Genomic DNA, 115,343 nt, shown 5'->3' with positions numbered 1-115,343 from the left:
ACTACGGCCTTGTTATCCTCGGCCGAGGCCACCAAAAAAGATTCGGACACAAACATTTTACGCTTTTTGGCTATCGCGATAGCCTGGTTAATATTTTCGGCATACTGCAAAATTTCGCGGGCCACTAAGGATACCGGCGTAGCCGAACCGGATGGAATATTGGTTTTATCGGCATTGATGGTAACGCTCAGGCCTTTTTCATTCATTCCTGATACCGCGCCTACAAAGCCGCCCCAGGTTATGGTCATAAATTTATGCCCCTCCGATGGATTGAAAAAAGCTACCATTTTATCGCGGGCAAAATTATCGCCCACATAAAAATCAAAGTTGCGCCCCACGATCATGGTTCCATCGGCCGAACGGTCGTTCCAGGTACCGAACGAGGTGCAGCCCACCAGCGCCATGCTCTGTAAAGCGTGACCGATATCATGCGCGGCGTGGTAATTCAATATACGCTGATAATTGGAGCCTATAAACTGGTATTTATCCGAAGCTGATTTAGAGATGCCATAGATCTCCTCTTTATATTCTTCGCTTACATTTTTAGCCAGATCACGGTTAAACCATGCTATGAAGTATTTCAGAAATGATAGGTAAGATTTTGATGGGATGATCTTGTTGATCTGATCGGTAAAATAAACCTCCTGGTTAACCACCAGCTCCTTGCTCAGCTTACCGTTTATCACCCCGCGTTCAAAAGGCTTGCCCTCCACATACATCTCAAACAAACCACTTTTGCTTTTCCTGAACCAGTTATTATTGATGGTATAAAAACCCGGTGAAAGCTCTTTACGCTGCAATTGCAAACTGCTCAGATCAGTAGGTTTGGGGGGATAATCGATAGCTACGCAATACAGGTAAATAAAGCCGATCAGCAGCAATCCTACAAAAACAAGACCTGTGTACAGTAATCTTTTTCTAAACTTTTTCCAGCTGAATTTCCTGTTACGCATTTCTTATTTTATCTATCAATTCATCATTGCCCAGTAAGGCGCAACAGGTTACTATCCCGCTCATGGCAGCACCTAAAATGCCATGTAAATTAAGGTTTTGGCCCGTGAAGTACAAATTAGGCAATTTAGTGCGCGGCGATATAAAGGTTTTAAGCGGATGCTTATAGTCCTTGGCTATGCCGTAAAGCGAACCGTCATCATTGCCGATATAATCGCGATATGAAAGTGGTGTGGCTGTATAGTATGAATAGATCTGCTGCCGCAAACCTGGGAATTTCAGCTCCACGTCATCAAGTAAAACTTCCGCTTTACGCTTTTTAAATTGCTCATAGGTTTCGCCACGGTAAGCCTCGTCACTTACCGTATTGAACGTATCTTCCCATGGCCTTACCTCTTCGTAGCGCATATAGGCCAGGATGGTCATGCCATCAGCATATTCCGTATTTTTTGACGATGGCGTCATGAACACGGCATAACCCAGCGGCCAGTTTTGCTGTGTATAATCGGCCATGTGCCATACCTGCCCATCCTTAAAGCTGTATACATTATGGCTGAAGTATTTGAACGAATCTTTTTTAAATACAATATTAATGGTAAACGACGATACCGAATTTTCCAGGCTTTTTAAGCGGTTACGGTACACGTTTTTAATCACGGACGAATCCGTCATCTCCAATGTTTTTACCGGGTGAATATTGGAAATAAAATGATCGGCATACAGCTTTTCGCCATGCTGTAGTTCAACATAAGCTATTTTACCATCCTGCTCCACCAGTTTTTTCACGGCTTTATTACGGATGATAACGCCTCCCTTGTCGCGGATATTGCGGGCTATCAGTTTGGCAATTTGCGAGCCGCCGTCAACACATTTCCAGGAGCTTTCAATATAACTGTTGAGGATCAGCGCATGCACATACAGCGGCGTTTTATCGGCCTGCCCCGCATATAAGGAGTTATTGCCAGCCAGTACCTGCTGCAGTTTTTTATTATTGGTGATGGATGCCAGATAAGCTTCGGTATCCACCTCCAGTACATCTGCCTTTTCATAAAAATCATCCGATGAGCGCAGGTTATACAGCGGAAATTTATCGCAAACCTCCTTCAGCTTGGCACAATAAGCGCGTAAAGCAGGCTCTTCATCCGGAAAATAAACCAGCAGTTGTTTGATGAAATTTTCATATCCCTGAGCCTGCGGATACTCCACCGGGTCATTATCTATCATGATCTTATCAAAGGCATCGGGGTTTTGCTTTTGCAGTTTAAGCTTGCCGATGATATCGATATACTTAAAAATCTGGTACAGGTTCTGCCCCTCATCCAACCCGCCAAGGTAATGTACGCCCGAGTCAAAGATCACTTTATCGCGCACATAGGTTTGCAGCGAGCCGCCAAGCTGTTTGTTTTTTTCAACAACACAAACCCGGTAGCCTTCGCGGCCAAGCATATCGGCACAAACCAGGCCGCCCATGCCACTGCCAATGATCAGTACATCAAACCTATCGTCCATTTAAAGTGCTTGTCCTTCCTTTTTGATCACAAAAATAATATTTGAGGTGTACTTCGTATGGTCAATTTCGGTGACCGAAAGCTTATGCACAGCTGCTATATCCCTCAGCATTTGCCCCGAAAGAAAAGAGAGACCATTTGCCCCCGTTTTATTAAAACCGAGCAGCTTGGTGGAAAACGTTTCGGTAAGCTCAGTTCCCTTATGCCTTTCCTGCATATCCTTATTTCCATCTCTGACGATGAGCTGACCGTTAGGGTTTAGTTGGGAAATACTTTTTTCTATCAGTTGCTTTTGCTCATCGGGTTGTAAATAATGCAGCACATCGGCCATGATAATAGCATCATACTGCTGCATTTCAAAAGCAAGGGCATCGGCATAAACAAAATTGATACGCTCTGTTTTGCTGAAGCAATTATTAGCTACTTCTATTTTTTCCTCATCATAATCAACCCCGGTAAACTCACGCCCCGGCGCTGCAAAATGCAGCATGTAAGGCATAAAACCATAACCGCAGCCGAAGTCGAGCATTTTGCCTCGTTTAGGCAGCAGCTCATGAAATACCAGGTAATTTTTCTCAAGCCTTACTTTAATGCGCATGTACCATTCCAGCACCGGGCCTTTATATAGGTAGTTGTAAAACAGCTGCTCTTTAAAGTAGGTGGGCTGTTCAATTTCGGCACTTAGCTTTTGGTATTCTTCTTTAAAATACCGGCTGATATTTTTTGTACGCTCCGCATAACCGGTACCGAATGTAGTATCGTCCGCTGTAATGCGCGGCAGGTATTTTATGGTGATAGTTCCGTTTTTCAACAGGAAATCTCCTTTGGTCATGTTGTAGTTGGTACCGTGTAACATAATGGGCAGGATATCCATCTCCAGTTGCTCGGCTAAAAAGAATGCACCTTTGTGAAAGCGTTTCATTTTACCATCGGGCGAACGGCTGCCTTCGGGAAAGATCACCATGGAATAGCCTTGTTTCATTTTCTCAGCCAGTTCATCAATGTTTTGTTCCACACCTTCTGCCACAGGGAAATATCCTGCCATCCGCACCACCGCGCCAAACACCGGCGAATTCCATACCCAGTTATTGGTAAACAGGATCAGTTTAGGGTGCTGCATGATCAGCACCAAAATATCCAAAAACGACTGGTGGTTACTAATCACCACAGCAGGCTTATCAAACTTATCTTTATCTATTACCCGCTTGGTCAGGTTAGGCATGATATACATCATCGACCAGCAAAACCGCGCAAGAATAGAATGATAAATATATTTGCTTCTTTCGCCTTTAAAGGGATTAAGCTTGATCAGCAGCAAACCGATAAGGGACGACAACAGGCAGCCACTTACAAAATAAGTGAACGCAAAAACCGAGATTATAAAGCCGCTCAAAGTCCAGGGGAAACGTTGTTTTTGTACCCTGTTTTTAATGAGGATATTGAACAGGAACGGGATCAGGATCTGCGCCATCACCACCACGCAAACAATACCAATAATGGAGATCAAGGCTATCGACCTTAAAGCCGGATGTTTGGCAAAGATGAGCACGCCCAAGCCTACAACGGTTGTAATGGCCGATAGAAAGATGGATGATTTGTATGATGATAAATTCTTTTTGCCGGTTTTATATTCCTGCAGCAGGCCATCCATAATAAACAGGCTATAGTCATCGCCCAAACCAAATATCAGTGCCGAGATAATGATGTTCACGATATTGAACTGGATGCCCAGCAGGCCCATCAATCCCAGGATCCAGATCCAGGATATAAACATCGGAATAAAGGAAACCAGCGTAAGCTCAATACGCCCGTAAGTAAGCAGCAGTACCGTAAACACCAGTAATGACGACATGATGGCGATACTGGTAAAATCATTATTGATAATGCCAACAAATCGGTTGGTAAGGTATTGCTTATCAACAACGGTTACGTTGGGCGTATTTTCAAACAGGTTGTAGATCTTGTTTTTATCCTGCGGCGATATTTTTACCAGCGTGATCACCCCGGCACGACCCGGTCGCTCGGTAATATAATCATCAAGCAGGCTTTTGCGGACGCCTGCCATTTCATCCTGCCCAACCACTTTAAAATCTTTATTAATGAGATCGTGGAGGTGATCAAACGCTGCAGGTTTAAAACCCAGGGCAGTTCCTTCTTTGATAAGTACAGCCATTAATTCCTGCTTCTTAGCGGGTGTCCAATAACTGTTCCAGCGGGCTATGCGGGCTTTTTGTAAGGAGTCAGATATAATGAGCGATGATACACCCGAATATTTTTTTACGATGTTTTGCTGTTTCAGCAATTCTATCTGTGCCGATAACTTTTCGTTGGTACGGAGGGCTTCATCAAGGGTTTTGCCTTCGGCTAAAAGATAAACCGATTGCAGGGCGTATTTGTTAATGGCGTTCAGTTTAGCCTCGGATGCCTTGAGCTTATCGGTCATGAAGTTCATGCGGCTCATATCCGTTTCAAAGCTCACGCTGCGGGCGGTATAGCTAAACACAATGGTCAGCACAACAATGGCCGAAATAATGAACTTATTATACTCGGGGTTGTAGGCCGCTATTTTATCAATCCAGGATAGTTTGGCAATGTGCTCGTCCTGCTCTTTTTGGGAGGCGATGAAATGCGGCAGGAAAACCAGCGAGCAAAACGAAGCGCCTATTAAACTAAAAGCGGCAAACAGCCCAAGATCCTTCAGCATTTCTGACTCTACAAACTCCAGGCAGAAGAAACCGCCGATGGTTGTAAAGCTGCCCACAGTAAGCGGCATAGCCAGATCGCGGATCACCTGTTCAATGCTACGAGTATGACGGTAATGATTAAATACATGCAGCGAGTAATTAACCGCGATGCCCAACACTACAGAACCGGTACCTAAGGCAATAACCGAAATATTCCCCTTTACAAAATAAATCACCGCCAGCGAAAACAGCGCACCAAACAACACCGGCACCAAAATCACCACCGGAGCCCGTTTCTTTTTAAAATAAAATCCCAGGAAAACGATCAGGAAAATCACGGTGATGCCCTGCGTAAACATCGAATCGCGCCGTAACTGGAGCGCGTTCCCTACCGAAACGGCCGTTGTGCCAAAGTACCTGCAACTGATGGTTTTGAAGTTTTTACTCTGCAGACTATCGATGGTATTGTCCAGTCCTTTAAGCAGCACCGCGTTTTGGCCGGTATTATTGGGCGAGTATTTTGGTGTGATGAACAGCAGCAGGTTTTTGTGATCTTTAGTCATCACATAGCTGTCGTACAGTTCAAAGTTTTCGTCGTATTGCAGCTGCTGCAGTTTTTTGAGGCCGAGGTATGAGATACCAACCGGATCACTGCTGATCATCCCTTTTAAGGCAAGTCCGGCGGGCGAAGTAAGCGTGCGCAAATCGCGGGCAAGGGTTTCCTTTACCTTATCCGGACGGATGAGGGTATCAATATCCAGGTAATCATGCTCGTTCAGATAAATGGGCAGGCTTTTATTGATGGTACCAAACAACTCCATCACCAGGCCGTCATCAACCTTAGCATTTACCTTGCCGATGTACGCTGGGAGTTTTTGCTGAATGGTTTCGGTAAAATTATCGGCAAAATTGATCAGGCTATCCGGCTCCTGCTGTGTGGAATCTTTAAGCGATACCATCACCACCAGCTTATCAACAAACCTGGAGTTTTGAAAAATGTAATTGAGTTTTTCGATCTTTTTATCCTTCGGGAGCACTTTGGAAATATCCTCTTCAAACCTGATCCGCGAGGCAAAAAAACCAACAAGCACAAAGCTCAGCGCAAACACGGCATAAAACAGCGGCTTGCGGGCATTGAAATAATTATAGATGCCTACCAGGATTTTTTCCATGAATTACAACGCGGGAACAGGCCTCCGCTTAAACAGCTTCAATAACGCAAAAGTGAGCAATCCCGCTATAATACCTGCAAAAATTGCCAGCGAAACGCTGCCGTAAAGATATTGTTCCAAATGCTCGCCAATTGATTTAAGCGAAATTTTATCTAAAGGGATATCCACATTTCTGCTGCCCATCCAAACACTGCCGGTTTTGTAGCTCAGAAAAACGATAACGGGAATCATGGGCGGGATACTAATATGCGCGGCCGTAATCACAATGGCTTTATTGAGCCGGAGTATAATAGCAAGCGAAATGGCCACCAAAAGCTGGAAACCCCAGATGGGCACAATCCCCATAAAAACCCCGAATGCTACCGAAGCTGCTTTAAGCTGCGGTGAATGGTCGGGGTTAAAGAACAGGTTTTTGATCATTTGCCGGGCTTTTTTTTTATCAAAAAGCGTGCGGAAAAAATCGCGGGGTTTGATGTAAGCAAAGGTGATGATCACCAATATGGTATTCAGCACACTGATGCGCGAAAAATCCTGAAAAGGGCGAAAATGAGAGATCCTTGTTTCCTTTGGTGCATAATAAACGGTAACAGGAACCCAATCTATCTTAATATCCTTCCACGCAGCACGTACAATTACCTCTATTTCAAACTCGTATTTACGGGTGACGAATTTGGTGCTTTTGAGCAGATGAATGGGATATAACCGGTAGCCCGATTGCGTATCGGGACACTTAATGCTGGTTTCTACCCAAAACCAAAAATTGGAAAACTTATGCCCGAAACTGCTTTTACCCGGCACGGACGATTGCTCCATATTACGAGAACCAATGATTAGCGAACCCGGCTCCTTTTCCAGCCTTTCGATAAAAGCTGGCAGGTCGCTTGCAAAGTGCTGCCCGTCCGAGTCGATGGTGATGGCGTATTGGTAACCCAGCTCGTTAGCGTAATCAAAAGCCTTGCGCAAAGCCCAGCCCTTACCAACATTTTGAGTATAACTCACCGATTGTATTTGTGGGAATGATTGAATAATGGCCGGCGTATCGTCGGTTGAGCCATCGTTAACTACAATAACCTGGTCGGTATAAGCCAACACATCGGTAATGATAGCGGCCAGCGTGCCCTGGTTATTATACGTGGGTATAATAACGCATACCTGTAATTGTTTAAACTTTGCCTGTATAAGTTGTAAGTTATCCGTCATATATCATTCAATCGCACGTACCGGCTTCAGTCCAGGTTTTTATTAAGGGGGTTTTAGGGTTTACGTTTATCGCTTTACAAAGTTATTGTTTCAGAATAAATTAAACGTTAAATTTTTGCACCTGATATAATCAAATAAAACAGAATCTGCCGAGTCACAAGTCTGCCTCGCACTATCCTGCACACAAGACTTGCGCCAAAGGGGGGTGCACACAAGACTTGCGCCAGAGGAGGCTATAAATCATGTCATTGCGAGGAGCTGGCAAGAGTGGCGCATCGGGGCGACGTGGCAATCGCATGCTATACAGGGCGGCCATGCTTCCGTGCGATTGCCGCGCTGCGCTCGCAATGACATATTTGTTGACGATACCTATACGTGCAATACAGACCGCTCACAAACCGTTTAATACCCGTTTCTAAATCCGAACATTTACCTTATTTTCGCCCTGATTTTGTGGAAAAGAATAATCAAACCTTATTAAATAAAACTGCTGTGCCCATACTACAGGTTGGAGGAAAAACCCTTTCGCTGGATGATTTTTACCAGGTAATCTTTAAAAACAGCGCGGTTGCTCCTGATGAGCAGGCGCTGCAAAAGGTGCAAACCAATTTTAATTTTCTTGGTGGCTTTTCGTCCAATAAATTAATCTACGGTATCAATACCGGCTTCGGCCCTATGGCGCAGTACAAGGTGAGCGATGAAAATCGCCTGCAACTACAGTACAATCTCATCCGCAGCCATGCATCGGGTGGGGGTAATTTAATGCAGCCCCAGCTGGTAAAGGCATTGATGCTTGCCCGCCTAAACAGCTTTATGCAGGCCTATTCGGGTGTACATCCCGAACTGGCAAACCTCCTTGCCGAACTCATTAACAAAAATGTTAGCCCCTGCATATTTGAACATGGCGGCGTAGGCGCCAGCGGCGACCTGGTACAGTTAGCCCACCTTGCCCTCGTTTTAATTGGCGAAGGCGAAGTGATCTACAACGGTGAAGTACAGCCAACTGCTGCTGTTTTTGAGCAGCTGAATATCAAACCGCTACAAATCCATATCCGCGAGGGTTTAGCCATTATCAACGGTACTTCGGCCATGACGGGGATCGGATTGCTGAATATCATCCGCGCTAAAAAGCTGCTGGGTTGGTCGGTCATGCTTTCGGCCATGATCAACGAGGTTGTTGAAGCTTTTGACGATCATTACTCATTTGAGCTTAACAAGGTAAAACAGCATAAAGGACAAAATGCCATTGCCGCGCAGCTTCGCGAAATCCTGAAGGACAGCCAAATGATTCGGAGCCGATCTGAACATTTATATAACCCCGAAAACCTGGACCAGGAAGTATTTGAGGATAAGGTACAGGAATACTATTCACTCCGTTGTGTAACGCAGATCCTCGGACCTATTTATGATACTATTGCCCAAGTCGAACAGGTGGTTGTTGACGAGCTCAATTCCGTGAATGATAACCCGGTTATCGATCATGAAAACCATAATATCTTTCATGGCGGTAATTTTCATGGCGATTATGTTTCGCTTGAGATGGATAAACTGAAGATAGCTATTACCCGACTGTCCATGTTATCAGAAAGGCAGCTGAATTATTTGCTGAATGACAAGCTCAATCAAAAATTCCCGCCGTTTTTGAACCTTGGCGTGCTCGGTTTCAACTTTGGGATGCAGGGTATGCAGTTTACAGCCACCTCAACCGTTGCCGAAAATCAAACCCTTTCGTACCCGATGTACGTACACAGTATCCCGAACAATAATGATAACCAGGACATTGTAAGCATGGGTTGTAACGCGGCATTGTTAACCAAAAAAGTAATCGACAATAGTTTCGAGGTGCTGGCTATCCAGGCTATGACCCTCCTGCAGGCCGTCGACTATCTTGATTGCGTCAACAAGCTATCAACCCAAACCAACAAAGTTTATACCGACTTAAGGGCTATTTTCCCTAAATTTATTGAGGATAAACCCAAATACCAGGACCTGCAACAAGTGAAAGCTTATTTTGAAACGGCCGAACTTATTTCCTGAATTATTAAACCTTTTAACACCAAAAACATCATATGAAATGTGCATTAGTAACCGGCGGCTCAAGAGGAATTGGCAGGGCCATTTGCTACAAAATGGCCGCTATGGGTTATTATGTACTAATTAATTATAAAGGCAACATCGATGAAGCCAACAACACCCTCGCCCAGATCAAAACCGATGGCGGTGATGGCGAACTGTTGCAATTTGATGTAGCTGATAAAAACGATATCCAGCAAAAATTAGGCGGCTGGATAGAAACCAATACCGAAAAGTACATTGAAGTTTTAATAAACAATGCCGGCGTAAAAGACGATGGCCTGATGATGTGGATGACGGATCAACAATGGGATGGCGTGCTGAACACCAGCCTTAACGGCTTTTTTTATGTTACCCGTTTAGTGCTTAACAGCATGCTGGTTAAAAAATACGGACGCATTGTAAATGTGGTTTCGCTTTCAGGTTTGAAAGGCTTGCCGGGGCAGGTTAACTATTCAGCAGCAAAGGCTGGGGTTATTGGTGCAACCAAGGCATTGGCCCAGGAAGTTGGCAGGCGAGGGATAACCGTAAATGCCGTAGCCCCGGGTTTTATCGCTACCGATATGACCGCCGGGCTTGATGAAAAAGAACTGAAAGCACTGGTGCCGCTAAAAAGGTTTGGCACCCCTGAGGAAGTGGCCCACGCTGTAGGCTTTTTGGCATCGCCGGAAGCGGCTTACATTACGGCTGAAGTGCTTTCGATAAATGGCGGGTTGTATTCGTAAAGAAATAATGCCGCTAAGGGGTCTTGGAAAAACAAACAAAACCATGTCATTGCGAGCGAAAGCGTGGCAACCGCACGGAAGCATATCCGCCCTGTAGAATATGCGATTGCTTCGTCGTTCATCCTCACAATGACCTGTTTTTACCTCCTCCGGCATCTCTGGATTTGGAATCGAGAGGGAGGCTTAAATAAAATAACAGTAACAAACACAAGGGTAATTAACTCTTAATATAAACTTAATTATAAGCTATTAACATACAGGTATTTTAATAGCCGAAATTTGAAACATTAAAGGGTCGTTATACATACAAAAACCTAATAAGTTTTATTTTTTTGTATTTTTATTGCATTTTATTGACTATGTACTATCAGTTTTTGCTCAAATATGAATAGGGTTGTGATAACAGGGATGGGTATCTATTCGTGTATTGGGAAAAATCTCGACGAGGTTAAAGATTCTCTTTACGCCGGCAGGTCGGGCATTATATATGATGCCATCCGTAAGGATTTTGGCTACCGCTCGGGCTTAACCGGGGCTGTGGAAAAACCTAACCTTAAAGGCACACTTGACCGCCGTGCCCGCATCATGCTACCCGAGCAGGGCGAGTATGCCTATATCGCCACTTCCGAAGCTTTACAGCAAGCCGGTATCGATGCTGATTATATCGCCAAAACCGATGTTGGCATTTTATACGGTAACGATAGTACAGCCAAAGCGGTGATTGAAACTACCGATATCATCCGCGAAAAGAAAGATACCATGCTTATTGGCTCCGGTGCGGTTTTCCAAACCATGAACTCCACCGTTACCATGAATTTGGCTACCATATTCAAGCTTCGCGGGGTTAATTTTACCATCAGCGCGGCTTGCGCCAGTGGCTCGCATGCTATTGGCATGGGCTATCATCTCATTAAAAGCGGTCTGCAGGATTGTATCATTTGCGGCGGCGCGCAGGAGTTGAGCCATTATTCTATGGGCAGCTTTGATGCGCTTTCGGCCTTTTCGGTAAAAGAGGCTGATCCGGCAAAGGCATCCAAACCCTTTGATCGTGACCGCGACGGACTGGTTCCAAGCGGCGGCGCAGCTACCGTGATCCTGGAAAGTTTGGAATCGGCATTAAAAAGGGGCGCTACCATTTTAGGCGAGGTTGTAGGTTATGGTTTTTCATCAAACGGGGCACATATCTCCAACCCAACGGTTGATGGCCCTGTACGTTCACTAACCATGGCCCTGAAAGATGCGGGAATGCAGGCGTCAGAAATTGATTATATCAATGCCCATGCTACCTCCACCCCCGCCGGCGATGCCAGCGAGGCTAAAGCTATTGATGAAGTATTCGGCAGTAGTAAACCTTTGGTAAGCTCAACCAAATCCATGACCGGGCATGAGTGCTGGATGGCAGGCGCAAGCGAAATTGTGTATTCCATGCTCATGATGCAAAATTCGTTCGTGGCACCCAACATTAATTTTGAAAACCCCGATGAAGATTCGGCCAAGCTCAATATCGCTACCGAAACCGTCGAAAAAAATATAGATGTATTCCTGTCAAACTCTTTTGGGTTTGGCGGCACCAACTCGTCCCTGATTATTAAAAAATATATTTAAACCAGCCATTATGCAAATTGAAGAGATCATTGAAAGAATTAACAGCTTCCTGGCCGAAGAATTTGAGGTAGATGCAGATAAAATGGTACCCACTGCAAACCTTAAAGAAACGCTTGACCTTGATAGCCTTGATTATATAGACCTGGTAGTTGTAATTGAAAGCAATTTCGCCTTCAAAGTAAAGCCGGAGGATTTTACCGGCATCGTTACCTTCCAGGATTTTTACGATTACGTACTATCACGCGTACAACCTAAAGAGCTTGCATAATGCCCGCCTGGCAGGGAAAATCAAAAGGAAATCCCCTTGGCTACCGCATTTTTGTTAGTGTTTTAAAGGTTGGAGGTGTTAAGCCTGCCTACTTTATGCTGAGGTTTGTGGCGCTGTATTATTTCCTGTTTTCATGGCAAACATCCAAAGACACTTACTATTATTTCCATAAAAGGCATGGGTTTGGCAAAGTAAGATCCATCCTGAAGCTTTACCGCAACTATTACCTGTTTGGGCAAAGCATTATTGATAAAGTGGTGATCATGTCGGGTATTCCCAATAAGTTCACTTTTAATTTCGATGGGATTGAAAACCTGCGGCAGATAGCTGCCATGAACCAGGGAGGATTGTTGCTCAGCTCACACATTGGCAGCTGGGAAATAGCGGGCGAACTTCTTGACCACATTAACACCCGCATTAATATTGTGATGTTTGATGGCGAGGATAAGCAGATTAAACAGTACATGGACTCGGTAACAGGCGAAAGGAAGATCAACATCATTGTGATCAAAAACGATCTGTCGCACATATTTAAAATAAACGCGGCTTTTCAAAATAACGAACTGGTTTGCATGCATGCCGACAGGTTTATTGAAGGCAATAAAACCATAACAAGGGAGTTTTTAGGTGAGGATGCAAAATTCCCGGCAGGGCCTTTTGTAATGGCCGAAAAGTTTAAAGTACCGGTAACCTTTGTTTATGCCCTTAAGGAAAGTGCGCTGCATTACCACTTTTTTTCCAGCCCTGTAAAAGATTATTCGGGCATGCCTAAAGGCGAAGGGATGCAGCAACTGATAGGCGATTTTATTAGCAGCTTTGAAAACAAGGTAAAAACATACCCCGAACAGTGGTATAACTATTATAATTTTTGGCAATAAGCAATGACCTTACCAACACAGGATATTTTAACGCTGATACCGCAAAGGTGGCCTTTTATAATGGTTGATACACTAATATCATCAAACGATGAGGCCACACATACAACCCTGCTGGTACAGGCCGAAAATGTTTTGGTAAGCGATGGTGTATTAACTGAAGCCGGCCTGGTTGAAAACATTGCCCAAACAGCTGCTGCAAGGGCGGGATACATAGCCCGGCAATTGGGCAAACCCATGCAGCCGGGTTTTATCGGCGCTGTAAAAAATCTGGAGGTGTATGCTTTACCGAAAGTTGGCGATACGATAGAAACCGAAGTAAAAATTGAAAACCAGATTTTTGATGTAACCATCATCAAAGGAAAAATAACCTGCAAAGGCGTAACAATAGCCCAATGCGAAATGAAAATATTTATACAACCACAATAATATCAACCATGAAAAAAACCGCAATTAAACTGAGTTTACTGATAGCATTATCAGGCTTGTTTTTAAAACCTGCATCTGCCCAAACCAAAGCCGAAATTTTTGATAAAAAAACACCTATTACCTGGTTAGGTATGGACTTTTCGCAGATGAAATTTATCGGCTCGGAAGAGGCTTACAGAAAAGAAGTAATCAATGCCGAGTTTGTTGGCAAATACATTCCATTATGGGAAAACTTCTTTTTAAAGGAACCTAAAAAATATAACCCGGCAAGGGCAGTACACCGCGATACAGTCCATTTTGCAATGAACGTTACCGAAAAAGTGAACAGCGCCATTACCAAAAACTTTTTCGATACTGATCCGGGCCATTTTAAAACACTTACAGAAAAAGATATTGATGTCATAATAAAAAACTATGATTTTTTAGGCAACAAGGGCATCGGTATGTTGCTCATTGTTGAAGGCATGGATAAAGGACGTGCGCAGGGCGGTGCCTGGGTAACTTTTGTTGATATGGATAAGAAAACCGTTTTATATACCGTTTTCCGCACTGGCAATAGCCGTGGATTTGGTTTTAGAAATTACTGGGCGCACCCATGGCCTGTAATCCTGGACGATTTTGGTTCCGATTTCGATCTTTTCAAAAAATACTAAGCCAACAGTGTTTTGCAGCAATCGTTAACAAATACTATTGAGATAGAGGTTAAATTCAGCGATGTGGATATGCTGGGCGTGGTTTGGCATGGCAATTATATCCGCTATTTTGAGGACGGCCGCGAGGCTTTCGGCAAACAATATGGCCTGGGTTATATGGATGTATATAACGCGGGCTACGTTGTGCCCATTGTTAACGTAAACTGCGATTACAAGCGCTTTTTGCGATACGAGGACCGGGTGATCATCGAAACTGTTTATACTCCAACCGAATCGGCCAAGATCAATTTCGCTTACCGCCTGCTCAATGCCCAAACCGACGAATTGATTGTAAAAGGATCAACCGTACAGGTATTTGTGCACCGGGATAATTTTGAGCTGCAGCTCACCAACCCGGATTTTTTCCTGGATTGGAAACAAAAACACGGACTGATTTAAGCAGCTGCCCATGAAGAACGTATACCTTATTGCTGATAACATTTACTCGCCGCTTGGCGATACTACTGCCCAAAACTTTGAGCAGCTGGTAAATAATGTATCGGGCGTGCAGCAACACGATAATGAGGCAATGTCTGATGAACCTTTCTTCGCGTCACTGTTTGAAAAGGATGAGTTTGTAGATGCCGATTACACCAAGTTTGAACAGCTACTCATCGCATCCATAACAGGTGCTTTAAAGGATAGCGGCGTTAATCCATCTGATAAAAAAACGGTACTTATTATATCCACCACCAAAGGGAATATCAGCCTGTTGGAAACTGAACAACCAAGCCCTGAATTGGATGAGCGCATAGCCTTGCATACTTCTGCAAAACTCATTACCCAACACTTCGGCTTCGTAAATGAACCGATAGTTATTTCCCATGCCTGTATTTCAGGTTTGGCGGCCATGATCACCGGGATGCGGCTGATCCAATCCGGCCAGTATGATCATGCAGTTGTTGCGGGGGCCGATGTTATTTCAAAATTTATATTGTCGGGATTTCAATCTTTCCAGGCTGTTAGTCCGGGTTTATGCAGGCCTTTCGATGCGGGCCGTGATGGCATTAATTTAGGCGAAGGCGCAGCTACAGTTATTTTATCAGCAGAAGAAAAACCAACCGGAGAGGCTATTGAATTAGTTTCAGGTGCTATCAGTAATGACGCCAACCACATTTCGGGCCCCTCACGCACCGGCGAAGAACTTTACTTTGCCATTGACAAGGCCATGAAAGGCGCGGGTTTGCAAGCCGGGGATATTGATTTTATATCAGCCCATGGCACGGCTACCATTTACAATGATGATATGGAGTCGAAAGCTATAACATTGGCCGGTCTTCGGGAAGCACCTGTAAACAGTCTGAAAGGGTTTTATGGACATACATTAGGGGCCTCGGGATTAATAGAAGCTATTATATCGGCGCAATCATTAAAGCAAAATCTCGTTATCCCAACCAAAGGATTCAAACAACAAGGCGATACCAACCCGGTAAATGTTTGTAGTCAACTGATCTCAAAACCATTGAATATCTGTCTCAAAATAGCTTCGGGTTTTGGGGGATGCAACGCCGCTATAATTTTAACCAAATCATAACAATGAAAAAAGCACTGATATTATTTGTTTTCTGTTCATTGATATGGACTTGCAAACAGAAACCCAACCCCGTCATATGGACAAAAGAATATGAGCAGGGCTTTTATAATTACCTCGATTCCACTTCAAAATCAATGACGCCTGATTCGATAAAGCGGGCTAAATATGTTGCATTTTTGATTAAGCGCTATAAAGAGGAAATACCCAACGGGATAAACTCTGTATCAAAAGATAGTTTGCACAATTTAAATAACAGGTTGGGCAGGGAATACGCCATAAAAGAAAGAAACGAAGGTAATATCACGGAATTAATCTCTCATTACGAAAGATGGACTCCCATATTAGAAAAAGACTTCAAAGATAATTATGTTGCTATATTTCAAAGTATGGGGCCTGGCTTTGGCGAAAAATTATGCGATTGCATGATCGGCAGGTTGAAAAAAATATATCCCGATTCAATCCTCCTTCCAATCCCAAAAGATATTAACCGGAAATTAAACCTTGAATGTGCCGAGGTAATAAAAAAACGCAAATCAATTTAACTAAATCACGACAAGATATTTTATAAATGAACACAGAACAGGTAGATGTATTGGTAATAGGTGCCGGTCCGGCGGGAACGGTGGCTGCTTCCATTGTACACCAGGCGGGCTTTAAGGTTAAAATTGTAGAGAAACAGCTTTTCCCCCGCTTTGTGATAGGCGAAAGTCTGTTACCGCGCTGCATGGAAGCATTAACCGAAGCCGGTTTTGTAGATGCCGTTAAAGCGCAAGGCTTCCAGGAAAAAGCAGGCGCCAAGTTTGTGAAGGATGGCAAGATCTGCGACTACCAGTTTGCCGATCAGTTTACTCCCGGCTGGAACTGGACCTGGCAGGTTCCCCGTGCCGATTTTGATAAAACTTTGGCCGATACTGTTGCACAAATGGGCATACCTGTTCACTACGAAACTTCGGTTACCAACATCGTTTTCAACGGTACCGATTCGGTAACTACTGTTGAAGATAAGGATGGTAACCAAAGCCAAATTTCGGCCCGGTTTATTATTGACGGCAGCGGTTACGGCCGGGTGATCCCCAAATTGTTTAACCTCGACAGGCCCTCTACACAAGTTCCTCGTAAAGCCCTATTTGTGCATACTGTTGATAAAAAACGCTCCATGGCCGATGAGCCAAACCGCATTACCATTGTGGTGCACCAGCCCGGCGTTTGGATCTGGATCATCCCTTTTGCCAATGGTATTACCTCGCTGGGCTTTGTAGGCAACCCTGAGTTTTTTAAACAATATGAAGGGACAGACGAAGAAATTCTGCGAGAGCTCATTGCTTCACAACCCTATTTCAGCGAGCGGTTTGCCGATGTGGAATTTGCATTTGCACCAAGGGTTTTGGAGTCATGGTCGGCCACTACCAGTAAATTTTATGGCGATGGTTTTGTGCTTACCGGCAACGTAACCGAGTTTTTAGACCCTATATTTTCATCGGGCGTAACGCTGGCTACGGTATCGAGCCAAACAGCCGCGCACCTCGTGATCCGGACGCTTAATGGCGAACAGGTGGATTGGGATAAGGAATACATGCAGCACATGATGCAGGGGGTAAACACATTTCGGTCATACGTTACTGCATGGTACGAGGGCGTACTGGATACCATATTTTTTGCCGATAACCAGGACCCGCGCACCAAAAGCATGATCTGTTCGGTACTGGCCGGTTATGTTTGGGATTTGGATAACCCTTACGTAAAAAACCACGAAACCGCTTTACACAAACTGGCCCGTACCATTACTTTAAGGGACATTGTAGCAGCCGATAAAAGCTAAAAGCACGACAGAATTATATAAATTGAACAATCAGTATTACATATCATCCCATTGTACCATCAGCAGCAATGCTGTACGCTATAATGGTACGTTGCTGTTTGAGGCAGAATATACTGATATTGCCGGTTTCCTGTTATCCGCTTATCAACTCATCAGGGCAAAATATCCCAAGTTTTATAAAATGGATAACCTGGCCAAACTGGGTTGGCTTGCCGCTGAGGTATTGCTAAAAAATTTTGATGCAGCCAAATACAAACCGACCGACATCGGCGTGGTATTATCAAATGCGGGCTCCAGCCTGGATGCTGATAAACGGTATTATGATTCGGTGCAGGAAATAGCAAGCCCGGCCTTGTTTGTTTACACGCTGCCCAATATTGTTATCGGGGAGATCTGCATCCGTCATCATTTTAAAGGCGAAAACGCTTTTTTTATTTTTGAGCGTTTTAACGCAGCTTTTATAAGCCGCTATATTTCCCTTTTACTGGAGACAGGGCAATTGCAGGTTTGTATTTGCGGCTGGGTAGAACTGTTGGGTGATGAGTATAAAGCGGTTTTGTTTTTGGTTGAAAAAGAAGAAAAAGAGGGCTCTATGCCTTTTAACATAGAAAATATTACTAAAATTTACAGCCCCGCCCAAACCCTCCCCGGAAGAGAGGGCTTTTAAAATAGAAGCGTTTTAAAGTCTCCCCTACCGGGGGAGATTTAGAGGGGGCTTAACACTTACAATATGGATAAATTAATGGCCGATCTGAAAGAGCAGATCATTGAGCAGTTGAACTTACAGGATGTGAAGCCGGAGGATATAGGCGATGACCAGGCACTTTTTGGTGATGGTTTAGGACTTGATTCGATAGATGCGCTTGAACTAATCGTGCTGTTACAGCAAAAATATAAAGTAAAGCTTTCCAATGCAGAAGATGGCCCGAAGATCTTCCGTTCGGTACGTACCATTGCCGAATTTATTGAAAGCAGTAAAATCCCGAACGCTTAGCAATGAGCCGGCCCGTTTTCATAGCCGGTGTGGGGGTAATTTCGGCCATAGGTAATACTACGGCCCAAAACCTGCTATCACTTGAACGGGCCGAAACGGGCATTGCAGCCATCAAATACCTCGATACCGAACACCGGGATGAATTTCCGGTTGGCGAGGTTAAGCTGAACAATGAAGAGCTTGCCGAACTATCGGGGTTTAAACCAGGCACCAGTCGCACGGCTATGCTGAGCTTAATTGCGGCTAAAGAGGCTTTGACCGATGCCGGGATCAGCAATTTTGCAGGGTTAAGAAGCGGCTTTATCTCGGCCAACACCGTTGGTGGCATGGATAAAACCGAAGATTTTTTCAGGGAATTTTTACCAGATAATACAAAAGGCTTCCTGCAAAAGGTGATTAATCACGAATGCGGCGCTGTTACCAATTTAGTTGCTGATAAGCTGGGCATCAGGCATTATGTAAGCACCATAAGTACAGCTTGTTCTTCATCGGCCAATGCCATTATGTACGGGGCAAGGCTCATCAAAAACAATATGCTTGATGTGGTCATAGCAGGCGGCACCGATGCCCTTACCCGCTTTACGCTGAATGGCTTTAACACACTCATGATCCTGGATAAACAGCCCTGTCAGCCATTCGATGCCAATCGCCGTGGCTTAAACCTTGGTGAGGGAGCTGGTTATGTGGTACTCGTATCCGAACGGATAGCCTTATCGATCAAAAAAGAAATGTATTGTACCCTGACTGGCTTCCACAACGCAAACGATGCCTATCACCAAACAGCGTCATCATCGGAAGGTACAGGTTCATTACTGGCGATGAAAGGTGCGTTGCAAAAGGCTGGATTACAACCTTCAGATATTAATTACATTAACCTGCACGGCACGGGCACACAGAATAATGATAGCTCGGAAGGTGCTGCTATCAACACGCTGTTCGCGGGGCATTCTCCTAAAATGAGTTCAACCAAGGCTTTTACCGGTCATACGCTCGGGGCAAGTGGAGGCATTGAAGCTGTATTTTCGGCACTGGCGGTACAACGTGGCTTAACATACCCTAATCTCCGGTTTGAAACCCCTATGGAAGGGCTGCCCCTTACTCCCGAAACCCATTTTTCAAAACAGCCGGGATTAAAACAGGTACTCTCCAACTCGTTTGGGTTTGGGGGTAATTGTTCATCATTAATATTTTCAAAACTATAAGCGATGTACATCAGGGCAGCAAGCAATATATCGCCACAAAATACATTCGGTAATCAACCGTTCCTTGAGGAACTGGTTGAATATACCGGCGACAAGCTCACCTGTATCGAACCGGATTATAAAACGCTGATCGATCCAAAACTCATTCGCCGCATGAGCCGCATCATTAAAATGGGCGTTGCTTCGGGGATGGATTGCCTGCAGCAAGCCGGCATATCGGTACCCGATGCCATTATTACCGGCACTGCTTATGGTTGTTTGGAAGATACCAATACTTTCCTCAGTAAAATGGTGCAGCAAAATGAGGAAGCGCTTGCCCCTACGGCCTTTATCCAGTCAACCCATAATACCATCAGCGCGCAGATAGCACTGCTGCTGCAATGCCATCAATATAATAACACGTTTGTAAATGGCGGTGCCTCGTTCGAAAACGCGCTACTTGATGCCATGATGCTTTTACACGAGGGCGAAGCATCTAATGTACTGATAGGTGGTATTGATGAAATTACCGCCAACAGCCACACCATTTTAAAGCGGATGGGCTTGTACAGATCTGAAGCTATCTCCAACCTCAACCTCCTTAACTCCGGAGACAAAGGCACAATGGCGGGCGAAGGTGCCGCATTTTTCCTGTTAAGCACTCAGCCTTCAGGAAATGATCAGGCTAAAATTGACGGGGTATCCGGCTTTTACAAACCCCGCAATACCGCAGAGATACAACAGCAAATCAGCAATTTTCTATCTGCCCAAAACATCGGTATTGATGATCTCGATCTAATCATAACCGGCAAAAATGGCGATGTAAAAAATGACAGTATTTATCATCAGTTACAGGATTCTGTTTTGGGCGATGGCCCGGCTATCAGTTACAAGCACCTCTGCGGCGAGTATCCTACCTCATCAGCCTTCGCTTTATGGCTTGCTGCCAATTGTATTAAAAAAAGCAGCATCACCCCTGCGTTGAATGCTACTGACATTCCGGTAAAAAAAGTATTGATCTATAATCATTACCAAAATATCCACCACTCGTTAATCTTGCTATCGGCATGTTAAATTTCAGGAACACCAATATTCTTTTTGTCAGCCTGTTGGGGTTAATAGTCTGGCAGCACATTACACAAGGAGTATCATTATGGAGTTATCTGGTGCTGGTGTTTATTTATTCGCTGATACTGTTTTATGGATGCTATTATATCGGCTCCAATTTTTTTATGCCGGTGATATGCTCGTTAAAAACAAGCAAAAAAATCATTGCCATTACTTTTGATGATGGGCCGGATGCCTCCGCTACGCCACAGATCCTTGATGTTTTAAAGCAACATAACGTTCCGGCAGCATTCTTTTGCATCGGGAACAGGATTGCTGGAAATGAGGCTATTCTGAAACAGATTCACGAGCAAGGCCACATCATCGGCAACCACAGTTTTTCACACCATTTTTGGTTCGATCTTTTTTCATCTGCCAAAATGCTGGATGATCTGCTCCGGGCAAAGCAGCTCATCAGGCAGACCATTAATTTAAGTCCGCAGTTATTCAGGCCGCCTTATGGGGTGATCAATCCAAATCTCAGGAAAGCCATTATCAGAAGTGGCATGGTACCTGTAGGCTGGAGCGTACGAACAATGGATACCGTTATTAACGACGAGCAGAAATTATTAAATAAGATAACAAGCCGCTTAAACCCCGGCGCTATTTTCCTGTTTCATGATACAGGAGCTGCAACAATTTCTGCTTTGCCCCTGTTTATTGAACAAGCTAAGGCGCAGGGGTATGAAATAGTTCGGCTGGATAAAATGCTAAATTTACAGGCTTATGCGTAGATTGATTTTTAATGAAGATAAAATAACAAAAGTTGAAGCAGGGTCTGTGCGATTCCTTCCCCTGGGAGGGTGTAGGGAGGGGTTCCTTCCGCGTTTTACTCCTACCTCCTCCTTCCCCAGGGAAGGAACCGCACCGGCTTGCGCTCATTCTAATTTGGGTAAATTGATCTGTATTTTCGTTGCTTCCCTTTGTTTCACCATCACCGCCCAAGCCCAACACGCAGGCTATACCCAACTAACCGATCTCACCAAATTTAAACAGCAGTTTGCCGAAGTTGCCGAAAAAACCAATAGTATAAAAAGCGATTTCACCCAGGAAAAAAGCCTGAGCATGCTATCAGAAAAGATCACATCCAAGGGAAAATTCTGGTACCGGAAAACCAATATGCTTCGGATGGAATATACCCAGCCCTTCAGCTACCTCATGATCCTGAACAAGGATAATGTATACATCAAGGACGGCCAAAAGGAAAACAAGGTCTCCACCCGATCCAACAAAGTATTCAAGCAGATCAACAAAATTGTGGTGGACTGTATCCAGGGGACGGCACTCAACAGCGGTGATTTTAAATCGGCAGTTTATGAAAACAAGGGCACCTATTTGGTTTCGCTCTCGCCGGTTAACAAGCAACTGAGCGAATTTTTCAAAACCATTGAAATTACCGTTGATAAAAAGGATTATTCCGTAAACACCATCGAAATGCTGGAAGGCTCGGGCGATAGTACTACCCTGCGTTTCACTAATAAAGAGATCAATGCCAATATCCCGGATGCGCTTTTTGCTATTAAGTAGCTGCCTGCTGATCCTGTGCGGCTGCTCATCGGTTTATAAAAATCTGAAACCGGCCCAGGGAGATGTGCGCGGCATCAAAAAGTTTATGCCCGATTTTACCAATGTACTTTACAAAACCGAGGTAGACGTGATAGGCGGTCACCATTTAAGCGGACTGCTGCTGATCAAAACCCTGCCCGATAAAAGCGTGCGTATGGTATTCAGCAACGAGATGGGTTTTAAGTTTTTTGATTTTGAGTTTACGCCCGATGGTGGTTTTAAGGTATATTACATTATTAAACAAATGGACAAGCGCCCGGTGATCATCACCCTGCAAAAGGATTTTGAGCTGGTGATGATGCGCAAGCAAAACCCCGAAACGGCCTATATGCGCCAGGATGATAACTACCTGTACTATGTTTTTCCGCAGGAAAAAGGGGCTAATTATTACATTACCAATCAGGAGGGAACAGAGCTGATCCGCATGGAACGCTCGTCTGACCGTAAACCGGTTGTGCAGGCCATCATGAAAGATTTTCACCAGGGCATTCCTGATACCATCGGCATCAGTCATAAAAATTTCAAGTTCAATATTGGCCTCAAAAGGTTAGCAAGATAATGCTCAAGGATACTTTTTTTACTTTCACCACTCCCGAAACTGATGGCAGTTTACTCAAAACAACCATCACGCTTAACCCTACGCATGATATTTTCAAGGGACATTTTCCCGGCCGGCCGGTTGTGCCAGGCGTTTGTATGATGCAGATGATTAAAGAAATACTTGAAAATCATCTCGGCAAAAAACTGCAGCTGGTTAAGGCGGATAACATCAAGTTTTTATCGTTTATAGATCCTGATCAACACGGGCAGGTTGGGCTGGAGGTAAAGGTTAATATGGTTGATGGGCAAATCAAAACCGATGCACAGCTGCTGAATGAAGAAACGGTTTTTTTGAAGTTTAAAGGAGTATTTAAATGGGCATGAGACTCATTTCCGCTATCAACAGAAACCAAACATATTTTTCTCTGTGTTCAGAAAATGCAAAATAAAACACTGCCTGTTTAAACTATCAGGGTCATGATAATACATGGCCCCGAACTAAACTTTACCACCAGCTTGTAACACTATAAGAGTAAGAAGTATCAGGCTGATGGGTTGCATAAGCTATAGCCACATCACGTGCCGCTTTTATAACGTCAACCTGATTTTCCTGATCCTTAAATGTATATTTCCATACCTTATTATTTTCATCCTTTACACCTTTCCCTATCTGATTAATAAAGGTTTTTACCTCACCAAAACATGATGAAGCGGGGTCTATCTGTGATATGATATCGCCTGCAGCATTTGCACCGTCATAGCTTTGGTTAGCGGCCCAGGCCGCTTTTGCCTGTGCTAATTTTACCTGACAGTCTTTGTTAATTTGTTTTTTATAAAGTGCAGGAATAGCATCAACCGATTTTACATAACACTCTTTACAAACCTCGGGTACCGATGTCACAATGTAAAGCGCACGGTCATAATTGCCCTGGTTAGCCTGTGCTTGCGCTTCCTTCATAATAAAATCGCAGCGGGTTTTATAATATTGCACTATTTTTTCCTTCCCTGTTTTCAAAAAAGCCTGCAAGGACGGACTTTCGGCATTAATATTTTTTATGGCCGAAATGTATGCCTTAGTTTCATTAGTACCAACTCCTTTGATACTTACTGTTGAACTGGCAAATTTATTACCATCAATTCCATCACCAATGTAAAATGTTACATCCAGTGACAAGGCTGTCATTACAGGTGCTGTTGAAGTTATATCCTTAGTAACCACCACCGTATTTGCTGTAATGATAAATCTTTGATTATACGCGCTTCCGCCCATACCTCCTGCTGTAATTAATTGGTTCAATTTATTTAAAAGCATATTTTTGGCGCCTTCAGGTATGTTTTCAACTTGCGTTGGTACATATGCGGCCAGTATGATACGGCCAAAATCACTTTGGCTCATTGCCGCGTTTGTTTGGGCATAGCCGGTTGCAAGCCATAAAACCGCCAAACATCCTATTATAATTTTTTTCATGATCGTCTTTTAATCTGCTATTTATCTCCAAGTACTATGGTTGCCTGTCCCAAACCTTTCGTCATTAATTTATTGGTAATAGCGTAAGGGGGCGAGCTCAGAAATTTTTGAAGCTTGCGCGTAAAACCGCGTGCATCTATGGCATTGCCCGATGCATCATAAAGCGGGATACGTACCTGTTCAAAAAACATCATGTTTTCAGTAGCATCGGTAGTGCTAAAACGGCCCTTCAAAGTATTGGCCTTCATCCAATCATCTATAATTTCGTTTAATTCCTTTCCTCCGTATTCCTTTTCCAGGTCACCGCTCCATGAATCGAATTTTTTTATACGGATGGTTATTTCCCGTCCGTTGGCAAACAGGTCATCAAAATAGGTTTGCAAACTGGCAGAAAAATTATCCATTTTATCAACCACAGCCTCTTCCAAAAGCACCGCGGTTTCGGCAGTAAATGATGGGTTTCCTGTGCCCTCGGCTGTGGCTACCTGTTTATCGGTATAAGAATCAAGACCTTGTAAAACATACCGTACTGATTTTTTAGGCCCGGATGTTAAAACATCCCAGGTAAGCTGGATAATTATATCCGCTTTCGCAACTTTTTTAAGCTTATCAACAGGGCTTTCTGAAACACCGGCCCCTCCTTTCGAGGTAAGCATGGCATCCTCGGCGCTTTCTCCGGCAAGGCTTTTTATTACCGATTCCATGTTTTTTAAAGGGAAACCTCTTTTTGCCATAAGCCCGTTTATTTTAGCCACTACGGCTATCAAATCAGAACTCTCCTGAAAGGCTCTTTTATAGTCAGGCACTTTTTCCTTTGTTCCCTGGTTATCAAATGTGGTCATAAAACCATGCATATTGCACCATACATCACTCGGCACAACCATCAAGGTAGGCTTTTTAGCCTGTGAAATGCCCTGCATTGCAAAACCGAGAGACATAAAGATCAGCAGGCCTGCTATTTTAATAATCTGTAGTTTCATATATTTAAATCTTGCTAAGTTCCTATTTCAAAATGCCATCGTCGGCCATTTTCTGCTTTAATGCTGCCCTGTAAACCCTGATCACAAAGCCAGCCCTGATGTATGCATCAGCGTTTTTCCTAAAATCCTTTTCCACGCCGGCTTCATTTAATACAGCATATTTTATATACTCGCCGTTCCCCTGAAAAAATTTGCTAAAATAGCCTTCGTTATTAGCCAATGAATTAGCTAAAGGTAACAGCGGCTTATTGTCACATAAGGGCTTACCCGCATAATTGGCTCCAAATAGCACCTCTTTTATAGCGTTTCGTTTAGCTTGCTCAATGGCATCAGCCTCCTGCCCGGTATTGGCCCAGGCGCGCAAAATCTGTGATCCGTCGAGCTCAACACCAATACATTCTGTTTGATGTGTATAATAATTGGCTACAGGCTTTTGGCTGCCGCAGGCTGCCAGCAATGGCACCATCACTAACAGGCTTATTTTGTTTTTCATATGCCGATAATTAAAAGCCAGAATTAAGCGATTTGACAATTCCTGCATCTTCAAGATCCTTGCGCAGCAATTCAACATTTACGGAAACAACTACCCCTACCTTATATTCCTTACCAATTTTCAGGCGATCCTCGGCAGCGACTGCCCCATCTGTAGTGAGATTTACAAACTTCATATATTTCCCTCCGTCGCTAAAAAAATCATTAAAGAACTCCTGTTTTTCCTGCTCAATATTTACATTGGTAACCAGCGGTGGTTTACCTTCAATACCCTGTTTCCCTGCAAAACCTTTAAATATTACACCATGCACCGCGTTCTTTTTTGATTGTTCAATGGCTATCACCGGTTTTTTTGAATATGACCACACTTTAACAAGATAAGTGCCTTCCACACCAGTGCCTACCACCTCAAGTTCGTATCGCCAGTTTTCAGTATCTTCATTAGCCCGTTTTTTTGCCTGCGCATTGCCTGATAGTGAAACACCCAGCATCAATGATAATATAAGCGCAACTGTAATTTGTATTTTCATCGCCTGAATTGATTACGTTATTTTATTTGCTTGATCAGCATTCCTGCATAAAACTTATTGCCTCCTTTAAAAAGGGTCCTGTCTACAGGTGTTTTTGCTGAAATATTTGTGGCATCACCCTCAACTTCTTCCCCGGCAGCGAAGCGGTTATCCCAGATCTGGTCTTTATCAACGGTTATTGTGCCTTTTCGCTTATATTCTGTAAGCCCGGTTTTGGGGTCGACAGTTTGTTCAAGAACTTCAAATTTTTCGCCTCCCTTCAACCCTTCTTTCATGCCAATTTTCGCAGTAATGGGTTCGCCCGAATAAAGCGGCGTTTTAGGTTTAAACACGTCGTATGTTCTTTGAAGTTTGGCAAATACCTCTTCCTCATTTCTTACGGTAGCCAGTTCAATAATCTGGTCTTCGGTACGTTTAGCTAATTTAAATGTAACCAACGTACTTGATTTGGCACTACCCACATATTCAAGCTGAAAAAGATCGCTATTGTCAAATGCTGCTTTTCTTTTAATATCAATGCTGTTTTTGTCCATCCAATAATCCTTATAAAACACAGCGGCTACCGAGTCGTTCCACCTAAGCTTATACAGGTAAGAGGTTGTCCATACCGAATACCCTTCTTTTCCTTTTTCGTAGGCTACATCAAGCGCTTTATATGCGCCCCCCTGTAAAAAAGCAGGTAATTTGGACACCTTTGTTTTGCCTGCCTCCCTTACAGCTGCAGCAACAATCTCGTTAGGTATGAATTGCAATTTTGAGTATACGACAAATGTATTACCTATCAATTCCTCACCGGCATCAGCCAGCGATGCAACACCTCTTACAGTTCCTTTGGCTATATTGGCCTCCATTTCAGATGCATTGTATTGCCCGCGCTCACCAACAAGTTTCATATCAAAAGAACCATCAACCTGCCTGTTAAACCACTTGGCTACAAGCTTATTGGCTGTTTTATTGCTCTTGTTATACTTATCAATCATTAATGGCATATAAGGCCCACTGCGGTCAATATTGGTTGATGTCACATTTGAAACCAGGTCCATTTCCATGTTAGCCATAAAACCAGATTTCTTTTTTGATGCTGCCTTTTCATCTTCGGTAAGCGAATAACGTTGCTGATCAAATGGCTCAGCATCAATTATATGCTGGTTATATTTATCAGGAAAGGGCACTTCCTTATCTGCTTTAATAACTGTTTCCTTATGCGGAAAATCTTCCGATTCGATCAGAATAATATCAAGCGAACTGCGCCTGTATTTTATTTGGGGGGCATCACCTGTTTGTGCTTTCAACCCTAAGCTAAAAGTTAATAAGAGTGTTGGCAAAACAATAATTGTTGAAGAAATTTTCATGTTGGTTTAAATTGAAATAAGGATTTAAGCGCAGAAACTACCGGATCAGATAATTTTTTATTTCAAATTTCCAGCCCGGAAGGGATGTAATCAATGACGTTTTTAGATATTAAGACTATAACATCCCGCTATTTAAAAACGCAATTGTTTTAAGTAATATATTATTTTATAAACGCATAACTTAATTAAGCAAGCGGCTATAATTGATAGTTAAATTCTTGTAGCTATATCAATAATTAATTGACTATTAGAAACATGCAAAATTTCAGCACGCTTTAAAAAAGGAAAGACAAATAGTAGACAAGGCAATAGTTTCATGTTATAAGTATTAGGTATTACCAATGTATAAAATATTTTTCCTAAATCACAACAACATTTGTTAATATTAAATTATCAAATATTGATATTTCTGTTCCGCTTTAACTCAACAAAAAAGCCCCTGGTTCACTATAACCAGGGGCTCATCAATCACACTCTATCCAATATTTTAAGCCTGCGAAACAGGCTTAGCGCTTTTACCTAAACGGATAGCGGCCAGCAGGTAATAAAAGGCACCAAAGGCCGAGTAACCTGCCAGGTTTACAATGCCCATACTGGGCGAATTTGCCATTGCGATAAATGATATGCCAGCAATCATTGACTGGCCACCGCTTAATATCATTGGCCATTGGCCGCCAAATTCTTTGCGCCTTTTCAAGCCAAGCACAAGCTGGATCAAACCGGTTAATAATGCCCATGCGCCAAATACTATTAATGCAGCCGGCACGCCTTTGTTAATGGCAATAGCTACGGCAAACGTGGTAATAATGCTGATAGCGGCATTGGTATACTGCGGCGTTACTGATGTTCCATTGCCCTTGTTGGCACGGATATCAAGAAAAGTGCCCACAACATCCCATAACGGATAAATGACAAGCAGCACTGTTGCTGCAGTGAATGAGGTTTTGGCTAATAACGATACCAATATTACCCAGGTAACTGAAAATGCAACCCTTATAAAATAGAGCTTGCGTAGTTCGCGGGCTGTTTTTACCGCGGCTGATGTTTCATTGATCAATGTTTTATTTGCTGACATAGGTTTCAATTTTTTGTTTGCGTTTGTTTGATGTACCAAAGTTGGGCACAAAGCATGGCAGTAATTTTCACTTAGGTGAAAAACGGAAGGGGCATTTGTCAGCAGAGTTTCGTTTTTAGGGCTTTTGTTGCGATAACCGCTTTTTGATGCGGGTAAGCGATGGATTTTTGATACCGAGGTAGGACGAAATATGGTAAGCAGGAATGCGGTTAATGATGTTGGGATGCTGTGCTACCATTTTTAAATAACGCTCTTCGGCTGTGTTGAACTGAAACTCCTCAGCACGCGCTTGTGAGTGGTTAAAAAACAGCTCGGCAATAAGGCGGCCGAAACGCTGCCAGCCGGTTGGCGTGGTATAAAGGTACTGGAGATCATTATAGTTAATGGAAATGATCTCGGCATCTTCCATCGCCTGGATAAAATAGGCACAGGGGTACTGGTTTATAAAGCTCCGGAACGATACCAGGAACTGCCGCTCCGAAAAAAAGTAGATATTCTTTTCTTCATGCGTTTCTGGATGCACGTAGTAAATCCTGAACAATCCCTTGTTGATCAGCGCCAGATCGGTACATACAATATTTTGCATGTTAAAGAAGTCGCCTTTCACAATTTTGCGGGTTCGCCAGTAAGGCAGACTGATGTTGATATCATTGCCCGACAGGTCGGCAAATTTGCCAAGCAGTTCGTTCAATACTTCCTGTTTTGATTCCATACTGTTAACAAAGCGTAATCATCTCAAATATCGGCACAAAAAACCACACCAATTTTCACCTGGGTTAATAAGGTGAGTGTTTATTTTCTTATTTTACAATCAAACTAAATTCAGGATAAAAAACAATCATTAAAAATCAATCATCATCATGAAACGCTTAAAATATAATCCCCATGTTAATGAGTTTGATCGAGGTATCACTCTTCCTCTGTGCCATTATTCTGGCTGTATCGGGCCCGCGGAAAATCAAAAAGAAAGGCAATAAGACCGATCCTGATGCCCACACACATTCGGCATACCGGGTTACCCCAAACGGCAGACTTGAGTATGTAGAAACTGACAATTAAAATTTATCACCTCCCATCAATAACCGGGACAATACTTCTAAATAAAAAGAAACCGCCCTCAAGCAATTTTGCGGCGGTTTTTTATTTAATTTACGGCACTATAAACCCCAACCCCGCTCCCGGTTTGAAACATCTTTACAGCTTTTTATTTTTTTGTTTAATTTATACCAGCCTGTTTGCTCAGGTGAAAGTTACCGGTAAAATAACCGACAATTCCAAAAGTCCCGCGGCGTTGGTGGTTGTTAATCTTCAACAGCAAAACTCCGAACAAACCAGGGTGGTACAAACCGACTCGCTGGGCATGTTTAGTTTTACTGATGTTGACAAAGGCAATTACAGCTTAACCATTACTTACACCGGTTATCAAAAAACTGAACTTAAGCTAAACCTGCAACGAGATACCACCTTATCTATCACCCTTACCGACAATACCACGCAGCTTAATGAAGTAACTGTAACAGCCAGCAAAGCCACTGTTGAAAATAAAGGCGATAAACTAATTTACAATGTATCAACCAGTGCAACATCGGCAGGTGCGGATGCGCTTACTGTGATTGGCCGGGTGCCGGGCGTAAAAGTGGGTGATAATGACCTGGGCATTGTTGGCAAGGGCAGCATTAAAGTGATGGTGAATGAAAGATTGGTTCAACTGGCCGGCACCGACCTGCTTCGTTACCTGCGGTCGTTATCCGCAAGTCAGGTGGCCAGCATCGAGCTCATTAAAAATCCGGGCGCCAGTTATGATGCCGAAGGCAATGCAGGGCTCATCAACATCACCCTCAAACACAGTAAAAAGCAAGGTTACTCAGGCAGCGTGCAAATCAATGATAAACAATGGCTGCACAACCCGGCAGCCGTTTATGGTACCAGTAATTATTGGTGGCTTAACGCAAGCGGCGATCTCAACTATAACACAGCCAAACTATCTGCTTATGCCAGCGTAAATATCGACCATGACCACGAGCTGGAAGGTTTTGAAACCGATATCTATTATCCTAAACAAACCTGGCTGCAAACGGATACGGGCAACTATCGTTACCATAATTTAAACTTTATTGCCGGTGCCGATTACCGTCTGAGCCCTGAAGTTACCCTTGGTGTAAATTACCAGGGCGGTAAAAACACCTATGATGGCTCGGACCATGTGAATAACCCGATCATCAATAACAGCACCGGCACTGTCGATTCCACATTAAGAACCTATGCCACTTACCATCCTGTAGCCATTAGCAATGCGGTAAATCTGCACAGCACCATTAACCTGGATACTGCAGGTGCCAAACTGGTCCTCAATGCCGATTATTTTAATTACTACCGAACGGACAGGTCGGATTTTGAGAGCAACACCTACCTTGCCGATGGCTCATTGAACGCCGCGAGCCGTAACCGTTATCATGACACCAACAAGCAGGATATCAACATTTACACCTTTAAGGCAGATGCTATTGTCCCTACCAAATACGCCCGCTTTGCGTTTGGAGGCAAGCTCAGCTTTATCAATAATTACAGCAACGCATTTTACTATAAAAAGGCAGCTAACGATTCGCTGAGTTATGACCGCAACCTGAGCAATGAGTTTACCTATACTGAAAATACTCAATCGGTTTATGGCAGCATAAACCGCGAGGAAGGCAAATGGAAATACCAGGCAGGCTTGCGCGTTGAGCGTACCGAAACCAAGGGCTTTTCGCATACACTCAATCAAACCACTGTTAACAATTACACAAGGCTGTTCCCATCAGCAACCATTAGTTACCAGGCGGCAGTTGATCACAGTATTTCGCTAAATTTTGGCAGACGGGTAAACCGGCCTACTTTCTGGAACCTTAACCCTTTCAAGAGCCTGTTTACAGCCTACAGTTATGGCGAGGGTAACCCCTATCTTCAACCCGAATACAATACCAATTTTGAGCTTTCGCATACCTACAAAAACAGGCTTACTTCGGCTATATTTTTAAACGTTACCAACAATGGGTTTAACAATGTAACTATTGCCCGGCCGGATACTAACCTGGTTTATACCACGCCGCTCAACTTCATCAAAACTTACCGGGCGGGCATTTCCGAAAATTATTCGCTGCAATTGTTCAAATGGCTTGATAATAATAACCAGTTCACTTTTTACCATACCGATTCCAAATCGAACCTTCCAGAGGTAAAAAGCATCAGCGGATTTGGGGCTTATATCGCTACCAATAATAACATTTATTTTAACGCCGATAAAACTTTTTCGGGGGCGATAAACTTCTGGTACCAGTTTCCGGAGATAGACCACATCGGTCGCAGTGATGCTTATTATAAGCTCGACATGGGTATTAAAGCATCCGTATTTAAAAAGAAGTTTGATATTTCATTTGTGATGAACGATGTTTTCAGAAGCAGCGCATCGGCAGTTACCACAACGGTTAACGGGGTAAGGCAAAAGTACACCAACTTCCAGATTAACCGGTACGCCCTGCTGGGCATCAGCTACCGTTTCGGCAACAGCCAAAACAAAGCCGAAAAACAGGATACCGGCAACCAGGACGAGAAAGGCAGGATCCATTAAAAATGAAGAAAGAGGCTTTTGGAGCCTCTTTCAAACGGTCAGAAAACAAAAAACAAACACTACATTTTACCAGTGGTATCTTTGGCCATTTTACCCTTCCCCATCTTATCTTTACTCATTTTGTCTTTGGCCATTTTATCTTTGCTCATCTTATCTGAACCCATTTTGTCTTTTGACATTTTGTCTGACGCCATCTTATCTGAAGCCATTTTGTCTTTTGACATTTTATCCTTCGACATTTTATCAGCCCCCATCTTGTCTTTCGACATTTTGTCTGACGCCATCTTATCATGGCTCATTTTGTCTTTACTCATCTTGTCCTTTTTCATTTTACCGGTATCGCTAACAGCAACGGTATTGTGCAATGTAGTCGGTGTTTTAGCCTGTACATTAGCCGTAAGGCAGGTAACAGCAAGGGCGGCGATAAGGGCGCCTGAAATGATTGATCTGGTTTGATTTTTGGTTTTCATGTTTTGTCTTTTAGTTAATATTTACCCCTTAGTCGGGCCGGACTATGAATCCTTACAAGATCTTTTCATTTTATTTGTGATCAGCTCTAATTCGTGTCAATCCAAAAAAATTTGTGAAATTCGGGCACAAAAAACTGCTATATGGAGATCAGAGAGGCACAGCAACTGGTAGATAACTGGATAAAAACAACCGGGATCCGGTATTTTAACGAACTTACCAACACAGCCATTTTAATGGAAGAAGTTGGTGAAGTAGCCCGAATTATGGCGAGGCAGTACGGCGAGCAATCGTTCAAAAAATCGGATCTTGAAGTTAACCTTGCCGATGAAATGGCTGATGTTCTTTTTGTACTGATCTGCCTGGCAAACCAAACCGGGATCGACCTTACTGAAGCCCTGGAAAAAAACATGCAAAAGAAAAGCATCCGCGATGCAGAACGGCATAAAAACAATGAAAAATTGAAATAGTTAAAATTAAATTTTATAATTTTGAATTTTAACAGAATTTAATTCTAAATATTTCATATTTTAAACAATTTAATAAGGCAATTAACGTTTAATCTAAAACAATTAAACAGCCTTGTTATGAAAACCTATTTTATCCTATCGGTAAGTTTTTTGCTTGTATTAACATCCTGTGAACGTAAACAGGAAGAAAAATTAAAGATTCAAAGTATTATGCTATCCCCGCCTCCTGTAGCTGAGGAAAAGAAGGCAAATGACCTTGCCAGTCCATTGGAAGATTCCAATACTGCCAATAAACCAGCCGATCATTCATCGTCCATTACCGATACCGCCAAAAAAATCATCAAAGAAGGAGATATCCGTTTTGAAACCGGCAATCCAAAAGCAGCCAGGCAAAACATCGTTGCATCCCTCAAAAAATTAGGCGGTTACCTCGCCGAAGAAAATGAAACCAACAGCGGCGAAACCAATCAAAAAGAATACAGCCTCAAAATCAGGGTGCCCTCCAAAAACTTTGATGCTTTTTTAAACAATTTAACTTCCAGTACAGATCATATCGATTCAAAAAACATCCACATCAGGGATGTAACAACGCAATTTATCGACGTTAAGGCGCAGATCAGTAACAACAAACAACTGGAACAACGTTACCTGCAATTGGCTGCTAAGGCCACCAAAATGACCGACCTGCTGGCCATTGAAGATAAACTTGCCAGCATCCGCACCACCATCGACTCGGCACAGGGGCAACTCAACTATTTAAGCAGCCAGGTAAGCTACAGTTCATTGGATATTAGCTTTTATACCAAACAGGGCAGCCCGGTAAATGAGGGCGACGGCTTTGGCTATAAATTTAAAAACTCGCTGAGTGCCGGCTGGGAGATCATGCAAAACATGTTTTTTTCCATAGTTTCGATGTGGCCTTTAGTGATTGTGGCCTTGATCACTTATTGGTTTGTGATCCGCTGGAAAAAAAGAAGAAGGGCAAATACGACAATTGAAGTATAGAAATTATCGCGAAAGTTAATTTAATATTAAAATTATAAAAACTTCAAATGATAAAAGGTATTACCCTATGAAGATTTAATTAAAAGGGTAGCATTTTTATTAAATTAATTAATAAATGCTTGACAAGTAGAAATTTAACACCTAATTTTAAGCATCCTAATTAATTGATCATGATCCGTGTACGGTCTAAAGTTGTACTGTTGGTTGCTCCTCATGTAGTTGGCCTTGAGGTATTGCCCAATAACAAGGTTTTTAAACATATTTCAACCACCACGGCTATTTTTCCGTCCCTGCACGATATTAAACCCAACCTGATTATACTTGATTACGATTATCTTGTTAATGATATCGAAAAGATCTTACGCCGTTTAAGTACCAACGCCGCATATAAAAACATCAAGATTTGCTGCTATAAAAACAAATGGCACTCCAAAGTTGATCCCTTCCTGAAAACATTAGGTGTTGACCATATTTTTTATGCCGAAGACATGAAGGAAGAAGCTACCAGGAAAAGCGTCTTTGAGGCTATCGGCAATGTTATAATGGATGGGACGTTTTTTAGTTTATTGAAACCGGTGCATTAATCGCCCACTTCTCTCTGCATGTCATTGCGAGCGTAGCGCGGCAACCGCATGCTATACAGAGCAGCTCTGCCTCCGTGCGATTGCTTCGTGCCTCGCAATGACATGGTTTTCTTAGAAGTTCTTCTTGTTTCTCGGTTCTTGTCGTCCTGCTTCTTATTATCTTGTTTCCTGGCTCTTGAAGTCTTGCTTCTCGCTTACACCACCACATCCCCCTCAAAAACCTTCACGGCAGGACCTTCTAAAAAGATCTCTGAAAAAACTTTTCCATCATAATCAAAGCGGATATTGAGGTTGCCGCCCAGTACTTTTATAGGTGTGTCGATATGGCCGGTTTGTTGCTTATGCTGTGCCATGGCTAAGGCAACTGCTGTTACACCTGTACCACAGGCAAAGGTTTCATCCTCTACTCCGCGTTCAAAGGTGCGTACAAAGTAGCCTTCGTCCATTGGTTCAACAAAATTTACGTTGATGCCGTTTTTGCGATATGTTGCATTGTTACGGATGGCGTGGCCTTCCTGATAAACATTGCGCTGTTCAAGGCCTTCTACAAGTTTAACATAGTGCGGAGAGCCGGTGTTGAGCACATAGGCATCGGCATCGGTGCTCACTTCGTTTACATCTATCATTTGCAGGCTTACCCAATCGCCCTCTTCTGAAATTTTGGCATAATGCGGACCGTCAACAGCCAAAAATTCAGTTTCGGATTCAATAACACCTAAAAATTTGGCAAAGGCTACAATGCAGCGCCCGCCGTTGCCGCACATGCTGCTTGGCTGGCCATCGGCATTATAATATACCATCTCAAAATCGTACCCCTCCTTATTTTGCAGCAGCATGAGGCCATCGCCACCGATACCGAAGCGGCGGTCGCACAAGCCTGAAATCAGCTTAGGATTATGATGATCAACGCCGTTATCACGGTTATCAATCAAAATAAAATCATTTCCTGCGCCCTGGTACTTATAAAAATGTAACTTCACTATTATTCTTTTTAATATCAACCCCTTAACCTTAACAAAACACGTGCTAACAATTAAAATGGCCCATGTTTATGCATTTAACAAATTTTAACAAAAAACGGGATAACTAATCATTGATTATCTCGTCTATATGGTATTAAATTTGATCTGTAAACTTAATAATAAGAAAGGCAAATAATAAATGAAAAAGATAGGTTTAACACTATTAACCGCTTTTGTTGGGGGTGCGATGGCCTTAGGCGTGTACAAGGTTATCGAAAACAAGTACTCAGACAACATGAGCTTTGAGGACAAGCAAAAAGTATATTTTACAAGTAATCCCACAGCCCCGGTTTCATCAACCGGCGATCTGGATTTTACCCAGGCAGCAGCTGTAGCTACCCCGGCGGTAGTTTACATCCGCACTACCTATAGCAGTAAAGCCAGCGGTGGTGGTCAGGATCAGCTGGAGCAAATGTTTGGCGATATGTTCGGTCAGCGGGCACGTCCACAAGGTCCGCAGATGGCATCTGGTTCGGGGGTTATCATTTCGCCCGATGGCTACATTGTAACCAACAACCACGTAGTTGAAAAGGCCGATAAAATTACCGTTGCCACTAATGATCACCGTACTTTCAGTGCTAAAGTTATCGGCACCGACCCAAGTACAGACCTGGCCCTGATTAAAGTTAGCGCTACCAACCTGCCTATTGTAAAATTAGGCAACAGCGATGAAGCCAAAGTTGGTGAATGGGTTTTAGCTGTAGGTAACCCTTTTAACTTAACATCAACCGTTACCGCGGGTATCATCAGCGCCAAGGGCCGTAACATCGGCATCATTGGCAGCGAAGATAACTCAGACGAAAATCCGTTTGGCCGCACACGTAACCAGTCGGCCCCTAAGCTTAACAAAGCTATCGAGTCGTTCATCCAAACCGATGCGGCTATTAACCCCGGTAACAGCGGCGGCGCTTTGGTTAACACCCGTGGCGAGCTGATAGGCATTAATGCCGCTATTGCTTCACACACCGGCTCGTACGAAGGCTATGGCTTTGCCATCCCGGTTAACCTGGCTAAAAAAGTACTGAACGATATCAAGAAATTCGGTACTGTAAAACGTGGTTTTGTAGGTGTTACGTTCACCGAGCTTAACCCCGATGTAGCCCAAAAACTCGACGTAACAACCACCAATGGTTTATACGTTAACGACCTTGTACCGGGTGGCGGCGCCGAGCAGGCAGGTTTGCGTAAAGGCGATATCATTGTTAAGGTTGAAGGTCAGCCGGTTTACGAATCATCTGACCTGCAGGAACGTGTAGGCCGTTTACAGCCTGGCGATAAGATCAACGTTACCGTACTGCGCGATGGCAAGGATAAAGATTTCGCGGTAACGCTTAAAGGCGATGCTATAGCACCGGCAAACCGTATTGCGGCATCTAAATCGGCAGAAGAACTGTTTAACAAACTGGGCGCAAGCTTCCACGCTTTAACCCCTGCCGAAAAAGCAAAACTGCATGTTAACGGCGGTGTACTGGTAACCCAGGTACGCGAAGGCGGTTTATTTGATGCTGCCGAAATTCCTGAAGGCGTAGTGATCACCAGCATTAACAAGCTGCCGATTGCCAGTATCGATGATATTGACAAGGCAATTGTAAAACCAATACAGGGCAATATTATCATAGCCGGTATCTACCCCGATGGTTCGCACTTCAGCAGCGCGTTCCCGGCTCAATAAGCATTTTTTAAAGTGATTTTGCATATGAAACCCCGGCTGTTATGGCTGGGGTTTTGTTTTTTATGGGGATTGTATCTTGGGATTTTAAACTTGCTTTTGTAGTAATTAACTTACATCGTCCCGCTCTTGGCCGCGGGAGGGCCAGTTACTTTACCTTAGATGCAAAGTAACCAAACATCAAGACAAAAAAATGCTTCCCCCCGCAGCCATACTCCCAGGCCCGCTTTTTTGTCGGGCCAGCGCACTTTTGTTTTGGGGATTACCAATAAAAATCACGTCATTGCGAGGAGCAGCAGGGAATGTGTTAGGACGCGACGTGGCAATCGCATACTATACAGGGCGGCAATGCTTCCGTGCGATTGCTTCGTACAGCAATGACATGGGTTTGAGAACGCCTCTCTCTTCCCCTCCCCCGTCAGCAGGTAAGCTTTGGGCGAAAGCGGGCAGAACAATGGTGGCCATGTGCGGTTGCAGGGGCATAGCAAGTTTTTGCAGAAGCGGGAGCCTGTGAAGGCAGGGCAAAATAATTGCAGCCCGTGGTTCTGCCCGCTTTGCAGGGCAAGACCTGTGCGGCAAAGAAGCCTATCTGCTGACTTGACTTTTTGGTTACTTTTGTGTCAAGACAAAAGTAACAGCCCTCCCGAGGCAATTGAGCGGGCCGATGTTGGTTAAATACAACTAAATATTATTAAGCGATAGCTCAACAATACAGAGCGGCGGATCTGCTTTTCGGATTGCAAGGCGACGAGATTGCCACGTCGCCCCATTGCAATGGCCTGTGCTGCTCCTCGCAATGACATGGTTTTGATAACGCTTTTAAAACGTCAACACCACTTTACCAACAGTCCTCCCACTTTCCAGTTGCAAATGCGCATCGGCCATTTGCTCAAACGGAAACACTTTGGGTACATGCGATTTAATGATCCCTTTTTGCAGCAGACCCGCAATGGTTGTCATGTTTTCGGCGCTTGGTTTTACAAGGATGTTATGGCCGTTAATACCCAGCGCAGTAGCTTTAGGCGTAACGGCCTCGTTCATGCCCGATACGATACTTACAATAGTCCCTCCTTTTTTCACAACCTGCAGCGAGCGGTCGATGTATTCACCGCCGATGGTATCAAGTACAAAGTCGATATTGTTGGTGGCAGTTTCAAAGGCTTGTGCTTTATAGTCGATATGCTCATCGGCACCGAGGCCCAGCACAAAATCACGGTTAGCAGCAGAAGATGTTCCTACAACGTATGCCCCTAAATGTTTGGCAATCTGTACGGCATAATGACCAACACCGCCGGAGGCAGCGTGGATCAATACGTGGTCGCCGGGTTTAATTTGTGCGTACGTGTGGAAAGCCTGCCATGAAGTAAGGGCGGCAAGTGTGGCAGCAGCAGCTTCTTCATGACTGATACCCGCCGGTTTCAATGCAAGCTCATCGGCTTTGGCCTTAACATATTCGGCATAGGCTTTACCTGTTTTCGGGAAATCTATCATGGCGAAAACCTCATCACCGGGTTTAAAGCTGGTAACATCAGCGCCAACCTCGGTTATCTCTCCCGAAATATCCCAGCCCAAAATAACCGGCGACTCATCCTTAATGCGCCCCCATACACCTTTTCCCAAGCGGGTTTTAACATCTACAGGGTTTATGCTGATGGCTTTTAGCTTTACCAACACTTCATCGGCAGCTATCGTTGGTACAGGTATTTCGGCAGGCACAAGGTTCTCAACTCCTCCGGTATCTTTTAAAATTATTGCTTTCATTTCTTTTTGTGTTTTTTAACAAAGCCAAAGTTATACCACTACAAACAAAACAATTGGTACAAATCGGCTATAATTTGGTATTTTAGCCTCATGGTAAAGGAAAACCTGTACGAACCCTTCAGCATTGTTTATAAAACATTGGACGAATGCCCCAAGTTTGAACATAAACATAACTTTTTCGAATTGGTTTACATCATTTCGGGCACGGGGCAGCAGTGCATCAACAAAAACAGTTTCGCTTACAAACCCGGTCACATGTTTTTGATCACGCCCGATGATTGTCATGCTTTCAATATCGAAACTACAACCGAGTTTTTCTTTTTGCGCTTTAATGATATCTACCTCAAAAACGGCGGACTTCATCACGAAAATATTCAACGACTGGAATACATTCTGCATAACGCCAACCACCAGCCTGGCTGTATCCTCAAAAACCAACCCGACAAACGCCTGGTAGCCCCTATGGTTGAAGCCATCATCCGCGAGTACGAAAACAAAGACCTGTACAATAAGGAACTGGTACAACAACTGGTGAACACGCTCATCATTGTAGTGGCCCGTAATATTGCCCGTTACCTGCCCGAGCAGGTGAACATGGGTACCGAAGAGCGCGCCATGGATATTTTGCAATACATCCAAAACAATATCTACTATCCCGAAAAATTGAAGGCCGAAAGTATCAGCAAGAAATTCGGCATTTCTGAAGCTTATTTAGGCAAGTATTTTAAACGCCATGCCGCCGAAACCCTGCAGCAATACATTACTAACTACAAAACCAAACTGATTGAGCACCGCCTGCAATTCAGCGACAAGCGCCTCAACGAAATTGCCGCCGAATTTGGCTTTACCGACGAAAGCCATTTCAATAAATTTTTTAAAAAACAAAGGGTAAGCAGTCCGAAGGAGTTTAGGAGAATGGTGAGAGTTGGTTCATTGGTTCAATAGTTCATTGGTTTATTAGGGAATGATGTTGATGCCTTGAACACTATATCTTAGCTCAAGTTTTACGGGAGGGTAAAGAGCGCGGGGTAACTTGGGCTTACTGCGTCACAAGTCAGCCCCACACAATCCTGCACTCAAGACTTGCGCCAAAAGAGGATGGGGCTGTTTGTAATAAGATTTTTAAAGTCCCTCTCTTCCGGAGATGGATTTAGGGTGAGGCTAATTTATTATCTTAGAAACGTGATCAAAGTAACATGCGCTATTATTGTTGACGCCGACGGACTTGTTTTTGCTGCCCAGCGAAGCGCAGCGATGAGTCTGCCGTTAAAATGGGAGTTCCCCGGTGGTAAAATTGAACCCGGCGAAACCGCCGAAGCCTGCCTCATCCGTGAGATTAAGGAAGAGCTTAATGTAGAAGTTGAAATTGTAGCTGCCCTGCCTGCCAACACGCATCAATACCCGAGCGTTACTATACAATTGATACCCTTTGTTTGTCGGCTTATTTTAGGTGAGATTACGCTTAAAGAGCATCTTGATTTCAAATGGCTATCTAAAGATGAATTGTTAGCTTTGGATTGGGCGGAGGCGGATGTGCCGATTGTTAAATATTATTTAAATTTTAAATACGATTGATTTACACCAAAACCCACTGTAACTATTAGTTTTTTTAACTACACTTGTAATCCATATAAAAAAGATAGATTTAATAGTATTTAATTAGTCAAACAAAATAATGCAAAGACATAGGGGTAAAAGTTTAGAGTGTTGTAATAAAGTAAACGCGTTAAAAGCTTTATTCAATCACTTTAAAATAATTACCCATGATACCCGCTTTAATAATCTGGTTATTTAAAAAATATATCCTTCCCTACTTCCGCAACAAAACCTTCCCGGTATTAAAAATATTCGGTCCGCTGAAATGGGCGGCTGTGATGGTGGCTTTGTTATGCCTTGCTTCCGGTGCCGTGGCGCAGGAGCAAACGGTTAAATACAATGTGCTGCACAGCGGCAAGGTGGTGGGCCATATGAACCTGTACCAAAAACGCCAGGGAGATGAACTGTATCTCAAAATGATCTCGGAAGTTAAAATGCGCTTCATTTTCAGTGTCAAAGTTGATATCCAGGAAGAGAGCACTTTTAACAATGGTAAGCTTATGAACTCGCTGGTGTGCCGTAACGTTAATGGCTCCGAAAAGTGCAACCGCCAAACAAAAGCCGTTGCCTCAGGCTACCAAACCATTGCCGAGGGCAAATGCGGCAAAACAGTTGATCAAAAGCAAATTGCTGCCAACCTCATGCTGCTGTACTGCCACGAACCTAACGACCACGCACAGGTGTACTCCGATAACTTTCAGCAGTTTTTGCAGGTTAAACAGGTGAGCCCGCATGTGTACCGTATCGATCTGCCCGATGGTAATTACAATTTCTACAGCTATACCAACGGCGTGTGCAGCAAGGTTGATATTCACCATTCGCTGTACACTATCCAGATCCAGCTGGCCTGATTTATTTTTAACATTTGGGCTCTATGAATTTAACGGCTAAACAAGCTATCTTTAGCGCTAACATCTACCCCCTAAAAGTGGAATATAGCGATAGCACGGCCATTGGTTTAATTAAACAGGGAAGCCAGAAGGCTTTTGAGCGGCTTTTTAAAGATCACTTTAAAAGTCTGCATGCTTATGCTTACACTTTTTTAAAGGATGATGAAATGGCCGAAGAGGTAGTACAAAACGTATTTTGCCGCATTTGGGAAAAACGCGATCAGCTTAAAACCGACGGTAGTATCAAGGCCTACCTGTACCGCTCCGTACATAACGAAAGCCTGAATTATTTAAAGCACCAGAAAGTACGCGCCAATTTCGGCGTTTATTATGCCGATGAAATGGAGCAGAACAGCAGCAGTGAACTGGCCTCCAAAAAACTGCTCACAGCCGAACTGCAAAAGCATATTGAAAAAGCCCTGAGCGAACTGCCCGAGCAATGCCGCATCATTTTTCAGCTGAGCAGGTTTGAACAGCTTAAATACCAGCAAATTGCCGATCATATGGGTCTTTCGATCAAAACCATCGAAAACCAAATGGGCAAAGCGCTGCGGGTAATGCGCCAGAAACTGGCCGAGTTTTTACCCATAATTTTATTGTTATTAATTAATTGGTTTGTATGAGCTATACCGGTATGCCCATAGATGATGATTTGCTGGTGAAATACCTCGTTGGCGAAGCTACGCCCGCCGAGGCGGAAGCTATACAGAACTGGATTGCCGCATCGCCAGCTAACAGGCAGGAGTATGATAATTTTAAACTGATCTGGGACGAGAGCCAGCATATAGCTTCTACCAAAAATGTGGATGAGGATGCGGCCTATCTCCGTTTGCAAAAAAGACTGAATAATACGACTCCATCGATAGCCCAACCGGCACAGGTCCGCAAAATGAAAACAAGCTGGTGGGTTGGCATAGCGGCATCGCTGCTGCTGGTTTGTACAGTGGCCTGGCTAACCATAAGTCACTACTACGATAATAAGGCTATTGCTTTTGTTAAAATAGATAGCGAGACCCAAACCCGCGCGCAAACCCTGCCCGATGGCTCGGTAGTTACGCTGAACAGTCACAGTACGCTTATTTACCCCGAAAGGTTTACAGGCAAAATCCGCCCGGTAACTATGCTTGGCGAAGCTTTCTTTAAAGTTACTCCCGATAAAACAAAACCTTTTATAATTAAGGTAAACGGTGTAACGGTTAGGGTGATTGGCACGTCATTCAATATAAAGAGCCGTGATGGTAAAACGCAGGTAATTGTGGAAACGGGAATTGTTAACGTAAGCGAGAAAACCAAAAACATAAACCTTAATCCCGGCGAGAAGGTGCTGGTAACTAAAAAGGATGGCCTGCTTGCCAAGGAGAGCATCAAAGGGCGTTTATATAATTATTATGCAACCCATGAGCTGGTTTGCGATGAAACCCCGTTATATGAGCTGGTAAGCTCTCTTAACGAGGTGTACGGAGCGCACATTGTTATCGGTAATAAGGCCATTGCTAACCTGCCTATTACTACGGTGTTTAAAGATCAGTCGTTAGATCAGGTATTACTGGTGATCTCCGAAACATTTAAGATCAAGGTGGAGCGGGGGAAAAAGGGGATTGTGTTGAAGTAGGGTTATTGAAAAAACCCGTCATTGCGAGGCACGAAGCAATCACGAACTGTACAGGGCGGATTTGCACGGTTGATCTGCTAATCGGGGATTGCTTCGTGCCTCGCAATGACGGGCTGATAAATTGTCGGCTACGAGATTGCCGCGCTTCGCAATGACATAATTTAATGTACACGTTAGATATTTATGTTGTATAAACTACATCGTTACCTAAACTATACCATTTCCCTGCTGCTTCTCACAGCATTAACCGCCCGTGCCGATTCTATCCTTTCCAAAAGCATATCAGTACATGTAACCGAAATGCGTTTAGGCACGGTGCTTAAAACCATCGAACAAAAAGGGAACTTCTACTTTTCGTACAACAGCAACATTGTAAAAACCGACAGCCTGGTTACCATCAATGCCGATAACTGGACGATAAAAGAGGTGCTTGACCATATGCTCAGCTACCGCTTTGAATATCGCGAATCGAAGAATTATATTATCCTGAGATACGCGCCGCTACAACTTACCATAGTTACCGACAAGGCCGCTACCGAAGGCGATAGCTACAACATCAGCGGTACGGTTACCGACGAGCAAACCGGTCATAAGCTGCCCAATGCCAGCGTATACTCGCATGAGCAACTGCAATCGGTATTGACCGATAAGGAAGGCCATTTTGATCTCAGCCTGCGTAATGAAGGCCAGCCGATCACCCTCACCATCAGCCGGGAGTTTTACAAGGATACCACAGTTACATTTTTGGCCGATGTAACTGTAAGGAGCACCGATACTACGCTAAAGAAAAAAAAGAGCCTGCTGGGTTATATACTTAGCGACGATTATTCGGGCGTTGAAAATACTTCGCTCGGTAAGTTATTCCTCTCCACCAAACAACAGATCCAGGCTGCCAATCTTGGCGGCTTGATAGCGCAGGCCCCCTTCCAGGCCTCGGCGATACCGGGCGTGAGCACCCACGGCAATTTCAGCGGACAGGTTGTAAACGTGGTTTCCCTCAACGCCGTGGGCGGCTATAATGCCGGGGTGGATGGTTTTGAAATGGGCATTATCTTCAATTTAGATAAAGGCGACGTAGGCGCTGTGCAAATAGCCGGCATCTTTAACGTAGTAGGTGGCTCGGTAAACGGTATTCAACTTGGCGGTTTGTACAACAATGTACTGGGCAATGTGAGGGGCATTCAACTGGCGCTGCTGCATAACAGCGTAAAGCAAAACATGAATGGCTTGCAATTATCAGCTTTATATAACCATACCCGCGGATCAGTGCGGGGGATCCAGTTAGGCGCCGTAGGCAATATCGCCGGTAAAAACTCCGACGCACTGCAACTGGGCGGGATCGGGAACATCGCGCAGCAAAAATTCGGAGGTCTGCAAGTGGCTGGTTTGTTTAATTATGCCAAACATCTTACCGGGGTGCAGCTGGCATTGGTAAACATTGCTGATACCTCGTCCGGTTTCAGCATCGGGCTGCTAAACATCATTAACAGCGGTTATCATAAGCTTGCTATCTCCAGCAACGAAACACAGCATATCAACCTCGCCTTCAAAAATGGCAACAGCAACCTGTACACCATTTGGCAGGGCGGCATGCGGGTGGATGGTAACAGTAAACTATATTCTTTTGGCTTAGGCTTCGGGCGGGAGTTTGATTTGGGTAAGCATTTGGCCATTAATACTGAAATCGGTTCAAGCTACCTGTACCAGGGCACATGGTTAAAAACCAATCAGCTCAACAAGTTCAACCTGGATTTTACCTATAAAGTAAGTCGTAAGTTTTCCATTTTTGCAGGGCCATCTTTAAATTTCCTTTATTCAGATCAGCGTAATCCTATTGATGGTTATGCTTATGTGCGGGACCTGCACCATTCGTTTATTCACAATAACAGGAACTGGAGTGGTTGGGTTGGATGGAGTTTTGGGGTTAACTTGTTTTAACGCGTTTTTGGTTTTTAAAAGGCTTTAGTGGTAATTGAGTCACATCGTCGCCCTCTTGGCCGGGCGAAGGACTTTACTTTTGTCTTGACACAAAAGTAACCAAAAAGTCAAGTCAGCAGGAAGGCGTCTTTGCCGCACGGGCCTTTGCCCTGCAAAGCGGGCAGAACCACGGGCTGCAATTATTTTGCCCTGCTTCGCTCACACTTTCCCGCCCGTCTGCAAAAACTTGCTATGCCCCTTCCTTCGCGCAAGGCCACCATTGTTCTGCCCGCTTTCGCCCGAAGCTTACCTGCTGACAAAAAAAAGAAACCAGACGGTTAGAGTCAAGAAACAAGATAAAATTGAGAAGACAAAGAATGGGAGGATTTAATGAAATTAGATCATCTTATAATTCCCAAAACAAAAGCGCGTCGGCCCGACAAAAAAGCGGGCCTGGGAGTATGGCCTGTGGGGGGAAGCATTTTTTTGTCTTGATGTTTGGTTACTTTGCATCTAAGGTAAAGTAACTGGCCTCCGCGGCCAAGAGCGGACGATGATTGTTATATTCTACAAAGGCTTTTCGTAACCCAAAATCAACATTCTAACACCTCCTCCCACCAATGAACTAATTAATCTAAATCCCCATTCCCAAAAGTATCACCCTGATTAATATCCCCGGTTTCATAACCTTTTTTAAACCAGTACATCCGCTGCGCGCTGGTACCGTGAGTAAAGCTGTCCGGTTCAACATGTCCCTGGGCTTGCTTTTGCAGGCGATCGTCGCCTATGGCGTTGGCGGCGTTCAGGGCTTCTTCTATATCGCCCTTGTCGAGTACTTTTTTCATACTTTGTTCGTAGTGCGCCCATACACCGGCATAAAAATCGGCCTGAAGCTCCAACTTTACTGAGAGTTTATTGTATGCACTTTCACTAAGCCGGGACCGCGCCTGATCCATCTTTTGTGAGATGCCTAAAAGGTTTTGCACATGGTGGCCAACTTCATGTGCTATTACATAGGCCTGTGCAAAATCACCTGGAGCACCGAAACGGTTCTTCAATTCGTCGTAAAAAGAAAGATCAATATATACCTTTGAATTACCTGGGCAATAAAATGGCCCGCTTGCTGAACTGGCATTGCCACAAGCCGATTGAACATAATCCCTAAATAAACTCAACCTTGGCTTTTCATAAGTCCGCCCCATATCGTTGAAAAGCTTTGTCCAGATATCCTCCGTATCAGCCAACACTACGCGTACAAAATGCTTGCCTGCGTCTTCGGGGCCATTATTAGTAGTTTGCTCCTGCCGGGCAGGCTGATTGGTCGCCACCTGGTTAAGTACGGCAGAAGGATCAACTCCGGTAAAAAAATAAATAGCGGCCGCTATCAGGCCAAGCACACCGCCGCCTATGGCTAATCTGCCGCCACCGCCGCCGCGTTCATCATCAACGTTATCGCTTTCGCGTCTGCCAAACCATTGCATATTGTCGCCCCCCGGCCCCCTAAAGGGGGAGTTTTTATACATGATAATGAAAAAAGCCCCTGTTTGTTTTGACAGAGGCTTTACATTTTTTTATTCCCCCTTTAGGGGGTTAGGGGGCGGTTATTTCACAATCTCAAACACCGCCTGGATCTGGAAGCTTAATTTGATAGTTTTAAAATCAATATTTGAATCGCCTACATTGCTATCGGCCGAAGCTTTGAACATCATGGTATTTGCGTAAACACGTGGCTGCGGAAAACTACTGTTATCACTTTCGGTGATGTTAATGGCTCCGCCCAATTTTTCGCCAAGGGCAGCTAACAGGTAAGTCGCTTTATCACGCGCTGCAAGCAGAGCTTTAATTTTAAGGTCGCGTTTCAAATCGGCCATTTTTGAATAGTCGTAACTTTCAATATTGGTCGACTGGATGCCTTTAGGATCAATTTTCGACATGATCTGGTTAAACTTATTCAGGTCACGCACACGCAGACCGTATTGTTTGCTGGCCAAAAAGTCCGGTGCTTTTTTCTTTTGATAAGTGTTGTTCCAGGCCGATACATTGTTCACTGTAAAATCTGACGACGGGATACCGGCATCTTTAACGGCTTTTTCCAGCTGGTCTTCCAGATCATTGATGGCGATGTGCTTTTTGCCGTCCATGTATTCCTGTAGTGATATGGTCACGTTTATAATATCAGGAGTAACCTCCTGCTCGGCAATGCCGGTAACTTCAATTTTACGCCTAAGGTCAACGTTTTGGGCAAAAGCGCCAATGGTAGTTGCTAATAGTGCGGCAAGGATAAATAGCTTTTTCATGTGTATGTTATTTGATAGTATGACTAAGGTAACGTGCATTTAGTTTAATATGTAACAGCAAGGCTACAATTATTTACTAAGCTACTGGTATGCTTGTAAATAAAAAAGGGAGAGATGCAGCTAATTCCCTCCCTTGGGAGGGGCGTGCCGGGATGCGCGGTTGCAGGGAGGGGTTTCTTCGCCATGCATCAATAAAAACATTGTAAAAACCCCTTCCTACACCTTCCCCAGGGAAGGAATCGCACACACCAATTTTATATCTCTTCATTTCCCCCAAACCCTTTACCCCTTTTAACAGTTATACCAAAGCACATTAATTTATTTGATTATGAGATCGATATGGAAAGGTTCGATAGGTTTTGGGCTGGTGAGCATCCCCGTTAAATTGTTTTCGGCGGTGCAAACCAGCTCGCTTGATTTTGATATGCTGGATAGCCGCGACCATGCACGCATCCGTTATCAGCGGGTTAATGAAAATACACATAAGGAAGTACCTTATGATAAAATTGTAAAAGGCTATAAGCTTGATGAGGATTATGTGATTATGGATGAGCAGGATTTTGAAGATGCTGCTCCCGAAAAAAGCAAAGTGATAGAGATAGAGAGCTTTGTTGACATTGCAGACGTAAACCCCATGTTTTACGAAACATCGTACTATACCGAGCCCGATACCAAAAACAATAAAGCCTATGCCCTGCTTATCCAGGCGCTCACACAATCAAAAAAAGCGGGGTTGGCGCGTTTTGTATTACGCAGTACAGAATGCCTGTGCATAGTTCATCCGCTTAAAAATGTACTTGTGGTAACCCGCATCCGCTTTGCGCAGGAGATCCGCGATACGGAAGATCTTAACCTGCCCGATAAAATCGACGTAAGTAAAAAGGAGCTGGACATGGGCCTAACCCTGATAAACCAGTATGCCGAAGATTTTGACGTATCTAAATTTAAGGATGAGTATAACGATGAGCTGCTCAAAATCATCGAAGCAAAATCTAAAGGGAAACACGCCAAAGTCAAAAAGCTTAAACCGCGTAAAACCGGCAGTGACGATCTGTATGATCAACTGATGGCCAGTTTGAAAACAAAGAAAGGGGCTTGATTAAGTCGTAATTCCTTAAAAAGAGTCATGGTGTGTTCTTTTTAGAACTTATAGTTGTAACCGGTTAGACTACTGCTTCTTATCGCGATAAGAATCCCATAGCGGAACACCAACAAATTATCCTATTAATTAATTTATTTTTTAAAACGATAGACTTTGGCGCTGTGTTTGTAGTTACCATCTCACAAAAACATTAAAACATCTACCATGGCAACTACAAAAGTAAAATCACCCGAGCAAACTAATAATGTACAGGAGTCGGCCCTGAACGAATTATTTATCGACGAATTAAAAGACATTTACTGGGCCGAAAAACACCTTTCAAAAGCCTTGCCTAAAATGGCTAAAGCGGCAACATCCGACGAATTACGTTCGGCAATCGAAAACCACCTGGCCGAAACCGAGCGCCAGATCATTCGCTTAGAAGATGCATTCGCTTCTATCGGCCAAAAAGCCGTAGCTGTAAAATGCGAGGCGATGGCCGGCCTAATCAAAGAGGGCGAAGAAATTGTATCTGAAACTGAAAAAGGTAGCATCACCCGTGATGCTGGCATTATTTCGGCCGCGCAAAAAATTGAGCACTACGAAATCGCTTCGTACGGCACACTCCGTACTTTGGCCAGCGTATTGGGCTATGACCATGCCGCCGAACTGCTTGACTCAACCCTGCATGAAGAAAAAACATGCGACAGTCTGTTAACTCAAATTGCAGAAGCAGGGATCAACCAGGCTTCCAAAGCAGAAAAAGCTTAAAGTTTATTAGTTTTTAAGGGCGGTCGCGGGGAATTTTCCTTGCGGCCGTTTTTTATATAAGGACTGTACGTGTTAATAGCATATTAATTAAAATATTTCCCCAAACAACAATTGGCAAGGATTGGTTTAAATTAAATATAAACCGACCCCATGAAACAATTCAAGCTACTCTTAATCATAGCGTTATTTCTATTTTTTGATAGCCTTCAGGCCCAAACCAGTAAGCTCAGCGGCGTGTATGCCGGATGCCAATTTTCTGTTAGTCCGCTGATTGGCGGGGGCATGAACCGGAAGGATGTTGTAATATTATTCAGGACAGATGGTACTTTTAACGACCAGATGGGGCAGCCCGACTGGAGCACAAAAGTTACCGGTAAATACAACATAAACGGCAATACCGTTACCTTAAATTATGCCAAAGGCAACACATCATATACTATAAAAAATGCTACAACACTGCACGGATACGGCTTTCAGTTATTTAAGCTCCAGGGCAGCAGCATTCCGCCGGGTTATTTTGAATTTACCAGCGCCATGGGTTCGGGTGGCGGTTCATCAGGGTTAACCTATGTAGGCTCTTCAAGCCACCGCGGGTTAAATTTTGACAACAAAGGCCATTTCAGTAACTCCCGCAACTCTGCCGTATTAATAGCCGGCGAGAACGTTGGCGGGGGCAGCACCAGGAGCAATAGCGGCAATGGTACCTACAAAATAAATGATGGTGTGCTTACGCTCAACTATAGCGATGGAAAAATAGAAACACACAGCTTTTTTTGTGACCTCGCCGGCAAAACACGCATGGCAGCGGTAGATGGCCGGGTATACTTTTCAAGTGACGATAAGGATGAAGGTAAAACCACAAAAACAGAATTAAGTAACCAACCCGCCATTAAACAACAGCCTGAGGCAAATCCAACCGATGGCATGTCGCTACTTTTAAGGGCAAACAATACACAAGGAGGCAGCAAGCTGGATGTCGTTAAAACAGCAAAGGTTACTGCAACAGCCATGGATATAAAAGTTGTTGAACTTATTGACGCTGTTAACAACAAAGTGCGCATCGAACTATGGAAAAATGGCAGGCTCAGTTCTGTACAACAAACAGAAGGCAGCAACGGCTGGCTGTGGGCCAATGGCAATAAAACCTTATTACCAAAAGATAAAGTAACCGAAGCGCAGAGTGTTCTTTATACCGGTATGCTCGGCCTCCGTAAACAAGTGTTGGATAAGATGCAGGTAGTTAACACCCAAAAAATGAAGAATACCGGCATGTATACTATTGAATGCACACTTGATGGCAACAACTATATTTTTGCTGTTGATGATCAAAACCGGTTAACTGCTTACGGTTATAAAATAGCAGGTAAAATATCATTCTCATTACTATCCGATTGGCGGCCGGTGCAGGGGCTTGTCATCCCCTTTCATGAGGTATCTACATCGGGCTCACAAAAGCTAACTATCCAGTACGATAATTTCGAGATCAACCCCGATCTGGATACGAGGGCCTGGGCCATACCGGCAGGTAATTAAAATACAGCGGCATTTTAGGTAGATGATTTATTGGGCTTTAGGTACAGGTAATCGTTCTTAAAATCAAGGATCATGTTAAAGTGTTTTAGCAAGCCATTCCCAAGGTAATTTATTTCAAAGCCCATCGGGTTCCTTCCGCTCAATATAATGGCTGGCACATTTGTCCGTGTAAAACCGTTAACCCTGAAAAGTGGTGCTTCCACAATTTTCATCTCATATTTTACCCCGCGCGGATCGCTGATGGTAGATGATTTGATAACTTTTAAATTATCGGAGAAGTTTTGGCGGGCTACCCAACCACTATCCAAAATAGCAGCCTGCTCGGAGCCCGTATCCATTAAAAAATTACCGGTGTAGCTTTTACTGTCTATCTCAAAGCTCCCGCTTATGTAAGCAAAGGAATGCGTAAACCCAATTTTCGATTTCACATAGCCTTTCAATGTTCCCCGCAGTTTAGAGTGAATAACGAGCACATTTTTATCGTAGTTAATTTCCACCTGTTTACCTTCAAAAAGGTTCCAGCCAAAGCGACCATCCATATCATCGGCGGTGATATTTGTGGGCAAAATTTCCTGGTTGCGCCAAATCATGCCCCCTATTTGCAGTTTGAGCGCTTTACCAATGTTATTATAGTCAGGCTTTGCTTTACCTGCCAAAACATCAGCCTTGTTTGGCAGCAGCTTTGTTTTTTTCAGGATAGCATCCCTTGTAAAGTGAAAATCAAAAGAGCTAAGGTCAAAATGCAGATTCAGGGTATCAACGTCATTAATAATGGCTTTTACATGAATGGCATTGTGAACACTAAGCGTAAACGGAATTGTATCATTGGTAACGATATTGTTTTTTAATTTATCCTCCGGTGGTATAGCACTTGCTATTTGCGTATAGCAGGAGTCTTTACCATTAAGCAGGATAATAAAATCGTATCGTGTACCGGGTTTAACCTTTACCCTTATCGAATCGATATCAGTATAAAAAGTAACACATTTTGTCGCCCGGGTCCTGTCGGCTGTGTACACATCCGGTCGCGCTTTTGGCGAAAGCGACCATGCATTTCTATCCAGAAAACCGCCATCATTTATAGCCACTTTTTTTGATGTTGCTTTGATCACAGGCAACTTCGACTGACCTGTGGCAAATTGAACCGACAGCATAGATATGAACAGGAAGATATATTTCATCGTTTTCATGAGGTAAGGCACCTAAAGATACATAGCAAATAATCTTTTACAAAACATACCTGTAAATGAATATCATCGACCTTAAAAAACACAAAACTTAAAACTTTTCGGGCCTTGCGGCTATTATATTAATATCTATGAAATTCATTAATTAAAACAAATTATTATGAACTCACTCCTGTATATAATTGCAGTCATCCTGATCATAGGATGGGCAATCGGTGTATTTTTCATGTCAGTAGGCGGTCTGATCCACATTTTATTGGTAATAGCTATTATTGCGCTTTTGTTAGGTGTAATAAGACGCTCGACAGCAATATAACACTGCTGAAAATATAAATCTGCAATAGGCTATTTCCAAAAGGATAGCCTATTTTTTGAACCTTGATGGACTTGATTTTAGGATTACATGATAGATAATGCAGTCAGATAATCTTTTAATCAGGCAAATCAAGGTTTTTTGTATACTTGTTTTATATCATCAGGATAAATCCTTAAATCAAGCGCATCAAGGTTTTGATCATGCAGAAAAACATATACGTTTTACTATTAATCGTTTCAGCAGCCGCAATAAGCGGCTGTTCTCCCAAATTGCCTTATGCAACCACCAATAAAGTGTACCACACCCAAACCGATTCACTGGTTGAAGTGATCAGCCGTGAGCAGCCGGTCATGCTGGTTGACAGCGCGGGCGGGGCTATTCCTTCAGAGTGGGTGGGCACTGTGAATTTTAACCTTCGCAAACCAAACTACGTCATCATCCACTATACCGCGCAGGATTCGGTTAAGCAAACCCTTACTACGTTTACCCTGGTAAAACCACAGGTAAGCGCGCATTATGTGGTGGGTAAAGACGGTAAGGTGTACCATATGCTCAATGATTATCTGCGCGCCTGGCATGCAGGCATTAGCAAATGGGGCAGTATCAGCGATATGAATAGCTGTTCTATCGGTATTGAAATTGATAATAACGGGCACGAACCATTTAATGATGTACAGGTAAAAAGCCTTTTGGCTTTGCTGGCCCAGTTAAAAAAAACCTACAATATTCCGCAGGCCAATTTTATCGGGCACCAGGATATAGCGCCTTTGCGCAAGCCCGATCCGGGCCCGTTGTTTCCATGGAAATTGTTAGCCCAAAAAGGCTTCGGCTTTTGGCGGGAAGAGTTGCTTGAGCTGCCGCCCGATAATTTTGATTATGCCACCGCCCTTAAGCTCATTGGCTACGATATCAGTAACCTGCCTGTAGCAATCGTGGCCTTTAAGCGCCACTTTGTGCAAACAGATGAAACGCCGGTAATGACGCAGCTGGATTTGAATATTCTTTATAATGTGTACAGGAAGTATTAGCCCCCCGGCCCCCTGAAGGGGGAGGGAATCCGGTTTGATTATAAGTGACTATAGTATTTTATAAGTGTAACTATCGCTATCTTTATCAGGCTTTTAAATTGTAATGCAAATAGCGCCCAATCCTTTGCTTTCGTCTATTGTTAAGCACTATTTAATTATAGCGCATGATAAGGCTGCTTCCATAAATTACCGTTTATTTTCTGACGGCAACCCCGGTATAGTTTTTCATTTAAAAGAGCCCCTGTTACAACATGACCCTAATCATACCGTAGCCACTATACAGCCACGGAGTTTTGTTTACGGTCAGATAACTCATTATAATGATATCATTTCAACAGGCAAGCTGTATATGCTGGTGATCGTTTTACAGCCCAATGCCTTATTGCCCTTGCTGGGCATAGTGGCACATGAACTCACCAATAGCATTATACAACTAAAAGACCTGTTTGGACAAGAGGCCTGCGACCTGGAAGAGCAGATTGCCCGGGCTGCAAACCCTTCTGCAGCTATAGCTGTTGCAGGCCAGTTCTTGTTAAAAAAGACATCAGCTATGACTAACAGCGACGGATTTGTTGGCGACGCTGTAAACTCCATTTACAAACACAAAGGCCTTATTAAAGTACAACAGCTTCTTAACATATTACCTGTTACCGAGCGGCAACTGGAGCGTAAGTTCAGTGAGCAGGTAGGCATCTCCCCAAAGAAGTTTATTGATTCGGTCAAGTTTCAAAACTACCTCAAGCAACTTCAAAAGATCCCTTCAACTAAGGATATAGCAATGCTCAGTTATGCCTGCGGATATTATGACCAGGCCCATCTCAACAATTATTTCCGCAAGCATACTGGTGTTACCCCTTTACAATACAAAGCCAATCATAGGCTGCTGGCCATAAACTTCATGCCGATTGTTTAAACAGTAATTGTCGGTTTTCTACAATACTTTCCGACCAACGGATCATAATTTTGAAATAACGCAATTACGATCAGCATATGGAAAACTTAAAAATCGCGACAGCACAATTCGAAAATAAAAGCGGCGATAAAGCTTATAATTTATCAGTTATTGAACAAATGGCGGCCACTGCCGCAGCCGACGGGGCCAAAGCAATAGCATTTCATGAATGTTCCATAACCGGCTATACATTTGCCCGAAAACTTAACAAAGCACAAATGCTTGAGCTTGCCGAAGAAATCCCCGCCGGGCCAAGCATAATCAAATTAACCGAATATGCCCGGCGTTATGACATAGCTATACTGGCAGGCCTGTTTGAAAAGGACAAGGACGACAACCTGTTCAAAGCCTATGTTTGTGTTGATAAAACCGGGCTGATTGCCAAACACCGCAAATTACACCCTTTTATTAATCCGCACCTTTTGCCCGGTACAGCATATACAGTGTTTGATTTGTATGGGTGGAAATGCGGCATACTTATTTGTTACGACAATAATGTAATTGAAAATGTAAGGGCAACTACTTTGCTTGGCGCGCAGGTTATTTTTATGCCCCATGTTACCATGTGTACCCCGTCAACCCGGCCGGGAGCAGGCTTTGTCGACCCGGAGTTATGGAAGCACAAGGAGGCCAATCATGAAATACTACGGCAGGAGTTCGACAGCCTCAAGGGACGGCAATGGCTGATGAAGTGGCTACCTGCCCGAGCCTACGATAACGCGGTTTATGCCATATTCTCCAACCCGATAGGCATGGATGACGATCAGCTGAAAAATGGCTGCTCCATGATCATTGACCCATACGGAGATATCATGGTCGAATGCAGATCATTAGACAATGAAATTGTATTTGCCGAACTAACTCCCGATAAATTAACGAGTGCAGGAGGCTACCGATATATCAAAGCAAGGAAACCTGATTTATACCGGGATATCATCGGCAGTGAACATGAAAGTATTCAAAAAGTGGTTTGGCTTTAATGTGGATTACTTACAAACAAGTGTAAAATACAAACCGTCATTGCGAGGCACGAAGCAATCCCCAAGAAGCAGAGCAGCTATAGAAGTAGCTCTGTATAGTTTGGGATTGCTTCGTGCCTCGCAATGACGCGTGTAAAAGAAGCCGGGACAGAATGAGCTAATTAATCAATCCACTCAAACTTTGTATAAGGCACCAGTACCTCAGGTACTTTAATACCCTTTTCGGTTTGGTTGTTTTCCAGCAGTGTGGCTACAATGCGCGGCAAAGCCAACGCGCTTCCATTTAAGGTATGCGCTAATTGAGTTTTACCATCAGCATTGCGGAAACGCAGTTTAAGCCTGTTGCTCTGGAATGTTTCAAAGTTTGATACTGATGAAACTTCCAGCCAGCGTTGTTGTGCTGCGCTCCAGGTTTCCATATCGTAGGTTAAGGCAGAGCCAAAGCCCATATCACCTCCGCAAAGGCGCAATACACGGTATGGCAAGCCTAAGCTTTGTAGCAAGCCTTGTACGTGGCCGCTCATCATCTCCAATATTTCGTATGACTTATCGGGGTGGGCAATAGTCACTATCTCCACCTTATCAAACTGGTGCAGGCGGTTAAGGCCGCGTACATGCGCACCATATGAACCTGCCTCACGGCGGAAACATGGCGTATGGCCGCAATTACGAACAGGCAGCTGATCTTCCTTCAATATTACCTCGCGGTACATATTAGTGATAGGCACCTCGGCGGTAGGGATCAGGTAAAGGTTATCTACACCAACATGGTACATCTGCCCTTCCTTATCGGGCAGCTGTGATGTACCGAAACCAGATGCTTCGTTCACCATCAGCGGTACGCTTACTTCGCTGTAACCTGCTTTTTCGGCTTCGTCAATAAAATAATTGATCAATGCCCGTTGCAGTTTGGCGCCTTTGTTTTTATATACCGGGAAACCCGCACCGGTTATTTTAACGCCCAATTCAAAATCAATCAGGTTATATTTAGCGGCCAGTTCCCAGTGCGGTAAAGCATCAGCAGGCAACTCGGGCTTTGTGCCGTTCTCTAACACCACTTCGTTATCCTCGGGCGTTAGCCCTTTAGGTACAGAACTGTGTGGCAGGTTGGGCAGCAATACCAGTTTCTGATATAGTTCCTCTTCGGTTGTGGTAAGCTGTTCGCCCAATTTCTTGATCTCTTCTTTCCAGGCACCGGTTTTGCCTTTAAGGCCTTCGGCTTCTTCTTTTTTACCTGCGCGCATCAGGTCGCCAATTTGTTTTGCAGCTGCATTGGCCTCGGCCGAAACGTTATCCATACTGGTTTGAGTGGAGCGGCGCTTGTCGTCCAGTTCAATTATTTCATCAACCAGTTGGAGCTGTTTAAAATTTTTTACAGCCAAACGATCCAAAACCTGTTCCCGGTTATCACGGATATAACTAACTTGCAGCATTATTTTATTTTTTAGGCAAAGATATAATTAGTTCATAGTTTATGGTCCATAGTTCATAGCTGATTTATGAAATTTAAAACCATCAAACCAATATCCATGAACTATGATCTATGAACCATGAACAACCCTACAGGAAAACTATACTTAGTGCCCACGCCGATAGGCAACCTTGAGGATATGACCTTCAGGGCTATCCGAGTACTCAAAGAGGCCGACTTGATCCTGGCCGAGGATACGCGTACATCGGCACCGCTGCTGAAGCACTTTGACATCCATCAAAAAGTATTTTCGCATCATCAGCATAACGAACATCAATCGAGCAATGAAATCATTAAGTTTTTGCTGCAAGGGAAAAACATCGCGCTCATTTCTGATGCCGGTACACCGGCCATTTCAGATCCGGGCTTTTTTCTCGTTCGCGAAGCTTTAAAGTTTAATATCGCTGTTGAGTGCCTGCCCGGCGCTACCGCTTTTGTGCCTGCCCTGGTTAACTCGGGCTTCCCAACCGATAAGTTTTGTTTCGAGGGGTTTTTACCCTTGAAAAAAGGCCGCCAAACCCGGTATAAGTTTTTGGCCGAAGAAGAGCGCACTATCATACTATATGAGTCGCCGCACCGTTTGTTAAAAACGCTGGATGAAATGGCAACCTATTTTGGTGCCGACAGGCAGATCTCAGTATCGCGCGAGCTTACCAAAATATTTGAAGAAACCGTGCGCGGCACTGTAGTTGAAGTAAAACAGTATTTTGAAACGCATCCCCTGAAAGGCGAATTTGTGATGTGTGTTGCCGGGGCAACAGCTAAACCTGCTAAGGGAAAGTATGAGCGAGATGAGGAGGAAGAGGAGTAATTATTGAGTTCCCAAGGGAAAAAGGCTTGAAAACGCTGTAGCCCAAAAGCATATTTAGTATATTTGTTAATACGGTTAAAAACATAGCTTATGGAATTGATCATTGATTTTGATAAAATTAAAGACCAAAGCAAAAAAGAGTGGTTATTGCACACTTTAAAGCTTATGAAAATTGATTTCCAGGCAACCGAAAAGCCTCAAACAATAGAAGAGTATAATCAAGACCTCGAAACCGGGGATGCAGAAATTGATCGTGGAAACTTTATAACCGCCGAAGATTTAAAGATTCAAGCTCGTAAATGGTAACCATTTGGAGCAAAAAAGCTATGGCTGAATTGAAAAAGGCCTATCTTTATATTCTGCTTGATTCCATGCAAAATGCTGAAATAGTGAGAGACGAAATTATCGACGTTACTATGGAACTACCCAAGCATCCCGAAAAATACCCTTTGGATAAATTTAAAAAAAACAATGATGGAACGTGGCGCGCCTTTGAAAAACATCACTATCGCGTTTCATACAGAATTACCCCAGATGCGATCCGCATTGTTAGACTTAGGCACACGAGCCGGTCTCCTTTAAATTTTTAATACCATAACGGTTTAATATACGTTGTCACCCTACATGAAAAAAAACCTACCATTAGCCATACTATCGGGCTTACTTTTATGGATCGCCTGGCCGCCTACCCCTTATACCACATTTTTGTTATTTATAGGCTTTGCGCCCATGCTGCTGGCTATTGAAAATATCATTAAAGATGATAAGCCTAAAAAAGGCAGGCGCGTATTTAATATAACCTTCATAGGCTTTTTTATCTGGAACACATTGTCTGTTTACTGGGTTTACAACGCACTTAAAATAGTGGGCGAACTGGTGGCTGTTCCTATTACACTTATCCCCTATTCGCTTGGCCCCTTGCTTATGGCTGCGGCATGCTGGTTGTATTACCGTTTAAGGCTCGTTGCCCCGCGCTGGACAGCTCTTATTGGATTAGTTTGTTTTTGGATAGGATATGAATACCTGCACCAAAGCTGGGACCTTAATTTTCCCTGGATGACACTTGGTAACGGCTTTGCTGTAACACATCAATGGATACAATGGTATGAATATACCGGTGTTTATGGCGGCACCATCTGGATTTGGGTGGTAAATATCCTGGCCTTTTTAATATATACCGGTTTACGTGAGGCTCAAACCAAAAGCCAAAAAATGGTGCTGATCATAGCGTTTGTAATTGCCATAGCAGCCCCTATTGGTTATTCGTTATCGGTTTATAGCAATTATGTTGAAGAAGTAAACCCGTCAAACATTGTTGTTGCCCAGCCAAATATCGATCCCTACGAAAAAGAGGGCACTATCCCCCCTGCTTTGCAGATCGATATCCTGATCCACCTTTCGAGGCAGGTGGCGCAGCCTAATACCGAATTTTTCATCTGGCCGGAAACGGCTATTCCTGCATATATTGATGAAGAGCAGATAACCCGAAACAACTTTTTTAAGCAAGCCCAGTTCTTTTTGCGGAAGTACCCCAATGGCAACCTGGTTACGGGCGCCGAAACATACAGGCTTTTCAACAACCGGGCTACACCAACAGCAAGCCCATCACCATTTGGCGGCGACCAGTACGCTGATTTTTACAGCACAGCACTTAATATAGAAAACGGCGACCGGGTTCAAACTTACCATAAATCACGCCTGGTGCCAGGGGCCGAATCAATGCCTTTTGGTAAAGCCCTGTCATTTCTAAAGCCCGTATTTGAACATTTAGGCGGGGCAACCGGAGCTTATGCACCCGAAAAGGATGCCAAAGTGCTCTATTCGCAAAGTGGTATCGGGGTCGATCCTGTTATTTGTTATGAATCGATATGGGGTGGATATATTGCCCGTTCCGTAAAAAAGGGGGCGCAGTTCATTGCCATTATTACAAACGATGGCTGGTGGGAAAACACATCAGGTAAAGACCAGCACTTTGATTATGCAAAGCTGCGTGCCATTGAAACCCGCAGGTGGGTTTGCCAATCGGCAAATACAGGGATTTCCGGGTTTATCAATCAACGCGGCGATGTGGTTAAGCATACCGAATGGTGGGTTAAAACCGCCATTAAACAGGATATCAACCTAAACAGCGAATTGACATTTTACGTTAAGCACGGCGATTATCTCCCGCAAACCGGCAGTGTGCTGGCTGGGGTAGGAATGTTGTTTTTGCTGGGAATGAGATTAAGGAAGAAGCAAACGCTAACGGCTTAACTGATTAACTTAACTTGTTAATCAAGTACCGAAAGGGTGGTTTGTATAATATCGTCAAAAAAGGCTTTCTCCGTAGTCGACTTGGCAGATACCTGCATACCTTTCACTGTATTAAAAATGAAACGGGTTAATGCCAGGGCATCTTTTGAATTAGGGATTTCACCGCTTTCCTGTCCCTTTTTTACAGCACTAAGAACAGCATTTTCAAACTGCTGCTCGTTACGGCATATCATGTCATTTACCTCTGTATCGTGCGAGGCTAATTCAATTTCGGCATTTACCATAAAACAGCCTTTGCGTTGTTCATCATTGAGCATATCGCGCATGGTAAGCTCCAAAAGCTTTTTTATAGCTTCTTTTGCCGATGCAGTATTGTTTATAATATTGCACATCTGGCTGCCTCCTGCCTTCTGATAGCTCTCCAAAGCTTTAATATATAAAGCATGTTTATCCCCGAAGGTATCGTACAGGCTTGAACGGCTGATACCCAGGCCATCCACCAAATCCTGCATAGATGTGCCATTGTAGCCCTTATGCCAAAAAATGCAAACGGCCTTGCTCAATACCTCGGCTTCATCAAAATCTTTAGTTCGTGCCATAACAGAAAAGCTTTACCCGTTTTAGGGGCAAAGCTATTCATTTTTAATTAATTGTTAATCCTATGCCTTAACCCGTCTTTGTTTTAACCGGGCAATGCCGGTATAATTACCTTACACCACCACTGGCTATGATAATTTCGCCAGTTAACCAGCGTGAATCATCAGAGGCCAGGAATACTGCAACAGGAGCGATATCATCCGGCTGACCGATACGGCCAAGTGGAGTAGTGCTTTCCATGTGGACTTGAAAATCACTACCGATAAAGCCTGCAGTATGTGTACCTTCTGTTTCAACCATACCCGGGTTAATAGCGTTTACACGGATTTTTTTAGGGCCAAGCTCTTTAGATAATACCTGTGTAATAGAGTCTACCGCACCTTTGGTACCTGTATAAATAGCGCTTTGCGGCGGGGTTATACGCGTTACGGTTGAGCTTATATTGATCACGCTACCGCCTTTATCGCCAAAGCTGGCTACAGCTCCTTTAGTTGCCAATAACAAACCAAGAACGTTGATATTAAACTGACGATGAAATTCTTCTTCGGTTACAGCTTCAATTGGGGTAAACTGGTATACACCGGCATTATTTACCAGGATATCAGCTGCGCCATAAGCCTCATGGGTTTCAGCAAAAATACGGTCTACATCTGCGCCTTTTGACACATCACCCTGTACCGCAATGGCTTTACCACCATTGCCAACAATATCGGCCACTACTTTATCTGCGCCTGTTTTATCCGATGCATAATTTACCACAACTGATGCGCCTTCTGCTGCTAAACCTCTTGCTATTTCAGCGCCAATACCTTTTGATGCCCCTGTTACTACTGCTACTTTGTTCTCTAATTTTTTCATTTTCTGGAAGATTAATTTAATTTTGGAATAATCGTTCCGCAAAAGTAAATTTGTTTTGGAACAATCGTTCCGGAATTAATTTTTATTATCCGGGGATGACAAATGGGGATGCCTGCAACTTGTAAACACTATAAGTAAAGAAAAATGTCATTTCAATAGAGCGTGGGTGGCAAGAGTCATGAGGCGAAAGAGAAATCCTATGTAGCCTGTTGAACCATAGCACAAGTGGAGGCATGATACACAAGATTTCTCCTCAAACCTCCCTGCCCGTTCGCCGAAATGGCAAGCGGTTTTATTGATGATGCTTTGTATGAGAAACCCTACTCTTCCGTTGCCATCTCATTCCGTTTCAAAATAAAGGCCATGAGGTCATTTATGGGCTGTTTAATGATTTTGCCTGTTTTTACACCATGGAGATGGCATAATGAAACAAGTTCTTCGGAAAACGAATAAGCAATGGAGCCAACAAAGTGGCATTTATATTTATGATACTCGGGATACGATTTTATATTGGTTTCAATAAATTCAACCAAGCCGTCAACCAGCATGGAATGCCCGTATTCGGTAACTTTAATTTCGCTTACAAACTTGCTGAATGATGCCAGGTAAGTATTAGCATTGGGCTTTTGATATACATTTTTGATTACTACCTCTTTATTGAGATGATAGGCCTTATCAAATTTCTGGCTGATGTCATGCGGCATATTGCCATATAAAAAATCGGTGATCAGCTTTTTGCCAAACCAGGTGCCCGAACCCTCATCGCCCAAAACAAAGCCAAGACCGTGCTGTCCGTCGTAAATGTCTTCGCCGTCAAAAAAGGAAATGTTACTGCCGGTACCCATTACACAACAAATACCCTTTTCATTGCCGCAGGTTGCATAGGCACAACCTAACAAGTCGCTGTCTACGCTGATATAGGCTTTACTAAAATGTGTACTAAGCGCGTTTGATACTATCTCGTGCCTGTCGGGGCTGCTGCAGCCTGCACCAAAAAAGTAGATCTCCGAAATCTCAGCTGCAAGAGCCACCATTTCGGGGGCCTGGTCAATTATGACGCGCGCTATCTCCTTTTCGGTTAAAAAATATGGGTTTAATCCCGCGGTAAGGAACGAGCGGGTTTCCTGGTCTGAAATGGTCAGTAGCCAGTCGGTTTTTGATGACCCGCTATCTGCAACTAAAATCATTGACAAATTTCTTCGAGCGCTTTAACAGTAAGTGGCTTATGGATAAACTGTGTAATATGTTTATTATCGCTTGACTGCCTTAAATCGGTAGGATCAAGCGATGATGACAGCATATATATTTTTATCCCTTTTTTGGCAATTTCTAAACCGTCAAATTCATGCAGAAACTCAAAACCGCTCATCATTGGCATCCTGATATCTAAAAATATAACGTCGGGGTTTACCGATCCGTTTTTTAATGATTCAATAGCCTCCATCGGCGATTGACGCACAACGATATTCTCGGCAAAATTGCTGCTCTCTAAAACCCTGCGCGTTATAAAGTTATCAATGTAGTTATCATCAATAAGCAGGCAGGTTTTAAAGGGGACGGTCATGTTTCAAAAATAAGTTTTTAAACTTATTATTAAAATATTTTTTATTGGATGTTAATACTGTTGGTTATTTGCTTTAACATGATCTCGGCCTGCTTGCTTTGGTACTGCGCGGCAAAGAATTTTGATTGTGCATCAAGATAATTGCGCTGTGCTTCCCTTACTTCAAGCGGGGTTATGTTTCCTAACTTATATTTATCAAGCGTAATATCCAGGTTCTTTTTGTTGAGGTTTACGTTGGCTTCTTCCAGTTTCACCAAATCAAGCCCTGAAAGGTAGGCTACAAACAGGCTGCTAATCTGGCTTTCGATGTTCAGCTTGGTTTGTTTTGCAGCAATCCCGGCATTATCAATCTGGATCTTTGCGTTTTTTTCGCGCCTGTTTTGATTAAAGCCGTCAAAAATATTAATGCTTGCGGTAAGCCCGTAATTAAAGCCGTGTACATTTTGTGATACGGTAAAACCAGCAGGTGTTTTACTGTTGGTAAACACATAACCAGATGTTAAACCCACCTGCGGATAACGCGTTGAGCGTACCTGTTTAAGGTTGATCTCGGCCAGGCGCTGATTAATTTGCGCCGATAATATACCCGGGTTTTGCAGCTGGGCATTGTTAAGCACATCGGCAAGGACTAACTTTTCATCCACCACGATGGTATCAGCCACAGAAAAATCTGTTTGCAGATCGCGGATGAGCAACTGGTTAAGCTGGATTTTGGTCGACTTAAATAACTGATACTGGATAACCAGGTTGCCTGTATCGGTATTCAGGTTCACCTGCGCGTTAAGCACATCAAGCCTTGAAGCGCGGCCTACATTAAACTTATCCGTAGCAATGCGTAGCTGCGTATGCGAGATCCCTATAGCCCCTTTAAGCGCCTTGATCTGTTCGTTTTGGCTAATCAGGTCGTAATAAGTGTTTACTACATTGGCCACTGTACGCTGTACGGTATCCTGTAAGCGCAAAATCCCAAGCTTATCAAGCTGTTTCAACTGGTCGTAAGTGGCAAACATATTGAAGCCATCAAAAATAGTCCAGTTAAGGTTTACACCATAGCTGTTATTTGAGTTATGCGCGTTAATATTATTATCCTTACCGGTATTGAGCGTTTGTTTGGTTGACTGGCGACTGTTGTTATCCGAAAAATTGCCGGTTAGCTGCGGCAAAACACCCGCATTACCAAGCGTAACATTGTTTGACGCTATGGTTGAGTTGTTTTGCGACAACTTGATATTATAGTTATTCTTCAGTGCAATTTCTACCGCATCTTTTAAAGTAAGCAGCGGTGCATCCTGCTGGGCTAAAGCAACGGTTGATACTATTGCCAAACAAAAAACCAGGCAGGTTATTTTTTTGATCATCATATTAAATTACAGGTTTTCGATCAGTTTAGGTTCATGGTGATGCGGATGACGTGCGGCTTCGGCCATTTCTGCTTCGGCAGCCATATCTTCGGGATCGTGGTCATGGTCTTTACGGGTTTTGGCAGCCAGCAACAGGTACATCATCGGGATAATGTAAAGCGTGAGTACCAATGAAAACAGCATCCCACCCATAATAACAATCCCTAACGATACACGGCTTTTTGCACCGGCGCCAAGCGCAAATGCAATAGGCACGGAACCAAGCACCACTGCTAAGCTTGTCATTAGTATAGGGCGTAAACGTGCTGTGGCCGCTTCAACAATAGCCTCATATTTAGCTGCCCCCTGCTCCATTCGCTGGTTAGCAAACTCAACGATTAAGATCCCGTTTTTGGTTACCAGCCCCACCAGGGTGATGATCCCAATCTCGCTGAAAATATTAAGGGTTTGGTTAAACAGCCACAGTGATAAAAACGCACCCGAAATAGCAAGCGGCACGGTAAGCATCACGATGAACGGATCCATAAAGCTTTCAAACTGGGCTGCAAGTACCAGGTAGATGAGCAACAAGGCAAAACCAAAAGCAAAAAGGATGTTTGATGAACCCTCGGCATAGTCACGCGAAGGGCCGCTCAGCGCGGTGCTGAAAGTATCGTCAAGCAGGCTTTTGGAGATCCTGTCCATTTCCTTAATACCATCGCCAACGGTATAACCCGGGGCCAAACCTGCCGAAAGTGTTGCCGATTTGTAACGGTTAAAGTGGTAAATAGCCGGCGGCGTAGCACCTTCGGTGGTTTTAACCACGTTATCCAGCTGCACCAAAGTTCCTTTTGAGCTACGCACATAAATAGACCTCAGGTCAAGCGGCTGATCGCGGTTGGCACGGTCAACCTGTGCAATTACCTGGTACTGCTTACCGTTTATCAGGAAATAATCCAAACGGCCGGCACTATAATAAAGCTGCAGTGTTTGGGCAATATCATCAACCGAAACACCTAAATCGCGGGCACGCTCACGGTCGGTAACTACGCGCAGCTCGGGTTTGGTAAATTTCAGGTTAACGTCTGTACCCTGGAAAACAGGGCTTTTTGATACCTCGGCAAAAAATGTTGGCAGCACCTTACGGATCTTTTCAAAATCCTGGTTCTGGATAACGTACTGTACCGGCAAGGATGTTTTTGAACCCGAGCCGCCGCCGCTGATAGTTTGTTCCTGTACTACAATGGCACGGGCATCAGGCATCCGCCTCAGTTTGGCATTAAGCCAGTCGGCAAGTTCCTGCTGTGTCCGCTTCCGTTCGTCAGGGGCAACAAGCCCTACCCTGCCAAAACCCGTATTTGACGCGCCGCCACCACCAAATGATGGCGAAACAATTTCAAGGTTAATGTTTGCCTCCGGAATTGAGTCCTCCACCAGGTTAGCCACCTTATCCATGTATTTGGTCATGTACTCGTAAGTTGCACCTTCCGAACCGGTAACACTGTAACGGAGCAGGCTACGGTCGTCAAGCGGAGCAAGCTCCGAGGGGATAACTTTTACAAGTATCCCAATGATAACAATAGATGCCGCCAGGATAACGAACGATATCCATTTACGCTTCATGAATTTAACGAGCGATTCGGAATACGAGTTGATCATATTTACAAAGAATGGCTCCGTTTTTTCATAGAACTTTGATTTCTTTTGATTTTTACGGATCAGCTTTACGTTAAGCATTGGAGTTAACGAAAGGGATACGAAAGCCGATATCAACACCGCCCCCGCTACCACTACCGCAAACTCGCGGAATAAACGGCCGGTAAAGCCCTGTAAAAACACAATTGGTAAAAACACTGCCGCCAGCGTAACCGATGTGGATACCACCGCGAAAAAGATCTCAGCCGAACCTTCAAAAGCCGCCTTTCGGATGGCCATACCAGCCTCTACCTTTTTATAGATGTTCTCCGTTACCACAATACCGTCATCCACCACCAGGCCTGTTGCCAGTACTATCCCCAAAAGGGTTAATATGTTGATGGAAAAACCGAAGATGTACATGATAAAGAATGCACCGATTAATGATACCGGGATATCTATCAGCGGACGGAAAGCGATAAGCCAGTCGCGGAAGAAAAGATAGATGATAATTACCACCAGTACAAACGCAACGATCAGCGTTTCCTGCACTTCGGATATCGACTGGTTAATGAACCGGGTATTATCCAAAGCCACTTTTACCGAAATATCGGGCGGAAGATCTTTCTTGATCTGCTCTAAACGGGCGTAAAAATCTTTGGCTATCTGCACATAGTTAGCACCAGGCTGCGGCACAAGAGCCAAAGCAACCATGGGTACGCCCGATTCTTTAAATATGGTTTCCTCGTTTGCAGAGCCCAGTACAGCATAACCAATATCGCTCAGCCTGATCACCCTGCTGCTATCTGCACGGATAATGAGGTTATTAAAATCTTTTTCGGTTGCAAGTTTACCCAGGGCCCTGATGGTAACCTCGGTATTGTTCCCTTCAATTTTACCGGCAGGCAGCTCCACGTTCTCTTTAGCCAGAGCGGCACCTATATCGGTAGCCGTAACGCCAAGGGCCGAAAGCTTTTTAGGATCTATCCACAAACGCATCGCATACTGGCGCTGCCCCTGTACGTTGATGGTACTTACGCCGGGGATAGTTTGCAGGCCTTCCAGTAACACGTTCTCAGCATAATCATCCAGCTGGTTTATGTTACGGGTATTGCTGCTTACGGTAAGGGTAATGATCTGGTCGGCGCTGGCGTCGGCCTTGGTTACTACCGGCGGGGCGTTAATATCCTGCGGCAGCTGGCGCTGGGCCTGGCTCACTTTATCGCGCACGTCGTTAGCGGCGGTTTCTAAGTCGGCATCAAGGTCAAACTCAACCGTAATATTACTTTGTCCAACCGAGCTTGTTGACGAGATATTACGGATACCCGGCACACCGTTAATTGATTTTTCGAGTGGCTCCGTTATCTGCGATTCGATTACATCGGCATTGGCGCCCGAGTAACTGGTGGATACCGAAATGATGGGTGGATCTACCGAAGGAAAATCCCTCACCCCTAAAAACTTATAGCCGATAATACCAAACACAACAATAACCACAGACATTACTGTTGCCAATACCGGCCGTTTAATACTTACTGAGGATAAACTCATATTGGTTTATTTAATAACTTTTAAAATTTTCAAAGGCACTTTTGGTCGCATCTGGATCAGGCCCGACACCACTACGCTATCGCCGGGCTGTAAACCTTCAATAACCTGGATCTTGGTATCGGTGCGTAAATCTGTTTTTACCGGTTTTGATACAGCAATGCCATTGTGGTAAATCCAAACCAAACTACTTTTCAAATCGGGAATAACCGCTTCTGTTGGCAGCAGGATAGTTTTAGGAATTTGATCAAGTGTTAAATTGATCTTGGCAAAACTGCCCGCGGTAAGTACCCCTTTAGGATTTGGAGCTTTAGCACGCACGGTAATGGTGCGCGAGCTTGCATCAATTGACGGATCAATAGCATATACGGTACCCACAAAGTTTTCCATCGAGCTTTCAGTTTTGAACCTGATTTTACTACCCGGGCCAAGTATAGAAAGGTACCTTTCAGGTACAGCAAAAGTTACTTTAGCCGGATCGATATTAACCAGATTAGCAATTGGCGATGATGGTGACAGGTAACTGCCGGGGCTCACATTTCTTAAACCTATAGTGCCCGAAAACGGTGCACGGATCTCGGTACGGGCAATCTGCGCTTTAATTACATCGGCAGCTGCCTTTAATGAATTTAGCGAGGTTAACGAGGTATCATATTCTTCCTGGCTTATGGCTTCCTTTTGAAGTAACTGACGGTTACGGCTTTCCTGTTGTTTGGCCAATGCTACCTGGTACTGGTTTTGCTGCAGCGATGCTTCTAAATCCTGGTTGTAAACTTTAACCAGCAGTTGCCCCTTGGTTACCTTAGTGCCTTCATTAAAATAGATCCCTGTAATATTGCCTGCAGTCTGGCTTATCAGGCTTACCTTTTCATTGGCGTCAATGGTACCGGTAATATCAATGATGTTATTTACTGCGGTATCTTTAACTATCATTACATTAACCCCTACCGGACCGCCGCCTTTTTTCTTATCACCCTTGCCCGAAGCCATAGCCGCGGCCGATTTCTTTGCTCCCTCGCTAAAAAATTTGTTGTAAATTAAATAGGCAACCAGCAGGGCCAGCGCCGTGTAAATAATATATTTCGTTTTCATACTTTGTTTAATCCGTGTGTGATTTAGCTTGTAGGGTTGTTTCGGGTGATATTAATGGTTTTAAATTTTTATGCATTCGGGTAAGTACGCTTTCAAACACCTGCATATCGGCTTCGGAGATGCCTTCAGTAATATTGGCGTTGATGTTTTCAAATGTTTCGATGATCTGGGGTACGGCCAGTTTTGCCTTCTCCGTAACCCGGAGTAATTGCTGCCGCCTGTCGTTCGGGTTGTTTTCGCGGTAAACAAAGCCTCTTGACGAAAGCAGGTTGATGATGTTCACCATGGCCGATTTGTCCTTGCCCAGCAACTGCGCCAGCGCATTTTGGGTAAGCTGCCCATCATGAATGTAAATAAGCGAAAGTATGTAATGGTACCGCGTAACCTCCAGATGGGTGGTATGCTTAACCAATACATCCAGGTACAATTTACCTAAGCGTAGCAGCTTGCGCGAAATAGGTTCAATCAGTTCCATTGCTTTATAATCGATGTAAAACTAATAGCATAACATTAACAATAGTTGCATGTATCAACCATTTTACAACGGTGTTTATGCCGCAGATCACCACATATATAACGGATTATATAATTTTTATAAATTGCGGACATGAAACCAATTAGACTGACCACGCTATTTTTTTTAACTATTTTTACTATGACTACAACTATCAGCAAGGCGGCAAACACGGCACAGATAACTTACAATGTTTCGTTTCCTGAAGCCCAGGCCCATTATGCCGATATTGAAATGCATATTACCGGACTGCAGCAAAACACACTTGAGCTTAAAATGCCGGTATGGACACCCGGCTCATACCTGGTACGCGAGTTTGCTAAAAACATCGAATCGTTCAGCGCGGAAGCCGGTAGCAAAGCCATCGCATCGCCAAAAATCAATAAGAACACCTGGCAAATTGTTACAAAGGGAATTTCTGCCATAACAGTAAAATACAGGGTTTACGCTTTTGAAATTTCGGTACGTACCAGCTTTATTGATGCATCCCATGCCTTCCTGTCAACTACCGGGATCTTCATTTACCCGACCAATATGCTGCACTCGCCAGCTACTATCCATATCAAACCATATAAAAACTGGGATAAAGTTTCAACCAGTTTGGAAATGGTAAATAATGACCCCTTTACCCGTTTATCACCAAATTTTGATATTCTGTTCGATTCGCCCATTGAAGTAGGCAACCAGGATGTTTTTGGCTTTGACGCCTCAGGCGTTCATTATGAAATTTGTATGTATGGCGGCGGCAATTATGATAAGGAAAAATTAAAAGCCGATATCCACAAAGTTGTAGACCAGGAAGCTGCTGTTTTTGGCGAAAACCCAAACAAGCACTATGTATTTATAGTACACAATCGCCAGCGTAACGGTGGTGGTTTGGAGCACCTGAGCTCAACAGTTTTGGGTGCATCGCGTGATAGTTATGCTAATGACAAAGGATATCAAAGCTTTTTAGGCCTGGTTGCCCATGAGCATTTTCATTTGTGGAATGTAAAGCGCCTGCGCCCGATTGTATTAGGCCCCTTTGATTATGATACCGAAAACTATACTACCAACCTTTGGATAGCCGAAGGTTTTACCGAGTATTACCAGGGCATCATTGTTCGCCGTACGCAGCTGTTCCCTGTTCAAAATTATTTTGATGTTTTGGAAAGCGAGTTCAACATCCTCGAAAACCTGCCCGGTAAGGATTTACAAACCGTTGCCGAATCAAGCTTCGATGCCTGGATCAAGGCTTACCGCCCTAACGAAAACTCTAACAATACCACTATATCATACTACAATAAAGGTGCGATTATTGGTATGATGATTGACCTGGAGATCATCAATAGCAGTAAAGGTAAATTCTCCTTAGATGATGTAATGAAGTACATGTACACCCAGTATTATAAAACCCTGAAAAGAGGCTATACTGATGCCGAGTTCAAAGCAGGCTTTGAAAAATTCGCCGGTAAAAAACTGGATGATTTTTATGCCAAATACATCAACGGCCTTACCCCTATCGACTATAATAAATACTTAGGCTATGCCGGCTATAAGGTAGTTGATGAACTGGCTGATAAAAACGATGCAGCCTTAGGTATTACTACGGTTACAACCGCTGCCAAAAAAATCATTGTAACAGGTGTACAACGCGGCACATCTGCTTACATCGATGGCATTAACGTAAACGACGAGATCACCGCTATAGACGGTACACCGGCTACCGATGCCGCGGCTTTGATTAACGGTAAAAACCCGGGCGATAAAATTCAGGTTACCGTAACCCGCGATGGGCAAGCTATTATCCTCCCGGTTACCTTGCTGAAAAGCAACCGCGTTAAATACAATATTGTTACTGTTGACAGCCCAACCGAACAGCAACTGGCTGTACGGAAGAAATGGCTGAGCTTATAGAAATGTTTTTAAGAAATGAAGGCCGGCTGAGAAGCTGGCCTTTTTCTTTGGTTAAAATCAGAGATATTATGATTAATTTATATGATTTGCTTAGCAGGAGGCTTAGCAAATGAGATGTTGAATTATGACATAATTAAAATGAGGGGCATGCTGAGCCTGTCGAAGCATCGCGGGTAGAACCTCTGCGCACGTCCTTCGGCAAGCTCAGGATGACAGGCCATCTACACCTAATTTTTTCCGTATTCTCTCAGCCTAACAAAAATCAAAGACATCAGCAATACAATCTAATTATTACCCAATCCAGTCTCAATCTTTGCTTGTAAATCAGCTTTAAAGGCATCATCCAGCTTCAACTCATTCTTCAGCGAATCTTGAAAAAGTTGCTGTACCATGTCATTAATAATGCGGCTTTGTTTATTATACAGTACGCACATGCCGCAACCGGCCAGGTGAATGCGCAGTTCAATTTCCTCGCGAAAGTTAAGTCGTTTAAGCTGCTTCTTTTCGATGAGGAAAGTAGCCTGCTTGCAGTTATATATTATTCTATTTAAATAGCTCATTTTAATTAATTCCAGTTTTTTTGAAGGCAAGCCCTCAGGTTAACTTTTGCCCGGTGAATAATTACCCAAAAGTTGGCCTGGGTAACACGCAGTTCGGTACAAATAATTTCGGTAGCTGCGTCCTCAATGTGTTTCATGGTAAAAACGGCGTTCCACAGGGCCGGGAGCTTTTGCAGGCACATTTGCAGGATGCCGTTCAGCTCTTTTTTTAACAGGGGATCCTGATCATCCATCCCGGCAATAGGTTGCGGAGCGTATTCGGCTTTCCAATGGCCATTATCTTCCTCAAAAAAATCATCCTGTTCCTGTGCCGCTTTATTGGCCGAAGCCACAGCCAGTCCTGATGACTTTTTTCGGTACACGTCGATAATTTTATTTTTAAGGATGGCAGTAAGCCACGTTCGTTCGGTGCTTTTTCCCTCAAATCGGTCAACCCTTTCAAGGGCTGCCAAAAAGGTCTCCTGCACCAGGTCTTTAGCTGTATCCTCGTCATTAATACGCACAATGGCGTACATATACAGGTAATCGGCATAGGAGGAAACCCATTTATGAGGGTCCAATACATTAGTTTCGGTTATCATGAAATGCAGTAAGCTTATACAATTACCGGTTTAGTCGGGTAAAGGCCTTAATCCTTACAAAATAAATTCAAAATAGCTGATATTTAAATGAAGCTATTCTGCTGATCACTAAGTTACGTTACACTGGTTGATTATGAGCTTATTATACCGATATTTATATCATTCAAAAAAAGAAAAATTTATTGTAAGGTTATCTCCCCAAACCCGACAAAGCAGTAAAAACGTATATCATTTAATCCTAATACGATGAGAAAGATCAAAATATTTGCGCTTGTGCCGTTTTTTATAGGCGCGGTAATCATTTCGGCAGCTTTTATCAACAACAAAAGAACTGCTGAAAAAAGCAATGGCAAAAAATTAAAGTTCGACGGAAAGGGTTTTGCCCTTGTAGAGTTGTTTACTTCGGAGGGCTGTTCAAGCTGTCCCCCAGCCGACGACCTGGTAGCAAAAGTTCAGAAAGAGGTTGGTGATAAACCCATTTACATTTTAGCTTATCATGTTGATTACTGGGACCGCCTTGGCTGGAAAGATGCATTCAGCAGTGCCGATTATACAAAACGGCAAAATGAATACGCTCATTGGCTCAACCTTTCGCAAATTTACACACCGCAGATTGTGGTTAATGGTAAAACGGAGTTTGTTGGCTCACAAGAAGGAGCTTTACGCAACGCCATCAAAACAGGCTTGCAGCGAAGCAGCAATGTTCAGTTAAGTCTTAACGCTACCCGCAATGCAAATAACACAGCCTCGGTACAATATAAAGTTGAAGGCCAAACCGATAATGCTCATAGCGTTATATCACTGGCATTGGTTCAAAAACAGGCCGTTATAAAAGTTGAGCGTGGTGAAAATGGCGGTCGTACACTGGCACATGCCCAGGTTGTACGCAACCTGCAAACATTACCTTTAAGCAAAAACAATGGCAGCGCAACTGTTGCCTTGCCTTCCGGGTTTGACGCCCAGGGTTGGGAAATAATAGGCTTTGTACAAAACACCGCCAATGGGGCTGTTTTGGGCGTGTCAAAAACTCCTTTTAAAGTATCGGCAGATGCAGGTAATCAACAGGATGCTAAAAACATACAATAATGATATAGTTGTTTTTTAGTAGTGGCGCATCACATGCGTCTCCTGACGGACAAGTCCCTTTATGCGGCCATTAATTTGCATATTTGAGAGACGCATGTGATGCGTCTCTACATCTAAAAGAACAGTTAAGATCATTTAAATGAAAGTAATTAAAGAGAAACACCCGCTGTTAATGCGCTGGACGCACTGGGTAAATTTTCCAATCCTCACCATCATGATCTGGAGTGGGCTGCTAATTTATTGGGCAAATGATACTTATACGTTCACACTCTTCGGCGTTACTTTTATCAGGTTTTTTCCGCAGGGCTTTTATGATGCCCTGCATATTCCCAAACGCTTGGCCGAGGGGATGGCTTTCCACTTCCTCTTTATGTGGTTTTTTGCACTGAACGGATTTCTATACGTTACATATACTATCATATCGGGGCAGTGGCGTGAGCTGGTGCCTAACCGTCATTCGTTTAAAGAGGCTTTCCTGGTGGTTTTGCATGATCTGCATATCCGCAAAACGGCCCCTCCACAAAACAAATATAACGCTGCACAACGGATTGCCTATACAGCTATCATAGTAATGGGCTTTGGCTCCCTGATCACCGGGTTGGCAATTTACAAGCCTGTACAGTTTAATTATTTAGCCTGGGTTTGCGGCGGATACCATCTGGCCCGCATCTGGCATTTTGTGCTCACCATTGGTTATGTGCTGTTTTTCCTGGTGCATGTTGTTCAGGTAGTACTTGCCGGCTGGAATAATTTCAGATCGGTTATTTCGGGCTTTGAGGTAATTGACGAAAAACCTCAACCCTCTATCCAAATTCAAAACAATGAAACTAACGAAAAAGCTGAATAAGGTTTTCAGTAAAAAGAAGGCTCCCAAAAAGGAGCTTACCGTTGAGCAAAAGATCAGCCGCCGCAACTTTATCTCTTTCGGCAGTTTCCTGGTATTGGGCAGCGCCGCCTATGGGGGCTGGCGCTGGCTGTATACATCGCCAGAGGAAGTGCCGGGTATAACCGCAGAGGCCCACAGGCCCTTACGTGCTGTACTAAATGCCAATGAAAAGGTGGTGCGGCAATTGTATAGCAATAAAAATCTGGTACAAACATATCCTAAAGAAATGGCTGCCAAAGTGGTGCGGCATAACAGTGATATTGGCTCCGGAGGACTGATTGATGTGGATGCATGGAAATTATCAGTCAAAAAAAGCAGCGGCGAAGTACTGAACATCGGCATGGATGAGATTATGAAACTACCTAAAACGGACATCATTTATGATTTTAAATGCGTGGAAGGCTGGGACCAGATCTCGCATTGGGGCGGCGTAAAATTCAGTGATTTTATAGCGCACTTTAAGCTTGATGCCGAAACTCAATTTGAGTACGTAGGCATGGAAACCCCTGATAAAGAATATTACGTAGGTGTTGATATGCCAAGCGCCATGCACCCGCAAACACTGCTGGCCTATGAGGTGAACGAAAAACCCTTACCACCCAAACATGGTGCGCCGCTAAGGCTTATTATCCCGGTAAAATACGGCATTAAAAATTTGAAACGGATAGGTAGTATTAACTTCAGCAATAGCCGCCCGCGCGATTACTGGGCCGAGCAGGGATATGATTATTATGCGGGATTGTAAAGAACCCGTTAAACCGGCGGTATATGTGATGTAATATTTGCATATTGCATTAAATGCCGGCCGATAAACTCCCGCTTTCCAAACAGCTTGCCTATGCCTGCGGAATGATAGGCTGGAGCATCATGACCAATATTATTATTGTGATGCTGCCTTACTTTTACCTGCCGCCAAGCAATGCCGGGCTTACCCCCCTGATCCCCCAACTGTTGCTTTTCGGTGTGTTCAATATCATGTCGGCTATAACGGCATCAGGGCGTTTGGTGGATGCTTTTTTTGATCCATTTATTGCTTCAATGAGCGACAAAAGCGAAAACCGCAAAGGCAGGCGTATCCCCTATATGAAATGGGCTATTATACCCGCGGTTGTTTTTTGTGGCCTCACGTTTTATCCGCTGGTAAAAAGCGAAAGCATCTACAATGCTTACTGGCTGGTTTTTACGCTTATCTGCTTTTTTATGGGCGCTACCGCTTATATTATCCCATATAATGCGTTGCTGCCCGAGCTTACCCGCACCGGCAACGAACGGGTTGAATTATCATCATTGCAGCAGGTAGGTTTTGTGATTGGCATTATCCTATCGGCCATGGTGAACAACTTTGCCGATTGGTTAGAAAGCTTCACACATATTACCAATCGTGATACCGCTGTACAGTACACCATTTGGGGCCTGGCAATATTTGCAGGGCTGGTAATGCTGGTGCCCGTATTCGCCATTGATGAAAAGCGGTATTCAAACAGTCAGCCATCACACCTGCCCTTGTTACCGGCTATTCAAAAAACCTTTAGCAACCGTAATTTTAAATATTACCTCATCTCCGATTTTTCATACTATATGGCGCTCAGCATCATATCAAGCGGTTTACTATTCTTTTTAAAATCGTTGCTGCGCTTGCCCGAATCACTGGGTGGCGAGCTTATGGGTACCATGGTACTGGTGTCGCTGGTTTTTTATCCGCTGGTAAATTACCTGTCGCAAAAAATCGGTAAAAAGCCTATTGTGCTTTTTTCGTTCGGTTTATTGAGCCTCATTTTTGTGGCGATATTTTTCCTTGGCAAATTTCCAATTTCGCCTAAAGCCCAGATCTATACCCTGGTGCTCTGCGCCTCGTTCCCGCTGGCTTCACTGGGGATCTTACCCAACGCCATCCTTGCCGAAATAGCACAAAACGATGCCAAACATACTGGTGAAAACCGGGAAGGAATGTTCTTTGCAGTAAAATACCTGTTTGTAAAACTTGGCCAAACACTGGGCATTGCGTTGTTTGCTTTTTTAACGGTTTATGGTAAAGATCCGGGCAATGACTATGGCTTACGATTGAATGGAATTTGTGGATGTGTGCTGTGCTTGCTGGCTATTGTTTTCTTTAGCAGGTTTAGGGAGGGAGAGGAAAAGAGAGTGGTTGATTAGGTTGGAGTGGTTGAAAGGTGGCTCAATAAAACATTTAACCATTCATTTTTTTAGCTCAAGTTTTGTGGGATGGCAAAGGAGCCTTGGGTAACTTGTGCTTACGGAAGCACAAGTCAGCCCCACACCATCCTGAACACAAGACTTGCGCCAAAAGAGGGGATTGGGCGGATGGTTAGGTAATGAAAAAACAGATCATAAAAAATGCCGCCGTCCGGCTCCAGCCGATTTGCCCACATAACAGTCAGTATTAAAAGCCTTGCCATTTTGATCGGTAAAAGAAAAGGCAGGTATTTTACCACCGGTAACAAGTTGCCTGCCTGATTGCGCCTCGGCCGCGCAGGCAAAAAGGAAAGAGGCCAGTAAAATGGCTATGAGGTATTTGATCATGGTTGGGCTCATTTTCCTTACTTACGTTAAATGTGTTAACACTTCAATTTATGCTTATAATAAAATAAAAAAGGCCTGCAATTTGTTTTAATTGCAGGCCTTTTTTGTAAATGTAAAAGCAATATTACACCAAATTCTTTTTGATATAGCTGATACTTTGTGCAATACTGTTGAAAGGATCGCCGGGGCAAATATCCTGCTCAACAAAAAAGTATTTAAGCCCCGATTTTTTTGCCTGGGTAAATATCTTTTTAAAGTCGATAGTACCGTTACCAACTTCAGTAAATTTCTTTTCAGGGGTCTTGTCCATATCCTTAACATGCCATAACGGGAAACGGCCGGGATGCTTATCAATTAAAGCAATAGGGTCCTGGTTGGCCTTGGTTACCCAGTAAAGGTCCATTTCCATTTTCACCATATCCTTATCGGTGTTTTCCAATAGGATTTCGTAAGGGTATTTGCCATTTTCCTGGATAAATTCAAAATCGTGGTTGTGGTAGCAAAGCTGGATGCCTGCGCCTTTACAGGTTTCGCCGGCTATATCAAGCATGTTGGCTACGTTTTTATAATGGTCGAGGTCGCCACGTTCGGATTGTGAAAGATAAGCACAAACCATGTATTGCACGCCGGCCTCGGCAGCATCATCAACTGCTTTTTTCCAGTCGTTCATAATAGTACCCTTTTGATGTTCGCCGTTAACCAGCTCTTCACCCAAACGGTAATGTGCGCTTGGCATAATGAGGCCGTTTTGTTTCAGCAAATTTGCGAAATCAGCAGGGCGCATACCATAAAATAATTCGGAACCGGTATAGGTTGCGCCTTCAACAGATGTAAAGCCCGTTTGAGCTACTTTTGCTAATGCAGCAGCCGGATCGGCCGCCATGGCATCACGTACGGTATATAATTGTAAGCCGATATATTTTTTATCATATGCAAACAAATTAGGAGCTGCCAACAAGCCTGCTGAAAGTAGCGCCGAAGTTTTTAGGAAAGAGCGTCTGGTAGTCATTGGTTTATGTTTTATTAATTGGTTGTGTAAATATAACGCATTAAAAATGCCAAATCAAAGACCGAAATTACGCTGATTGGTTTAATGCCGCCTTATAGTATTGCAATTTTTACAAGCATATAAATATTTATAAAAAACATATAAAAGAAAAAGCCGCTTTGCAGCGGCCTTCACATACATTCAAGAAGTATTATCTTCCTTTTTTTATGTTGGGGAACTTCATTTTATAATCCACATCAACCATCCCTTTCGAGATCTCATTAAGCTTTTTTTCGATAAGGCGTTTGCGCAGCGGGCTTAGCTTATCGGTAAACAGCTTGCCTTCAATATGATCATACTCATGCTGGATAACACGTGCGGCCATACCTTTAAAAGTTTCTTCATGGTGTTTCCAATCGGCATCATAGTATGACATGCGTACAACGGGCTTGCGGTATACATCCTCGCGGATATCGGGGATGCTCAGGCAACCTTCGTTAAAGCCCCATTCTTCGCCGGTTTCTTCCAATATGGTAGCATTAATGAATGCCTTTTTGAAATCCTTCAGTTCCGGTTCGTCATCATCAAAAGGCGTGGCATCAATTACAAACAAACGCATTGACATGCCTACCTGCGGAGCGGCCAAACCAACACCACGGGCAGCATACATGGTTTCAAACATATTATCAACCAGTTCTTTTATATGCGGATACTCGTCGGGCTCAATGGCTGTCGCTTTCTTTCTTAAAACAGGATCACCGTAGGCAATGATAGGGTACTTCATCTTGCAAAAATAAAGGATTATTGCTTAGGCTCAAATAGCAAAGTGATCAAGCGGTTATTATCAAAAATTTCATTGCTGATCTCCAGCACCTGTTCGGCGTTTACCTGGTTAATTTTATCAAAAATCTCTTCAAGGGTGTCAACCCGGTTAAAATCAACCATGCTTTTGGCCATGGCAATAATAAGGCTCATGCGGTTTTCTTCGGCCAATGCAATTTGGCCAATAAATTTTTGCCGTGCCTGGTGCAATTGCAGGCTGCCTAACTTTTGATCCCGCAGTTTTTTCAGCTCTTTATGCACCAGTTTTGATGCTTTGCCTGCCTTTTCTGTATCGGTTCCAAAATATATAGAGAAGATCCCGGTATCGGATAAAGGGGTATAGTTCGATTCTACAGTATATGCTATACCGTGCTTTTCCCTGATTTCGAGATTAAGCCGGCTGCTCATGCCAATTCCCCCAAGCAGGTTGTTAAGTAACAGCAAGCCCCACTTATGTTCATGCGACGAGGAATAAGCCTGAGCACCTATAATACAATGCGTTTGCGAAATCGGCTTGTTAACCAGGTGGATCCCGGCCGGGCTTAATGCTGGCTGCACCCTGTTTTTTTGCAGTTGATTAAAAGGCACATGACCGAAATATTTCTCAGCCATGGCTACCAGTTTTTTGAAATCATAATTACCGTGTACGGCAAAGATCATTTCGGTTGTATTATAGTTGGCAGCTATGAATTGGCGGATATCATCGCCGTTAAGTCTCCCAACGGTTTCGGGCGTGCCTAAAATATTTTGCCCCATGGGGTGGCCCTTAAACAGCAATTCCTCAAAATCATCCTGTATGGCTTCTTCCGGCTGGTCCAGATAGGATGCTATTTCATCTAAAATAACACCCCGCTCCTTTTCCTGTTCATCATCGGGGAAAGTGGAGTGAAATAATATATCCTCAAAAAGGTCCATAGTGCGGTCCAGGTGCTGATTAAGCAGCGATGCATGGATGCAGGTATATTCCTTGGTGGTATAGGCATTCAGGTCGGCGCCAACAAGCTCAAGCCTGTTCAGGATCTGGTTGGTGTTACGGCGTTCGGTTTCTTTAAAAAGCAAGTGCTCAATAAAATGTGCAAGGCCTTCCTGTCCCGGAACCTCATCGCGCGAGCCCGCATTTACAATAAAACAGCAATGTGTAATTGCTGATGGCCAGTGCTTATATAATATGCGAATGCCGTTGGGCAAAGTATAAAGTTGATAGTCAATCATTCGGCTGCAAAGATAAGCTTATATGTCACAATTATTTTTCATGTTATTGTAAGTGATTTATAGTATTTTAGGAGCTTAAAATCAATTTCCGCTACGGTTAAAAGACAAATGGCGGGATTAGCACTACCCTTAAAATCGAACCAAACCAAATGAAGAAACAAATAGCCGACCTGGAATTTGAAACATTGATAACCGCCAAGCAGATTGAAGAGCGTGTAAAAGCCATTGGTGTACAGATAAGTGAGGATTTTAAAGACACCGTTCCGGTTATGGTTGGCGTACTCAACGGCAGTTTTCTTTTTATAGCCGACCTTATAAAACAGGTATCAATTCCTTGCGAGATCAACTTTACCAAACTGGCCTCTTATTATGGAGGTACCACCAGTTCGCTAAAAATACGGGAGGATATTGATTTAACCGTTGATATAAAAGGCCGTGACGTGCTTATTATTGAAGATATTGTTGATACCGGCAATACCGCTCACTACCTGATAGAAAAACTGAAAGAAAGAGAACCCGCTTCATTGAGGTTATGCTCACTACTATTAAAGCCCGCCGCCCTGCAAAAAAAGATAGATGAGCTTAAGTACGTAGGCTTTGAAATAGAGAATGAATTTGTAGTAGGTTATGGCCTTGATTATAAAGAAATGGGCCGGAACCTGGCGGATATTTACAAAAAAGTAGAATAAGGGTAAGCCGGCTTTTACATATATACCAGCCATTATTGTTGGTTTATAGGACGTTGTGCGCAATTTTTTTAACACCCGATTAAAACAATGATTGCTCTGCTTCGTTTTAGGGTTTATGAAATATACATCTTTACTTTTATCAGGCTGCGTGGCAGCATCGTTTTTGTTCTCTTCATGTGATAAAGAAGGACCAAGTACTTCAACCGTTGCTATTACGGTAACTGACGGATTAACCGGCACCGCTTCGGCAGGTGCAACGGTAAAATTGTACGATGACGTAAATAAACCAAATACCGGCGAAGCCCCTGCATATACGCTTACTGCAGATGCTTCCGGGAAAGTTTCAGCATCAGTTGCCTATATCGGCGGATACTATATAGTTGCCGAAAATGGCGCCCGCAAAAGTTATTACGGAGGCCTGATCCCGATAGGTATTTTTAAAACCCAGGCCGATATTGACAGCAGCCCTAAGCAAACTCCTGCTGCAACAATAGGCGCAGTAAAGTTTAAGGATACCAATGGTGATGGGGTTATCAATGATTCGGACAAAACACATGCGCCAAGCTTGTTTTTGGAATCCGGACAAACGCTTACTTATAGTACAGCGGTTTATTAATTTTTTGATCATGTTGCCGTAGTAACGGAAATGAAATAATTGCAATAAATAACATAAAGCTACCGGTGAAAATCGGTAGTTTTATTGTTTATTGCAGGGGCACCTTAATATTTTTTAAGCGCGCTGCATTTCTTCCTGATGAAAAAAATATTTATTGCTTTGGCCACTTTGATGCTTTTAATAGCAGTTGTCATGTCATTAACCGGCTATAGCCTTGTCATTCCGCTTTCGCACGTTAATAACGATAGACATAACACCTCACTACCCAGGGCTGAACCCGGCGAAAATTTACAACCGTTTTCAAACTATGATTTTTCAAAGGGCAATTGGACAGCCTACATTATAATCTCGACTGACGATTTTAATGCCCTTAATCCCCTTATCGAAAAACGGGTTTGCTGGAAAACCAACAGCAAAACATTGTTAACGAAAATGAAAAAAGACTGGGTTTTTAAATATCGTGAAAACGATGATATGGCAACGGTAAACAGCTCTTTTTATCTTGTACGGGATGATGTTATAGTTTTTGAATCGGGAATAGTGCTGGATAAAAATACCCTGGGTTTGCAAAACTCAAACTATGGTTGGATGCAGGCAGCAAAAAGCGAGGCTTTTGTAAATATTTGCAGGGACTTTAAAAAAGTATACTGGCCGATTGTGTTTTTTTAAGTTAGGAATATATGTTGCCGTGAGCACACGGCAACGGGGAACACAAGTTTATATTATCCCCGCCACCATACTCAGCAATTCCACCGCTTCATCAACGCTATTAATGCCCTCAATGCCTAAACGCAGTGTATTTTTAACCTCTTTCAAATTAGTGCGCCTTGGGTTGGCCTGCACAAAGGCAAGCACATTGCGGAATGCCTCGGTTTCAAAATAAGTTGATTGCTGGTTGGTGATAAAGTAACCCCGCAAAACGTTTTTCTTGAGCGAGATCTTTTCAAAGCCTATCGCCTTACCCAGCCATTGCAGGCGCAGGGTGTTAAGCAAGCCGTTAACCTGTACGGGCACCGGGCCAAAACGGTCGTGCAATTTCTGTTGAAATGCTTGTAACTCTACCTCATTTTCCAGTTTGGAAAGCTCGGTATACAGGTTATACCGCTCGGAGATATTGGTTACATACTCATCCGGAATCAGTATCTCCAAATCAGTATCAATTTGCGTAAAGGAGATGTACGGGCGTGGCTTATCTTCAGGGAAAACGCCTTTAAATTCATCTTCCTTCAGTTCCTGTATAGCTTCGTCGAGGATCTTATGGTACATTTCAAAGCCTATTTCGGCAATGAAACCGCTTTGCTCGGCACCAAGCAGGTTGCCGCTGCCGCGGATGTCCAGATCGCGCATGGCTACGTTAAAGCCGCTGCCCAAATCGCTGAACTCTTCAATAGCACTGAGGCGTTTGCGGGCTTCGCTGGTTAAGGTCGACAACGGAGGACTCAGCAAATAACAATATGCTTTTTTATTGCTCCTGCCCACGCGACCGCGCATCTGGTGCAGATCGCTCAGGCCAAACATGTGGGCATAGTTGATGATGATGGTATTGGCATTAGGGATATCCAAACCGGCCTCAATAATGGTTGTGGCTACCAATACATCATACTCGTGGTTCACAAATTTGAGCATTACATCTTCCAGGTCATCACCTTCCAATTGGCCGTGAGCAATGCCTATGCGGGCTTTAGGTACCAGTTTACGGATCATGCCGCCAAGTTGCGGCAGATCAGCTACGCGGTTGTGGATAAAAAATATCTGTCCGCCACGGTCAATTTCAAACTCAACCGCTTCTTTAATGAGCTTATCGTTAAACACATGCAGCTCGGTAACAACCGGCTGGCGGTTTGGCGGCGGTGTTGATATGATGGAAAGATCACGTGCGCCCATTAATGAAAAATGCAGCGTACGTGGAATTGGTGTTGCAGTTAAGGTAAGCGTATCCACATTGGCGCGCATTTGTTTTAGCTTCTCTTTGGTAGATACGCCAAACTTCTGTTCCTCGTCAATGATCATAAGGCCAAGATCCTTAAACTTCACATCCTTGCTTACCAGGCGATGTGTGCCTATGATGATATCAACCTTACCTTCCTTCAGCTTTTCCAAGGTATCCTTGATCTGCCTGCTTGATTTAAAGCGGTTGATGTAATCAATATTGGCAGGGAAGCCTTTGAGCCTGTCGGTAAAGGTTTTGTAGTGCTGTGCTGCCAGGATGGTAGTCGGTACAAGTATAGCCACCTGCTTGCTATCGGCAACGGCTTTGAATGCCGCCCGAACAGCCACTTCGGTTTTGCCAAAGCCCACGTCGCCGCAAATGAGGCGGTCCATCGGGTGTGGCGACTCCATGTCCTTTTTGAAATCGGCAGTTGCTTTTTCCTGGTCGGGGGTATCCTCATACAGGAATGATGCTTCCAGCTCTGTTTGCAGGTAACTATCGGGCGAAAAGGCGTTGCCGTGCTGGGCTTTGCGGAGGGCGTAAAGCTTGATCAGGTCGCGGGCTATGTCCTTAACTTTTTTTTTTGTTGTTTTCTTTAAGCGCTCCCAGGTATCGGTACCAAGCTTATTCATGCGCGGTACAGTGCCCTCTTTGCCGCTGAATTTGGAAATACGGTTAAGTGAGTTGATGTTCACATACAACAAATCATTATCGGCATAAATAAGCCGGATCATTTCCTGTTGTTTGCCATTTACATCCACTTTTTCCAAACCGGCATATTTGCCTATCCCATGATCAATGTGGGTAACATAATCGCCCGGTTTAAGGTCGCGGAGCTCTTTAAGCGTGATAGCCTGCGAACGCTGGTAGCCCTTTCGGGTTTTATATTTATAGTAACGGTCAAAGATCTGATGATCGGTATAGCAGGCTAATTTTTGCTCATGGTCAATGAACCCTTCACGGACTGAAATGCTTACCGGTGTAAATTTTACGGTTTTATCCAGGTCGTCCAAAATAGCGTATAAACGCTCAACCTGTTTGGCCGAATCGGTAAAGATGAAATTCTCGATCTTATCGGCCTCGTTGTTTTTAAAGTTGTGGATCAGCAGCGTAAAATCTTTATTGAACGATGGCTGCGGGCGCATATCAAAATTGATAGCGGTAGCATCGTGATAAAAAAACTGCTTGCCAAACTCCACCACCGGGAAATCATGCAGTTGATCGCCGATCAGTTTTTCGTCGGTAAAACCAAATTTCGGATCTATCCAATCGGGGTTTTGCGCTTTTTCATCAGCCGAGAGCGCTTTCCACAAGTTCACCGCTTTTTTATAGCCGGTTTGAATAATATCCAGCGTAAACTGAACATCTTTGATCCACACCTGCGTGCCTTGCTCCACATATTCGAGCAGGGAGATATTGTTTTCGGTTAAAAACTTAGATTGTACATTGGGGACAATGGTAATGCTTTTAACCTGCTCAACCGATAGCTGGCTTTCAATTTCAAATGTACGGATAGACTCGATAAAATCGCCGAAGAACTCAACCCTATACGGAAGCACGTGCGAAAAAGAGAAAATATCGACAATGCCGCCACGAATAGAGAACTGCCCCGGTTCGTAAACAAAATCAACCCTTTCAAAATCATACTCTATCAAAAACTCATTGATAAAATCAATACTAAGCTTATTGCCTACGGCTATTTCGAGGGTGTTCTTTTCAAGCGATGAACGGTCGATCACCTTTTCGGCCAAAGCCTCAGGGTAGGTAACAATCAGCTGGCCGTATTCGGTACTATGATTAAGTTCATTCAAAACCTCGGCACGGGCAAGCACATTGCTGCTGTCGGGCTGGGTAAATTCAAAGGGCTTACGGTATGATGACGGGAACAGCAGGGCTTCTTTACCGGTAAGGTTTTCCAGATCGGCCTGGAAAAAGCCTGCTTCTTCGCGGTCGGGCAGTACAAACACCATGTGCTTGTGTTGCAAAAAATACAATGCTACCGCCATGGCCGAATCGCTTGATCCCACCAAACCACGTAGCTGTACCCTTGGATTTTTTGATGCGTTAAGCGCGGTAGCCAACGCTTTTATCCGGTCATCAGCCTTGTATCTGTCTAATATATCTCGGATGTTCAAATTGCGGCAAAGATAAACAAAAAAGGAAAACCCAATTAAAAAAGCATCAGGCCAAAATTAATGCAAACAATATGGCCGCTTATTTACTTTTAAATGATAAATTTATGCGTGTAAACAGGCATAAACAGACTTATAAACTCAACTTAAATTTATAATCATGAAGAATGCAGCTTTATTCGGGGGAATTATTGGCGTATTAAGCTTATTATGGGTTTTTGCCATGCCAAAATTCGGTGTTATGCCCCAAAAAGATGTGGTATCCCCGGCCGAATACTTTTCATTTATTATACCGGCAATCGGCCTTTTTTTCGGTATCATGAGTTATCGAAAAAACGACTGTAACGGTCAGATGGGCTTTTTAGAAGCCATATTTCAAAGCTTTAAAATACTAATTGTAGGCGGTATCATAGCCGTTTTTGGCTCTATCCTTTACATCAGCTATATTTCATCATCGGGCGATAACATAAAGGATTTTTCGGAACGGATTTTTGGCGCACTCATTGTAGGGGTGCTGCTTGCCTTTGCGGTATCATTGCTTTTTACGAATAAAAAAAACAAAGTTGATTAAGCGTTATTTTTCAAAATATTTTGAACTCTTGTTCTGGACAGCCGCGATGCTTTCATTGGCCATGACTTCGCCAACAGAAGCATCGCATTTCACTTTATGCCCCCTTAAATTGATGGGTATAGGCTGGTGCCCCGGCTGTGGCTTAGGGCATAGTATTATTTATCTTTTTCATGGCGATATCAACAATTCGTTCCGTGCCCACTGGCTTGGCATCCCCGCCGTAGCTGTAATCTTTAACCGGATCTATGTGCTTGTTAAAGCAAGGCTGATGGAGCGAAGCCAGTTTAAAAGTCTCACCTGATTTTATAAAATATGTCATTGCGAGGAGCAAAACGGGATTGTGCCGGGGCGCGACGTGGCAATCGCATACTATACAGAGCGGCTATGCTTCCGTGCGATTGCTTCGTGCCTCGCAATCACATTGTTTTTGTTTGTTCCGTCACTTATCGGTAAGATTTCCACTCCTTTTCACCGTTAAAACCCATCATTTCACCGACTACTTATCTCCGCTAACCTATCTCCTGTAGGTGTTTTAGAGGGGGCGCGGTACCTTTATATCATAAAACAATCGCAAACTTTAAAACTTACTGAGATGAACACTTATCAAAATCCATATATGTCTTTCGACGGTATCACTCCCGAAGAATATACATTTCTGCAACAGGCTACTGCCTCATTAACAGAAAACCAGGCACGTACTTTTATGTCATTTTATGCCAGCAAAAGGCGTAACCCACAGGATATCATGTTTGCAACACTTGCCGGCTTCCTTGGTGTATCAGGCGTACAGCGTTTCATGACAGATCAGATTGGTATGGGAATCCTGTACTTTTTTACAGCCGGCTTCTGTTTTATCGGTACCATTGTCGACCTGATCAACTACAAAACCATCGCTAACGATTACAACAGGCAAATGGCCTACGAAAGCTTCAACATAGCTAAAATGAGCAACTAAAGCCCTTTAAGGGTATAGTTTCACTATATATCAATAAAAAATCCACCTTCTGTTACGGGGTGGATTTTTTGTGTTGAATGCCTAATAATCAAAACCATGTCATTGCGAGGAGGAACGACGAAGCAACCTCGTAGCCATACAGATCGGACATGCATTGGCGACGAGATTGACGCGCTTCGCTCGCAATGACATAAAATTTAAGTCTTACTTCATTGATTTATCCCTTATCGCTTTAAATTCCGATCCCTTTTTCCAGCCGGGGAAGGTTGTTTCATTGCTTAGCTTAGTGCCAGCTTCATAAAGGATATTAGCTATCTGCGCCATACCTGTTGCATCCATAGTATCGGTGTAGTTATCGGCCTGTTGATGGTAACGGTTATCGCCATAGTCCTTCTGCCTGGCTTCGCCATAACTTCCGTCATGTATTACGCTGATACTGCCATTATTGATATCAAGGGCGGGTACGCCAACTTTGGCGAAGTTAAAATGATCCGACCGGTAGTAGCTGCCCGAGCCGGGGTGCCTGTCGCCAACGGTGGTAAGGCCCTGGGCTTTTGCTATTTCGTCAACGTAATCTTCCAACTCGTTTTGGCCTTTGCCTGTTACAGCTATGTCCTTAGTTTCGCCATAGTCGCCAAGGGCATCCATGTTCAGGTCGGCAACGGTTTTGTTAACGGGGTAAATGGGATGGGTTGCATAATATTCAGATCCCAGCAAACCCTGCTCTTCGGCGGTAACAGCTAAAAACACGATTGACCTTTTTGGTTTTTCTTTGGCCTTGCTGAATGCTTTGGCTACGCTGATAATGGCAGCAACACCATCGGCATTATCAACAGCGCCGTTATAGATGCTATCACCTTTGGCGTCGGGCTTACCTATGCCAAGATGATCCCAGTGGGCAGTGTATAATACATATTCATTAGGTTGTGAACTTCCTTTAAGCGTGCCTATAACATTGTGCGATGTAGAATATTTTAACTGGTTAGTGATGGTTAAAGTAACCGACTGCTTAAGCGGGATAGCCTTAAAATCTTTTTTGCGGGCTAAAGCACGGAAATCGCCGGTAATGCCTGCTTCTGCCAATAGCTTTTTGCCCATATCTTCGGTAATCCAGCCTTCAACCTTGCAGCGGTTCATGTGCTTATCCTTTTGCTGCAGGTAAAGTTTGGCGCCTGTATTACTGTTCGACACTACTTCCCAACCATAACTTGCAGGCTCTTTTTGATGGATGATAAGCACGCCTGCAGCACCCTGACGGGCGGCTTCTTCGTACTTGTAAGTCCACCTGCCATAATAAGTCATGGTGTCGCCTTTAAAAAATGTTGGGTCTCCATTTTTAAAGCCAGGATCGTTCACCAGTACCACAACTGTTTTGCCTTTAACATCAAGGCCGGCATAATCATTCCAATGATATTCGGGTGCAACAACACCATAACCTGCAAAAACCAGCGGAGAGTTTTTAAGCGTTACCGAATCAACCTCGCGGCGACTGAACGTTACAAAATCAGTGGTTGCATGAAGGCTCATTGGGGTTTTACCCCCGGTAATTTCCATTACAGGCGATGGCGTGCTGGTGATTTGCACCATGGGCACATCCTGGAAATAGCTGCCATTGTTGCCCGGTTCAAGTCCGGCTTTTTTAAACTGCTCGGAGATGTATTTGATAGCCTTGTCTTCACCGGCGGTGAAAGGCTTGCGGCCCATCATCGAATCATTGGCTAAAGCCGAGATGTATTTTTTTATTTCGGCGGCGGTAATGACCTTTTCGGCGGGCACACTTTTATTATTCTGGCAGCCTGCAAAAATGGCAAGGCCGCCTATGAGCATAAGGTAACGATGTTTGATTTTCATATTGATGGGAATTTCGCGAAAGGATCGAATTTACGCAAATCCCAAACAAATATTCTAATCATATATGAGTGATTTGTATTAACAAAGAAATTTTGCCCTGAATTATTCTTGTGTAATTATTTTTTCAGCCTCAATTCCGGCCTGCTTAGCTTGATCAGTTGCCAGGCCACTTCTGCGCTTGATAACGCTACCAGCGCAAAAATGGCCGCCGAAAGCGCTTTGGGCGTTGAGCTTAATGCGCCGCCCAGCGCTACACTGTAAACAATAAATGGCAGCAGTAAAATTAGGCACAGCCCGGTAACACTAAGCGGGATGCGGAATGGCCGCTCCTTTAACGGTTCTGTGATGCGAAGCTTTACCAGGGCGATGTATTCTAAAGCAAGCCCCGCACCGTAAACGGTTACATCAATGATGAGCAGATCGGCAAAAGTCCACAATACCATAAAGCTTACTACTATGGAGCAGATAATAATGGAAATAAAAGGCGTTTTAAAACGCGGGTGCAGCCTGTTGAGGCCTTTAGGCAGTAAATTATCTTCGGCCATTACCTGCGGCACGCGCGATACCGAGAGCAACACAGCGGTATAAATACCCAGCGTACTGGCCATCCCACCGGCTGCTACCACAATACCCAGCCAGTGCCCGCCAATAAGTACACCTAATGCCGGGAAACCGCTATCGGTTAATGTATCATGGTTAATGCCCGACTGCTGGGCAACCCAAATAGCAAAAAAGTATACCACCATTACCAGGGCAAAGGCTGCAAAAATAGAAATGAGGTAAGAGCGTACCGGTTTTTCAACCTCTTCGGCATAGGTGGTTACGTTATCCCAGCCAAGGCAGTTCCACATCACGGTGTACAACGCCATCCCGAATGATGGGAAGCTAAGCCCTTTTAATGAAGTTGTTGGGATTTGCATTGGGCCGCTATGGTGATAAATACCCAAGGCAATCAATAATATAATTGGAGCAAGTACAGCCGCGCTTAAAAACAGCGAAACCCTGCCTACCGGCATAATACCTAAAATATTCAATGCAGCCGAAGCCCAGATGATCACCAAACAAACCGGGATCTGGAAGTTTAATAATTCGGGGAAAAAGAAACCTGCATATTGTACAAACAGTACGGGGTAAATGGCAAGGTCAACAAAAGTATAAAGCCAGGTCCACCAGCCCTCAATAAAGCCCCAATGGATGCCAAGGGCATATCTCACCCATTTATAGTAACCGCCTGTTATGGGCATCATGCTGTTAAGCTCAAGCACGGTAAATATGGCCGGTACATCCCACATTAAGGGGGTTATAAGCAGGATAAGCAAAGCGCCATGATCACCGGCATAACTCAATAGCGGCTCAAGGCCATAAGGGCCGCCAGATACAGTAAAGAAAATAACAGCAACAAGCTGAATGGGGCGTATTTTTTTTAATGAGGCTGCAGAGGGCATAAGCTATAAAAATATAACTTATGCGTTAATTTTTTAATTTTTTTGTTGGAGGGGCGTTTACCCTCCTGAACGAAGAATCCCCCCTTAATGATTATCCCTATCCTTCGTATCCATGATGATGGTTACCGGCCCATCATTCAGCAAATTAATCTTCATATCAGCACCAAAAATACCGGCAGCAACTTTTTTTCCTGTTAATGCTTCAAGTGCCTGGATCATCTGCTCATACATCGGAATAGCTTTTTCAGGTTTGGCGGCTCTTAAAAACGAAGGCCGGTTACCTTTTTTAGTTTGGGCGAAAAGGGTGAACTGGGAAATCAACAATATCCCCCCATCAATATCCGCCAGTGCTTTATTCATAAGGCCATTCTCATCGCCAAAAACACGCATGCCGGTAATTTTATTGGCCAGCCATTGCAGGTCTTCGGCGGTGTCGGCATCTTCAATTCCTAATAACACCAAAAATCCAGCCCCAATTTCGCCCGTGATCTTTCCGTCAACAGTACAGCTTGCCTGGGTAACACGTTGTAGTACAGCCCTCATAGTATATCAGCACTAATTATTTTTTTATCGCCCACAATGTAGGCGAATTTCGGCAATGTTTAGCTTGCGGCAAATGCCATTCTTTCAATTAACCACAATTACAAGTCCAATAAAAGCATCTGTATTCCATCAAATTTCCGTCAATTCAGTGTATTAGTGAAAATTCGTGGTCCATCCATTCGTGTAATTAGTGTGTAATTAATTAAGTTCGCAACCGCTATTATGTATATCTAATTAATAGGATAAAAAATGAGTACCAAAAGAGGCTTTACTACTACCATATTACATGCCGACCGTCTTGGCAAACCCGAGCATGGTTCATTACATAAACCCATTCACACTTCGGTAACCTATGGGCACGAAGATGTGCAGGACCTGGTTGATATTTTCCAGAACAAAAAGAGCGGCTATGCTTATTCGCGTCAGGGCAACCCTACTGTTACCGCATTGGAGCAAAAGGTAACCCAGATGGAAAATGGTGTATCAAGCATCGCTTTCTCAACAGGTATGGCGGCAATTTCGGCAACGGTAATGGCCCTCATTAAAGGCACCGACCATATTGTAGCAAGCTCATTCCTGTTTGGTAACAGCCGCAGTATTTTCCAAACGTTTATTGATATGGGCATCAGCATTGATTTTGTTGACGCCACCTCTGTTGATAATGTACGCGCAGCAGTAAAAGAAAACACCCGCATGGTGTTTGTTGAAACCATTGCCAATCCCGCCACTCAAATTGCCGATCTTAAAAACATTGGCGACCTGTGTGCCGAAAAAGGGATCCTGTACGTGGTTGACAACACCATGACATCGCCATATTTGTTTAACCCAATTAACGTTAAAGCCAGCCTGGTAATCAACTCGCTTACCAAATACATTGGCGGGCATGGTAACGCCCTCGGCGGCGCGGTAACCAATACCGGCTTGTTCGACTGGGCAAACTATCCAAATATTTTCCCCGGATTTAAAACAACCGTAAAGCCCGACTCGCTGGGCATGACCCAGATCCGTAAGAAAGGTTTACGCGATGCCGGCGGTACTTTATCCCCCGAAGCTGCACACAGCATTTCTGTAGGTGCCGAAACGCTTGCCCTGCGCCTTGACCGTGCCTGCAGCAACGCTTTGGCATTGGCTAAATATTTCGACAACCACCCGAAGGTTAAAAAAGTATTTTACCCAGGCGTTGAATCGCATCCGCAGCACGCATTGGCTGGCGAACTGTTTGCACGTTACGGAGGGCTGATGAGCATCGAGCTTGACGAAAGTATTGATTGCCTTGCTTTTTTAAACAAGCTGAAACTGGTTGTAAAATCAAGCAACCTTGGCGATACCCGCACGCTGGCTATCCCCGTTGCGCAAACTATTTTCTTTGAGCTTGGCGCCGAGCGCCGCGCCGAAATGGGCATCCCCGAAAGCATGATCCGCCTGTCGGTTGGTATTGAAGACCTTGACGATTTGCTTGAGGATTTCAAGATTGCTTTAAGATAGGGATTAGAAGCAGGAATTCAAGAGCCAGGAACCCGGATATAAATACGTTAAGGTTTTAAAGCAGAAGTCAGGAATGAAAAAAGTTCATAAATCTTCATTCCTGATTCTCCTCATCCTGACTCTTGCATCTATCCTAACCTCCTGCCGTCATGATCGTAAAGTAAACACCTCTTTTTATTACTGGAAAACCGTTTACAGGGATAACCCCACCGAGTCCGCCTGGCTCAAACATTTCCAAACGCGTAAGCTTTATACGCGGATAATGGATGTTGACAATACCACTGACGAACCAAGACCTGTGCCCGTATCCCCTATCCTGTTTCAAAGCCCGATAGTTGATAGTATCCAGCTTGTGCCGGTGGTATTTATTGTTAATAATGTTTTAAAAAACACCAGCCATCCACAGCTTGATGAACTTGCACAAAAGATAGTTGGCTTTGTAAATGCCAAGGCAACACAGGCGGGCAAATCATCATATCCCGAGCTACAGATTGATTGCGACTGGACAGTATCAACCCGTGATAATTACTTTTATTTGCTAAAGCAGATCCATGAACAGAAAACGCTGAAAGCTAAATGCCTTTCGGCTACGCTGCGACTTCATCAGCTTAAAAACCAAAAAGGAAGCGGCATCCCGCCGGTTAACCGGGTTATGTTGATGTGCTATAACATGGGCAACCTGCGGCAGTATGGCAATCAAAATTCCATATTGGATATTAATGAGTTAAAGAAGTATGCAAATGAAAATATGGGCGCTTATCCTATGCCAATAGACGTTGGTTTGCCCATTTTTAGCTGGGCAGTAGCCTTCAGGGATAAAACATACATCGGCATAACAAAAAGAATAAATAAGGATACACTTGCTAATAAAAATCAGTTTATATTTAAGGGAAATAATATTTATCAAACCTTAACCGACCTGCCCCAATATGGACTGAACCGTGCCGACGCAATACGATGGGAAACCGTAACAGCAAATGAGTTGCAGGCGGTGGCCGCATACTTATCACCACTGATAAAAACCGATACCGTTAACATCATTTACTTTCACCTTGACGCGGCCATTTTAAAGGCCTACCCCTATGAAACGCTGGAAAAAACTAACCATCTGTTCCGTTAGCTTCCTCATTTGCCTCTTTGCCGAAATTGCCATTAACCTTGCCTGCGGCCCGGAGACCGATCCGTACGATTATTATGCTTCGTTTTTTCATAACACCATACAGGATAATAATGGCTTTAAGTCGTTTTATTTTAATGGGATGGCTTTTTTAAATGATGATAATGCCCCGGTAAAAGAAACCGATATCAATGCCGGCGAATGGGCAGCTCATTTAGGTAAAACGGTATCCGTAAAAGATGTAAACAAAGCCATGTATGATTTGGGCGAACAAACCGATTCATTATTGCTGTTAAGATCTTTAAAACCCAATGGCGCACTACCGGATAGTTTAAAGAAAAATACATTTTTAAAAGCGCTGGTATCCGGAAAAAACAATGAAGCTTTAAAATATTACCGGTTAATAAAAACTATTGAACCGGTTATCACTGTAACCTATAGCCGGCGATGGGATCCTGCTCCCCGTGGTGTAAAGAAGTTAAGAGCGTTTTCTGCAGAAGCATTAAAACTTGCCAATATCACCGGCGATAGGTTTATAAAGCTGAGGTACTTTTACCAGGCCCAGCGATTACTGTTTTATTGCGGCAATCAGCGCGAAGCAGCTAATATATATGACAAATATATAGCCGGTTCAAAATCAAAAAGCCATGTTATGGGCTGGGCATTATCATTGAGGGCGGGCAGCGAGCTAAACATCGGCAGCCGTGTAAAAGCAGCTTATCTTTTCTCAAAGGTATTTGCTAATTATCCCGAGCGGCGCATCCAGGCGTTTTATGAGTTTAACGGCATCAATGAGCCACAGGCAAGCATCCTTTTTTTTGCAAAAACGGCTAATGAAAAGGCCTTCGTATATGCCATAAGGGGTTTCCATAAGCCGCGGGCTGATATCAACGCGCTTGAGCAGGTTTACAAAATTCAGCCCCGCTCGCCGCTGATAAAACTTTTGCTGGTACGCGAAATCAATAAAATTGAAGAAGGATACTTATGGGCTGGTTTTAACAAAAAAATGAAGCCCAACCCGTACGACTATTACCGTTACCTGTATATAGCACCCGATAGTATTTTAAAAAGGCAGAAGGCTTATATCCCCCTATTGAAGGCATTTTGCGGTCGATTAGCAAATGAGGGCAAATATGCCGAACCGGAGCTGGGGAATTTGGCCCTTGCCTATCTGTCATGGATCCAGGGCAATAATGAAGAAGGGCTTGATGCCCTGGCAACTTTAAATGATAAAAAACTAAAACATAGTGTTGCGGATCAAAAGCAAATGATCGGGCTTTTACTGCTGGCTCAAAAAATCGGCAGGCAGGACACAATTCATGAGCAGGAGTTAGTACCCGCGTTAACATGGCTTGATCATAAAGTTAAATGGGAGGCCTCCCATACCAAATATCCGGAGGGAAGCTATTACGGAAATAATAGTTATTACCTCAAACACTATTCCATGTCGGCACGTGATTTTTATACATTGGTATTAGCCCCAGCTTACCTAAAACAAAAAGATACTGCCATGGCGGCATTAGCTATACTTAAGGGACAGCGGACAATTCCGCCTATCCGGGAATATAGCAGTCCGGCCCCCGGGTTTAATATGCCCGATTTTCTGCAACGCAAACTGCATTCCTACGATTTGCTTAAATTGATAAATCATTACAAGGCGCCAGAGAAAACACCATTTCTTAAAATTCTCACATCCGAAATAAACCGGGGAGTAAGCTATGACCTGTATGACTTGCTTGGTACAGCATATCTGCGCGAACATAAATATGCAGGAGCAGTAAAGGCCTTTAATAAAATTCCGGCGTCTATCTCTACCCATACACCATATGCTGATTGGGAAAAAAATGAATATCATTTTGATCCGTTTACAGATAATGGCACTCCTAAGCACAAAGACGCAAAAACAATCAAATACACCAAGCCAATGTTTGCCCGCAAAATGGCAAAATTGCAAAAACTCATAAAAACCGCCCCTAAAAAGGCCGACAGTTATTATTATCAAATGGCTAAAGGCTTATACAATACTTCTTTTTATGGTAGGTCATGGTATCTGACTGTTTACACATCGGCATCTTATGACAGCGACCGCAAACCGGATGAATATTACGATGCAGACTTTTTAAAGAATATTTATGCGGAAAAATGCTTTTTAAAAGCACGTGGGTTGAGTAAGGACAATGAATTTAAAGCCCGATGTACGCTCATGGCCGCTGAGTGTCAGAAACACAGGATAAAATTTCCGCCATATGAATATGATAATAGTGCAAAGTATAATGCCGCCCTCGCGAAATATAATTTACGGATAAGGAATAACTCCTATTTCGCCGAGCTTAAGAAAAACTATTCAAAAACAGCATATTATAAACTTACTATAATGGACTGTAGTTTATACCAGGATTTTTTGGCTCTTCAACCTAAAAAATAAAACAAACACGGCAAAAACAACAATAACGCTCCCGCAAATCAATTCAACCTCCTTAAGTTTCAGGAAATTATTTTCTGATGAGATAGGGGCTAATGTTTAGATCATTGTAATATAGCTATATGAAAACCACCCAAACCTTAAAAAAGCTACTTTTTGTTCTGTCTTTTTCGATATTATCTAACAGCATCAAAGCACAGACTATCTCTGATTCTCTTACTGCCAAACTGCAACAGGCATTTACGCAGGAGAGTCTGCCCGGCATGTATGTGGTCATGACTGATGCCAATAAAACCATTTATGAGCATGGTTTTGGTTATGCTGATATTGCTAATCAAATCCCTTATTCGGCCGGCACGGTTCAAAATATCGGCTCGGTAAGTAAAACATTTATTGCCGTAGCGCTTATGAAAGCTATCGAGTTAAAATATTTTACGCTGGAAACAGATATTAATGACATCCTGCCTTTTAAAGTAATCAACCCAAACGACCCTAATGGAAAAATAACCATCAGGCAATTAACCAATCACACATCGGGCATAGTCGATAACCCTGAGATTTATCATTACAGTTATCATTTTTACCCTAAACTACGGGCTTACGACAGCATCTCTGTCCAGACCCTGAACAAGATAGGTTTTGGCGATAAATTAAGGGATACTACTTTAACCCAATTCTTTTATAATTATTTATCGCCACAGGGAAAGTACTACAGCAAAGCCAATTTTGGCGAGGGGACAGCAGGCAGCACGTCATCATACAGCAACACAGGCTCGGCGCTGGTGGCTTACCTCATCGAAATCAAATCGCATCTCTCCTATGCCGATTTTACGAAAAAATATATCCTCAAACCATTAAAAATGGATCATTCCGGCTGGCATATACCTGATATAAATTTAAAGGATCACGCCAATTTGTATCTTGATCAAAAGAACCGGTTCCCATTATATGACCTGATTACCTATCCCGATGGCGGCCTCAAAACCTCAGCCGAAGATTTGAGCAAATATTTAATGGCCATCGCCAGGCACGACAAAAAGCTGCTGACTGAAGCATCGTATCAAACCATGTTTACCGCACAGTTCAGCAAGGAGCATCCGCCTAAAAACATTAATTTAACTTACCGCAATAAAGGCATTTTCTGGAATTTATACACAAACGGAACCATAGGCCATGACGGTGATGATCCGGGTGTCGGCACTTATTTATTTTTTAATCCGGCTACCGGTAAAGGTGGATTGTTTTTATGCAATAAGTATTTGCCTAATAAACAGGCGATAGTTGATGTACTGGTGAAAGAGGCGGCGAGGAAATAAGGTATAGAAGTGGTTCGGTGAAAACGCCAACCATCAGCCGAAAAAATATGTCATTGCGAGGCACGAAGCAATCGCACGGAAGCATAGCGGCGGCTCTGTATAGCATGCGATTGCCACGTCGCGCCCAGCGCGCATCCTATTGTGCTCCTCGCAATGACATAATTTAACGCAGCATCTGGCTTAAAAAAAATTTTTATTCTTCTTGCCTCCAGGCTCTAAAAGTGTTGCCTCTTGTTCCACCTACGCCCTTGTATCATTACCATGATAAATGCTCAGGTAACTTTCATAGCGCGATAGGGTGATCTCGCCTTCTTCCAAAGCTTCGAGCACGGCGCAACCGGGCTCATTGATGTGGCGGCAATTGTTAAAACGACAATCGTGCATGCGTTCGCGCATTTCGGGGAAAAAGTGGCCAAGCTCCTGTTTTTCTATGTCTATAACGCCTAACTCGCGGATGCCTGGGGTATCGATAATGAAACCGCCCTGGGGCAGCTCAAACATTTCGGCAAAGGTGGTGGTATGCATGCCCTTGTCACTCCAGTCGGATACCATATGGGTGCGCAGATCAAGCTCGGGCAGCAATGAGTTGATCAGACTTGATTTGCCCACGCCCGAATGCCCCGAAAACAACGTTACCTTATCTTTCAACAGCTCTTGTACCTGGCTGATATTAGTACCCTCAATAGCCGAAACTTCAAAGCAAGGGTAGCCGATATCTTCATAAATAGCTTTATAATCGGCCAAAATCTCCAGTCCTTCATCGCTGAAAAGATCGAGTTTATTGAATACCAATCGTGCGGGGATATCGTATGCTTCGGCTGTTACCAAAAATCGGTCGATAAAACCAAGAGAAGTACGCGGCGAAGCCAATGTAACCACCAGTATGGCCTGATCAAGATTGGCAGCAATGATCTGCGCCTGCTTGCTCAGGTTAATGGCTTTGCGGATGATATAGTTTTTGCGCTGATGCAGGTTGGTAATAACACCGTCTTCACGGTCGGGCTCCATTTCAAAATCAACCACATCGCCAACGGCGATGGGATTAGTAGTTGTGATATCCTTGATACGGAACTTACCCTTAATGCGGCAATCTATCCTTTGCCCATCGGGTGTTTGTACCTGGTACCAGCTTCCGGTTGATTTTGTTATTAGTCCCTGCATATATTAAGGTTCAAAAGTAGCAAATTAAATCTATTGCAGATTTTTGGTATCAGACACTTATTCTACCGTCATTGCGAGGCACGAAGACAACCGACCGTAGGGAGCTCATTAATACCTAAAAAAATCAAATTATAATTATTAATAATCCCCGACTGTACAGGGTGAAGCTATATAGCGGCTCTGCCTATTGGGGATTGCTTCGTGCCTCGCAATGACGTTTTTTATTTTTTAATTAGATCCAGACTTACGAAGTTTTTAAAACTTCGTAAGTCTTAAATCGCAGATCGGTTTACAAGTGTCGCCTGTTCAACTTAATAACACCCCATTATTGATAAAACCTTTTACCTATTAGCCTCATTATCAATTCCATCAATTACCAGTTCAATAGCCCAATAATTATTGCTAAAATCATAATTTGTAAAATAATCCTTGCGTATTCAAAAATAATCTACTTACTTTACAGACATTATATATGACAATTAACAACACCATTATTACAACTATTATTACCACCGGCATAAACCTCGGAGGAAGATAATCGTATGGTGTGAAAACATAAAAATGAAAACCAGATGAAAGCCTTCCTCCGCAAAGAGGAAGGCTTTTTTGTTATAGCTTGATACTAAACCCATAAATGAAAGTTTTAAAATTCGGAGGTACTTCCGTCGGATCTGTAAGCAGCATCCAAACCCTGTTAAGCATCCTGAAGGATGAAGTAAAAAATGAAGAAAAGCCGGTGGTGGTATTATCTGCCATGGGCGGTGTAACCAACCTGCTCTCGGCCATGGCCGAAGACGCGGCCAACGGCATTGAATTTACTCCCGGGCTTGCCGAGCTTGAAAAACGCCATTTTGATGTGGTGAAAGCCCTGTTGGATGTGCAGAACCAAAACCCTGCCCTCACCCGCTTAAAAATTCACTTCAACCAGCTGGAAGAATTGCTTCAGGGCGTACTTACCCTCCGCGAGCTTACCCCGAAAACCCGCGACCAGGTGTTGAGCTTTGGCGAACGCTGCTCAACCCTCATGGTAAGCAAAATTGCAGCCCAGCATTTTGGCGATGTACTTTTTGTTGATGCTGCCGATGTGATCAAAACCGACAGCGCCTTCGGCAATGCCAAAGTAAATACCGAACTTACTGAAAGGCTGATCCAGGGCCTTTATACTGAAAGCAAAGGCAAAACCCTTATTGTCACCGGTTTTATTGCAGGTAACGATGCCGGACAAACTACTACTTTAGGCCGGGGCGGCTCTGATTATACCGCGGCTATTTTCGGTGCGGCGTTAAACGCGCAGGAGATCCAGATCTGGACAGATGTTAACGGTATGATGACTGCTGACCCGCGGATGGTAAAAAAGGCATTTTCATTAACCGAGCTTACTTATACCGAAGCCATGGAACTTTCCTACTTCGGCGCCAAGGTGATCTATCCGCCAACCATGATCCCGGCGTTTTTAAAACGAATCCCTATTGTGATCAAAAACACCTTTGAGCCGGAATTTGAAGGTACCGTGATCCGCCACGATTGCAAGGCCTCTACCCTACCTATCAAAGGCATTTCATCTATCAATAATATCAGCATCCTTAATTTAGAGGGCAGCGGCATGGTGGGCAAATCGGGCTTTAGTGGACGCTTGTTTTCATTACTGGCCCGCGAGCAGATCAACGTGATCCTGATCACCCAATCGTCATCTGAGCATAGCATTACCTTCGCAGTGCAGCCGCAGGATACCGAAAGGGCTAAACAGGTTATAGAGCAGGAGTTTGAACTGGAACTTGCCGCTAAAAAACTGGAGCATCTGGTTATCGAAAAAAACCTGGCTATCCTGGCCATCGTAGGCGAAAACATGAAACAAACGCCGGGCATGTCGGGCAAGTTGTTCCATGCACTTGGCCGTAACGGTGTTAACGTAAGGGCTATAGCGCAGGGTTCGTCAGAGTATAATATCTCGGTGATCATCTCGGCCAATGATCTGTCAAAAGCATTGAACGCTGTACATGATGCCTTCTTTGTACAGCTTACAAAAACCCTGCATGCGTTTTGTTTAGGTACCGGCAACATCGGCAAAACGCTGTTCAACCAGTTGAACGCACACACTGATTACCTGAAGGATAACAATGGTATCCAGGTTAAAATAGCAGGCATCAGCAATACCCGCAAAATGACATTCAACAGCGATGGTATTTCGCTGGATACCTGGCAGAATGATCTGCAATCGTCACCTTACGAGGCCGATCTGCAATCGTTCATCAACAGGATGAAAGAAATGAACCTGCCAAATTGTGTATTTATTGATAACACGGCAAGTCCGGTTCCTATTGGGTTTTACGAGGAGGTTTTTAAAGCCAATATCTCGGTGATCACCTGTAATAAAATAGGCAACTCGGGCAGCTACAAGCAATACCGTATGTTTAAAGATACAGCCCGTGCCCATGGCGTTGATTTCTTTTACGAAACCAACGTGGGTGCAGGTCTGCCTATCATCAATACCCTAAAAAACCTGATGAACAGCGGCGACAGGGTACAGCGCATCGAAGCAATACTTTCGGGCACAATATCGTTCATCTTTAATAACTTTAAGGGTGATGCCAATTTTCACGATGTGGTTAAAGAGGCCCAGGAAAAAGGCTATACCGAACCCGATCCGCGTGATGACCTGAGCGGTAAGGATTTTATGCGCAAAATGCTCATCCTTGCCCGCGATGCCGGTTACCCGATGGAAGAAGCCGATGTTGAAATAGAAAGCGTATTGCCAAAAGCAAGCCTTGAAGCCAAATCTGTTGAAGATTTTTATGCTACCCTTAAAACCGAAGATGCCCATTTTGCCAAACTGAAAGATGCGGCCGAAAAAGATGGTAAGGTTTTACGCTACATAGGCAAGCTGGAAAACGGCAAGGTAAGTATCACCCTGCAAATGGTTGATGAAAACCATCCGTTCTACATGCTGTCGGGCAGTGATAATATCATATCATTCACAACCGACAGATACCGTGAGCGCCCGCTGGTTGTAAAAGGCCCCGGCGCAGGCGCTGAAGTAACAGCCGCCGGCGTATTTGCTGATTTAATAAATATTGGAGCGAATTAGTTGCCGCCTAACCCTCTGAAGGGGGAACAGTAGTTTAGCCCCCCGGCCCCCTGAAGGGGGAGGGATAATTTGATAGATTTTATATGGAAAATACAATAGACGATTTAAAGAAACCTGCTCATTTGGCTCCCCCTTCAGGGGGCAGGGGGGGCGAAAGCATCCACGTTTTTGCCCCTGCAACAGTAGCCAACGTAGTTTGCGGTTTTGATGTGCTGGGCTTTGCGGTTGATGAACCCGGCGACGAGGTAATCATGCGTGTGACAGGCAAACCAGGCATCACCATCAGCAAAATTACTGGTGATGATGGTCGCCTGCCGCTTGATCCGGCCAAAAATACAGTGAGTGTAAGCGTGCAGCATTACCTTCAAAGCGTTGGCCGTAGCGATATTGGTTTGGATATTGAGTTGCACAAAAAAATGCCGATAGGCAGCGGATTGGGCTCAAGCTCGGCCAGTACGGTTGCCGGTTTGTTTGCTATAAAAACTTTACTGGGCGATGATTCCGATCCGATAAAACTGCTTCCATTTGCCATGAAAGGCGAGGAAATGGCTTGCGGTCATGGTCATGCTGATAACGTTGCCCCTGCCCTGTTTGGCGGTTTTGTATTGATCCGTAGTTACGAGCCGCTTGATGTGGTAAGGTTACCGCACCCTAAAAACCTGTGGTGTGCCATTGTATTCCCCGATGTTGACGTACCAACAAGAGAAGCCAGGCAAATCATCCGCAAAAACATTCAGATGAAAGATGCTGTAACCCAGTGGGGCAATATTGCTGGCCTGGTGAGCGGTTTATTTATGCAGGATATCGACCTGATTGGTCGCAGCATGAAAGATGTACTGGTTGAACCTGTACGCTCTATGCTTATCCCCGATTTTTATAAAATGCGTGAAATGGCCATGGAACTCGGCGCGGTAAGCTTTGGAATCTCCGGCTCAGGCCCATCGGTTTTTGCCTTTACCCGCGATGAAGCAACAGCCCGCAGCATCACCCAAAAGCTACAGCAACATTTAACCGGCTTAAAAATTGGCTCTAATAGCTATGTATCAACTATTAATGATGCGGGGCCGAAGGTTTTGGGATAGTCCTAAGTCTAACGTTGTAAGTTTTAATTCAGAGCTTACCAAACATCCGTCGTTGCGAGGTACGAAGCAATCCCCGATAAGCAGGTCCGCCCTGTACAGTTCGCGATTGCCGCGCTACGCTCGCAATGACATAATGCAAATAAATCCGAAATCGAAATTCCGAAATCCGAAATCAAACAATGAAACTCTACAGTACCAATAACACCTTATCAGAAGTATCTTTTAAAGACGCTGTTTTTAACAGTATGCCGCAGGATAAAGGTTTGTATATGCCTTACAGCATCCCTCGTTTGGATGATGATTTTATCAATAACCTTGATAAATATACCCTGCCCGAAATCGCGTTCAAAGTAGCACAAAACCTGCTTGGTGATGCTATCCCCGAAGCTGATCTGAAAGCCCTGATCGACGATGCCATCAACTTCCCGGCCCCAATCGTAAAGCTGGAAGATCATGTTTACGTGCTGGAGCTTTTCCATGGCCCATCGCTTGCGTTCAAAGATTTTGGCGCAAGGTTCATGAGCCGTGTAATGAGCTACTTTTTAGAGGCCGGCGAAAAACAGCTTGATGTACTTGTTGCCACCAGCGGCGATACAGGCGGCGCAGTGGCCCTCGGCTTTTTGGGCGTACCTAATACCCGCGTTACCATCCTTTATCCAAAGGGCAAAGTGAGCGGCGTACAGGAGCAGCAGCTAACCACCAATGGCCAAAACATCCGAGCGCTTGAAGTCGACGGTACTTTTGATGACTGCCAGGCCTTGGTTAAACAAGCGTTTGTTGATGAAGACCTGAATGCAAAATTTCGCTTAACATCGGCCAACTCTATTAACATTGCACGTTTAGTTCCGCAGACTTTTTATTATTTTAATGCGTATGCACAGTTGTTGAGGCAGGATATTAAAAAAGTGGTTTTTTCGGTACCAAGCGGCAACTTCGGCAACATTGGCGCCGGTTTATTAGCCTGGAAAATGGGCTTACCTGTGGAGAAATTTATTGCTGCCACCAATGCCAATGATACAGTACCCGAATTTTTAAAAACCGGCGTTTATCAGCCTAAACCATCCGTAGCAACGCTATCAAACGCTATGGATGTTGGCAACCCAAGCAACTGGGTGCGCATTGCCGATCTGTTTAAAAACGATACCGAAGCACTCAAAGAATTGGTTGTTGGTGTTAAATACGATGACGAGGAAACTGTAAAAGCCATTAACTGGATATTTGATAATTACGGTTATGTGGCTTGCCCGCATACAGCTATAGCCTGGCAGGCCCTAACCGATTATAAGCAGGACCATTCCGCTGTTGATACTGCCGGTGTATTTCTTTCAACCGCGCATCCCTGTAAATTCCCTGATGTTTTCAGCGATGAGGTTGCGGCCAAAATTGAAGTGCCCGAACAGGTAAAAGAGCTGGAATCAAAAACCAAACTGGCAGTAGCCGTCGGTAAAGATTTTGCTGATTTTAAAGGCTACCTTTTAGGGGTAGATTAATTTCAGTATTTTTAGATGCTGGAAAAACTCCCGATTACCACACCATGTCATTGCGAGGAGGAACGACGAAGCAATCCCGTAGCAGTGCAGATCCGCTCTGTATAGTATGCGATTGCCACGCTATCGCTCGCAATGACATGTTGGTGAAGAGAAAAAAAGCACCTGATTCAATACCGAAACATAAAATGCTTAACAAAACCTCGCTGATATTTACCTGCCTGCTGGCAGTTTGCCTAACCGCCTGCAGCCGCAAACAAAAATTCGATCGTGATAAATGGGATGATGGTGATGGGATTACTTTTGCCTACCGCCCTGGTATGGTTGAAGATCTGATTGCCAGCAAACAACTCAATGGTCTTAAATATCAAAAGGTGATCCATTTGCTGCACCGCCCGCAGTTAAGCAGTAAGGACAGCATGGTGTATGATCTTGACAGGCAGTACAATAAGGGAACCTTTGTATCTTCATCAAGCCTGGTTATCTTCCTGAAAGATTCGGTGGTTACCAAGGCCGAGGTTCATGAAATACATGCGAAAAAGAAATAGGAGTTATTTCTTCTTAAAATGAGGGTTGTTTTTGAGGAGTCGTTTGCTATGGTGAACTGTTAGTATATCAATTTTTGTTTTATTGATAATTTTGTATATTAACCTATAGCTTCCAACCAATATTTCCCTTATTAATGGGTCTTGCTTTTCCTGAACAATTTTTCCTGTTCTTGGAAAGCGCTCTAATATTTTTGTACTTACAAAAAATCGTTGGACTTGTATCCGGGCATAGTATTCAGAATCTTTGGCTATAAACTCGGCAATATTATCAATATCCTTAACAGCTTGTTTTGTCCAGTTTATTTCAACCATTTGGCTAAGTTTTCTTTAGCTTCTTCTGTTGATAATGTTTCACTTTTATTTGACTGTTCGATGCCAATATCGATCTTGTTTAAAAGCATCAATCTGTCTAATATCTCCTCAAAGCTAAATTCCCCGGGCAGGTCATTTACTGTCTTCAGCACTTCTTCTTTCGTTAGCATCATTAACTATTTAATAATCTAATTTACTAATTAAAATTTAAAGTGTTTATTAGCTTTAAGTTTTCACACGAAATGATCAACACTATAATATTCGATCTGGGTGCCGTTTTAATTGACTGGAACCCGCATTATGTGTACCGTACCCTGTTTAGCGATGAGCAGGAGATGAAAGATTTCCTTGCCAACATCTGTACTCCCGACTGGAATGAGGAACAGGATGCCGGCCGCTCGCTACAGGAAGGCACTGATCTGCTCGTAGTCCAATTCCCCGAACATGAAGCTAATATCCGCGCTTTTTATTCCCGCTGGATAGAAATGCTTGGCGAGCCTTTTCACGGCACTGTGGAGATATTCAAACAGTTAAAGGAAAGCGGAAAATACAAAATCTACGCATTGACAAACTGGTCGGCTGAAACTTTTCCGATGGCTCAAGAGCGCTTTGATTTTTTAGGCTGGTTTGATGGCGTTGTAGTATCCGGCACCGAAAAAATGCGAAAGCCCACACCTGCTTTTTACCAGGTATTGCTTGACCGCTATCATGTAAATGCCGATGAGGCATTATTTATCGACGATAATTATCGCAATATTTTAGCGGCTGAAAAGATGGGGATAAAAAGTATTCATTTTACTTCGGCAGAGGCTTTGGAGAAAGAATTAAAGGGGCTGGAGATATTGTAACATGCTATTATCCACCACATCATTGTGTGGAACGAAGCAATCCCCTATTGGCAGGTCCGCTCTGTATAGTTCGCGATTGCTTCGTACCTCGCATTGACATGATGGTAAAATTATCTTGCGCTCATCTGTGATGAGTGCTTAAAATGGGCTTACGTTAAAAACGAAAGCACCAATAACGGCGTTACAAACGCGCAATCACGTTAAGCGCTCGTTTTAAACGAGCGCAAGTTTTATGGATGACATGGCGGTAGTTTAAGTTTTACCCAAACAACTCACTGCTCAAATATCTGTCGCCCCTGTCGCAACATATAAATACGATAAGGCCTTCTTCCAGTTCCTGGGCCAGTCTTATTGCGGCTGACAATGCGCCACCGCTGCTCATGCCTGCAAAAACACCTTCAACTTTAGCCATCTTACGTGCCATTAGGGTAGCTTCTTCCTGCGAGATGTCCATTACCCTGTCAACCCTTTTGGCATCAAAGATCTTTGGCAGATACTCTTCCGGCCACCTGCGGATGCCGGGGATAGATGAGCCTTCAACCGGCTGACAGCCCACTATCTGAATGTCCGGGTTTTGTTCTTTAAAATATCTTGAACAGCCCATAATAGTGCCTGTGGTGCCCATAGCGCTTACAAAATGAGTGATCTTACCCTCGGTATCCCGCCAAATTTCCGGACCAGTGGTTTTTACGTGGGCCATATAATTATCCGGATTGGCAAACTGGTTCAAAAGGAAATATTCGCCGGTGGCGGCTTTTTCTTCAGCATAATCGCGGCAAAGCTCTATACCTTCCAGTAAGGTAACTTTAGCGCCGAAAGCCTCCATGGTAAGCGTACGTTCCCGGGTTGAGTTAGATGGCATTACCAGCTCTATCTCCAGATCAAATAACCGTGCTATCATGGCCAGCGCAATACCTGTATTGCCGCTGGTGGCTTCTATAAGTTTAGTACCTGGTTTAATATCACCGCGCTCAATGGCACTCCTGATCATATTGAGCGATGCACGATCTTTCACACTACCGCCGGGATTATTGCCCTCCAGTTTGGCAAATATCCGCACTTTGGGATTGGGGTTCAGCTTTTTAATTTCTACCATAGGCGTGTTGCCTATCAGGTCTATCAGTCCAGCCATTGTATATTTTTATAGGTAAATGCTTTATTTTTTTTCTCCGAACAGTTTCATGCTCAGCCTTTTCAAAATGCGGTGATTGGGGGTATGATATACCCTTGAATTTGGCGGCAGGCTTTTGGTAAGCCAAACGTTCCCTCCTACCACGCTGTTATGGCCTATAATAGTTTCGCCGCCCAGAATAGTAGCGCCCGAGTAGATCACTACATTATCCTCAACCGTAGGGTGCCGTTTAGTATTGGCCATGCTTTTATCCACGCTTAATGCACCCAGGGTAACGCCCTGGTACAACTTAACGTGCTTGCCTATTGTACAGCTTTCGCCGATAACAATACCGGTGCCATGATCTATATAGAAATACTCGTCTATTTTGGCAGCGGGATGGATGTCTATCCCCGTTTTTGAATGCGCGTACTCGGTAAGGATCCTCGGCAACAAGGGAATATCATCAATATAAAGACTATGCGCTACGCGATAAAGCGAAATGGCATAAAAGCCCGGATAGGTACGGATCACCTCAAATTCGCTGCGCGCGGCAGGATCGCCGTTAAAGATGGCCTGGATATCGGTATTCAGGATCCGGAACAGCTCGGGCAGGCCCTCAAAGAATTTTTTGGCCAGCTTTGAGGTATCGCAATTACTGCAGGCTTTGGTTGCCCTCATAATTTCGCAAAGTTCGTTCTCAAGCCTTAAAAATTCATCTTTCAGCTCATCAACCGAGGCATACAGTTGCCCGGTTTGTTCGGGGTACAGCAAATGGATCACTTTTAGCGCCCAGGCCGTAATTTCCCTGTTTGAAGGCACAGCCTCCAGATTTTGCTGTTTAGCAAAAATATGTTGGTAAAAATCCTGACTCATGTTTTATGGTGGGGCTGTTTTGGGGAAACAACCATTAACAGTACAAGTTTATATAAAAGATTGTTGTTAATATGTAAAATGAACCGGATAATTGATATTTGGTTGTAAAAACATCAATACTTAACCTATGAAAGATCAAATAATTGAAACCCTAACCGCCTTGTTCAAGGGGGCCGACGAGCGGGATTGGGCAAAAGTTAAAAATACACTTGCCGAAAATGTTGAGCTCGATTATAGCTCCATGACCGGCAACCCGGCCAGCCTTGTATCATCCGAAAATATCATCACAGCATGGCGGGGCTTTTTGCCGGGCTTCGACAAAACGCAGCATCAACTGACCGATTTTTACGTAATGCAAAATGGATCAGCAGCACATGTGCATTACTATGGCAAAGCCGATCATTTTATTAGTGATGAGCTATGGATTGTTGAAGGCACTTATGATACTGAACTTATCGAAACCGATGGCAAATGGATCATCACCAAACATAAGCTCAACCTCATTAAGCAGGATGGCAATATGGATTTACCTGCGCAAGCGGTGGCACGGGTTTCTGAGCAGAGAAATTAATGATGTCATTGCGAGGAGCGGCAAGGATAGAGCGCCGGGGCGACGTGGCAATGACATAGCTTTATAATTATATAACTTTCTCCATCTATTGAAGACTTACGAAGTTTTAAAAACTTCGTAAGTCTGGATTGTATTGAATGACATCGTTTATGGTCATATAACCTGCTCCCTGCGCTTTTTCCGGCTTAACCCAGCCTGCAAAATCACGGATACTATTATAATCAATAGCCCCGCATAAAAAGATATATTGAGCTGCCGGGACTCGTTAAATAAAATCATCGCCAGTAAAATGCTATAAACAGGTTCCAGGTTAAAGGTCAGATTAACGGTAAAGGCGGAGACCTTTTTTAAAACCTCAGCTACCATCACATAAAGCCCAACAGTGCAAAAAAGCGACAAAAGCAATAAATAAAATATATCCGCTGTGCCTGGTAACATTGTTTTTGAGGGAAAGAAATGAAGATACAGAGGCAAGGCCAGTATCAAGGCTATAGTTCCGGCCAGCATCTGATACAGGTTCATAACAGTTGCGTCGTACTTTTTTACTAACCGCTCGTTAAAGATGGTATAAAGCGACGCCAGGAAAGATGATATTACGCCAAGTATAATGCCGGTACGAAACGAAGTATCGAAATGAAAGATGAGCCCAATGCCGGCCAGTGTTAGTGTGCTTAACAATAACTCGGTTATATTAAACGGCTTTTTGTTGATAAGCGGCGCCAGAAACGCGGTAAAAAAACTGGTAAGACAATAACAAACTACCCCCACAGAAACATTAGCGTATTTGATACTGGCGTAAAAAAACACCCAGTGAAAAGCTATTAGCAATCCGGCCTTACCCATTTCCCGGATGTTAGTCCACGAATAATTAAACTGCGTTTTTTTGATCCACACAATAATAATCAGGAATAAAAAAGAGAACAAAGTACGGTAACAGGTAAGCAGGTATTCATTTAAAGAGATAAGCTTTCCGAATACGCCGGTAAAACCAGCCAGGATTACGGCTATATGTAATAGAACAAATGTTTTTTTCATTTTTTGCTAAATTAAGATAGATCGGGACAAACGCAACGATACTTTCAATTGCCCGCGTTGAATTAAATTATTTTGAAAATGGTGTTGAAAAACTCAAAAACAGCTACGAATGAACTGGTTTTGCTTAGCAAAAAAGAAAAAATGGAGGATCATTAAAAAAAGGCTCCGAGACAAGGAATGTCCGGATAAGGGATTTGGGATTCTCCCCGGTGCCGTATTTAATGTTTGCTATTATCATTTGTTGATGACCAAAGATATGAAAAAGTTTTTTTTTAACCAACGTATTGCGTTATTGGACACGTTTTATTTAGCCAGTTGTCGGTGTTATCATCATTGGTGTTGGGAAGATGAACGTTGTTTGGAAAACAAACAAAAACATGTCATTGCGAGCGATAGCGTGGCAACCGCACGGAAGCATATCCGCCCTGTATAGTATGCGATTGCTTCGTCGTTCCTCCTCGCAATGACATGTCTTCTATCTCCCCAACACCAATGATGATAACACCGACCGCAAGCTGCAATAACCCAAAAACCACATAAAACAAAAGCCCCGGCTATCGCTGGGGTCTCTGTACCTTAAAGAAGGAAAATATTAGTTCAGATATTTAGTGATATCTTCAGACAGTGGAGTGGTTTGTGACCTGAAACGGTGGATCAGTTTGCCATTTTCGTCTATCAGGAATTTTTCAAAGTTCCATTTGATATCGCCTGTAAAATCAGGGTTTGGTGCTGTTGTTAAGTATTGGAACAGCGGATCGATATCCAAACCTAAAACGCTTACCTTACCGCTCATCGGAAATTTTACATTAAAATTTTCTTTGCAAAAGGTTTTAATGTCCTGGTTAGTGCCCGGCTCCTGGCCGCCAAAGTTATTGGCAGGGAAACCTACTACAACCAGTTTACCTTTGTATTGCTCAGATAATTTTTCCAGATCGGCGTATTGTTTGGTAAAGCCGCATTTTGAGGCCGTGTTTACGATCAATACTTTTTTGCCTTTGTATTTAGCCAAGCTAAAATCTTTGCCATCGATAGTTTTCAGTTTAAACTCATATACTGAAGACGGTGCTGTGGCAAATAATAAGGCGATGATGAGTGCCAGTGTTTTCATGGTTTTTACAATTGATTTTTATAATCCAGTATAAAAGTAAAGCTAAAAATTTCTTTTAGCTAAGTACTCATCTTCTTTTTGTGTCATTTTTTGTTTTGTAACAACACTTTTATCTGTATAGCCCAAAAGGTGCAGGGCCCCGTGAATGATCACCCGGTGCAGTTCATCGGCTTCACCGGTTTTAAATTTGGCCCCGTTTTCGCGGATGCGGTCTATCGAAATAAAAATATCGCCCACAATATCCCCCTCAACTTCCGAATTATCAAAGGTTACGATATCGGTGTAAGTGTCATGATCAAGATATTGCTGGTTTATTTGCAGCAGGTACGCATCTGAGCAAAAAATGTAATTAAGCTCTTTCAGTTTAAAACCCTCGGCAACTATTGTATCCCTGATCCACTGTCTTAACTGCGCTTTTTGTTTGGGCTTAAAAGTTGTGTCTTCTTCAAAAAAATTAATAGCGGGCATCAGATCTTAAAGTGAAGTTCAATTTCATTACCTGATGCATTAAAGATACACTGATCGGCAAGGTGTTTAATGATAAACACGCCACGGCCAGTCAGGTTCTCGAGGTTTTCGGGAGCAGTAGGGTCGGCAAGGTTATTATAGTCAAAGCCCGGCCCTTCATCGGTAACAGTCCAGATAATCCGCTTAGGTTCAACTTCGGCATTAACAATCACCTTTTTAGTCTCATCCTGTTTGTTACCGTGCATGATGGCATTAATAACCGCTTCATTAAGGCAGGTCATCATGTTGGCAAAAGTATCTTCTGCAACATGATATTTGTCAGCAATTTCTTCTATCAGCTGCTCAAGCAACGCTATGCTCTCCGGTTTTGACGGCAGCTGCAACGTGTATAGCTCGCTGGTTTGAACATTTGCCTCTTCCATATTATTTGGCATTAAGTTGATCAAAGTAAGATTTTATTTTTTGTTTATAATACAAATTAAGTGCCGGAGATACAGTTCTGATCTGCTCCGTTTGTTTTGCTTTTTGTTGCTGGTACCCCTGCAGTGCCTTTATATATCCCGGCGGCAAATCCTTACCCGCATTACTCTCTCTTTGCTGATCCTGATCTCGTTGCTGCTCGGCCTTTTCGGCCTCCAATAACCGGGTTTGTATTTGCTGCTGCCTTTTAAGCGCATCATCTGTAATCTTCCTGTTTACGAGATCACGTTCGGTTTGTTCCATTTCTTTCGAAATTTTATCCAAATTGCCTAATCCGCCTGTTCCATCCTTGTTTTCGTCCCTGTCAATTTGCTGCAAAGCCTGCCTGATCATCTGCTGCTGACGTGCCATTTTAGCAAACTGTTCGCTCATATTGCCATTATTGCCTTGCTGGCCTTTGCCCTGGTTTCCCTGCGCCCCCTGCTGCATTTGCTCACGGGCTTTTTGCATATTTTGGTTAAGCTGCTGCTGCATTTTTGCCAGCTGCGATATAGACTGCTGTTTTCCCTTGCCTCCTTTACCGCCCTTATTCATCATTTTTTGCATCTGCTCAAGCGCTTCGCTCAGCATCAGTGCCAGGTTATTCATGGAGGTCATGGCATATTGCTGATTGCGGTTTGCTTCAAGCGTACGCCTGTCGCCCAGGAACTCCAGGGCCTGATCAATATGATCGTTGATACTGGCAATCTCCTTATTCACTGTCGACTGGATCTGCGGCACTCTTCTGCTGATGGCATAAAGGCTATCTTCGGCGGTTTTCAGGTTATCCTTGATATCCTTCTGGCTTTGCGATAAAGTAATGTATGATGGGTCTGTAGGGTTAGTGTTCTTAAGCGTTTGCATCAGCTTTTCCTGGTTAAACGAGCTGTTAACCAAGCTTTTTAACAATTCCCTTAGCTGCTGCGCATCAACGGCATTCTCTTTTGATTCGCCTTCGTCACTATCCTTTTGCATTTTGGCGGCAAGCTCCTTCATTTGTTTGGCCGCCTGCTGCTGCGATTTTGAGGCCTTTGAATTATCCTTCTTTTCCAGATCGCCGGCGCTTTGATCCATCTGCTGTTCAATATCTTTTGTCTCCTTTTCGGGGTTTTGATAGTCGGATTTACGCTCGGCCTGATCATTAGCTTTCTGTAATTCGTCAAAGCCTTTCTTCACATCCTGAAAATCCTGCTTCAGTTTATCCTGCTGTTGCTGCAGGTTCTTTTGGTCGGCCCCGGGTTGTTTGGTTTGTTCCGATAGCTTTTGCTGATCATCAGCAAGCTTATTCAGCTGATCGAGGTTTTGATTGAGTTTTTGTTCAAACTCCAGCTTTTTGTACAGTTCCAACACGCGGTCGAGCTCTTTTTTTAACGATTTATTATCCATCTGCATTTTGGATAACTCATCGCGGGTAGCATCCTTTTGCTGCTCGTTTAGCATTTGTTGCAGGTTTTGAAGCAGCTCCTTTGTTTTTTGATCAAGCACATTGTTAAACAGGTCTTCTATCTGTTTTTGTTTGGCCATGATCTCTTCGGTTTGCTTCTGGTTTTCCTGGCGATTGTATAAATTCTTTTTGTTATCGGCCTGGATATCCTTTACCAGGTCTTCCAGGTCCTTGCGTTTTTGCATCAAGTCTTCCACCTGCTTTTTCTCATCAAACGACAGTGTGTTTTTGTTCAGCAGGTTTTGATTGAGTTTCTGCGCATCACGCTCCACCTGCCCGGCCAGCTTAATGGCCGACTGCATTTTTTCTTTTATTGCTTTTGATCCAGCATTTAACTGTTGGTTAATCTCCTTGCTGTCAGGAACATTTAGTGTATGTTTTGCAGTACGGGCTGTTTTATGGCCGGTCACTTCATCATTATCGGCAACCTCAAAAAAGTAGCTTACATGGTCACCGGGATTGATGCCCATTTCCTTCAGGTTCCAGTAATAAAAGAAATCGGCCTGTGTTTGGGCCAGATCAGCATTAACCTTTTTGGTAAACTCTTTGGCTTTGCTGTTACCGGCGGCTTCAATATTGTAGTGAAACGTGAGCGACGAAAAGCCATGATCGTCCTGGATTTTGCCGTTAAAATAAAACGCTTTCATACTCACCGAATCCGGCTTTTCATCAACAGTGATAGAAGGCGCCTCGTCGGTAACCACACTGATGCGGTATGTGGCCGAATCGCTGTAGTTTACCTGCGCATTAACCGGCAAAAGTTTGTAAACCGAGTTTTTCAATATCCGCTCACGGTGTTCAAACAAATCGGCTCCATTTAACACGGCGGGATGGCTTTGTCCGTTCATATCAAACATAAGGGCGCTGGCATATTGGGTATGCAATTGCCAGTTCACTGTTGTACCGGCAGGTATAGTCAAATCACCTGCATTAAGCAGCTTTTCATTTTTTTTATGGAGATAGGCCGGATAGTTCAGCTCAACATCAAAATGGAGCAGCGCAGGTTTTTGGTTCACTTTGATCTCATAAACAGTCGAACTGAAACCATTCCCGGATAACTTAAAGCGAGTATTTTGCTGCAGATTGCTAAACTGATAATGAAAACGGCTGATATTATCCTTATCAAGCTTAAAGGTGTTCTCGCCCATTTCAACATAAACATCGGCAGGCAGCTTATCGCCTTCCAGTTTTAAATCAAGCTTCAGGTCATTTCCCTGAACAACCGAAAGCGTTTTATTCAATACAATAAACTTGAAAGGGGCAGCAGGTACAAAATATTCGTTATGCCTGATAAGCCTTTTAGTGCTCTCGGTTAATACAGATGGCGCAGCCAAAGCAATGATGATAATTACCCCCAGCGGACCAAGCACCCATTTTAAATATTTGGTATTCTCCTTAAGGTTGATGGCCGACGGAAAGCTCACCGGTTTAAGTGCTTCTATTTTTTGATCGATACTGGCTTCGATAAGTGCGCGGTGGTTTTCATCTTCGGCCGCCAGCTTTTTAAGCTGCAGGGTATTGAGCAGTTTATCATTAACATCATTGAAATGCCTGCCTATAATTTCAGCTGCTTCATCATGCGTTAACGTTTTGCCCAGTTTAAGCCAGGCCAGCAATGATGGCAAAACAAGCCAGCAAACAAGCACGGTATTGAGCAGGATAAAAAAGTAAAAAAGGATGGTGCGCAGCAGGATGCTGAAATTGCCGAAATATTCGCTCAGGGTAATAACCACGTAAGCGGTAAAAAGACCAGCACCTAAAAATATCAATCCGCGCAGAAAATTATTGAAATAATACTTCCGGGTGAAAGTATTGATTTTGCCAAGCAAAAGTTCATAATTTTCTGTCGAGGCCATACTATAGGTGCAAAAAGGTCAAAACACATGCTTTAGTTAAACGCAAAAGCCATGTATTATATATGTACGTGTTGGTTTAAGTTAAAAATTAAAGCAATAATAATAAAATGTTAATTGTTTTATGACAATAAAAATTGATTCCCGTGCTTTATTGGGTTACATGTGGTTTTTAACGGCGTGGCGTACTAATTCAGGGGTACCATCCTATTCCCTTTCCTCAACCCTTTCTTCTTCCTCAGCCTCAGCGGGTTCAAGCTCATGCAGCCAGATGCCGGCTATCCCGGTAATTGAATAGGGAAAGATAATTACCGCTATTGAAGATACCGCCGAAACATTTCTCTCGAAAAGTAATTCAAAAAAGGGGAGCATAGTAATGATGAGTATAGCCGTGGTTAAAGCCTGCTTTATATAAAAGGGTTCCTTTTTTTTCGATAAAGAATACACAGCTATCCAAAATACAAAGGCAAAGGGGACGGTAACCAGCAGGATCATATCTGCAAAAATAATATAGTCCTTTCGGATCTCGTCAATAAGGCTTATTCCGGGATCCGCAATAATCAACCAGGACAGTACCAGGTGAAGCAACGGAGCCACAATAACAAGCATCAGCCAAACTTTTAAGCTATATGTAAATGACCTGTTCATAGTTTATTAAGGACGCCAACAATATACATAGCAGTTAATAAAATAACAATAGTACCACCTGCTCATACGCACAGATATCAAAGCAACGCCGATTTAAGGACTGCGCCGTTACCTTTGACTGGTTTACAGGTAAAATATAAAACTGGATTTTTATATAAAAATTATGTCTGCATCCGCATAAATTTCATGTATAAAAATAACGGAATTAAAAATCGCTTTACCTCAATAATAAAGATTTGGCCTATAAATAACAAGGAAGATCATTTCTTTTAAATTTCTATATTAATTTAACCTGCGGTTAATTTCAATAGTGCATATTAACATAAAATAGGTGTTTTCACGGGTTGTTAAGCG

The 115,343-nt window shown here is 43.6% G+C and carries 111 protein-coding genes (1 of these 111 cut by a window edge); 64 read left to right on the top strand and 47 right to left on the bottom strand.

Features of this window, described 5'->3' with window-relative positions; all coding sequences use genetic code 11:
- The 4 genes in view from ACFFGT_RS31005 to ACFFGT_RS30990 are tightly spaced (at most 3 nt apart) and all read right to left on the bottom strand, a layout consistent with a single transcriptional unit that may run on beyond the window.
- On the bottom strand, positions 1 to 953 hold the 5' portion of the coding sequence (locus tag ACFFGT_RS31005) for a C45 family autoproteolytic acyltransferase/hydrolase (RefSeq protein WP_377026398.1). It extends 730 nt beyond the left edge of the window; the window shows 953 of its 1,683 coding nt (coding positions 1–953); its start codon is at positions 951 to 953; its stop codon lies beyond the left edge, outside the window.
- A complete protein-coding gene (locus ACFFGT_RS31000; RefSeq protein WP_377026397.1) occupies positions 946 to 2,460 on the bottom strand; it encodes a phytoene desaturase family protein in 1,515 nt (504 codons plus the stop codon). The genes ACFFGT_RS31005 and ACFFGT_RS31000 overlap by 8 nt, the downstream gene beginning before the upstream one ends.
- Positions 2,461 to 6,315 carry a 1-acyl-sn-glycerol-3-phosphate acyltransferase gene (locus ACFFGT_RS30995; RefSeq protein ID WP_377026396.1) on the bottom strand — a complete coding sequence of 1,285 codons (3,855 nt, stop codon included), beginning with the start codon at positions 6,313 to 6,315 and terminating at the stop codon, positions 2,461 to 2,463. It abuts the gene before it with no gap.
- A 3-nt stretch (positions 6,316 to 6,318) separates the two neighbouring features.
- Entirely contained in the window at positions 6,319 to 7,515 is a 1,197-nt protein-coding gene (locus tag ACFFGT_RS30990) for a DUF2062 domain-containing protein (protein WP_377026395.1), read from the bottom strand.
- Between the two features lie 453 nt (positions 7,516 to 7,968).
- Here ACFFGT_RS30990 and flxA point away from each other — a divergent pair, with 453 nt between their 5' ends.
- The 19 genes from flxA to ACFFGT_RS30895 all read left to right on the top strand — a co-directional run bounded on the left by flxA (position 7,969) and on the right by ACFFGT_RS30895 (position 23,307).
- Complete coding sequence (flxA, locus tag ACFFGT_RS30985; RefSeq protein WP_377026394.1) at positions 7,969 to 9,552, top strand: flexirubin biosynthesis tyrosine ammonia-lyase FlxA; 1,584 nt, start codon at positions 7,969 to 7,971, stop codon at positions 9,550 to 9,552.
- A 32-nt stretch (positions 9,553 to 9,584) separates the two neighbouring features.
- Entirely contained in the window at positions 9,585 to 10,313 is a 729-nt protein-coding gene (gene flxB / locus ACFFGT_RS30980; RefSeq protein WP_377026393.1) for a flexirubin biosynthesis SDR family reductase FlxB, read from the top strand.
- Between the two features lie 384 nt (positions 10,314 to 10,697).
- On the top strand, positions 10,698 to 11,918 hold the full coding sequence (locus ACFFGT_RS30975) for a beta-ketoacyl-[acyl-carrier-protein] synthase family protein (protein ID WP_377026392.1): 1,221 nt from the start codon (positions 10,698 to 10,700) through the stop codon (positions 11,916 to 11,918).
- A 10-nt stretch (positions 11,919 to 11,928) separates the two neighbouring features.
- Positions 11,929 to 12,186, top strand: a complete 258-nt coding sequence (locus tag ACFFGT_RS30970) for a phosphopantetheine-binding protein (protein WP_121232894.1) — start codon at positions 11,929 to 11,931, stop codon at positions 12,184 to 12,186.
- Positions 12,186 to 13,064, top strand: a complete 879-nt coding sequence (locus ACFFGT_RS30965) for a lysophospholipid acyltransferase family protein (protein WP_377026391.1) — start codon at positions 12,186 to 12,188, stop codon at positions 13,062 to 13,064. The genes ACFFGT_RS30970 and ACFFGT_RS30965 overlap by 1 nt, the downstream gene beginning before the upstream one ends.
- A gap of 3 nt (positions 13,065 to 13,067) precedes the next feature.
- A complete protein-coding gene (locus ACFFGT_RS30960) occupies positions 13,068 to 13,490 on the top strand; it encodes a hotdog family protein (RefSeq protein ID WP_377026390.1) in 423 nt (140 codons plus the stop codon).
- An 8-nt stretch (positions 13,491 to 13,498) separates the two neighbouring features.
- The gene (locus ACFFGT_RS30955) at positions 13,499 to 14,143 is read left to right on the top strand and encodes a hypothetical protein (protein ID WP_377026389.1); all 645 of its coding nucleotides are present in this window, start codon (positions 13,499 to 13,501) and stop codon (positions 14,141 to 14,143) included.
- A 12-nt stretch (positions 14,144 to 14,155) separates the two neighbouring features.
- Entirely contained in the window at positions 14,156 to 14,581 is a 426-nt protein-coding gene (locus ACFFGT_RS30950) for an acyl-CoA thioesterase (protein WP_377026388.1), read from the top strand.
- 10 nt (positions 14,582 to 14,591) lie between these two features.
- Positions 14,592 to 15,716 (top strand): beta-ketoacyl synthase N-terminal-like domain-containing protein, encoded by a 1,125-nt coding sequence (locus ACFFGT_RS30945; RefSeq protein WP_377026387.1) that lies wholly within the window; start codon positions 14,592 to 14,594, stop codon positions 15,714 to 15,716.
- Between the two features lie 2 nt (positions 15,717 to 15,718).
- The gene (locus tag ACFFGT_RS30940) at positions 15,719 to 16,258 is read left to right on the top strand and encodes a hypothetical protein (protein ID WP_377026386.1); all 540 of its coding nucleotides are present in this window, start codon (positions 15,719 to 15,721) and stop codon (positions 16,256 to 16,258) included.
- Between the two features lie 26 nt (positions 16,259 to 16,284).
- Entirely contained in the window at positions 16,285 to 17,535 is a 1,251-nt protein-coding gene (locus ACFFGT_RS30935; RefSeq protein WP_377026385.1) for an NAD(P)/FAD-dependent oxidoreductase, read from the top strand.
- 22 nt (positions 17,536 to 17,557) lie between these two features.
- Entirely contained in the window at positions 17,558 to 18,202 is a 645-nt protein-coding gene (locus ACFFGT_RS30930) for a hypothetical protein (protein WP_377026384.1), read from the top strand.
- A 63-nt stretch (positions 18,203 to 18,265) separates the two neighbouring features.
- Positions 18,266 to 18,529, top strand: coding sequence for a phosphopantetheine-binding protein (locus ACFFGT_RS30925; RefSeq protein WP_243484003.1), 264 nt, complete (start codon positions 18,266 to 18,268; stop codon positions 18,527 to 18,529).
- Positions 18,530 to 18,531: 2 nt separating this feature from the next.
- Positions 18,532 to 19,731 (top strand): beta-ketoacyl-[acyl-carrier-protein] synthase family protein, encoded by a 1,200-nt coding sequence (locus tag ACFFGT_RS30920; protein ID WP_377026383.1) that lies wholly within the window; start codon positions 18,532 to 18,534, stop codon positions 19,729 to 19,731.
- Positions 19,732 to 19,734: 3 nt separating this feature from the next.
- Positions 19,735 to 20,784 (top strand): beta-ketoacyl synthase chain length factor, encoded by a 1,050-nt coding sequence (locus ACFFGT_RS30915; protein WP_377026382.1) that lies wholly within the window; start codon positions 19,735 to 19,737, stop codon positions 20,782 to 20,784.
- Entirely contained in the window at positions 20,778 to 21,551 is a 774-nt protein-coding gene (locus tag ACFFGT_RS30910) for a polysaccharide deacetylase family protein (RefSeq protein ID WP_377026381.1), read from the top strand. The genes ACFFGT_RS30915 and ACFFGT_RS30910 overlap by 7 nt, the downstream gene beginning before the upstream one ends.
- Positions 21,552 to 21,714: 163 nt before the next feature.
- The gene (gene lolA2 / locus ACFFGT_RS30905) at positions 21,715 to 22,344 is read left to right on the top strand and encodes a flexirubin biosynthesis/transport protein LolA2 (RefSeq protein ID WP_377026380.1); all 630 of its coding nucleotides are present in this window, start codon (positions 21,715 to 21,717) and stop codon (positions 22,342 to 22,344) included.
- The gene (gene lolB2 / locus ACFFGT_RS30900; RefSeq protein WP_377026379.1) at positions 22,307 to 22,942 is read left to right on the top strand and encodes a flexirubin biosynthesis protein LolB2; all 636 of its coding nucleotides are present in this window, start codon (positions 22,307 to 22,309) and stop codon (positions 22,940 to 22,942) included. Before lolA2 ends, lolB2 begins: the two co-directional genes overlap by 38 nt.
- Positions 22,942 to 23,307: an ApeI family dehydratase gene (locus ACFFGT_RS30895; RefSeq protein ID WP_377026378.1), complete on the top strand. Its 366-nt coding sequence runs from the start codon at positions 22,942 to 22,944 to the stop codon at positions 23,305 to 23,307. Before lolB2 ends, ACFFGT_RS30895 begins: the two co-directional genes overlap by 1 nt.
- A gap of 121 nt (positions 23,308 to 23,428) precedes the next feature.
- Here ACFFGT_RS30895 and ACFFGT_RS30890 read toward each other — a convergent pair whose 3' ends face one another.
- The 7 genes from ACFFGT_RS30890 to ACFFGT_RS30860 form a co-directional block, all read right to left on the bottom strand.
- Positions 23,429 to 24,391, bottom strand: a complete 963-nt coding sequence (locus ACFFGT_RS30890) for a hypothetical protein (protein WP_377026377.1) — start codon at positions 24,389 to 24,391, stop codon at positions 23,429 to 23,431.
- A 17-nt stretch (positions 24,392 to 24,408) separates the two neighbouring features.
- The gene (locus ACFFGT_RS30885; protein ID WP_377026376.1) at positions 24,409 to 25,371 is read right to left on the bottom strand and encodes a DUF6175 family protein; all 963 of its coding nucleotides are present in this window, start codon (positions 25,369 to 25,371) and stop codon (positions 24,409 to 24,411) included.
- A 22-nt stretch (positions 25,372 to 25,393) separates the two neighbouring features.
- Positions 25,394 to 25,864, bottom strand: a complete 471-nt coding sequence (locus ACFFGT_RS30880) for a hypothetical protein (RefSeq protein WP_377026375.1) — start codon at positions 25,862 to 25,864, stop codon at positions 25,394 to 25,396.
- A gap of 10 nt (positions 25,865 to 25,874) precedes the next feature.
- Positions 25,875 to 26,393 (bottom strand): hypothetical protein, encoded by a 519-nt coding sequence (locus ACFFGT_RS30875; protein WP_377026374.1) that lies wholly within the window; start codon positions 26,391 to 26,393, stop codon positions 25,875 to 25,877.
- A 17-nt stretch (positions 26,394 to 26,410) separates the two neighbouring features.
- The gene (locus ACFFGT_RS30870) at positions 26,411 to 27,745 is read right to left on the bottom strand and encodes a hypothetical protein (protein ID WP_377026373.1); all 1,335 of its coding nucleotides are present in this window, start codon (positions 27,743 to 27,745) and stop codon (positions 26,411 to 26,413) included.
- Positions 27,746 to 28,232: 487 nt separating this feature from the next.
- Positions 28,233 to 28,820 (bottom strand): DUF308 domain-containing protein, encoded by a 588-nt coding sequence (locus ACFFGT_RS30865; RefSeq protein ID WP_377026372.1) that lies wholly within the window; start codon positions 28,818 to 28,820, stop codon positions 28,233 to 28,235.
- Between the two features lie 115 nt (positions 28,821 to 28,935).
- Positions 28,936 to 29,532, bottom strand: coding sequence for a Crp/Fnr family transcriptional regulator (locus ACFFGT_RS30860; RefSeq protein WP_377026371.1), 597 nt, complete (start codon positions 29,530 to 29,532; stop codon positions 28,936 to 28,938).
- Positions 29,533 to 29,711: 179 nt separating this feature from the next.
- On the opposite strand from ACFFGT_RS30860, the gene ACFFGT_RS30855 reads away from it, so the two are divergent.
- A complete protein-coding gene (locus ACFFGT_RS30855) occupies positions 29,712 to 29,879 on the top strand; it encodes a hypothetical protein (protein WP_377026370.1) in 168 nt (55 codons plus the stop codon).
- Positions 29,880 to 30,063: 184 nt separating this feature from the next.
- On the top strand, positions 30,064 to 32,427 hold the full coding sequence (locus tag ACFFGT_RS30850; RefSeq protein WP_377026369.1) for a TonB-dependent receptor domain-containing protein: 2,364 nt from the start codon (positions 30,064 to 30,066) through the stop codon (positions 32,425 to 32,427).
- Positions 32,428 to 32,486: 59 nt separating this feature from the next.
- Here ACFFGT_RS30850 and ACFFGT_RS30845 read toward each other — a convergent pair whose 3' ends face one another.
- Entirely contained in the window at positions 32,487 to 32,897 is a 411-nt protein-coding gene (locus tag ACFFGT_RS30845) for a hypothetical protein (protein WP_377026368.1), read from the bottom strand.
- A gap of 141 nt (positions 32,898 to 33,038) precedes the next feature.
- Between ACFFGT_RS30845 and ACFFGT_RS30840 the strand changes: the two genes are divergently transcribed.
- The 3 genes from ACFFGT_RS30840 (at position 33,039) to ACFFGT_RS30830 (ending at position 34,954) form a co-directional block, all read left to right on the top strand.
- The gene (locus ACFFGT_RS30840) at positions 33,039 to 33,365 is read left to right on the top strand and encodes a nucleotide pyrophosphohydrolase (protein WP_377026367.1); all 327 of its coding nucleotides are present in this window, start codon (positions 33,039 to 33,041) and stop codon (positions 33,363 to 33,365) included.
- 117 nt (positions 33,366 to 33,482) lie between these two features.
- On the top strand, positions 33,483 to 34,370 hold the full coding sequence (locus ACFFGT_RS30835) for a DUF4349 domain-containing protein (RefSeq protein WP_377026366.1): 888 nt from the start codon (positions 33,483 to 33,485) through the stop codon (positions 34,368 to 34,370).
- Between the two features lie 170 nt (positions 34,371 to 34,540).
- Positions 34,541 to 34,954: a hypothetical protein gene (locus ACFFGT_RS30830; protein WP_377026365.1), complete on the top strand. Its 414-nt coding sequence runs from the start codon at positions 34,541 to 34,543 to the stop codon at positions 34,952 to 34,954.
- 194 nt (positions 34,955 to 35,148) lie between these two features.
- Here the strand turns inward: ACFFGT_RS30830 and dapF are convergent, their stop codons facing one another.
- Positions 35,149 to 35,934: a diaminopimelate epimerase gene (gene dapF, locus ACFFGT_RS30825; RefSeq protein WP_377026364.1), complete on the bottom strand. Its 786-nt coding sequence runs from the start codon at positions 35,932 to 35,934 to the stop codon at positions 35,149 to 35,151.
- Between the two features lie 181 nt (positions 35,935 to 36,115).
- Here dapF and ACFFGT_RS30820 point away from each other — a divergent pair, with 181 nt between their 5' ends.
- On the top strand, positions 36,116 to 37,648 hold the full coding sequence (locus ACFFGT_RS30820; RefSeq protein WP_377026363.1) for a Do family serine endopeptidase: 1,533 nt from the start codon (positions 36,116 to 36,118) through the stop codon (positions 37,646 to 37,648).
- Positions 37,649 to 38,464: 816 nt separating this feature from the next.
- On the opposite strand, the gene ACFFGT_RS30815 is transcribed toward ACFFGT_RS30820, so the two are convergent.
- Positions 38,465 to 39,406, bottom strand: coding sequence for an NADP-dependent oxidoreductase (locus ACFFGT_RS30815; RefSeq protein WP_377026362.1), 942 nt, complete (start codon positions 39,404 to 39,406; stop codon positions 38,465 to 38,467).
- Between the two features lie 90 nt (positions 39,407 to 39,496).
- Between ACFFGT_RS30815 and ACFFGT_RS30810 the strand changes: the two genes are divergently transcribed.
- The 6 genes from ACFFGT_RS30810 to ACFFGT_RS30785 all read left to right on the top strand — a co-directional run bounded on the left by ACFFGT_RS30810 (position 39,497) and on the right by ACFFGT_RS30785 (position 45,442).
- Entirely contained in the window at positions 39,497 to 40,351 is an 855-nt protein-coding gene (locus ACFFGT_RS30810; protein ID WP_377026361.1) for a helix-turn-helix domain-containing protein, read from the top strand.
- A 237-nt stretch (positions 40,352 to 40,588) separates the two neighbouring features.
- A complete protein-coding gene (locus tag ACFFGT_RS30805; protein ID WP_377026360.1) occupies positions 40,589 to 40,981 on the top strand; it encodes a (deoxy)nucleoside triphosphate pyrophosphohydrolase in 393 nt (130 codons plus the stop codon).
- A gap of 188 nt (positions 40,982 to 41,169) precedes the next feature.
- A complete protein-coding gene (locus ACFFGT_RS30800; protein ID WP_377026359.1) occupies positions 41,170 to 41,853 on the top strand; it encodes a DUF6134 family protein in 684 nt (227 codons plus the stop codon).
- 23 nt (positions 41,854 to 41,876) lie between these two features.
- A complete protein-coding gene (locus tag ACFFGT_RS30795; RefSeq protein WP_377026358.1) occupies positions 41,877 to 42,515 on the top strand; it encodes an RNA polymerase sigma-70 factor in 639 nt (212 codons plus the stop codon).
- The gene (locus ACFFGT_RS30790) at positions 42,512 to 43,504 is read left to right on the top strand and encodes a FecR domain-containing protein (protein ID WP_377026357.1); all 993 of its coding nucleotides are present in this window, start codon (positions 42,512 to 42,514) and stop codon (positions 43,502 to 43,504) included. The genes ACFFGT_RS30795 and ACFFGT_RS30790 overlap by 4 nt, the downstream gene beginning before the upstream one ends.
- A gap of 183 nt (positions 43,505 to 43,687) precedes the next feature.
- On the top strand, positions 43,688 to 45,442 hold the full coding sequence (locus ACFFGT_RS30785) for a carboxypeptidase-like regulatory domain-containing protein (RefSeq protein ID WP_377026356.1): 1,755 nt from the start codon (positions 43,688 to 43,690) through the stop codon (positions 45,440 to 45,442).
- 608 nt (positions 45,443 to 46,050) lie between these two features.
- Here the strand turns inward: ACFFGT_RS30785 and ypfJ are convergent.
- Together ypfJ and ACFFGT_RS30775 are read right to left on the bottom strand one after the other, a co-directional pair.
- On the bottom strand, positions 46,051 to 46,902 hold the full coding sequence (gene ypfJ, locus ACFFGT_RS30780) for a KPN_02809 family neutral zinc metallopeptidase (RefSeq protein ID WP_377026457.1): 852 nt from the start codon (positions 46,900 to 46,902) through the stop codon (positions 46,051 to 46,053).
- Between the two features lie 120 nt (positions 46,903 to 47,022).
- Complete coding sequence (locus ACFFGT_RS30775) at positions 47,023 to 47,718, bottom strand: SIMPL domain-containing protein (RefSeq protein WP_377026355.1); 696 nt, start codon at positions 47,716 to 47,718, stop codon at positions 47,023 to 47,025.
- Between the two features lie 328 nt (positions 47,719 to 48,046).
- On the opposite strand from ACFFGT_RS30775, the gene ku reads away from it, so the two are divergent.
- The 3 genes from ku to ACFFGT_RS30760 all read left to right on the top strand — a co-directional run bounded on the left by ku (position 48,047) and on the right by ACFFGT_RS30760 (position 51,103).
- The gene (ku, locus tag ACFFGT_RS30770) at positions 48,047 to 48,817 is read left to right on the top strand and encodes a non-homologous end joining protein Ku (RefSeq protein ID WP_377026354.1); all 771 of its coding nucleotides are present in this window, start codon (positions 48,047 to 48,049) and stop codon (positions 48,815 to 48,817) included.
- A 207-nt stretch (positions 48,818 to 49,024) separates the two neighbouring features.
- A complete protein-coding gene (locus ACFFGT_RS30765) occupies positions 49,025 to 49,570 on the top strand; it encodes a YciE/YciF ferroxidase family protein (protein ID WP_377026353.1) in 546 nt (181 codons plus the stop codon).
- Between the two features lie 150 nt (positions 49,571 to 49,720).
- On the top strand, positions 49,721 to 51,103 hold the full coding sequence (locus tag ACFFGT_RS30760) for a hypothetical protein (protein ID WP_377026352.1): 1,383 nt from the start codon (positions 49,721 to 49,723) through the stop codon (positions 51,101 to 51,103).
- 14 nt (positions 51,104 to 51,117) lie between these two features.
- Here the strand turns inward: ACFFGT_RS30760 and ACFFGT_RS30755 are convergent, their stop codons facing one another.
- Positions 51,118 to 52,293: a hypothetical protein gene (locus ACFFGT_RS30755; RefSeq protein ID WP_377026351.1), complete on the bottom strand. Its 1,176-nt coding sequence runs from the start codon at positions 52,291 to 52,293 to the stop codon at positions 51,118 to 51,120.
- Between the two features lie 157 nt (positions 52,294 to 52,450).
- On the opposite strand from ACFFGT_RS30755, the gene ACFFGT_RS30750 reads away from it, so the two are divergent.
- The 4 genes from ACFFGT_RS30750 to ACFFGT_RS30735 all read left to right on the top strand — a co-directional run bounded on the left by ACFFGT_RS30750 (position 52,451) and on the right by ACFFGT_RS30735 (position 55,566).
- The gene (locus tag ACFFGT_RS30750) at positions 52,451 to 52,606 is read left to right on the top strand and encodes a lmo0937 family membrane protein (RefSeq protein ID WP_377026350.1); all 156 of its coding nucleotides are present in this window, start codon (positions 52,451 to 52,453) and stop codon (positions 52,604 to 52,606) included.
- A gap of 200 nt (positions 52,607 to 52,806) precedes the next feature.
- Entirely contained in the window at positions 52,807 to 53,634 is an 828-nt protein-coding gene (locus ACFFGT_RS30745) for an N-acetylmuramoyl-L-alanine amidase (RefSeq protein ID WP_377026349.1), read from the top strand.
- 103 nt (positions 53,635 to 53,737) lie between these two features.
- On the top strand, positions 53,738 to 54,547 hold the full coding sequence (locus ACFFGT_RS30740; protein ID WP_377026348.1) for a DUF6597 domain-containing transcriptional factor: 810 nt from the start codon (positions 53,738 to 53,740) through the stop codon (positions 54,545 to 54,547).
- 77 nt (positions 54,548 to 54,624) lie between these two features.
- A complete protein-coding gene (locus ACFFGT_RS30735; RefSeq protein ID WP_377026347.1) occupies positions 54,625 to 55,566 on the top strand; it encodes a nitrilase family protein in 942 nt (313 codons plus the stop codon).
- A gap of 161 nt (positions 55,567 to 55,727) precedes the next feature.
- Here ACFFGT_RS30735 and serS read toward each other — a convergent pair whose 3' ends face one another.
- The gene (gene serS / locus ACFFGT_RS30730; protein WP_377026346.1) at positions 55,728 to 56,999 is read right to left on the bottom strand and encodes a serine--tRNA ligase; all 1,272 of its coding nucleotides are present in this window, start codon (positions 56,997 to 56,999) and stop codon (positions 55,728 to 55,730) included.
- Between the two features lie 117 nt (positions 57,000 to 57,116).
- Between serS and rsmI the strand changes: the two genes are divergently transcribed.
- From rsmI to lnt, 4 genes are all read left to right on the top strand, one after another.
- A complete protein-coding gene (gene rsmI, locus ACFFGT_RS30725; RefSeq protein ID WP_377026345.1) occupies positions 57,117 to 57,848 on the top strand; it encodes a 16S rRNA (cytidine(1402)-2'-O)-methyltransferase in 732 nt (243 codons plus the stop codon).
- Positions 57,849 to 57,938: 90 nt separating this feature from the next.
- Positions 57,939 to 58,154, top strand: a complete 216-nt coding sequence (locus ACFFGT_RS30720) for a hypothetical protein (RefSeq protein WP_377026344.1) — start codon at positions 57,939 to 57,941, stop codon at positions 58,152 to 58,154.
- Positions 58,148 to 58,438, top strand: coding sequence for a type II toxin-antitoxin system RelE/ParE family toxin (locus ACFFGT_RS30715; protein ID WP_377026343.1), 291 nt, complete (start codon positions 58,148 to 58,150; stop codon positions 58,436 to 58,438). The genes ACFFGT_RS30720 and ACFFGT_RS30715 overlap by 7 nt, the downstream gene beginning before the upstream one ends.
- Before the next feature lie 34 nt (positions 58,439 to 58,472).
- On the top strand, positions 58,473 to 60,101 hold the full coding sequence (lnt, locus tag ACFFGT_RS30710) for an apolipoprotein N-acyltransferase (protein WP_377026342.1): 1,629 nt from the start codon (positions 58,473 to 58,475) through the stop codon (positions 60,099 to 60,101).
- Between the two features lie 17 nt (positions 60,102 to 60,118).
- Here the strand turns inward: lnt and ACFFGT_RS30705 are convergent, their stop codons facing one another.
- The 8 genes from ACFFGT_RS30705 to ACFFGT_RS30670 all read right to left on the bottom strand — a co-directional run bounded on the left by ACFFGT_RS30705 (position 60,119) and on the right by ACFFGT_RS30670 (position 69,210).
- Positions 60,119 to 60,700 carry a TetR/AcrR family transcriptional regulator gene (locus tag ACFFGT_RS30705; RefSeq protein ID WP_377026341.1) on the bottom strand — a complete coding sequence of 194 codons (582 nt, stop codon included), beginning with the start codon at positions 60,698 to 60,700 and terminating at the stop codon, positions 60,119 to 60,121.
- A gap of 106 nt (positions 60,701 to 60,806) precedes the next feature.
- On the bottom strand, positions 60,807 to 61,556 hold the full coding sequence (locus tag ACFFGT_RS30700) for an SDR family NAD(P)-dependent oxidoreductase (protein ID WP_377026340.1): 750 nt from the start codon (positions 61,554 to 61,556) through the stop codon (positions 60,807 to 60,809).
- 320 nt (positions 61,557 to 61,876) lie between these two features.
- Positions 61,877 to 62,743, bottom strand: coding sequence for a BadF/BadG/BcrA/BcrD ATPase family protein (locus ACFFGT_RS30695; RefSeq protein ID WP_377026339.1), 867 nt, complete (start codon positions 62,741 to 62,743; stop codon positions 61,877 to 61,879).
- Positions 62,740 to 63,120 (bottom strand): response regulator, encoded by a 381-nt coding sequence (locus ACFFGT_RS30690; protein ID WP_377026338.1) that lies wholly within the window; start codon positions 63,118 to 63,120, stop codon positions 62,740 to 62,742. Before ACFFGT_RS30690 ends, ACFFGT_RS30695 begins: the two co-directional genes overlap by 4 nt.
- Before the next feature lie 41 nt (positions 63,121 to 63,161).
- The gene (locus tag ACFFGT_RS30685; protein WP_377026337.1) at positions 63,162 to 64,481 is read right to left on the bottom strand and encodes a TolC family protein; all 1,320 of its coding nucleotides are present in this window, start codon (positions 64,479 to 64,481) and stop codon (positions 63,162 to 63,164) included.
- Between the two features lie 6 nt (positions 64,482 to 64,487).
- The gene (locus ACFFGT_RS30680) at positions 64,488 to 67,646 is read right to left on the bottom strand and encodes an efflux RND transporter permease subunit (protein WP_377026336.1); all 3,159 of its coding nucleotides are present in this window, start codon (positions 67,644 to 67,646) and stop codon (positions 64,488 to 64,490) included.
- Positions 67,647 to 67,652: 6 nt separating this feature from the next.
- On the bottom strand, positions 67,653 to 68,735 hold the full coding sequence (locus ACFFGT_RS30675) for an efflux RND transporter periplasmic adaptor subunit (RefSeq protein WP_377026335.1): 1,083 nt from the start codon (positions 68,733 to 68,735) through the stop codon (positions 67,653 to 67,655).
- Between the two features lie 7 nt (positions 68,736 to 68,742).
- Positions 68,743 to 69,210 carry a MarR family winged helix-turn-helix transcriptional regulator gene (locus tag ACFFGT_RS30670; RefSeq protein WP_377026334.1) on the bottom strand — a complete coding sequence of 156 codons (468 nt, stop codon included), beginning with the start codon at positions 69,208 to 69,210 and terminating at the stop codon, positions 68,743 to 68,745.
- Between the two features lie 180 nt (positions 69,211 to 69,390).
- On the opposite strand from ACFFGT_RS30670, the gene ACFFGT_RS30665 reads away from it, so the two are divergent.
- Positions 69,391 to 71,145, top strand: a complete 1,755-nt coding sequence (locus ACFFGT_RS30665; protein WP_377026333.1) for a M61 family metallopeptidase — start codon at positions 69,391 to 69,393, stop codon at positions 71,143 to 71,145.
- Between the two features lie 284 nt (positions 71,146 to 71,429).
- On the opposite strand, the gene ACFFGT_RS30660 is transcribed toward ACFFGT_RS30665, so the two are convergent.
- Together ACFFGT_RS30660 and ACFFGT_RS30655 are read right to left on the bottom strand one after the other, a co-directional pair.
- Positions 71,430 to 71,705, bottom strand: a complete 276-nt coding sequence (locus ACFFGT_RS30660; protein WP_377026332.1) for a hypothetical protein — start codon at positions 71,703 to 71,705, stop codon at positions 71,430 to 71,432.
- A 5-nt stretch (positions 71,706 to 71,710) separates the two neighbouring features.
- Positions 71,711 to 72,286: a sigma-70 family RNA polymerase sigma factor gene (locus ACFFGT_RS30655; RefSeq protein WP_377026331.1), complete on the bottom strand. Its 576-nt coding sequence runs from the start codon at positions 72,284 to 72,286 to the stop codon at positions 71,711 to 71,713.
- A gap of 246 nt (positions 72,287 to 72,532) precedes the next feature.
- On the opposite strand from ACFFGT_RS30655, the gene ACFFGT_RS30650 reads away from it, so the two are divergent.
- The 4 genes from ACFFGT_RS30650 (at position 72,533) to ACFFGT_RS30635 (ending at position 76,412) form a co-directional block, all read left to right on the top strand.
- Positions 72,533 to 73,372, top strand: a complete 840-nt coding sequence (locus ACFFGT_RS30650) for a DUF1223 domain-containing protein (RefSeq protein WP_377026330.1) — start codon at positions 72,533 to 72,535, stop codon at positions 73,370 to 73,372.
- A gap of 139 nt (positions 73,373 to 73,511) precedes the next feature.
- A complete protein-coding gene (locus tag ACFFGT_RS30645; protein ID WP_377026329.1) occupies positions 73,512 to 74,219 on the top strand; it encodes a cytochrome b/b6 domain-containing protein in 708 nt (235 codons plus the stop codon).
- Positions 74,194 to 75,003, top strand: coding sequence for a molybdopterin-dependent oxidoreductase (locus tag ACFFGT_RS30640; RefSeq protein WP_377026328.1), 810 nt, complete (start codon positions 74,194 to 74,196; stop codon positions 75,001 to 75,003). The genes ACFFGT_RS30645 and ACFFGT_RS30640 overlap by 26 nt, the downstream gene beginning before the upstream one ends.
- A 53-nt stretch (positions 75,004 to 75,056) precedes the next feature.
- A complete protein-coding gene (locus ACFFGT_RS30635) occupies positions 75,057 to 76,412 on the top strand; it encodes an MFS transporter (protein ID WP_377026327.1) in 1,356 nt (451 codons plus the stop codon).
- Positions 76,413 to 76,604: 192 nt separating this feature from the next.
- Here ACFFGT_RS30635 and ACFFGT_RS30630 read toward each other — a convergent pair whose 3' ends face one another.
- From ACFFGT_RS30630 to ACFFGT_RS30615, 4 genes are all read right to left on the bottom strand, one after another.
- Positions 76,605 to 76,799: a hypothetical protein gene (locus tag ACFFGT_RS30630; RefSeq protein ID WP_377026326.1), complete on the bottom strand. Its 195-nt coding sequence runs from the start codon at positions 76,797 to 76,799 to the stop codon at positions 76,605 to 76,607.
- 124 nt (positions 76,800 to 76,923) lie between these two features.
- Positions 76,924 to 77,808, bottom strand: a complete 885-nt coding sequence (locus ACFFGT_RS30625; RefSeq protein ID WP_377026325.1) for a sugar phosphate isomerase/epimerase family protein — start codon at positions 77,806 to 77,808, stop codon at positions 76,924 to 76,926.
- A gap of 190 nt (positions 77,809 to 77,998) precedes the next feature.
- Complete coding sequence (def, locus tag ACFFGT_RS30620; protein ID WP_377026324.1) at positions 77,999 to 78,571, bottom strand: peptide deformylase; 573 nt, start codon at positions 78,569 to 78,571, stop codon at positions 77,999 to 78,001.
- A gap of 17 nt (positions 78,572 to 78,588) precedes the next feature.
- Positions 78,589 to 79,818, bottom strand: a complete 1,230-nt coding sequence (locus ACFFGT_RS30615) for a M16 family metallopeptidase (protein WP_377026456.1) — start codon at positions 79,816 to 79,818, stop codon at positions 78,589 to 78,591.
- Positions 79,819 to 79,970: 152 nt separating this feature from the next.
- Here ACFFGT_RS30615 and hpt point away from each other — a divergent pair, with 152 nt between their 5' ends.
- The 3 genes from hpt (at position 79,971) to ACFFGT_RS30600 (ending at position 81,795) form a co-directional block, all read left to right on the top strand.
- Positions 79,971 to 80,510 carry a hypoxanthine phosphoribosyltransferase gene (gene hpt / locus ACFFGT_RS30610; RefSeq protein WP_377026323.1) on the top strand — a complete coding sequence of 180 codons (540 nt, stop codon included), beginning with the start codon at positions 79,971 to 79,973 and terminating at the stop codon, positions 80,508 to 80,510.
- A gap of 115 nt (positions 80,511 to 80,625) precedes the next feature.
- Positions 80,626 to 81,126 carry a hypothetical protein gene (locus ACFFGT_RS30605; protein WP_377026322.1) on the top strand — a complete coding sequence of 167 codons (501 nt, stop codon included), beginning with the start codon at positions 80,626 to 80,628 and terminating at the stop codon, positions 81,124 to 81,126.
- Between the two features lie 138 nt (positions 81,127 to 81,264).
- Positions 81,265 to 81,795, top strand: coding sequence for a hypothetical protein (locus ACFFGT_RS30600; protein WP_377026321.1), 531 nt, complete (start codon positions 81,265 to 81,267; stop codon positions 81,793 to 81,795).
- A gap of 48 nt (positions 81,796 to 81,843) precedes the next feature.
- Here the strand turns inward: ACFFGT_RS30600 and mfd are convergent, their stop codons facing one another.
- On the bottom strand, positions 81,844 to 85,191 hold the full coding sequence (gene mfd, locus ACFFGT_RS30595; protein WP_377026320.1) for a transcription-repair coupling factor: 3,348 nt from the start codon (positions 85,189 to 85,191) through the stop codon (positions 81,844 to 81,846).
- A gap of 157 nt (positions 85,192 to 85,348) precedes the next feature.
- Between mfd and ACFFGT_RS30590 the strand changes: the two genes are divergently transcribed.
- From ACFFGT_RS30590 to ACFFGT_RS30580, 3 genes are all read left to right on the top strand, one after another.
- Positions 85,349 to 85,759, top strand: coding sequence for a DUF4199 domain-containing protein (locus ACFFGT_RS30590; protein WP_377026319.1), 411 nt, complete (start codon positions 85,349 to 85,351; stop codon positions 85,757 to 85,759).
- Positions 85,752 to 86,060, top strand: a complete 309-nt coding sequence (locus ACFFGT_RS30585; RefSeq protein WP_377026318.1) for a DUF2752 domain-containing protein — start codon at positions 85,752 to 85,754, stop codon at positions 86,058 to 86,060. The genes ACFFGT_RS30590 and ACFFGT_RS30585 overlap by 8 nt, the downstream gene beginning before the upstream one ends.
- 291 nt (positions 86,061 to 86,351) lie before the next feature.
- Positions 86,352 to 86,714 (top strand): TM2 domain-containing protein, encoded by a 363-nt coding sequence (locus ACFFGT_RS30580; RefSeq protein ID WP_022830459.1) that lies wholly within the window; start codon positions 86,352 to 86,354, stop codon positions 86,712 to 86,714.
- A 204-nt stretch (positions 86,715 to 86,918) separates the two neighbouring features.
- Here ACFFGT_RS30580 and ACFFGT_RS30575 read toward each other — a convergent pair whose 3' ends face one another.
- The 3 genes from ACFFGT_RS30575 to dtd form a co-directional block, all read right to left on the bottom strand.
- Positions 86,919 to 88,565: a M28 family metallopeptidase gene (locus tag ACFFGT_RS30575; protein ID WP_377026317.1), complete on the bottom strand. Its 1,647-nt coding sequence runs from the start codon at positions 88,563 to 88,565 to the stop codon at positions 86,919 to 86,921.
- Positions 88,566 to 88,681: 116 nt separating this feature from the next.
- The gene (locus tag ACFFGT_RS30570) at positions 88,682 to 90,010 is read right to left on the bottom strand and encodes an APC family permease (protein WP_377026316.1); all 1,329 of its coding nucleotides are present in this window, start codon (positions 90,008 to 90,010) and stop codon (positions 88,682 to 88,684) included.
- Between the two features lie 84 nt (positions 90,011 to 90,094).
- Complete coding sequence (gene dtd / locus ACFFGT_RS30565) at positions 90,095 to 90,553, bottom strand: D-aminoacyl-tRNA deacylase (RefSeq protein ID WP_377026315.1); 459 nt, start codon at positions 90,551 to 90,553, stop codon at positions 90,095 to 90,097.
- A 249-nt stretch (positions 90,554 to 90,802) separates the two neighbouring features.
- On the opposite strand from dtd, the gene ACFFGT_RS30560 reads away from it, so the two are divergent.
- The 4 genes from ACFFGT_RS30560 to ACFFGT_RS30545 all read left to right on the top strand — a co-directional run bounded on the left by ACFFGT_RS30560 (position 90,803) and on the right by ACFFGT_RS30545 (position 96,893).
- A complete protein-coding gene (locus ACFFGT_RS30560) occupies positions 90,803 to 92,038 on the top strand; it encodes a cystathionine gamma-synthase family protein (RefSeq protein ID WP_377026314.1) in 1,236 nt (411 codons plus the stop codon).
- Between the two features lie 73 nt (positions 92,039 to 92,111).
- A complete protein-coding gene (locus ACFFGT_RS30555) occupies positions 92,112 to 93,158 on the top strand; it encodes a hypothetical protein (protein WP_377026313.1) in 1,047 nt (348 codons plus the stop codon).
- Positions 93,121 to 95,580 (top strand): hypothetical protein, encoded by a 2,460-nt coding sequence (locus ACFFGT_RS30550; protein ID WP_377026312.1) that lies wholly within the window; start codon positions 93,121 to 93,123, stop codon positions 95,578 to 95,580. The genes ACFFGT_RS30555 and ACFFGT_RS30550 overlap by 38 nt, the downstream gene beginning before the upstream one ends.
- 119 nt (positions 95,581 to 95,699) lie before the next feature.
- The gene (locus tag ACFFGT_RS30545; RefSeq protein ID WP_377026311.1) at positions 95,700 to 96,893 is read left to right on the top strand and encodes a serine hydrolase domain-containing protein; all 1,194 of its coding nucleotides are present in this window, start codon (positions 95,700 to 95,702) and stop codon (positions 96,891 to 96,893) included.
- Positions 96,894 to 97,133: 240 nt separating this feature from the next.
- Here ACFFGT_RS30545 and rsgA read toward each other — a convergent pair whose 3' ends face one another.
- The gene (gene rsgA / locus ACFFGT_RS30540; RefSeq protein WP_377026310.1) at positions 97,134 to 98,054 is read right to left on the bottom strand and encodes a ribosome small subunit-dependent GTPase A; all 921 of its coding nucleotides are present in this window, start codon (positions 98,052 to 98,054) and stop codon (positions 97,134 to 97,136) included.
- Positions 98,055 to 98,688: 634 nt separating this feature from the next.
- Between rsgA and thrA the strand changes: the two genes are divergently transcribed.
- The 4 genes from thrA to ACFFGT_RS30520 all read left to right on the top strand — a co-directional run bounded on the left by thrA (position 98,689) and on the right by ACFFGT_RS30520 (position 104,256).
- Positions 98,689 to 101,139, top strand: coding sequence for a bifunctional aspartate kinase/homoserine dehydrogenase I (thrA, locus tag ACFFGT_RS30535; RefSeq protein WP_377026309.1), 2,451 nt, complete (start codon positions 98,689 to 98,691; stop codon positions 101,137 to 101,139).
- A gap of 83 nt (positions 101,140 to 101,222) precedes the next feature.
- Positions 101,223 to 102,221 (top strand): homoserine kinase, encoded by a 999-nt coding sequence (locus tag ACFFGT_RS30530; protein WP_377026308.1) that lies wholly within the window; start codon positions 101,223 to 101,225, stop codon positions 102,219 to 102,221.
- A gap of 179 nt (positions 102,222 to 102,400) precedes the next feature.
- Entirely contained in the window at positions 102,401 to 103,711 is a 1,311-nt protein-coding gene (gene thrC, locus ACFFGT_RS30525; RefSeq protein ID WP_377026307.1) for a threonine synthase, read from the top strand.
- A 185-nt stretch (positions 103,712 to 103,896) separates the two neighbouring features.
- Positions 103,897 to 104,256, top strand: coding sequence for a hypothetical protein (locus tag ACFFGT_RS30520; protein WP_377026306.1), 360 nt, complete (start codon positions 103,897 to 103,899; stop codon positions 104,254 to 104,256).
- A 3-nt stretch (positions 104,257 to 104,259) separates the two neighbouring features.
- Here ACFFGT_RS30520 and ACFFGT_RS30515 read toward each other — a convergent pair whose 3' ends face one another.
- Both ACFFGT_RS30515 and ACFFGT_RS30510 read right to left on the bottom strand, forming a co-directional pair.
- Positions 104,260 to 104,568 (bottom strand): type II toxin-antitoxin system RelE/ParE family toxin, encoded by a 309-nt coding sequence (locus ACFFGT_RS30515; protein WP_377026305.1) that lies wholly within the window; start codon positions 104,566 to 104,568, stop codon positions 104,260 to 104,262.
- On the bottom strand, positions 104,556 to 104,741 hold the full coding sequence (locus ACFFGT_RS30510; RefSeq protein ID WP_377026304.1) for a hypothetical protein: 186 nt from the start codon (positions 104,739 to 104,741) through the stop codon (positions 104,556 to 104,558). The genes ACFFGT_RS30515 and ACFFGT_RS30510 overlap by 13 nt, the downstream gene beginning before the upstream one ends.
- Before the next feature lie 69 nt (positions 104,742 to 104,810).
- Between ACFFGT_RS30510 and ACFFGT_RS30505 the strand changes: the two genes are divergently transcribed.
- Positions 104,811 to 105,416 (top strand): HAD family hydrolase, encoded by a 606-nt coding sequence (locus ACFFGT_RS30505; RefSeq protein ID WP_377026303.1) that lies wholly within the window; start codon positions 104,811 to 104,813, stop codon positions 105,414 to 105,416.
- 259 nt (positions 105,417 to 105,675) lie between these two features.
- Here the strand turns inward: ACFFGT_RS30505 and cysM are convergent, their stop codons facing one another.
- Together cysM and epsC are read right to left on the bottom strand one after the other, a co-directional pair.
- On the bottom strand, positions 105,676 to 106,548 hold the full coding sequence (gene cysM, locus ACFFGT_RS30500) for a cysteine synthase CysM (protein ID WP_377026302.1): 873 nt from the start codon (positions 106,546 to 106,548) through the stop codon (positions 105,676 to 105,678).
- 24 nt (positions 106,549 to 106,572) lie between these two features.
- The gene (gene epsC / locus ACFFGT_RS30495; RefSeq protein WP_377026301.1) at positions 106,573 to 107,403 is read right to left on the bottom strand and encodes a serine O-acetyltransferase EpsC; all 831 of its coding nucleotides are present in this window, start codon (positions 107,401 to 107,403) and stop codon (positions 106,573 to 106,575) included.
- Between the two features lie 127 nt (positions 107,404 to 107,530).
- Here epsC and ACFFGT_RS30490 point away from each other — a divergent pair, with 127 nt between their 5' ends.
- Positions 107,531 to 107,974 carry a nuclear transport factor 2 family protein gene (locus tag ACFFGT_RS30490; RefSeq protein ID WP_377026300.1) on the top strand — a complete coding sequence of 148 codons (444 nt, stop codon included), beginning with the start codon at positions 107,531 to 107,533 and terminating at the stop codon, positions 107,972 to 107,974.
- Positions 107,975 to 108,127: 153 nt separating this feature from the next.
- Here the strand turns inward: ACFFGT_RS30490 and ACFFGT_RS30485 are convergent, their stop codons facing one another.
- On the bottom strand, positions 108,128 to 109,009 hold the full coding sequence (locus ACFFGT_RS30485; RefSeq protein ID WP_377026299.1) for a DMT family transporter: 882 nt from the start codon (positions 109,007 to 109,009) through the stop codon (positions 108,128 to 108,130).
- A 109-nt stretch (positions 109,010 to 109,118) separates the two neighbouring features.
- On the opposite strand from ACFFGT_RS30485, the gene ACFFGT_RS30480 reads away from it, so the two are divergent.
- Entirely contained in the window at positions 109,119 to 109,442 is a 324-nt protein-coding gene (locus ACFFGT_RS30480; protein ID WP_377026298.1) for a hypothetical protein, read from the top strand.
- Positions 109,443 to 109,601: 159 nt separating this feature from the next.
- Here the strand turns inward: ACFFGT_RS30480 and ACFFGT_RS30475 are convergent, their stop codons facing one another.
- From ACFFGT_RS30475 to ACFFGT_RS30455, 5 genes are all read right to left on the bottom strand, one after another.
- Positions 109,602 to 110,117 carry a glutathione peroxidase gene (locus ACFFGT_RS30475; protein ID WP_377026297.1) on the bottom strand — a complete coding sequence of 172 codons (516 nt, stop codon included), beginning with the start codon at positions 110,115 to 110,117 and terminating at the stop codon, positions 109,602 to 109,604.
- 42 nt (positions 110,118 to 110,159) lie between these two features.
- The gene (ybeY, locus tag ACFFGT_RS30470) at positions 110,160 to 110,585 is read right to left on the bottom strand and encodes an rRNA maturation RNase YbeY (RefSeq protein WP_377026296.1); all 426 of its coding nucleotides are present in this window, start codon (positions 110,583 to 110,585) and stop codon (positions 110,160 to 110,162) included.
- On the bottom strand, positions 110,585 to 111,007 hold the full coding sequence (locus ACFFGT_RS30465; RefSeq protein WP_377026295.1) for an ATP-binding protein: 423 nt from the start codon (positions 111,005 to 111,007) through the stop codon (positions 110,585 to 110,587). Before ACFFGT_RS30465 ends, ybeY begins: the two co-directional genes overlap by 1 nt.
- Before the next feature lies 1 nt (position 111,008).
- The gene (locus ACFFGT_RS30460; RefSeq protein WP_377026294.1) at positions 111,009 to 114,344 is read right to left on the bottom strand and encodes a DUF4175 family protein; all 3,336 of its coding nucleotides are present in this window, start codon (positions 114,342 to 114,344) and stop codon (positions 111,009 to 111,011) included.
- Between the two features lie 204 nt (positions 114,345 to 114,548).
- Positions 114,549 to 114,989 carry a hypothetical protein gene (locus ACFFGT_RS30455; RefSeq protein ID WP_377026293.1) on the bottom strand — a complete coding sequence of 147 codons (441 nt, stop codon included), beginning with the start codon at positions 114,987 to 114,989 and terminating at the stop codon, positions 114,549 to 114,551.
- Between the last annotated feature and the right edge of the window lie 354 nt (positions 114,990 to 115,343).

Source organism: Mucilaginibacter angelicae, assembly GCF_042434235.1.
Lineage (GTDB): Bacteria > Bacteroidota > Bacteroidia > Sphingobacteriales > Sphingobacteriaceae > Mucilaginibacter > Mucilaginibacter angelicae.
Note: the sequence above shows the minus strand (reverse complement) of the source record. Positions and strands in the feature narration are given on the sequence as shown.

What these genes read in the sequence shown, in the direction of transcription:
- ACFFGT_RS31000 (WP_377026397.1), bottom strand. Translation starts at nt 2,460, where the DNA reads ATGGACGATAGGTTTGATGTACTGATCATTGGCAGTGGCATGGGCGGC.
- ACFFGT_RS30995 (WP_377026396.1), bottom strand. Translation starts at nt 6,315, where the DNA reads ATGGAAAAAATCCTGGTAGGCATCTATAATTATTTCAATGCCCGCAAG.
- ACFFGT_RS30990 (WP_377026395.1), bottom strand. Translation starts at nt 7,515, where the DNA reads ATGACGGATAACTTACAACTTATACAGGCAAAGTTTAAACAATTACAG.
- flxB (WP_377026393.1), top strand. Translation starts at nt 9,585, where the DNA reads ATGAAATGTGCATTAGTAACCGGCGGCTCAAGAGGAATTGGCAGGGCC.
- ACFFGT_RS30975 (WP_377026392.1), top strand. Translation starts at nt 10,698, where the DNA reads ATGAATAGGGTTGTGATAACAGGGATGGGTATCTATTCGTGTATTGGG.
- ACFFGT_RS30970 (WP_121232894.1), top strand. Translation starts at nt 11,929, where the DNA reads ATGCAAATTGAAGAGATCATTGAAAGAATTAACAGCTTCCTGGCCGAA.
- ACFFGT_RS30965 (WP_377026391.1), top strand. Translation starts at nt 12,186, where the DNA reads ATGCCCGCCTGGCAGGGAAAATCAAAAGGAAATCCCCTTGGCTACCGC.
- ACFFGT_RS30960 (WP_377026390.1), top strand. Translation starts at nt 13,068, where the DNA reads ATGACCTTACCAACACAGGATATTTTAACGCTGATACCGCAAAGGTGG.
- ACFFGT_RS30955 (WP_377026389.1), top strand. Translation starts at nt 13,499, where the DNA reads ATGAAAAAAACCGCAATTAAACTGAGTTTACTGATAGCATTATCAGGC.
- ACFFGT_RS30945 (WP_377026387.1), top strand. Translation starts at nt 14,592, where the DNA reads ATGAAGAACGTATACCTTATTGCTGATAACATTTACTCGCCGCTTGGC.
- ACFFGT_RS30940 (WP_377026386.1), top strand. Translation starts at nt 15,719, where the DNA reads ATGAAAAAAGCACTGATATTATTTGTTTTCTGTTCATTGATATGGACT.
- ACFFGT_RS30935 (WP_377026385.1), top strand. Translation starts at nt 16,285, where the DNA reads ATGAACACAGAACAGGTAGATGTATTGGTAATAGGTGCCGGTCCGGCG.
- ACFFGT_RS30925 (WP_243484003.1), top strand. Translation starts at nt 18,266, where the DNA reads ATGGATAAATTAATGGCCGATCTGAAAGAGCAGATCATTGAGCAGTTG.
- ACFFGT_RS30920 (WP_377026383.1), top strand. Translation starts at nt 18,532, where the DNA reads ATGAGCCGGCCCGTTTTCATAGCCGGTGTGGGGGTAATTTCGGCCATA.
- ACFFGT_RS30915 (WP_377026382.1), top strand. Translation starts at nt 19,735, where the DNA reads ATGTACATCAGGGCAGCAAGCAATATATCGCCACAAAATACATTCGGT.
- ACFFGT_RS30910 (WP_377026381.1), top strand. Translation starts at nt 20,778, where the DNA reads ATGTTAAATTTCAGGAACACCAATATTCTTTTTGTCAGCCTGTTGGGG.
- lolB2 (WP_377026379.1), top strand. Translation starts at nt 22,307, where the DNA reads ATGCCAATATCCCGGATGCGCTTTTTGCTATTAAGTAGCTGCCTGCTG.
- ACFFGT_RS30895 (WP_377026378.1), top strand. Translation starts at nt 22,942, where the DNA reads ATGCTCAAGGATACTTTTTTTACTTTCACCACTCCCGAAACTGATGGC.
- ACFFGT_RS30890 (WP_377026377.1), bottom strand. Translation starts at nt 24,391, where the DNA reads ATGAAAAAAATTATAATAGGATGTTTGGCGGTTTTATGGCTTGCAACC.
- ACFFGT_RS30885 (WP_377026376.1), bottom strand. Translation starts at nt 25,371, where the DNA reads ATGAAACTACAGATTATTAAAATAGCAGGCCTGCTGATCTTTATGTCT.
- ACFFGT_RS30880 (WP_377026375.1), bottom strand. Translation starts at nt 25,864, where the DNA reads ATGAAAAACAAAATAAGCCTGTTAGTGATGGTGCCATTGCTGGCAGCC.
- ACFFGT_RS30875 (WP_377026374.1), bottom strand. Translation starts at nt 26,393, where the DNA reads ATGAAAATACAAATTACAGTTGCGCTTATATTATCATTGATGCTGGGT.
- ACFFGT_RS30870 (WP_377026373.1), bottom strand. Translation starts at nt 27,745, where the DNA reads ATGAAAATTTCTTCAACAATTATTGTTTTGCCAACACTCTTATTAACT.
- ACFFGT_RS30865 (WP_377026372.1), bottom strand. Translation starts at nt 28,820, where the DNA reads ATGTCAGCAAATAAAACATTGATCAATGAAACATCAGCCGCGGTAAAA.
- ACFFGT_RS30860 (WP_377026371.1), bottom strand. Translation starts at nt 29,532, where the DNA reads ATGGAATCAAAACAGGAAGTATTGAACGAACTGCTTGGCAAATTTGCC.
- ACFFGT_RS30855 (WP_377026370.1), top strand. Translation starts at nt 29,712, where the DNA reads ATGAGTTTGATCGAGGTATCACTCTTCCTCTGTGCCATTATTCTGGCT.
- ACFFGT_RS30845 (WP_377026368.1), bottom strand. Translation starts at nt 32,897, where the DNA reads ATGAAAACCAAAAATCAAACCAGATCAATCATTTCAGGCGCCCTTATC.
- ACFFGT_RS30840 (WP_377026367.1), top strand. Translation starts at nt 33,039, where the DNA reads ATGGAGATCAGAGAGGCACAGCAACTGGTAGATAACTGGATAAAAACA.
- ACFFGT_RS30835 (WP_377026366.1), top strand. Translation starts at nt 33,483, where the DNA reads ATGAAAACCTATTTTATCCTATCGGTAAGTTTTTTGCTTGTATTAACA.
- ACFFGT_RS30830 (WP_377026365.1), top strand. Translation starts at nt 34,541, where the DNA reads ATGATCCGTGTACGGTCTAAAGTTGTACTGTTGGTTGCTCCTCATGTA.
- ACFFGT_RS30820 (WP_377026363.1), top strand. Translation starts at nt 36,116, where the DNA reads ATGAAAAAGATAGGTTTAACACTATTAACCGCTTTTGTTGGGGGTGCG.
- ACFFGT_RS30815 (WP_377026362.1), bottom strand. Translation starts at nt 39,406, where the DNA reads ATGAAAGCAATAATTTTAAAAGATACCGGAGGAGTTGAGAACCTTGTG.
- ACFFGT_RS30810 (WP_377026361.1), top strand. Translation starts at nt 39,497, where the DNA reads ATGGTAAAGGAAAACCTGTACGAACCCTTCAGCATTGTTTATAAAACA.
- ACFFGT_RS30800 (WP_377026359.1), top strand. Translation starts at nt 41,170, where the DNA reads ATGATACCCGCTTTAATAATCTGGTTATTTAAAAAATATATCCTTCCC.
- ACFFGT_RS30795 (WP_377026358.1), top strand. Translation starts at nt 41,877, where the DNA reads ATGAATTTAACGGCTAAACAAGCTATCTTTAGCGCTAACATCTACCCC.
- ACFFGT_RS30790 (WP_377026357.1), top strand. Translation starts at nt 42,512, where the DNA reads ATGAGCTATACCGGTATGCCCATAGATGATGATTTGCTGGTGAAATAC.
- ACFFGT_RS30785 (WP_377026356.1), top strand. Translation starts at nt 43,688, where the DNA reads ATGTTGTATAAACTACATCGTTACCTAAACTATACCATTTCCCTGCTG.
- ypfJ (WP_377026457.1), bottom strand. Translation starts at nt 46,902, where the DNA reads ATGCAATGGTTTGGCAGACGCGAAAGCGATAACGTTGATGATGAACGC.
- ACFFGT_RS30775 (WP_377026355.1), bottom strand. Translation starts at nt 47,718, where the DNA reads ATGAAAAAGCTATTTATCCTTGCCGCACTATTAGCAACTACCATTGGC.
- ku (WP_377026354.1), top strand. Translation starts at nt 48,047, where the DNA reads ATGAGATCGATATGGAAAGGTTCGATAGGTTTTGGGCTGGTGAGCATC.
- ACFFGT_RS30765 (WP_377026353.1), top strand. Translation starts at nt 49,025, where the DNA reads ATGGCAACTACAAAAGTAAAATCACCCGAGCAAACTAATAATGTACAG.
- ACFFGT_RS30760 (WP_377026352.1), top strand. Translation starts at nt 49,721, where the DNA reads ATGAAACAATTCAAGCTACTCTTAATCATAGCGTTATTTCTATTTTTT.
- ACFFGT_RS30755 (WP_377026351.1), bottom strand. Translation starts at nt 52,293, where the DNA reads ATGAAAACGATGAAATATATCTTCCTGTTCATATCTATGCTGTCGGTT.
- ACFFGT_RS30750 (WP_377026350.1), top strand. Translation starts at nt 52,451, where the DNA reads ATGAACTCACTCCTGTATATAATTGCAGTCATCCTGATCATAGGATGG.
- ACFFGT_RS30745 (WP_377026349.1), top strand. Translation starts at nt 52,807, where the DNA reads ATGCAGAAAAACATATACGTTTTACTATTAATCGTTTCAGCAGCCGCA.
- ACFFGT_RS30740 (WP_377026348.1), top strand. Translation starts at nt 53,738, where the DNA reads ATGCAAATAGCGCCCAATCCTTTGCTTTCGTCTATTGTTAAGCACTAT.
- ACFFGT_RS30735 (WP_377026347.1), top strand. Translation starts at nt 54,625, where the DNA reads ATGGAAAACTTAAAAATCGCGACAGCACAATTCGAAAATAAAAGCGGC.
- serS (WP_377026346.1), bottom strand. Translation starts at nt 56,999, where the DNA reads ATGCTGCAAGTTAGTTATATCCGTGATAACCGGGAACAGGTTTTGGAT.
- rsmI (WP_377026345.1), top strand. Translation starts at nt 57,117, where the DNA reads ATGAACAACCCTACAGGAAAACTATACTTAGTGCCCACGCCGATAGGC.
- ACFFGT_RS30720 (WP_377026344.1), top strand. Translation starts at nt 57,939, where the DNA reads ATGGAATTGATCATTGATTTTGATAAAATTAAAGACCAAAGCAAAAAA.
- ACFFGT_RS30715 (WP_377026343.1), top strand. Translation starts at nt 58,148, where the DNA reads ATGGTAACCATTTGGAGCAAAAAAGCTATGGCTGAATTGAAAAAGGCC.
- lnt (WP_377026342.1), top strand. Translation starts at nt 58,473, where the DNA reads ATGAAAAAAAACCTACCATTAGCCATACTATCGGGCTTACTTTTATGG.
- ACFFGT_RS30705 (WP_377026341.1), bottom strand. Translation starts at nt 60,700, where the DNA reads ATGGCACGAACTAAAGATTTTGATGAAGCCGAGGTATTGAGCAAGGCC.
- ACFFGT_RS30700 (WP_377026340.1), bottom strand. Translation starts at nt 61,556, where the DNA reads ATGAAAAAATTAGAGAACAAAGTAGCAGTAGTAACAGGGGCATCAAAA.
- ACFFGT_RS30695 (WP_377026339.1), bottom strand. Translation starts at nt 62,743, where the DNA reads ATGATTTTAGTTGCAGATAGCGGGTCATCAAAAACCGACTGGCTACTG.
- ACFFGT_RS30690 (WP_377026338.1), bottom strand. Translation starts at nt 63,120, where the DNA reads ATGACCGTCCCCTTTAAAACCTGCCTGCTTATTGATGATAACTACATT.
- ACFFGT_RS30685 (WP_377026337.1), bottom strand. Translation starts at nt 64,481, where the DNA reads ATGATGATCAAAAAAATAACCTGCCTGGTTTTTTGTTTGGCAATAGTA.
- ACFFGT_RS30680 (WP_377026336.1), bottom strand. Translation starts at nt 67,646, where the DNA reads ATGAGTTTATCCTCAGTAAGTATTAAACGGCCGGTATTGGCAACAGTA.
- ACFFGT_RS30675 (WP_377026335.1), bottom strand. Translation starts at nt 68,735, where the DNA reads ATGAAAACGAAATATATTATTTACACGGCGCTGGCCCTGCTGGTTGCC.
- ACFFGT_RS30670 (WP_377026334.1), bottom strand. Translation starts at nt 69,210, where the DNA reads ATGGAACTGATTGAACCTATTTCGCGCAAGCTGCTACGCTTAGGTAAA.
- ACFFGT_RS30665 (WP_377026333.1), top strand. Translation starts at nt 69,391, where the DNA reads ATGACTACAACTATCAGCAAGGCGGCAAACACGGCACAGATAACTTAC.
- ACFFGT_RS30660 (WP_377026332.1), bottom strand. Translation starts at nt 71,705, where the DNA reads ATGAGCTATTTAAATAGAATAATATATAACTGCAAGCAGGCTACTTTC.
- ACFFGT_RS30655 (WP_377026331.1), bottom strand. Translation starts at nt 72,286, where the DNA reads ATGATAACCGAAACTAATGTATTGGACCCTCATAAATGGGTTTCCTCC.
- ACFFGT_RS30650 (WP_377026330.1), top strand. Translation starts at nt 72,533, where the DNA reads ATGAGAAAGATCAAAATATTTGCGCTTGTGCCGTTTTTTATAGGCGCG.
- ACFFGT_RS30645 (WP_377026329.1), top strand. Translation starts at nt 73,512, where the DNA reads ATGAAAGTAATTAAAGAGAAACACCCGCTGTTAATGCGCTGGACGCAC.
- ACFFGT_RS30640 (WP_377026328.1), top strand. Translation starts at nt 74,194, where the DNA reads ATGAAACTAACGAAAAAGCTGAATAAGGTTTTCAGTAAAAAGAAGGCT.
- ACFFGT_RS30635 (WP_377026327.1), top strand. Translation starts at nt 75,057, where the DNA reads ATGCCGGCCGATAAACTCCCGCTTTCCAAACAGCTTGCCTATGCCTGC.
- ACFFGT_RS30630 (WP_377026326.1), bottom strand. Translation starts at nt 76,799, where the DNA reads ATGATCAAATACCTCATAGCCATTTTACTGGCCTCTTTCCTTTTTGCC.
- ACFFGT_RS30625 (WP_377026325.1), bottom strand. Translation starts at nt 77,808, where the DNA reads ATGACTACCAGACGCTCTTTCCTAAAAACTTCGGCGCTACTTTCAGCA.
- def (WP_377026324.1), bottom strand. Translation starts at nt 78,571, where the DNA reads ATGAAGTACCCTATCATTGCCTACGGTGATCCTGTTTTAAGAAAGAAA.
- hpt (WP_377026323.1), top strand. Translation starts at nt 79,971, where the DNA reads ATGAAGAAACAAATAGCCGACCTGGAATTTGAAACATTGATAACCGCC.
- ACFFGT_RS30605 (WP_377026322.1), top strand. Translation starts at nt 80,626, where the DNA reads ATGAAATATACATCTTTACTTTTATCAGGCTGCGTGGCAGCATCGTTT.
- ACFFGT_RS30600 (WP_377026321.1), top strand. Translation starts at nt 81,265, where the DNA reads ATGAAAAAAATATTTATTGCTTTGGCCACTTTGATGCTTTTAATAGCA.
- ACFFGT_RS30590 (WP_377026319.1), top strand. Translation starts at nt 85,349, where the DNA reads ATGAAGAATGCAGCTTTATTCGGGGGAATTATTGGCGTATTAAGCTTA.
- ACFFGT_RS30580 (WP_022830459.1), top strand. Translation starts at nt 86,352, where the DNA reads ATGAACACTTATCAAAATCCATATATGTCTTTCGACGGTATCACTCCC.
- ACFFGT_RS30575 (WP_377026317.1), bottom strand. Translation starts at nt 88,565, where the DNA reads ATGAAAATCAAACATCGTTACCTTATGCTCATAGGCGGCCTTGCCATT.
- ACFFGT_RS30570 (WP_377026316.1), bottom strand. Translation starts at nt 90,010, where the DNA reads ATGCCCTCTGCAGCCTCATTAAAAAAAATACGCCCCATTCAGCTTGTT.
- dtd (WP_377026315.1), bottom strand. Translation starts at nt 90,553, where the DNA reads ATGAGGGCTGTACTACAACGTGTTACCCAGGCAAGCTGTACTGTTGAC.
- ACFFGT_RS30560 (WP_377026314.1), top strand. Translation starts at nt 90,803, where the DNA reads ATGAGTACCAAAAGAGGCTTTACTACTACCATATTACATGCCGACCGT.
- ACFFGT_RS30555 (WP_377026313.1), top strand. Translation starts at nt 92,112, where the DNA reads ATGAAAAAAGTTCATAAATCTTCATTCCTGATTCTCCTCATCCTGACT.
- ACFFGT_RS30550 (WP_377026312.1), top strand. Translation starts at nt 93,121, where the DNA reads ATGAAACGCTGGAAAAAACTAACCATCTGTTCCGTTAGCTTCCTCATT.
- ACFFGT_RS30545 (WP_377026311.1), top strand. Translation starts at nt 95,700, where the DNA reads ATGAAAACCACCCAAACCTTAAAAAAGCTACTTTTTGTTCTGTCTTTT.
- rsgA (WP_377026310.1), bottom strand. Translation starts at nt 98,054, where the DNA reads ATGCAGGGACTAATAACAAAATCAACCGGAAGCTGGTACCAGGTACAA.
- thrA (WP_377026309.1), top strand. Translation starts at nt 98,689, where the DNA reads ATGAAAGTTTTAAAATTCGGAGGTACTTCCGTCGGATCTGTAAGCAGC.
- ACFFGT_RS30530 (WP_377026308.1), top strand. Translation starts at nt 101,223, where the DNA reads ATGGAAAATACAATAGACGATTTAAAGAAACCTGCTCATTTGGCTCCC.
- thrC (WP_377026307.1), top strand. Translation starts at nt 102,401, where the DNA reads ATGAAACTCTACAGTACCAATAACACCTTATCAGAAGTATCTTTTAAA.
- ACFFGT_RS30520 (WP_377026306.1), top strand. Translation starts at nt 103,897, where the DNA reads ATGCTTAACAAAACCTCGCTGATATTTACCTGCCTGCTGGCAGTTTGC.
- ACFFGT_RS30515 (WP_377026305.1), bottom strand. Translation starts at nt 104,568, where the DNA reads ATGGTTGAAATAAACTGGACAAAACAAGCTGTTAAGGATATTGATAAT.
- ACFFGT_RS30510 (WP_377026304.1), bottom strand. Translation starts at nt 104,741, where the DNA reads ATGATGCTAACGAAAGAAGAAGTGCTGAAGACAGTAAATGACCTGCCC.
- ACFFGT_RS30505 (WP_377026303.1), top strand. Translation starts at nt 104,811, where the DNA reads ATGATCAACACTATAATATTCGATCTGGGTGCCGTTTTAATTGACTGG.
- cysM (WP_377026302.1), bottom strand. Translation starts at nt 106,548, where the DNA reads ATGGCTGGACTGATAGACCTGATAGGCAACACGCCTATGGTAGAAATT.
- epsC (WP_377026301.1), bottom strand. Translation starts at nt 107,403, where the DNA reads ATGAGTCAGGATTTTTACCAACATATTTTTGCTAAACAGCAAAATCTG.
- ACFFGT_RS30490 (WP_377026300.1), top strand. Translation starts at nt 107,531, where the DNA reads ATGAAAGATCAAATAATTGAAACCCTAACCGCCTTGTTCAAGGGGGCC.
- ACFFGT_RS30485 (WP_377026299.1), bottom strand. Translation starts at nt 109,009, where the DNA reads ATGAAAAAAACATTTGTTCTATTACATATAGCCGTAATCCTGGCTGGT.
- ACFFGT_RS30480 (WP_377026298.1), top strand. Translation starts at nt 109,119, where the DNA reads ATGAACTGGTTTTGCTTAGCAAAAAAGAAAAAATGGAGGATCATTAAA.
- ACFFGT_RS30475 (WP_377026297.1), bottom strand. Translation starts at nt 110,117, where the DNA reads ATGAAAACACTGGCACTCATCATCGCCTTATTATTTGCCACAGCACCG.
- ybeY (WP_377026296.1), bottom strand. Translation starts at nt 110,585, where the DNA reads ATGCCCGCTATTAATTTTTTTGAAGAAGACACAACTTTTAAGCCCAAA.
- ACFFGT_RS30465 (WP_377026295.1), bottom strand. Translation starts at nt 111,007, where the DNA reads ATGGAAGAGGCAAATGTTCAAACCAGCGAGCTATACACGTTGCAGCTG.
- ACFFGT_RS30460 (WP_377026294.1), bottom strand. Translation starts at nt 114,344, where the DNA reads ATGGCCTCGACAGAAAATTATGAACTTTTGCTTGGCAAAATCAATACT.
- ACFFGT_RS30455 (WP_377026293.1), bottom strand. Translation starts at nt 114,989, where the DNA reads ATGAACAGGTCATTTACATATAGCTTAAAAGTTTGGCTGATGCTTGTT.